At 38.9% G+C, this 115,343-nt stretch carries 93 protein-coding genes, 1 other RNA gene and 1 pseudogene (2 of these 95 running past the window's edge); 4 read left to right on the forward strand and 91 right to left on the reverse strand.

All coding sequences use genetic code 11. The features are described 5' to 3' along the window. From mutS to G602_RS0118115, 19 genes are all read right to left on the reverse strand, one after another. Positions 1-2,077 carry the 5' portion of a DNA mismatch repair protein MutS gene (gene mutS, locus G602_RS0118025; RefSeq protein ID WP_044932868.1) on the reverse strand. 566 nt of this gene lie to the left of the window's left edge, so the window shows 2,077 of its 2,643 coding nt (coding positions 1-2,077); its start codon is at positions 2,075-2,077; the stop codon falls past the left edge of the window. A gap of 54 nt (positions 2,078-2,131) precedes the next feature. Beyond that, a complete protein-coding gene (miaB, locus tag G602_RS0118030; protein ID WP_026660211.1) occupies positions 2,132-3,595 on the reverse strand; it encodes a tRNA (N6-isopentenyl adenosine(37)-C2)-methylthiotransferase MiaB in 1,464 nt (487 codons plus the stop codon). Continuing rightward, the gene (gene pepT, locus G602_RS0118035) at positions 3,592-4,863 is read right to left on the reverse strand and encodes a peptidase T (protein WP_044932719.1); all 1,272 of its coding nucleotides are present in this window, start codon (positions 4,861-4,863) and stop codon (positions 3,592-3,594) included. Before pepT ends, miaB begins: the two co-directional genes overlap by 4 nt. Continuing rightward, positions 4,860-5,462, reverse strand: coding sequence for a DUF5662 family protein (locus tag G602_RS0118040; RefSeq protein WP_026660213.1), 603 nt, complete (start codon positions 5,460-5,462; stop codon positions 4,860-4,862). Before G602_RS0118040 ends, pepT begins: the two co-directional genes overlap by 4 nt. Positions 5,463-5,487: 25 nt before the next feature. Beyond that, the gene (locus tag G602_RS27390; RefSeq protein WP_044932722.1) at positions 5,488-7,449 is read right to left on the reverse strand and encodes an alpha-amylase family glycosyl hydrolase; all 1,962 of its coding nucleotides are present in this window, start codon (positions 7,447-7,449) and stop codon (positions 5,488-5,490) included. A 134-nt stretch (positions 7,450-7,583) separates the two neighbouring features. Then, entirely contained in the window at positions 7,584-7,931 is a 348-nt protein-coding gene (locus G602_RS0118050; RefSeq protein ID WP_049945320.1) for a DUF1292 domain-containing protein, read from the reverse strand. A 12-nt stretch (positions 7,932-7,943) separates the two neighbouring features. Further along, positions 7,944-8,729: a DUF6033 family protein gene (locus G602_RS0118055; RefSeq protein ID WP_026660216.1), complete on the reverse strand. Its 786-nt coding sequence runs from the start codon at positions 8,727-8,729 to the stop codon at positions 7,944-7,946. A gap of 128 nt (positions 8,730-8,857) precedes the next feature. Continuing rightward, entirely contained in the window at positions 8,858-9,601 is a 744-nt protein-coding gene (locus tag G602_RS27395; protein ID WP_044932724.1) for a response regulator, read from the reverse strand. 15 nt (positions 9,602-9,616) lie between these two features. After that, positions 9,617-10,678, reverse strand: a complete 1,062-nt coding sequence (locus G602_RS0118065) for a response regulator (RefSeq protein WP_026660217.1) — start codon at positions 10,676-10,678, stop codon at positions 9,617-9,619. A gap of 19 nt (positions 10,679-10,697) precedes the next feature. Continuing rightward, entirely contained in the window at positions 10,698-12,698 is a 2,001-nt protein-coding gene (locus G602_RS29260) for an ATP-binding protein (protein WP_049945321.1), read from the reverse strand. A 182-nt stretch (positions 12,699-12,880) separates the two neighbouring features. After that, positions 12,881-14,011, reverse strand: coding sequence for a DUF4349 domain-containing protein (locus G602_RS0118075; RefSeq protein WP_026660218.1), 1,131 nt, complete (start codon positions 14,009-14,011; stop codon positions 12,881-12,883). Between the two features lie 90 nt (positions 14,012-14,101). Next, entirely contained in the window at positions 14,102-15,931 is a 1,830-nt protein-coding gene (locus G602_RS27405) for an ATP-dependent helicase (RefSeq protein WP_207638180.1), read from the reverse strand. Between the two features lies 1 nt (position 15,932). Continuing rightward, positions 15,933-17,402, reverse strand: a complete 1,470-nt coding sequence (gene gltX / locus G602_RS0118085; protein ID WP_026660219.1) for a glutamate--tRNA ligase — start codon at positions 17,400-17,402, stop codon at positions 15,933-15,935. A 10-nt stretch (positions 17,403-17,412) separates the two neighbouring features. Beyond that, positions 17,413-17,661: a ferrous iron transport protein A gene (locus G602_RS0118090; protein ID WP_026660220.1), complete on the reverse strand. Its 249-nt coding sequence runs from the start codon at positions 17,659-17,661 to the stop codon at positions 17,413-17,415. A gap of 185 nt (positions 17,662-17,846) precedes the next feature. Next, complete coding sequence (aguB, locus tag G602_RS0118095; RefSeq protein WP_081676068.1) at positions 17,847-18,770, reverse strand: N-carbamoylputrescine amidase; 924 nt, start codon at positions 18,768-18,770, stop codon at positions 17,847-17,849. Between the two features lie 46 nt (positions 18,771-18,816). Continuing rightward, entirely contained in the window at positions 18,817-19,980 is a 1,164-nt protein-coding gene (gene aguA / locus G602_RS0118100) for an agmatine deiminase (protein ID WP_026660222.1), read from the reverse strand. Between the two features lie 120 nt (positions 19,981-20,100). Continuing rightward, the gene (gene upp, locus G602_RS0118105) at positions 20,101-20,730 is read right to left on the reverse strand and encodes a uracil phosphoribosyltransferase (protein WP_026660223.1); all 630 of its coding nucleotides are present in this window, start codon (positions 20,728-20,730) and stop codon (positions 20,101-20,103) included. A gap of 77 nt (positions 20,731-20,807) precedes the next feature. After that, entirely contained in the window at positions 20,808-22,001 is a 1,194-nt protein-coding gene (gene nspC, locus G602_RS0118110) for a carboxynorspermidine decarboxylase (RefSeq protein WP_026660225.1), read from the reverse strand. A gap of 12 nt (positions 22,002-22,013) precedes the next feature. After that, on the reverse strand, positions 22,014-22,745 hold the full coding sequence (locus G602_RS0118115) for a tRNA threonylcarbamoyladenosine dehydratase (protein ID WP_026660226.1): 732 nt from the start codon (positions 22,743-22,745) through the stop codon (positions 22,014-22,016). 153 nt (positions 22,746-22,898) lie between these two features. On the opposite strand from G602_RS0118115, the gene G602_RS0118120 reads away from it, so the two are divergent. Beyond that, the gene (locus tag G602_RS0118120) at positions 22,899-23,267 is read left to right on the forward strand and encodes a response regulator (RefSeq protein WP_026660227.1); all 369 of its coding nucleotides are present in this window, start codon (positions 22,899-22,901) and stop codon (positions 23,265-23,267) included. 96 nt (positions 23,268-23,363) lie between these two features. Here G602_RS0118120 and G602_RS0118125 read toward each other — a convergent pair whose 3' ends face one another. The 16 genes from G602_RS0118125 to G602_RS29265 form a co-directional block, all read right to left on the reverse strand. Further along, a complete protein-coding gene (locus G602_RS0118125) occupies positions 23,364-25,040 on the reverse strand; it encodes a GGDEF domain-containing protein (protein ID WP_026660228.1) in 1,677 nt (558 codons plus the stop codon). Beyond that, positions 25,033-26,742: a GGDEF domain-containing protein gene (locus G602_RS0118130; RefSeq protein WP_026660229.1), complete on the reverse strand. Its 1,710-nt coding sequence runs from the start codon at positions 26,740-26,742 to the stop codon at positions 25,033-25,035. The genes G602_RS0118125 and G602_RS0118130 overlap by 8 nt, the downstream gene beginning before the upstream one ends. A 20-nt stretch (positions 26,743-26,762) precedes the next feature. Then, positions 26,763-28,025, reverse strand: a complete 1,263-nt coding sequence (locus tag G602_RS0118135) for a saccharopine dehydrogenase family protein (RefSeq protein WP_026660230.1) — start codon at positions 28,023-28,025, stop codon at positions 26,763-26,765. A gap of 14 nt (positions 28,026-28,039) precedes the next feature. Beyond that, positions 28,040-28,903 (reverse strand): polyamine aminopropyltransferase, encoded by an 864-nt coding sequence (speE, locus tag G602_RS0118140; RefSeq protein ID WP_026660231.1) that lies wholly within the window; start codon positions 28,901-28,903, stop codon positions 28,040-28,042. A 61-nt stretch (positions 28,904-28,964) separates the two neighbouring features. Continuing rightward, positions 28,965-30,413, reverse strand: a complete 1,449-nt coding sequence (locus G602_RS0118145) for an aminotransferase class I/II-fold pyridoxal phosphate-dependent enzyme (protein WP_026660232.1) — start codon at positions 30,411-30,413, stop codon at positions 28,965-28,967. A gap of 202 nt (positions 30,414-30,615) precedes the next feature. Further along, complete coding sequence (locus G602_RS0118150; RefSeq protein WP_026660233.1) at positions 30,616-31,851, reverse strand: DUF1015 domain-containing protein; 1,236 nt, start codon at positions 31,849-31,851, stop codon at positions 30,616-30,618. Between the two features lie 34 nt (positions 31,852-31,885). Beyond that, a complete protein-coding gene (locus G602_RS0118155) occupies positions 31,886-33,055 on the reverse strand; it encodes a phosphoglycerate dehydrogenase (RefSeq protein WP_026660235.1) in 1,170 nt (389 codons plus the stop codon). Positions 33,056-33,071: 16 nt separating this feature from the next. Beyond that, positions 33,072-34,154, reverse strand: a complete 1,083-nt coding sequence (gene serC / locus G602_RS0118160; RefSeq protein WP_026660236.1) for a 3-phosphoserine/phosphohydroxythreonine transaminase — start codon at positions 34,152-34,154, stop codon at positions 33,072-33,074. A gap of 257 nt (positions 34,155-34,411) precedes the next feature. Then, positions 34,412-35,902 (reverse strand): L,D-transpeptidase, encoded by a 1,491-nt coding sequence (locus G602_RS0118165; RefSeq protein WP_026660237.1) that lies wholly within the window; start codon positions 35,900-35,902, stop codon positions 34,412-34,414. Between the two features lie 19 nt (positions 35,903-35,921). Next, positions 35,922-37,607, reverse strand: a complete 1,686-nt coding sequence (ilvB, locus tag G602_RS0118170; protein ID WP_026660238.1) for a biosynthetic-type acetolactate synthase large subunit — start codon at positions 37,605-37,607, stop codon at positions 35,922-35,924. A 30-nt stretch (positions 37,608-37,637) separates the two neighbouring features. After that, on the reverse strand, positions 37,638-39,302 hold the full coding sequence (ilvD, locus tag G602_RS0118175; RefSeq protein ID WP_026660239.1) for a dihydroxy-acid dehydratase: 1,665 nt from the start codon (positions 39,300-39,302) through the stop codon (positions 37,638-37,640). Positions 39,303-39,317: 15 nt separating this feature from the next. Continuing rightward, positions 39,318-41,003 carry a glycosyltransferase family 39 protein gene (locus G602_RS0118180; RefSeq protein ID WP_026660240.1) on the reverse strand — a complete coding sequence of 562 codons (1,686 nt, stop codon included), beginning with the start codon at positions 41,001-41,003 and terminating at the stop codon, positions 39,318-39,320. Beyond that, positions 40,942-42,042, reverse strand: coding sequence for a 3-isopropylmalate dehydrogenase (gene leuB / locus G602_RS0118185; RefSeq protein ID WP_026660241.1), 1,101 nt, complete (start codon positions 42,040-42,042; stop codon positions 40,942-40,944). Before leuB ends, G602_RS0118180 begins: the two co-directional genes overlap by 62 nt. Positions 42,043-42,179: 137 nt before the next feature. Then, a complete protein-coding gene (gene yajC, locus G602_RS0118190; RefSeq protein WP_242835659.1) occupies positions 42,180-42,545 on the reverse strand; it encodes a preprotein translocase subunit YajC in 366 nt (121 codons plus the stop codon). A gap of 77 nt (positions 42,546-42,622) precedes the next feature. Then, a complete protein-coding gene (tgt, locus tag G602_RS0118195) occupies positions 42,623-43,804 on the reverse strand; it encodes a tRNA guanosine(34) transglycosylase Tgt (RefSeq protein WP_026660244.1) in 1,182 nt (393 codons plus the stop codon). 55 nt (positions 43,805-43,859) lie between these two features. Beyond that, a complete protein-coding gene (locus tag G602_RS29265) occupies positions 43,860-44,951 on the reverse strand; it encodes a D-alanyl-D-alanine carboxypeptidase family protein (protein ID WP_081676069.1) in 1,092 nt (363 codons plus the stop codon). 195 nt (positions 44,952-45,146) lie between these two features. On the opposite strand from G602_RS29265, the gene aroC reads away from it, so the two are divergent. Then, complete coding sequence (aroC, locus tag G602_RS0118205) at positions 45,147-46,250, forward strand: chorismate synthase (RefSeq protein ID WP_026660245.1); 1,104 nt, start codon at positions 45,147-45,149, stop codon at positions 46,248-46,250. 153 nt (positions 46,251-46,403) lie between these two features. On the opposite strand, the gene G602_RS0118210 is transcribed toward aroC, so the two are convergent. From G602_RS0118210 to G602_RS0118290, 18 genes and pseudogenes are all read right to left on the reverse strand, one after another. Beyond that, positions 46,404-47,492: a lactonase family protein gene (locus G602_RS0118210; RefSeq protein ID WP_026660246.1), complete on the reverse strand. Its 1,089-nt coding sequence runs from the start codon at positions 47,490-47,492 to the stop codon at positions 46,404-46,406. A gap of 53 nt (positions 47,493-47,545) precedes the next feature. Next, entirely contained in the window at positions 47,546-48,628 is a 1,083-nt protein-coding gene (locus G602_RS29270) for a class II aldolase/adducin family protein (RefSeq protein ID WP_049945324.1), read from the reverse strand. Positions 48,629-48,664: 36 nt separating this feature from the next. Continuing rightward, positions 48,665-49,933, reverse strand: a complete 1,269-nt coding sequence (locus tag G602_RS0118220; RefSeq protein WP_026660247.1) for a glutamate-5-semialdehyde dehydrogenase — start codon at positions 49,931-49,933, stop codon at positions 48,665-48,667. After that, a complete protein-coding gene (locus G602_RS32265) occupies positions 49,930-50,547 on the reverse strand; it encodes a 5-formyltetrahydrofolate cyclo-ligase (protein WP_442855924.1) in 618 nt (205 codons plus the stop codon). Before G602_RS32265 ends, G602_RS0118220 begins: the two co-directional genes overlap by 4 nt. Beyond that, positions 50,530-52,263 (reverse strand): annotated as a pseudogene (locus G602_RS27420) (NAD(P)/FAD-dependent oxidoreductase); the annotation flags it as partial. The gene G602_RS32265 and the pseudogene G602_RS27420, both read right to left, overlap by 18 nt. Next, positions 52,260-53,492, reverse strand: a complete 1,233-nt coding sequence (locus tag G602_RS0118230; protein ID WP_026660248.1) for an aminoacetone oxidase family FAD-binding enzyme — start codon at positions 53,490-53,492, stop codon at positions 52,260-52,262. The pseudogene G602_RS27420 and the gene G602_RS0118230, both read right to left, overlap by 4 nt. Before the next feature lie 5 nt (positions 53,493-53,497). Beyond that, positions 53,498-55,120, reverse strand: a complete 1,623-nt coding sequence (locus G602_RS0118235; RefSeq protein WP_026660249.1) for an oligosaccharide flippase family protein — start codon at positions 55,118-55,120, stop codon at positions 53,498-53,500. A gap of 19 nt (positions 55,121-55,139) precedes the next feature. Further along, positions 55,140-55,643 (reverse strand): rRNA maturation RNase YbeY, encoded by a 504-nt coding sequence (gene ybeY, locus G602_RS0118240; protein ID WP_026660251.1) that lies wholly within the window; start codon positions 55,641-55,643, stop codon positions 55,140-55,142. Further along, on the reverse strand, positions 55,627-56,871 hold the full coding sequence (locus G602_RS0118245; protein WP_026660252.1) for a hypothetical protein: 1,245 nt from the start codon (positions 56,869-56,871) through the stop codon (positions 55,627-55,629). Before G602_RS0118245 ends, ybeY begins: the two co-directional genes overlap by 17 nt. Before the next feature lie 3 nt (positions 56,872-56,874). Continuing rightward, a complete protein-coding gene (locus tag G602_RS0118250; protein WP_026660253.1) occupies positions 56,875-57,903 on the reverse strand; it encodes a PhoH family protein in 1,029 nt (342 codons plus the stop codon). Next, positions 57,900-58,379: a 23S rRNA (pseudouridine(1915)-N(3))-methyltransferase RlmH gene (rlmH, locus tag G602_RS0118255; protein ID WP_026660254.1), complete on the reverse strand. Its 480-nt coding sequence runs from the start codon at positions 58,377-58,379 to the stop codon at positions 57,900-57,902. Before rlmH ends, G602_RS0118250 begins: the two co-directional genes overlap by 4 nt. Continuing rightward, positions 58,379-58,867, reverse strand: a complete 489-nt coding sequence (locus G602_RS0118260; RefSeq protein ID WP_026660255.1) for a hypothetical protein — start codon at positions 58,865-58,867, stop codon at positions 58,379-58,381. The genes rlmH and G602_RS0118260 overlap by 1 nt, the downstream gene beginning before the upstream one ends. A gap of 174 nt (positions 58,868-59,041) precedes the next feature. Further along, positions 59,042-60,433, reverse strand: coding sequence for an NADPH-dependent glutamate synthase (gene gltA, locus G602_RS0118265; RefSeq protein WP_026660256.1), 1,392 nt, complete (start codon positions 60,431-60,433; stop codon positions 59,042-59,044). Between the two features lie 54 nt (positions 60,434-60,487). Beyond that, complete coding sequence (locus tag G602_RS0118270; protein ID WP_026660257.1) at positions 60,488-61,363, reverse strand: sulfide/dihydroorotate dehydrogenase-like FAD/NAD-binding protein; 876 nt, start codon at positions 61,361-61,363, stop codon at positions 60,488-60,490. Positions 61,364-61,467: 104 nt separating this feature from the next. Next, positions 61,468-62,922 carry a chitobiase/beta-hexosaminidase C-terminal domain-containing protein gene (locus G602_RS0118275; protein ID WP_026660259.1) on the reverse strand — a complete coding sequence of 485 codons (1,455 nt, stop codon included), beginning with the start codon at positions 62,920-62,922 and terminating at the stop codon, positions 61,468-61,470. 6 nt (positions 62,923-62,928) lie between these two features. Next, positions 62,929-63,786, reverse strand: coding sequence for a bifunctional methylenetetrahydrofolate dehydrogenase/methenyltetrahydrofolate cyclohydrolase FolD (gene folD, locus G602_RS0118280; RefSeq protein WP_026660260.1), 858 nt, complete (start codon positions 63,784-63,786; stop codon positions 62,929-62,931). 10 nt (positions 63,787-63,796) lie between these two features. Next, positions 63,797-65,473: a formate--tetrahydrofolate ligase gene (locus G602_RS0118285; protein ID WP_026660261.1), complete on the reverse strand. Its 1,677-nt coding sequence runs from the start codon at positions 65,471-65,473 to the stop codon at positions 63,797-63,799. Positions 65,474-65,534: 61 nt separating this feature from the next. Further along, positions 65,535-68,375, reverse strand: coding sequence for an FtsK/SpoIIIE family DNA translocase (locus tag G602_RS0118290; protein WP_026660262.1), 2,841 nt, complete (start codon positions 68,373-68,375; stop codon positions 65,535-65,537). A gap of 163 nt (positions 68,376-68,538) precedes the next feature. Here G602_RS0118290 and G602_RS0118295 point away from each other — a divergent pair, with 163 nt between their 5' ends. Beyond that, on the forward strand, positions 68,539-69,117 hold the full coding sequence (locus tag G602_RS0118295) for a hypothetical protein (protein WP_026660263.1): 579 nt from the start codon (positions 68,539-68,541) through the stop codon (positions 69,115-69,117). A gap of 71 nt (positions 69,118-69,188) precedes the next feature. Here G602_RS0118295 and G602_RS0118300 read toward each other — a convergent pair whose 3' ends face one another. The 18 genes from G602_RS0118300 to G602_RS29280 all read right to left on the reverse strand — a co-directional run bounded on the left by G602_RS0118300 (position 69,189) and on the right by G602_RS29280 (position 89,611). Continuing rightward, positions 69,189-69,752 (reverse strand): GNAT family N-acetyltransferase, encoded by a 564-nt coding sequence (locus tag G602_RS0118300; protein WP_196808721.1) that lies wholly within the window; start codon positions 69,750-69,752, stop codon positions 69,189-69,191. A 2-nt stretch (positions 69,753-69,754) separates the two neighbouring features. Continuing rightward, entirely contained in the window at positions 69,755-70,573 is an 819-nt protein-coding gene (gene proB / locus G602_RS0118305; protein WP_044932730.1) for a glutamate 5-kinase, read from the reverse strand. A 15-nt stretch (positions 70,574-70,588) separates the two neighbouring features. Further along, positions 70,589-71,416, reverse strand: a complete 828-nt coding sequence (locus G602_RS0118310; RefSeq protein WP_026660267.1) for a hypothetical protein — start codon at positions 71,414-71,416, stop codon at positions 70,589-70,591. 145 nt (positions 71,417-71,561) lie between these two features. Continuing rightward, positions 71,562-71,909, reverse strand: a transfer-messenger RNA (tmRNA) gene (gene ssrA, locus G602_RS29980). A 57-nt stretch (positions 71,910-71,966) separates the two neighbouring features. Then, positions 71,967-72,431, reverse strand: coding sequence for an SsrA-binding protein SmpB (smpB, locus tag G602_RS0118315; RefSeq protein ID WP_026660268.1), 465 nt, complete (start codon positions 72,429-72,431; stop codon positions 71,967-71,969). Between the two features lie 92 nt (positions 72,432-72,523). Continuing rightward, positions 72,524-74,965, reverse strand: a complete 2,442-nt coding sequence (gene rnr, locus G602_RS27425) for a ribonuclease R (protein WP_049945325.1) — start codon at positions 74,963-74,965, stop codon at positions 72,524-72,526. A gap of 118 nt (positions 74,966-75,083) precedes the next feature. Beyond that, positions 75,084-75,326, reverse strand: a complete 243-nt coding sequence (secG, locus tag G602_RS0118325) for a preprotein translocase subunit SecG (RefSeq protein ID WP_026660269.1) — start codon at positions 75,324-75,326, stop codon at positions 75,084-75,086. An 81-nt stretch (positions 75,327-75,407) separates the two neighbouring features. Further along, positions 75,408-76,955: a 2,3-bisphosphoglycerate-independent phosphoglycerate mutase gene (gpmI, locus tag G602_RS0118330; RefSeq protein WP_026660270.1), complete on the reverse strand. Its 1,548-nt coding sequence runs from the start codon at positions 76,953-76,955 to the stop codon at positions 75,408-75,410. A gap of 118 nt (positions 76,956-77,073) precedes the next feature. Next, on the reverse strand, positions 77,074-78,570 hold the full coding sequence (locus tag G602_RS29275; RefSeq protein ID WP_026660271.1) for a GGDEF domain-containing protein: 1,497 nt from the start codon (positions 78,568-78,570) through the stop codon (positions 77,074-77,076). A gap of 107 nt (positions 78,571-78,677) precedes the next feature. Beyond that, positions 78,678-79,631 (reverse strand): hypothetical protein, encoded by a 954-nt coding sequence (locus G602_RS0118340; protein WP_026660272.1) that lies wholly within the window; start codon positions 79,629-79,631, stop codon positions 78,678-78,680. Between the two features lie 90 nt (positions 79,632-79,721). Next, positions 79,722-81,476 carry a DEAD/DEAH box helicase gene (locus G602_RS27435; RefSeq protein WP_081676071.1) on the reverse strand — a complete coding sequence of 585 codons (1,755 nt, stop codon included), beginning with the start codon at positions 81,474-81,476 and terminating at the stop codon, positions 79,722-79,724. 133 nt (positions 81,477-81,609) lie between these two features. Further along, positions 81,610-82,158 carry a CDP-diacylglycerol--glycerol-3-phosphate 3-phosphatidyltransferase gene (gene pgsA / locus G602_RS0118350; protein WP_026660273.1) on the reverse strand — a complete coding sequence of 183 codons (549 nt, stop codon included), beginning with the start codon at positions 82,156-82,158 and terminating at the stop codon, positions 81,610-81,612. Further along, positions 82,142-83,566 (reverse strand): 30S ribosomal protein S12 methylthiotransferase RimO, encoded by a 1,425-nt coding sequence (gene rimO, locus G602_RS0118355; protein WP_026660274.1) that lies wholly within the window; start codon positions 83,564-83,566, stop codon positions 82,142-82,144. Before rimO ends, pgsA begins: the two co-directional genes overlap by 17 nt. 15 nt (positions 83,567-83,581) lie before the next feature. Further along, the gene (gene rpoZ / locus G602_RS0118360; RefSeq protein WP_026660276.1) at positions 83,582-83,866 is read right to left on the reverse strand and encodes a DNA-directed RNA polymerase subunit omega; all 285 of its coding nucleotides are present in this window, start codon (positions 83,864-83,866) and stop codon (positions 83,582-83,584) included. A 30-nt stretch (positions 83,867-83,896) separates the two neighbouring features. Continuing rightward, positions 83,897-84,520 carry a guanylate kinase gene (gene gmk, locus G602_RS0118365; RefSeq protein ID WP_026660277.1) on the reverse strand — a complete coding sequence of 208 codons (624 nt, stop codon included), beginning with the start codon at positions 84,518-84,520 and terminating at the stop codon, positions 83,897-83,899. A gap of 29 nt (positions 84,521-84,549) precedes the next feature. Continuing rightward, the gene (locus tag G602_RS0118370) at positions 84,550-85,437 is read right to left on the reverse strand and encodes a YicC/YloC family endoribonuclease (RefSeq protein WP_026660278.1); all 888 of its coding nucleotides are present in this window, start codon (positions 85,435-85,437) and stop codon (positions 84,550-84,552) included. 147 nt (positions 85,438-85,584) lie between these two features. After that, entirely contained in the window at positions 85,585-87,378 is a 1,794-nt protein-coding gene (locus tag G602_RS0118375; protein WP_026660280.1) for an Rqc2 family fibronectin-binding protein, read from the reverse strand. Position 87,379: 1 nt separating this feature from the next. Further along, entirely contained in the window at positions 87,380-89,611 is a 2,232-nt protein-coding gene (locus G602_RS29280) for a sulfatase-like hydrolase/transferase (protein ID WP_196808722.1), read from the reverse strand. Positions 89,612-89,720: 109 nt separating this feature from the next. On the opposite strand from G602_RS29280, the gene G602_RS0118385 reads away from it, so the two are divergent. Next, positions 89,721-90,575 carry a glycerophosphodiester phosphodiesterase family protein gene (locus tag G602_RS0118385; protein ID WP_026660281.1) on the forward strand — a complete coding sequence of 285 codons (855 nt, stop codon included), beginning with the start codon at positions 89,721-89,723 and terminating at the stop codon, positions 90,573-90,575. On the opposite strand, the gene G602_RS0118390 is transcribed toward G602_RS0118385, so the two are convergent. The 20 genes from G602_RS0118390 to G602_RS0118490 form a co-directional block, all read right to left on the reverse strand. Further along, entirely contained in the window at positions 90,561-91,157 is a 597-nt protein-coding gene (locus tag G602_RS0118390) for an Hpt domain-containing protein (protein ID WP_026660282.1), read from the reverse strand. The genes G602_RS0118385 and G602_RS0118390 overlap by 15 nt on opposite strands. A gap of 185 nt (positions 91,158-91,342) precedes the next feature. Further along, the gene (locus G602_RS0118395; protein ID WP_026660283.1) at positions 91,343-92,137 is read right to left on the reverse strand and encodes a response regulator; all 795 of its coding nucleotides are present in this window, start codon (positions 92,135-92,137) and stop codon (positions 91,343-91,345) included. Beyond that, complete coding sequence (locus tag G602_RS29285) at positions 92,112-93,380, reverse strand: sensor histidine kinase (protein WP_049945327.1); 1,269 nt, start codon at positions 93,378-93,380, stop codon at positions 92,112-92,114. The genes G602_RS0118395 and G602_RS29285 overlap by 26 nt, the downstream gene beginning before the upstream one ends. A 24-nt stretch (positions 93,381-93,404) precedes the next feature. Beyond that, positions 93,405-94,592: a hypothetical protein gene (locus G602_RS0118405; protein WP_026660284.1), complete on the reverse strand. Its 1,188-nt coding sequence runs from the start codon at positions 94,590-94,592 to the stop codon at positions 93,405-93,407. Positions 94,593-94,649: 57 nt separating this feature from the next. Beyond that, positions 94,650-95,804, reverse strand: a complete 1,155-nt coding sequence (locus G602_RS0118410; RefSeq protein WP_026660285.1) for an acyltransferase family protein — start codon at positions 95,802-95,804, stop codon at positions 94,650-94,652. Positions 95,805-95,813: 9 nt separating this feature from the next. Continuing rightward, complete coding sequence (locus G602_RS29290; RefSeq protein WP_049945328.1) at positions 95,814-97,592, reverse strand: SpoIIE family protein phosphatase; 1,779 nt, start codon at positions 97,590-97,592, stop codon at positions 95,814-95,816. 42 nt (positions 97,593-97,634) lie between these two features. Further along, entirely contained in the window at positions 97,635-99,287 is a 1,653-nt protein-coding gene (locus G602_RS0118420) for a putative polysaccharide biosynthesis protein (protein ID WP_026660286.1), read from the reverse strand. A 5-nt stretch (positions 99,288-99,292) separates the two neighbouring features. Then, positions 99,293-100,738, reverse strand: a complete 1,446-nt coding sequence (glgA, locus tag G602_RS0118425) for a glycogen synthase GlgA (RefSeq protein ID WP_026660287.1) — start codon at positions 100,736-100,738, stop codon at positions 99,293-99,295. A 47-nt stretch (positions 100,739-100,785) separates the two neighbouring features. Beyond that, positions 100,786-101,880 (reverse strand): tryptophan--tRNA ligase, encoded by a 1,095-nt coding sequence (trpS, locus tag G602_RS0118430; protein ID WP_026660288.1) that lies wholly within the window; start codon positions 101,878-101,880, stop codon positions 100,786-100,788. 59 nt (positions 101,881-101,939) lie between these two features. Beyond that, positions 101,940-103,109 (reverse strand): cobalt-precorrin-5B (C(1))-methyltransferase, encoded by a 1,170-nt coding sequence (locus G602_RS29295; protein WP_049945329.1) that lies wholly within the window; start codon positions 103,107-103,109, stop codon positions 101,940-101,942. A 351-nt stretch (positions 103,110-103,460) separates the two neighbouring features. Continuing rightward, entirely contained in the window at positions 103,461-105,014 is a 1,554-nt protein-coding gene (gene rho / locus G602_RS0118445) for a transcription termination factor Rho (protein ID WP_026660290.1), read from the reverse strand. Positions 105,015-105,240: 226 nt separating this feature from the next. Beyond that, complete coding sequence (locus G602_RS0118450; protein WP_026660291.1) at positions 105,241-105,540, reverse strand: hypothetical protein; 300 nt, start codon at positions 105,538-105,540, stop codon at positions 105,241-105,243. Between the two features lie 225 nt (positions 105,541-105,765). Next, entirely contained in the window at positions 105,766-106,677 is a 912-nt protein-coding gene (locus G602_RS0118455) for an SPFH domain-containing protein (RefSeq protein ID WP_026660292.1), read from the reverse strand. Between the two features lie 18 nt (positions 106,678-106,695). Further along, positions 106,696-107,148, reverse strand: coding sequence for an NfeD family protein (locus tag G602_RS0118460; protein ID WP_044932734.1), 453 nt, complete (start codon positions 107,146-107,148; stop codon positions 106,696-106,698). Positions 107,149-107,316: 168 nt separating this feature from the next. Then, positions 107,317-109,899: an ABC transporter substrate-binding protein gene (locus G602_RS0118465; protein ID WP_026660294.1), complete on the reverse strand. Its 2,583-nt coding sequence runs from the start codon at positions 109,897-109,899 to the stop codon at positions 107,317-107,319. 42 nt (positions 109,900-109,941) lie between these two features. Then, entirely contained in the window at positions 109,942-111,159 is a 1,218-nt protein-coding gene (locus tag G602_RS0118470) for an ABC transporter permease (RefSeq protein ID WP_026660295.1), read from the reverse strand. After that, positions 111,156-113,066 carry an HlyD family efflux transporter periplasmic adaptor subunit gene (locus tag G602_RS0118475; protein ID WP_026660296.1) on the reverse strand — a complete coding sequence of 637 codons (1,911 nt, stop codon included), beginning with the start codon at positions 113,064-113,066 and terminating at the stop codon, positions 111,156-111,158. Before G602_RS0118475 ends, G602_RS0118470 begins: the two co-directional genes overlap by 4 nt. A 70-nt stretch (positions 113,067-113,136) precedes the next feature. Beyond that, positions 113,137-114,090: a carbohydrate ABC transporter permease gene (locus tag G602_RS0118480; RefSeq protein ID WP_081676074.1), complete on the reverse strand. Its 954-nt coding sequence runs from the start codon at positions 114,088-114,090 to the stop codon at positions 113,137-113,139. Between the two features lies 1 nt (position 114,091). Further along, positions 114,092-115,042 (reverse strand): carbohydrate ABC transporter permease, encoded by a 951-nt coding sequence (locus G602_RS0118485; RefSeq protein WP_242835661.1) that lies wholly within the window; start codon positions 115,040-115,042, stop codon positions 114,092-114,094. Positions 115,043-115,129: 87 nt separating this feature from the next. Beyond that, positions 115,130-115,343: the 3' end of a PFL family protein gene (locus G602_RS0118490; protein ID WP_026660300.1), read on the reverse strand. The gene runs 1,151 nt beyond the window's last position; only the last 214 of its 1,365 coding nucleotides appear in the window; its start codon lies off the right edge, out of view — the gene reads right to left on this strand; it ends in the stop codon at positions 115,130-115,132.

Consider the following 115,343-nt stretch of genomic DNA (forward strand, 5'->3'; position numbering starts at 1 on the left):
TCAAAAGAGATTTTGAGGTGGCATTTCTTAAAATGTTTGCAACCTCATTCATTTCCACCATAAAGGTACTCTGTCCGCTTCCAAGATCATCAGAAGCACCGACTCTTGTAAATATTCTGTCAACAACGCCGATTGTAGCAGATTCTGCAGGAACAAAGCTTCCTATCTGCGCCATAAGAACAATAAGCGCAGTCTGCCTCATAAAGGTTGACTTACCTGCCATGTTAGGTCCGGTAATAATTGCAACAGCATGTTTTTTATCATCCAGAAAAGTATCATTGGATATAAACATGTCTGTTCTGTCCAGCATCTGCTCTATAACCGGGTGACGACCTCCTGTTATTTTAAGAGTTCCCTTATCGGTTAGAATCGGTTTCGTATAATGGTTTCTCTCTGCTACATATGCAAGCGAACAATATACGTCAAGTAGAGCTACTCCTTTGGCTGTCTCCTGAATTCTTTCAATCTCCATTGAAATAGAATCTCGTATTTTACAAAACATCTCATACTCAAGATTGTTAAGCTTATCCTGTGCATTAAGAATTGTATCTTCAAGCTCCTTAAGTTCAGGCGTAGTATATCTCTCGCAGTTTGTCAGAGTCTGTTTTCTTATGAAATAATCGGGCACCTTATCCTTGAAGGAATTTGTTACTTCAAAGGAATAACCGAATACATTACTGTATTTAATTCTGAGGTTCTTGATCTCAAGTTTTTCGCGTTCTTTTGTCTCTAAATCTGAAAGCCATTGCTTTCCGTTACTGCTTGCTTCTCTGAAATGATCAATGTCAGAATCAAAACCATCCTTAATAATTCCGCCTTCCTTTATAGTAAGCGGAGGCTCTTCTATTATGGCTTTATCAATAAGCTCATAAATATCCTGAAGACTATCTATCTGATTGTAGACACTATCAAGCGAGACAACATCTCTTAAATCTTCTAAAACTATCTTGATGGCAGGAAGCATTTTTAAGGAATTACGAAATGCAAGAAGATCCCTTGGATTAGCTGTGTGATAATTTATTTTTGCCATCAGTCTTTCCATATCATATATGGGACCAAGGTATTCTCTTATTTCATCCCTTGCAATCGCGCTTTTCATAAGTGCTTCAACAGCTGTCTGTCTCTGAAGAATATCGGGAACCTCAATAAGAGGCTGTTCAACAAAGCTTCTTAGCATGCGAGCACCCATAGCTGTTTTTGTCTTATCGAGCACCCATAAAAGTGTTCCGCGCTTTTGTTTATCCCGCATTGTCTCTATAAGCTCAAGGTTTCTTCTGGTTGAAGAATCCAAAAGCATATATTTACTATTAATATATGGATAGATATGAATAATATTGGAAAGCTCGTCTTTTTGAAGCTCCATCAGATATTTCAACGTTGCACCTGCAGCAAGAACTCCTCCTGGAAAATCGGTTATACCAAGACCGGCAAGAGTTCCTACCTTAAAGTGCTTCATGAGTATCTGTTTATTGGAATCCTCATCAAAATATCTGGGATCCAGAGTATTTATTACAATACCGCTTCTGTCTTTTAAGAGCTCAATATCAACACCGCTAAGCATAAATGCATCATTACAGATAAGCTCAGAAGGTTGAAATTTTTGAATCTCATCAAGAATATCCTTTAGCTGATCAACCTCAGTAAGGTAAAAATCACCGGTTGTGACGTCAGCAAAGGAGATTCCGCTTTTGTCATCCGAATAAAAAACACACATGAGATAATTATTTTTTGTCTCATCGAGCGCCTGCATATTCAGATTTGTTCCGGGGGTAACCACACGGGTTACATCCCTTTTCACGATTCCTTTGGCTTCTTTAGGATCCTCGAGCTGTTCACAAATTGCGACCTTATAGCCTCTGTTTACCAGCTTGCTAAGATAGCTCTCGACAGCATGATGGGGAACTCCGCACATAGGTGCACGCTCCTCAAGACCACATGCCTTACCTGTAAGAGTAAGTTCCAGTTCTTTTGACGCAATCTTCGCATCATCAAAGAACATCTCATAGAAGTCCCCAAGTCTGTAGAATAATATACAATCTTTGTACTCCTCCTTAGTCTTCATGTAATTTTGCATCATTGGACTAAGCTTATCTATCTGTATTTCCAAAACTTTCTCCTGCTTATAAATGTATTATTCAAAAACTCTTTCCCCTGTATAGTAAAAGCCATGACATTCATTAAGCTTTACATCAACGAATTCTCCAATAAGATCGGCATCACCGGGGAAATGTACCAATGTATTGTTTGACATTCTGCCTGTTACAAGTGAGGAATCCTGTTCATTTATTTCCTCAACAAGAACACGGTGTGTCTGTCCGGTAAAGCGTGATGCGCGTTCCCTGGCTGTTTCCTGTACAACCTTTAATAGTCTGTCAAAATTGGGCTTGCTGACAGATTCCGGTACCTGTTCCCAGCCTGCGGCAGGTGTGCCGGTTCTCTTTGAATAAATAAAGGTGAAGGCATTGTCAAAAGCTGCCTTTCTTACAACATCTATTGTTTCATCCACATCGCTGTCTGTTTCACCGGGGAATCCAACGATAATATCTGTAGTAATTGAAACATCCGGTATTGCCTGCTTAATTTTGTTTACAAGTAACAGGAAGCTTTCCTTTGTATAATGTCTGTTCATCTTCTTTAATATTTCATCAGAACCGGACTGTAAAGGAAGATGTATATGTCGTGCAACCTTTTCATTTTCCGCAATAACTTTTATAAGATCATCAGATAAATCCTTGGGGTGAGAGGTCATAAAACGAACTCTTTCAATTCCATCTACCTTACAAACCTCTGAAAGCAGTTCAGCAAAGCTTAACTGCTCATTTTCAGGAAGCCCTTTCCCATAAGAATTTACATTCTGACCAAGAAGCATAATCTCCTTTACGCCGTCTGAAGCAAGATATTCGATTTCACGGATAATATCTTTAGGGCTTCTTGAGCGCTCGCGTCCACGAACATAGGGAACAATACAATAAGTACAGAAATTATTGCAGCCAAACATGATATTTATGCCTGACTTGAATTTGTACTTACGTACAATTGGCAGATCCTCAACTATCTGATCTGTGTCCTTCCAGATATCTATTATCATTCTGTCAGATTCAAACATTGTATTAAGAAGCTCTGCGAATTTGAATATATTATGAGTTCCAAATATGAGATCTACATGTCTGTAACTCTTCTGTATCTTTTCTATAACGCTTTGCTCCTGCATCATGCAGCCGCAAAGGGCAATTCTCATCCATGGCTTTTTCTTCTTAATACCACCGACATATCCAAGCCTTCCGAACACACGCTGATCTGCATTATCTCTGACAGTACAGGTATTATAAATAACAAAATCAGCATCTTCGGTCTCAACTTCTTCAAATCCTACTTTGGTAAGAACGCCAAGAAGCTTCTCAGAATCTCTTGCGTTCATCTGGCATCCAAAGGTAACAACACATGCCGTAGGTTTTCTTCCAAGTTCTTTTTCAAGGTCAGCAACATGTCCTTTGACCTTTTCCATGTACTCAAACTGGCGTTTTGTCTCTTCTCCTGCATTTTCAGAAGCTGTATCATGTAAAACTGTATTATTTTTTAAACTTTCTTTACTCAAATCTCAAATTCTCCATATATACCGCAAATTCCAAGTATTATATCTACGGTTTTTCTCATTTCACTAACAACTGCAAATTCGTATCTGCCATGATAATTATATCCGCCTGTGCACAAATTCGGACAGGGCAATCCCTTATAGGAAAGCATAGCACCATCGGTGCCACCTCTTATCGGTACATCTATGGGAGTTATTCCGAGCTCCTCCATCACCTTCTTTGCATTATCTACAAGATGCATGTGAGGGCGAATTTTCTCTATCATATTGTAATAGGAGTCCTCCATGGTTAATTCAACTGTTCCTTCACCGTATTTTTTATTTAAAAACTCTACAATATTTCTGACCATTTCCTTTTTAACTTTAAATTTCTCCATATCATGGTCACGAACAATATAATAAACTACTGCCTTCTCGCAAGTTCCTTTCATCATTGTAAGATGGAAAAATCCCTCTCTGCCTTCTGTATACATAGGATTTTCAAAGGCGGGAAGCATTGACTGGAACTCATAGGCAATGAGTGTGGCATTTAGCATTCTGTTTTTGGCATCACCCGGATGAACACTTCGTCCATTAATGATAAGTTCAACTTCAGCAGCATTAAAGTTTTCGTATTCAAGAGTTCCCAGGTCTCCACCGTCAACTGTATAAGCAAACTGAGCACCAAATCTTTCAAGATCGAAATGATCCGTTCCTTCCCCAATTTCCTCATCAGGAGTAAAAGCAATCTTTATCTCACCATGCTTAAGCTCGGGATTTTTGAGAAAAGTCTCTGCCATGGTCATAATCTCAGCAATCCCTGCTTTGTCATCTGCACCTAAAAGGGTTGAACCATCAGTAACTATAAGATCTTCTCCTGTTTTTTCTGTAAGCACAGGGAAATCCTTGGGTGAAAGTATATATTTGCCATCTTCTGAAAGCTTAATATCACTGCCATCATAGTTTTCTACGATTCTGGCATTTACATCTTTTCCGCTTACAGCATCTGAGGTGTCCATATGTGATATAAATCCGATTACAGGAGTATTTTTTGGACTGTCATTTGTGGCAGGAATTGTTGCATAAACATAGCAATGCTCCTGATCGTAGAACACATCAGAAGCACCCATTTCCATAAGCTCCTTATACAAGAGCTTTGCAAGATCATGTTGTCCGGGAGTAGAAGGACTTTTATTTGTATGCTCATCTGACTGAGTATCTATTTTTGTATACCTTATGAATCTCTCTATAAGATCCTCGGGTTTATTTTTTATTTCGCAGCTTAATTTCATATTCTCGTGCTCTCCTCTAATTCTCGCTTCCATCTTCCTTTATCTTTCCCTTTGAGGAAAATTTCTCTGATATATTTAAATGTCGCTGTTTCACCTTGTTCGCCAAGCATATTTAAGAAAAATTCAAGCTTGTTAAGCGTATCGGGATGAACCAGATTCTTTAGAATATGTTTTTCTCTCTCATAATATTTCTGAGAGTCCCAGGAATCATATTCATCCCCTCTGTAAGTCATACATGCAGCTACTCGGTCTGCTATCATTTCAGCAACATATTTGTCAGGCATGGGACAGGGAACAACCCCATTATTCTCCATACCGTTTACTTTATAAAAATCTATCCAATATTCAAAATGATGCTTATTCTTTCCTTTGTGATGGAGCCAGGTTTTGGAATATCCAAAAAGCTCACGTTCCCTGGTATTGGGAGATCTCGTACCCTGATAGTATCTTGCACCGTTCCAGAATTCAGCGGGCGAATACTTCGACAAATCGTGTGTGAGTCCCTGATAGTAAAGCCCCATTTTGAAGCAATGTTTCCTTACCAGATGCCTGTGCTTCGTTATTGTTTTAAAATGAAGCCAGGTACTCTTCAGTGTTATTTTATCGTTATTTTCCATATCTGTTTCACTTTGTGGTTTTCTTCGTATTCTTTTTTACAGGTTTTCCGACTCCGATAAGAATTTTTACAGAGCGCTCACTGCAATCAATCTTCGTTTGATCCTTAATCGCACTCATTTTGAAGTTATCTGATGGTTCATCAGTATCGTTAAGAACCTGCCACTTCATCCCGTCAGGAAGCTTGGGAAGTGCAAATGTTACGGGATTCCAATGCATATTATACGCAATATAGAAAAAGTCCTGTTCCTTTTCTTCCTTTTCATATAATCCGCAGTATAACATTCCTATACTGTGACTATAATTTGATAAATCCGGGCGCCATGCTTCAATTCCGTGATAAGAAAGGTCTGGATATCCGCACGCTTTATAATCCATAAGCTTAAAAGCCTTGGACTCATGAAGAATCTTATACTTAAATCTAAGAGTTACCAAAAACTTTAGATAAGAAATTATTTCCTGATTGGAAGCCTTCTCAGCCTGACTCCAGTCAATCCATCCGGTAGCATTATCCTGACAATATGGATTATTATTGCCATCCTGTGAGTTACCAAACTCATCGCCACCGAATATCATCGGTGTTCCCTGCGAGAACATTAACATTGTAAGTGCGTTTCTAATCTGCTTTGCTCTGAGATTAAGAATGACAGTTCTTCTGGTACGCCCCTCCATGCCACAGTTCCAACTCAGATTATTATCTGTACCATCGCTGTTATTCTCACCGTTGGTCTCATTTCTCTTATGCTCATATGAAACAAGATCTGCCAGTCTGAAGCCTTCATAATCGCACAAATAATTTATAGTACCGGCATTTTCCGAATTTTCAAGCATAACTCTGATAAAATCACCAAGTGAATTATCATCCCCCTTAAGGAAACGTCTTGAAGCATACATGAAATCAGGCTTAAATTCCGCAAGTGTACGTACTTCAGGCTTTTTACCGCAATACAATCTTCCGTAATCAAAACCGTAATACCATATTTTCATATCTGAAAGTGCAGGATCGGCCGCAACCATACCAGGTGCAAGATAGCTTCCTTTTAAATGAACACCGTCTATATGATAGTTAAACACCCAGTGTCTTATTGCTGCACACACCAGATTTTCCTTGGCATCATCCTCAAAGAAAAACTGCATAATAACCTCGAGTCCGTTTTTATGCATTTCTTTGACCATATCCTTGAATTCAAGGTCAGCATTCTGCGTATCCATAGCATACGCAGTCCTCGGAGCAAAATAATATCCTTCCTTAAAGCCCCAGAAGTTTATCTTTTGGCGAACAGAATTGCCGTTTTTTATAGATCCGTTCTCACTGTATAAAACTTTCCCACTGGTTCCGCCGGAATGCAAAAAAGAACCTTCAGGCATATTACCACTGTTTGAGGTATTTCCTGACTTGGGTATTTCAAGAACATTCATTTCATATGAAGGCATCAGCTCAACAGCTGTAACACCAAGACTTTTTATATATGGAATTTTTTCTATTATTCCCTTGTAAGTGCCACGTTTTTTCAGGTCTATACCGCTGGAAGGGCTCTTTGTATATCCTCTGACATGAAGTGTATACACAAAGGAATTCTCATATTTTGTTCTGGGAAATCTGTCAGCCCCCCAGTCATAGGCAGAAGCATCAAGCCTGCATCGACAATCCTGAGGTTTTACATTCTTACCCCATTTTTCGAAGCCCTCAATGTATGTTGCATAAGGGTCAGCAAACAAATTTCCGTTTTCATATAGCATATAGCCGGTAAATTCATCAGTTTCACCGGTTATAGTTGCGCAAAAAAGTTTTCCATAGCGAAAGCTTTCAGAAAAAGTGACAAGGACACCGTCCTTATCGTTTTTCTTAAAAAGAACAATACCGCAGTTCTTTTTACCCGTGTATGATGCACAGACACGTATTCCTTCTGATGTTCTTGTAACTCCCATAGGATAAGGCTGGGAGGATGCCAATTTAAGAATGTTTTTCATCGGTTTTCCTTTTTTACAATATACGACATAGTATTATACCACAATTCGATATATTTTTAGACAAAAACAAGAGGTAGCAGGGAAAAAATATCCATACTACCTCGTATAGTAAAAACAATCTCTTAATGATCTTCTCAGTCTTCAGGATCAGCATCAATGAGTTCATCAAATTCCACGTCATCAAGATACTCATCAAAAGCATCTGCAACAGCTTCATATTCATCATCATCTTCGATGTAACCAAGTGTAGGTTCATCATCCTTTGATTTCTGGATAAACTCGTAAAACCATACATTTCCATCATTATTCTGACCATGCTCATCAAGCGGAAGAAGAACAATATAATCCTTATTCTGAACTGTCAGTACTATCAGAACTGCACAGGTTACATTTTTGCCGTCATCGAGCTCAATATCCACTGTAATCTGCTCATCGTTCTGAATTTTAGTATTCATCTCTGTAGCGATCTCTGAAAAGATCATGTGCACCTCCGTTTAGACTGTAAAGTCAATCTTTTGACCATACCCCTTAACAGGCGTTGCTTCAATCTGACTCCAGTCAACATTCTTTATTTTTTCCAATAGTTCTTCTACCGAATCAGCGTAAACAGTAGTAGTTTTCTCATATGGAGGTTCTTTCTTTCCATAAGGATTTATGCCCGGTCCTTCACGGAGCTTCTCCATAGCTTCTTCCCGTTCTTTGCGCTTCTCTGCTTTAGCTTCCTCGGCTTTTGCAGCCTCCTTGTCATCGGCAACCTGCTTCTGATATTTCTCATTCTGCTCACGAATCTTTGCAAAGAACTGAACAGTACCTTCAGCATCAATCTTAATTCCTATGGAATCAACCTTTTGCCCGGATTCTTCAAGTTGTTCCTTCATCTCATCCAGCTTACCTGTTGATTCATCGATGATGCCCATATATTTGCTCTTTGTTTCTTCGTCGGCAGCCATTTTTTCCAACGTTTCCGGATCTATCAGTACGCTGTATTCCTTGGTACCTCTTGACAAAATATCCTCAGCTTCTTCATCTGATGAATAGTTTGACACAAAAAAGTCCATATTTCCATACTTTTCTTTAAGTTCATCCAAAAGTTTTTTTGCACCATCGGACAACTCAACGCCTTCCTGGATATGGCTCTCGGAAACAGACTTATTCTTCTGCATAGAAATAGGAGCCTCAGACTTTTTAGTATGTTCAGTTTTATCAGCTTCGCGTTTTTTTGGTTGATAAGCATTCAACTGGTTCACTATATTCGAACCAAGTCCGTTCACCATGTTCATATGAAACCCTCCTTTGTTTTTAGAACCCGCAACATCCGTGTCGCTTAAATGGATATACTACTCCAATATTTTTATCGGATAATATATCTTAATACTTAATAGTTTCATATAAAAAATTTTAAAAATAATTATTTCATTCTAAAGTAATTGTCTATCTTTAAGTGTAATGAATTCTTATCTACAGTTTTCAGGATATAATCAGCCGGTTTAAGAGCAAGCACTCTTACTATACTTGCCTTATCGCCCTTTGCAGTAAGAAACATTACCGGAATATCCTTTATACTCATATCACTTTTAAACATTTCAAGAACCTTGGGCCCCGGTGTAACAGGCATTTCATAATCAAGAAGTATCAGATCTGCTTTATTTTTAGCAAGCCAGGTAATAGCCTGAATTCCCGAGTTAGCCATGGAAACCTTATAATCATCCTTAAGCCAGTCTCTGATTGTTCGCATATAAGTCACATCATCATCAACTATAAGAATGCTCTTTTTATTGGTTTCCAGCAGTTCATCCATGAAAAATTTGTCCATGGTTTCTATGAAAGTATCCATTTGAAGCGGTCTCTCAAAGAAACTGTGTACATGTGATTCAGGCAGATAAGTAAGAGCTTCCTCATACTCCAAAGGATTGCTTATAAAAATAACCTGCCTGTGTGTTTCAAGACACAAGTCCTTCAGATAAATCAGGGACTTCGGAATTATTTCGTCCAGATAATAGATAAAAACAGTAGCGGATTCCTGATTTTTTTGAAGATCTTCTACCTTATCGGAAGAAAAAGATGCTTCTATCCCTACATCCTTCAGCTTCATGATAAGTCCCTTTACCATAAAGGTTTCATTTGAACTTATGATAGTTACTTTCTTTGCCATAGTCTTCTCCGTATCCTATCTTTCTTCAATAACCTTCTTCATGTCTTCCCAATTAAGTCCCGTTAACAGTCGTTCCATTTCTTTAAATATCCTGTCATCCTTATCAGGAAGTTTGTAATCCTTCATCGATTTAATAACCATATCAGCCAGATCAAAGTCCATTGCTTCAATAAATTCAGAAAGCGCTGCATAGGCATCACTTAGTGCTGCTTCCGAAACAGGCGTTTTTTCATCATCAGTGTCCTTTGACATAAATGAAAGTTTTTCCTTAAAGGACCTGTAATCAGCCAAAAGAGCATCTGTTTCGTTTTTTATTTTTTCTATGTTATTATTGTTTCCCGCATCCTCCAGATCCTTTGCATCTGACCAAAGTTTTGTTGCACCAATAAGATTTGCAGAGCTTTTAAGGGCATGTACCTTGATAGTATAGTTTTTATAGTCTTCGTTTTTATAATACCCTTCTATTTCATCAGCCTTTACATCTATTGAATTATAAAAGATATCCAATGCGGTAATATATCCTTCATCCGACCCGCACAGAGATATACCTTTTTGATAATCGATCTCTTTCACCTTGGAGATAGCCGCTATTACGTCATTGTAGGGTGCTTTTTCTTCCTGTACCGGTCTAGGCGACTGAGTATCTGTCTGAATTATGTCAGGCCTTCTGTCCTCATTTGGCAGTTTTAATTCAGCTCTTGCACTATCCGGAAGATACATTATCAGAACCGCCATAAGTTGTTTAAAGTCAACTGGCTTATCAAGATAATTTGTAAATCCCGCTTCCAGACAAAGCTTTCCTTCATCCGGATCATCAGGTGATACAAGTGCGATAACAGGAGTAATTTCATTACCGTTTCGAATGCTTCCTCTCATCTCGGAAAGTGTCTGTATACCTGTCATGGACGGCATGAGATAATCCATAAGAATGAGTGCGTATTCATTTGATTTTACTGCCTTTAGGCAATCTTTTCCGCTATCCGCCTCATCAGAATCAACGCCCAGGTATTCCAGCAGCTTTTTTATAAAAAATCTATCAAGTTCGGAATCATCAACTATCAAAACTTTTTCGTTCACTTTAGCCTCCGGATATATGTCATCTGGTATTAGCTCTATGCATCAAAAGCCCAATTGCATCATACAACTCTTTATCATTAGAGTAGTTTTCTCTTATATCGGTAATATTTGACAGGCTGCTATTCGTCCCATACTGATCGGAAGTATTTTTTATAACCCTGACAGGCTTTTTCTTTTCTTTATCCGACTTCTCTCCTGTGTTTACCTTTTCCTTAGGAAGATACTTTATAAGCATTTTTTCCAGTGAGTCTCCGATTATTGGTTTTGAAAGATAATCCTCGAAACCTGATTTCTGATAAACATCCCTTGCCCCCGCAAAAGCATTAGCTGTAAGCGCAATACTAGGGGTATCCTTATTAGGGTTGGATTCTTCACTCCTAAGTCTCCAAAGCAGCTCCATTCCATCCATTTCAGGCATCCTGTGGTCTATAAGCATTATGTCGTATTTGACATCCTTCGTCATCTCAAGAGCTTCCTTACCACTGCTTGCAGTATCAATATTTACATGCGTATCCTTCAACAGATTTCTTGCAACAACAAGATTTATGTCATTATCATCAACAATAAGTATTTTGGCATCCGGTGCGGTAAACAGTTCCTTATATTTACTGTCATCCTGTATTATGCGGTCATAGGTCAGCTTGAAATCACCGATGGGCTCCCAGCTTCGCGTCTTTTGATTTACAACAAAAGAGAACGTTGAACCTTTTCCGTATTCACTCTTAACATGAAGCTCGGAATTCATCAGCTGCAAAAACTTCTGTACAATACTCATGCCGAGTCCTGAGCCTTCAACGTTTCTGTTTCTGGATCCTTCAAGTCTCTCAAAAGGAGCAAACAATTTTTGCATGTCCTCTTCGCGTATTCCGATTCCGGTGTCTGAAACTGATATTTTCAGGCCGATAATCCCCTGTACATCCAAATGACCACCTGATATATAGTCAACTGAAAATCTTACTTCGCCATGCTCTGTATACTTGATTGCATTAGTAAGTATATTAAGAATTACCTGCTTTAGTCTGACATTATCACCGTATAAAAGATGAGGAGTCTGACTGTTTACTATGACATTCAGCTTAAGGCCTTTATTCTTGGCTCTCTCATCCACCATATTGACAAGCTCTGTAATCATGTCTGCCAAATCGTAATCCACATTATAGAGCTCCATCTTTCCTGCTTCTATTTTTGAAAAATCCAAGACATCATTTACAAGTGCTAAAAGAGTATTACCTGCAGTCTTGATGCCATGTGAGTATCGTTTTAACTCAGGGTCATCATACTCTCTTAAAATAAGCTCGTTCATTCCCAAAATAGCATTAATAGGTGTCCTTATTTCATGTGACATCTGTGACAAAAACTGTGTTTTTGCACCATTTGCTGCTATGGCATTTGCCTCTGCCTCAGCAGCCTTGCTGCTTAATTCCTCTAAGCTTGCAGCATTAAGAGCCTCCCTGATCCGCAAATGCACAACAATAACAGTACTTATGGCAGACACAAAAAGACATGATATTACAGAAAAAACGTCTCTTGATGAATAAAAATCCTCTTTCCAAAAAAAGCATAATACGCAAAAAACAATTGACAGTATGAGGTCAAACACCACATATACCTTCAGCCTGTCTATATAAATTATCGAAAACATTATAAGAAAAAAAGGGAAAAGACCTGCAGGCTGATTTTTATAAGGTAAAATATCAATACTGATCAGTCCAAGATACAAGAGACCATAAAAAATAATGGACTCCGTTCTGCATATTTTCATTGTGACAACTCTGTCCTTTAAAAACTGATTAGTCACAAAAAACAATACAATCAAAGTAAAAAGCGCATAATAAATTTTGTGTACACGGAAGCCCTGGAGAAGTACCTTTGCAAAAATAAGCATTATTAAGTAGATGCCTACAATTGTAATAGACATCTTTCTCTGAACAGACATATTTGTACGAATAATGCTCTGTTCGCTGATTTCGAAATATTTGTCCTCTTCTTTTTTAAATTTTTCAAGAGTTTCTCTAAGCATCGGCAGACATCTCCGTAATATGCTTAATAATCAACATACTCCCACTTATAAAGTACTTTTTTTCATCATATCATTAGCGTTATTCAATAACAATAATCTCAGTTATTAAAAAAATATAACAAAAAAATGCCCTTGGAATTTATAATTTTCCAAGGGCATAAAACCTTTATTTTATTCTGTCATCAGTCCTTTTTAGATTCATCCTTTTTCTCAGATTCGTCTTTTGGTCCATTTTGATTATTGCTTTCACGTTCCTGGTGCAAAGCTGTGGAAATGGGACCTCTTGGAGGTGTTACAGGCGGCATACCATTTGGATGAACAGGCGGCATACCTCCGGGAACCCGTCCGGGAGCAACCGGCTGCCTCTTTGCCATTTTTTCCTTATGCTTCTTATCGGCAAATCTGATTATTGAAATTATGATAATTACAATAACCAGAAGAATGAGGAGCACAGGCAGATGAGTAATTATCAGAAGTGACAATTCCTTAAAGAATGTCGCTACCGCACTGCAATTCTCAAAAAATCCATCTCTTGCTCTTTCAAGATATGTAGGATTCTTCACAGGTTCAGGAGTGTACTCTATAACCTCTCTTACCGAAACCTTCAAAGTGCTGAAGGTTATCTGATTGTCATAGGTTCTAAGCTGAGATTCCATTGATTCCAATTGATAACGGACATCGGTCAGCTTATCCTGAATTGTCATAATGTCTTCAATTGTTTCAGCTCTTTCCATGAGAGTAAGAAGCTGATCTTCTTCTGCCCGAAGCGCATTTCTGTGACTCTCTAAATCAGCATAGGTCAAAGTCACATCTGTAACATTCATGTCCTGCGAAGTAATATTACTCTTTTCAGCAACTTCACTTACAAAACCTGAAAGCTTTTCTTCGGGAATTCTAAGTGTAAGATTGGCTTTTCTTTCATCTGAATATGAGCTCTTATCAGTGCTAAAGCTTTCAACGTATCCTCCAAGCTCATCTGTTCTTTTCTGAAGAAAATCAATAGTCTTATCAAACTCTTTAGTTTCAGTACTCATACTCATATTTGTTATGAGTTTTCTTTTTTGCTTGGCTGCTGATTGTCCTTCAGTCACCTCTTCAGCCTGAGTACCGCTTGAATTAGAGCTTCCTTCATAAGCTTCGTAATCTGCTTCATAAATTCCGCCATCTTCGTACGCCGCCTCTTCCGCAGCGTAGCTTTCGGTTGCAGATTCCTTTGATGCAGAATAAGAGTCGTCACCGCACCCGGTAACAAACATAACATATAGAAGCGCTCCGGTAAGAAATTTTAATCCCTTTAAATATTTCCTTTTCATAATTACCCTCCATGTATCTTTTCAAATTAAAAATACATTATTATTTTATCAAAATGACGAACAATAATCTATTGTTTTATAGTATTTAACTTATTGTTTATTCTCAAAAAGATATCCTACAGGTCTTAAAAAGCCTGACATTCTCATGGGATTTTCACGTGTTCCTCTAACAAATCCCAGATACAGTTCCTCCTTAGCTCTGGTCATTGCTACATAAAGCATTCTTCGCTCTTCTTCAATCTCCTCGATTGTAATACTTTTTCTTGATGGCACAATTCCCTCATTTAAATCCGGTAATATAACTGCTTTAAATTCAAGTCCCTTGGACGCATGCATTGTCATAATGCGTACTCCTCTTTTATTTGTACATTTTTCTTTTCTCATACTCTCAAGAGTCTTTGATGTATCTTCAAGATATTCCAATAATTCATCATAATCGCGGAAAGTGGCACAAAGCTTTTCAAATTCATCAAGCTCTTCCATATGGATTATTTTTGTCTTTTCATTTCCGATATATTTTTCTTTTAAATATTTGTCATATCCAAGATAGCCACGTATATAATGGACTGCACCTTTCGGACTAAGTTTCCCCAGTAGTTTCAAATCCCGAAAGAACTTTTGGGTTGTAGTTGTCATTGAAAGCTTACCCTTTCTCTGATAGTACCCGACAATATCTTTCTCACTGATTGTCTCGTTTTTACAGCATTCTCTGCATATATATCTGACAGGCTTGTTCATTATTCTTATAAAATCACTTCTCTTTTGCCCGTTTTTTGCAAAGGACATATATGCAAGAATATCCATTATCACAGGTTTTTCATGAAGTGCAGTTATCCTTTCTTTATAAAAGCACGGAATATTTGCATCTGTAAGAATCTTTGCAATACCTGTTGCCTCTGTATTGGTTCTTACTATCACAGCAATGTCTGATAAGCTTATCCTTTTATTAAGCTCACCTATCTTTTTTATTATACCTGCATATTCCTCTGTTCTGTCAGTATAGGAGGAACCTTGCAAAACACCTTTGCTTCCTGATTTTCCTGCTCTTATATCTTTTTTAAATCTTATATTATTCTCTTCTATAACCAGTTTGGAAGCATTTAAAATATCAGGTGCGCATCTGTAATTAGTATCCAGTAATATTTGTTTTGCATTATCAAAATGTTCTGTAAAGGAAAGCATAAGCTTTGGATCAGAGCCCCTAAAACCATATATAGCCTGATCATCATCCCCAACCACAAACAGATTTTTCTTATCACTAAGTAAAAGACGTACAACTTCAAATTGCATTCTGTTTATATCCTGATATTCATCAATCTGAATAAACGACAGTCTCTCCTGCCATTTTCTTCTTATATCAGGTCTCGAAACCAGATAATCTCTGCACAGAAGTACCATATCATCAAAATCTATCAGTGATTGTTCCTTTAAAATCTGACAATATTCATTGTAGATATCAGGAAATATTTCATAAAAAGGAACACCCTTGTCACAGTTTTCGGGACTTTCACCTGTATTCTTAAGCCTTGAAATCTCAGAAAGTAATAGCCTTAAGGATTCATTGTCATAGTCTTTGCCCTGCAACACATTACTGAGTATTTTGTACTTATCTTTTTCTTTTAAAATAGTACAGTTTTTGTTATCTAAAATATGATAAAAAATGGAATGGAATGTTCCGAAGAGAACCTCCGGATACAACGAATCAGTTTCTTTTATAAATCTCTGCTGCATTTCTATCGCAGCTGCCTTTGTAAAAGTTATCGTAAGAATTGAACCCGGACTAACTCCCTTCCGGATCAGATTAAGTATTCTTTGGATAATAACAAAGGTTTTTCCGCTTCCGGGACCTGCTATAACACAAGCAGGTCCTTCAAAGTGCTCAATAGCACATTTCTGAGCGGAATTACACTTTAAGCTCAAATCAGGCTTCAAGCTTTGAAATAGACTCCTTTAATCTCTTAAGAGTCTCTTCCTTTCCAATAACTTCCATTGCTTCGGTTGCACCGCAGGGAGTCATGGCTTTACCTGAAACAGCTATACGAATAGGCCATAAAACATATCCGTTTTTATACTCTTTTTCCTTGATATATTCCTGGAGTCTTGCATATAAAGCATCATTGCTATAATCATCCTGGGCTTCAAGAATAGGAAGCAGTTCCTTAAGAACTGCAAGAGACGAAGCTTCATCTGTCTTCATCTTCTTATGTTTGTAAATTGAAATGTCATAATCAGGCATTTCTTCAAAGAAATCAATCATTTCCGGAATATCGGGCCATATCTCGATTCTTGTTTTTATCATTGCTGCAATCTTGTGAAGATCGAGGTCTTTCTTAATAACCTCCTTCATGTAAGGTTCTGCAAGCTTGTAGAACTCTTCATCATCCATCTTCTTAAGATATTCACCATTCATCCATTTAAGCTTTGTATAATCAAATACAGCAGGTGATTTGTTTATACGTCTGTAGTCAAATTTCTGAACAAGCTCTTCAAGACTCATGATCTCACTGTTGTCATCCGGTGACCAGCCAAGAAGTGCAACAAAGTTTACAACCGTCTCAGCTAAAAATCCCTGTTCAACAAGATCCTCAAAAGATGAATGACCGCTTCTCTTACTTAACTTGTGATGCTCTTCATCAGTTATAAGCGGACAATGGATGTACTTCGGAACTTCCCATCCGAAAGCATCGTAAAGTCTGTTATATTTCGGAGATGATGAAATATACTCGTTTCCTCTTACAACATGTGTGATTCCCATAAGATGGTCATCCACTACATTAGCAAAGTTGTAGGTCGGATAGCCGTCTGACTTAATAAGTACCATGTCATCAAGCTCTTTATTCTCAACAGTAACATCACCGTAAAGCTCATCGTGGAAAGTAGTTGTTCCTTCTGTGGGATTATTTTGTCTGATGACAAAAGGCTTACCCTCAGCAAGATTCTTTTCTACCTCTTCCTTCGAAAGGTGGAGACAATGCTTATCATAAACGCTTATCTCTTTTTTACCGCCGTTTCCATCATCAATTTCCTGAACAAGAGTAGCAAGTCTTTGCTCGTCACAGAAGCAGTAATATGCTTCTCCTTTATCAATGAGCTTCTTGGCATACTCCATATATATACCGGATTTCTGTCTTTCACTCTGAACGTAGGGACCTACTCCACCATCCTTATCGGGGCCTTCATCATGTATAAGTCCTGTCTTTTCAAGCGTTCTGTAAATGATTTCAGTCGCACCCTCAACATAGCGCTCCTGATCAGTATCCTCAATTCTGAGGATAAAATCACCGCCCTCGTGCTTGGAAATAAGATAAGCATAAAGTGCGGTTCTTAAGTTTCCTACATGCATTCTTCCTGTCGGACTTGGTGCATAACGGGTTCTGATTTTCTGTGTCATATCTCTCCTTTTACATAACCTCCGGATATTCTTTTTTCTCAAATTCAACGATTATTCCCGAAGCTACGTTGCGGCATAATGCAATTTGTTTTTTCTCAACCTGTATAATGAGACCGCCGCGTTCTTTTTTATTGATAACCTTTACATGAGATCCATATCTGATACCTATGGATTTTAGTCTTTTAGAATAGACCTGCTGTTCGACATTCAGCTCCTTAACGAGATAAACGCCGTTCTTCTCCCCATCTGTAAGTGTCATACAACTACCTCATAAAAATATATACTACATATGGCAGATTGCAATACAATCATATATCAAATTGTATTCGTGACATTCTAAAAATCTGCGCATGCTTTGAAATTATATAACACCTTATACCAAATGAAAAGAGCACCGCTTTAATTCGCTAAAGCCAATTAAATATATTAGCTCTTTAATTTGAATTATTCAACGATTTCTTTATAACATTCCGGGCGTCTGTCTCTGAAAAGCCCCCAGGAAAGTCTGTTTTGTCTTATTTCATGAAAATCATAAACAGCCATTATGATTTCTTCCGAATTATCTCCTGCCTGCCTAAGGATATCACCGGTTTCGTCTGTCATGAAGCTATGACCGTAAAATTTTAGTGATGAAAGCTGACCACCGTTTTCTTCTGCAGGAACAACATTCTCAGTTCCGATACGATTAGCTGCAACCACAGGAATTATATTAGCGGCAGAATGTCCCTGCATAGTTCTCTGCCAATGACCTGAGCTGTCTACGTTAAGAATGGGTTCAGAACCGATGGCTGTAGGATATAGAATAATATCTGCCCCCTGAAGTGCAAGGCATCTTGCTGTCTCAGGGAACCACTGATCCCAGCATATGCCGACGCCAACCCGGCCATAAGCAGTCTCAAAAACGCGGAATCCGGAATCTCCAGGTGTAAAATAGAATTTTTCCTGATAGTAATGATCATCCGGAATATGAGTTTTTCTGTATACTCCAAGTATATCGCCATCAGCATCTATCATGGCTACGGAATTGTATAATACATTGCCTTCTCTCTCATAAAAACTGATAGGCATCACTACAGAAAGCTCTCTGCAAACATCCCTAAAATGCTGAACTGCCATATTTTTAGAAGCAGGCGTAGCATAATCATAGTAATCATATCTTCTTTCCTGGCAAAAATACTGTCTTTCAAACAGCTCTGAAAGAAGAATAATCTGCGCTCCCTGAGAAGCTGCCTTTCTTACAAGCTTATCAGCTTTCTTTATATTCGCCCTCACAAGTTCGTAATCCGACATTTCGGGATTTTTATAAGCTTCCTTACCACATGCAAACTGTATTGCTGCAACTGTTGTTGATGTATTGTCCTTATACATTTTTTTGCCTCACTTAATATATCTCACTTAATATATTTGTTTTAAATTATTCAAAACAAATAACCTTGCGCCTCATATTACTGATATCAGCAGGTATCTGCTGGGTTATACAATGTATATTTCCACCGCCTAAAAGTATCGCTCTCGCATCAATAGGAATAACTGTACGGTTTTTACATATCCCGGAAAGTATATTTACGGCACGCTCATCACTTTCCTTATTATCACCCCCAAAGGCAGGAAAAAGCACTTCTGTATTGGTAAAATAAAAGTTTACATAGCTTGCGGCCAGTCTTTCACCTACTTCGCGCTCATCTTCGCCCTCTTCAAAGATATAATTATCTATATCCTCTTTATTGCAGCAAACAGGATTATCAGGTATCGGAAGCTTATGAATTTTAAGCCTTCTGTTCCGTGCATCAGTTACCGTTTCAAGATATTCATAATCTCTTAACGACATTTCATATTGAGGGTCATCTTTGTTGTCAGTCCATGCCAGAACCACTTCTCCGGGAGCAATAAAAGCACATACATTATCAACATGCTCATTGGTTTCATCATTATAGATTCCGCAAGGTAGCCATAGAACTTTTTCTGCTCCAAGATATTCTTTAAGTTTTTCTTCAATTTCAGATTTTGAAAGCCCCGGATTGCGTCCTTTGCTTAAAAGACAGCTCTCGGTAACCATTATTGTGCCTTCACCATCGGAGTGAATTGATCCTCCCTCTAAAACAAAAGGATGCGCATCATATTTATTTACATTAAGAACACTGCAGAATTCAGAGGCAATTTTATCATCCTTATCCCAGCTGCTGTATAATCCGTCATATTCTCCGCCCCAGGCATTAAACTCCCAGTCTATACCGCGAATATCTCCATTTTCATTTCTTACAAAGGTCGGACCTACATCTCTTGCCCAGGAATCGTCGGAATCCATTTCAATAATATTTATTTTTTCAAATTCCGGAACATTTTCCTTGATGAAAGCCCTGGCATTCTCCATATCCTTTTGAGCTACCAGAATATACAGCTTTTCACTTTTTATTATCTCTTTAAAAATACTGCAAAAGGCTTTCTGGGCTTCTGTCGGATTCTTGCCCCAGCTTCCAGGTCTTGTGGGCCAGATCATAAGAGTACCGTCATGTAAATCATATTCAGCAGGCATGCTATAGCCATCAATTTTAGGATTACCACTTAAGTATCCGTTCATACTTGCATTTCTCCATATATAAAAAGCGCAAAGTGCTTTGGAACAAAACCGATTATGCCCTTGCTGGCGAGGTTTTGGAACAATACACTTTGCGCCCGGTTGTCCTATTTCTATTTAAAATTATTTTGTACCGAAAATACGGTCTCCGGCATCTCCAAGTCCGGGGACAATGTACTTATGATCATTTAGCTGATCATCTATATGCGCACATATAATCGGAACATCGGGATGCTCTGTTGTAACTTTCTCAAGTCCCTCAGGGGCAGCTATAAGACAAATAAATCTTATCTTCTTAACTCCCTTGTTTTTGAAAAGCTCAATAGCGTCGCATGCAGAGCCACCGGTTGCAAGCATTGGATCCAGAATAATAACTTCTCTGTCTCCGATATCCTCAGGAGCCTTGAAAAAATAATTTACGGGCTCGTATGTATGCTTATCTCTATACATTCCAACATGTGCAATCTTTGCATTGGGAATAACATTAAGCACACCGTCAAGCATACCCATACCTGCTCTCATAATAGGAGCAAACGCATAATTATCCTCGTTAAGTCTGCCCATTTTTATTGTCTTAATAGGTGTCTCAACTGTAGTCTCCTCGAGCTCTACATCACGCATAGCCTCATAGATAAGATATGCGCCGATCTCGCTTACAAGCTCTCTGAAAAGCTTTGTACCTGTATGCTTGTCTCTTAAGATGGAAAGCTTATGTTCAATAAGCGGATGATCTATAGCAGTAACATTTTTCATATTCTTCTACCTCCGAATTTACTGTGAAAATAATATCATATATTGATAAAGGACGCTACTATAGTTAAAAAATCATTTTACAGTCGCATTTTGAAGTCTTCATATCCAAATTGTTTTAGAACGTCCGCATTTTCATCTTCGTGGAGAATGGCAATATCAGGTAAGGGCATACCGTTGAAAGTATTGTTCTTGACCATACTGTAAATTGCCATATCCTGAAATGTAAGTCGTTCCCCAATTTTTATTTCGTGGTCAAAGCTGTAGTCGCCTATTACATCGCCTGCAAGGCATGTACGTGAAGACAGTCTGTAAGTATATTGCATTTCCTCAGCTTCGCCGCTGTCTTTGAGCGGTGGTCTGTATGGCATTTCAAGAACGTCGGGCATGTGGCAGGCAGCAGATGTATCAAGAATAAGCACCGGATATTTATCGGTTTTTACTATATCCATCACTGTAGTAACAAGATAACCGGCATCAAGGGCAATGGCTTCACCCGGTTCCAGATATACTTCAATACAATATTTCTCCTTTATATACTTAATCAGATCAATAAGACCGTCTCTGTTATAATCAGGTTTTGTGATATGGTGTCCTCCACCAAGATTAAGCCATTTTATTTCTGATAAATATTTACCAAAACTCTTTTCGAAAGCTGTAAATGTATTTTTCAAAGGTTCAAATCCCTGTTCGCAAAGAGTGTGAAAATGAAGACCTTCAACACCTTTGGGGAGTTCTTCCGGAAGGTCACATTTTCTTATGCCAAGTCTTGATCCCGGAGCACACGGATCATATATTTCATGTCCATCCTGAGTCGAGAACTCCGGATTTATGCGAAGTCCAACCGATAATCCGTTTCTGATTTCAGGATTGTTATTTGTGCCCTTTTCAGAGATTGCTTTTTCCCATACACTGCGATGAAATTCAAGCTGGTTTAGCGAATTGAAAACCAGATGATCAGCAATGTCACATATTTCCTTCATCTCCTCTGCGCCAAAGGCAGGCTCAAACACATGAATCTCAGGGAACATATTCCTTGGCCCATCAGGATAAAATTCTTCAAATGCAAGCTTTGCTTCAAAAAGACCGGAGGATGTCGTTCCTGAAAGATATTCAGCAATTAAAGTATATGTGCTGTATGCTGAAAATGCCTTTTGAGCAAGAAGTATTTTTGCCCCGGATTTATCCTGAACTTCTTTTAATATTTTGCAGTTTTCACGAAGTATCACCTCGTCTATAACGTATACTGGTGTCTTTAATTCATCTATTTTCATTTAAAACCCTCATCATAGTCTTATTAAATCCTTAACTACTTCGCTTGCAATGACAAGTCCGCAGGCAGCAGGTGTAAAAGCTGTGCTGCCGGGGGTGCTTCTTCTTGAAGAACCTGATGCTTTAAGTTCTTCTGCATCCTTTTGCCGCATTTCTACCTTAATAGGTTCTTCATCAGAATACACAACCTTCAAATGTTTTATATCTCTCTTTTTCAGTTCGCGCCTCATGACTCTGCAGAGAGGATCAACACTCGTTTTATAGATATCCGTGACCTTAAATCTTGAAGGATCAAGCTTATTGCCTGCTCCCATGGCACTAATAACCGGTGTATCCGTTTCTTTCGCCTGCATTATTATTTCAAGCTTTGCTGTAACAGTATCCACAGCGTCAACTACATAATCATATTTATTAAAATCAAACTCCGAAGCATTTTCAGGCAGGAAAAAGCAGTTATGAATATTTACTTTAACATCGGGGTTAATTGAAAGCATACGCTCTTTCATAACCTCAGTTTTATATTTGCCAATTGTTGATCTTGTTGCAATAATCTGTCTGTTCAGATTACTTTCTGCCACAGTGTCGCTGTCTATAAGGTCAAATTCACCAATACCGCTTCTGACAAGTGCCTCACAGACATATCCTCCAACGCCTCCTATGCCAAAAACCGCTATATGACAGCAACTCAGCCTCTGCACAGCTTCTGTTCCAAGTAATAACTCTGTTCTGGAAAACATCTCTTTCATAATTTTTCCCTTTAGCAATAAATTTATTTTTCTTTAATGAAATTGTAACTCTTTTTTATTGGATATTAGGTAATTTTGTTGTAATAATATTTTATAGGAGATTTATATTACATAAAACATATATTTTTGTCTATATAAAAGATTGGAGTTACCATGCGCAAACGAATTCTTATAGCAGACGATACAACATTTATGCGTGAAATGCTTAAATCCTCACTGGACAGGGAAAAATATGAAATCATAGGTGAAGCCAAAACTGGTAAGGAGGCCGTTGAACAGTACAAGGCAAAAAAACCGGACCTTCTTATTTTGGATATTAATATGCCTGAAATGAATGGTATTGATGCTCTTACTCAGGTTATGGAGTTTGATCCCGATGCCAATGTTATTATGTGCTCAGATCAGAAACAGGAGCCTATGATTGTTCTCGCCCTAAAGAAAGGTGCAAAGGATTTTGTTGTTAAACCTTTTATGGCCAGTGATGTACTACGCGCACTAAGCAAGATTTTCAAAGAAGATTAAGCTGTGTAAATTTGCCTTTCATGCACGGATCTGTGCATATAAAATAAAAATCAGAGCAAGCTTTCTGTTCAGAAGCCTGCCCTGATTTTTATTTTATTATGCTCTTTTAGATTTCATATCTGTTTTATTTTTATACATTCTCTCATCAGCCAGCAGATATATGTTATTAAAATCAGTATCATCCGCTTCATGTCTAAAGGCATAACCGAATGCAGCACTTCTTTCATAAACGGGGTCCTTAAGATTTAATTTTTCAAGTTCAAAATTTATACGTCTTATAATTTCATCTGCAAGCGTAATGTTTTCATCTGTAAGAACAGCGACAAATTCATCCCCGCCTATTCTTGCAACGAATCCTTTTTCCGAAAAGCATTCATCCAATATACTGCTGAACTCGCCAAGGTACTTATCTCCCATCAGGTGACCCTGTCCATCATTTATAGTCTTTAGTCCATTAAGATCGATACTTATTATACAATAATCCTTGTCCTGTAATGTCATATCCTTTAAGTATTTTTCATACATTGATCTGTTTGATATACCTGTCAATCCATCAGCATAAGCCAGATGAGCAAGGGATTCATTCTCTTTTTTTCTCGCGTAAGACTCAGAAATATAAATATGATAATTAACAAGAGTTGCAAATACCATACACATGGTACCTATAGGTACAGCAACCTTAGAAAGCATTATCTGTTCTGAAATCCCCATCACTTCAGAATAATAAAATATGACATTAAAAATAAATGAAACTGAAATTGCAGCCTGTCCCACAAGCTGATTGGTTGCAGATGGAGATATACGTTTATTTTTCGAATCTTTAACAAGCATTATGACCATGAAAAGAAACAGAATAAAAGCATCAAGCTGGTACACCATGAGCATCTGATTCATATGTATACCGCCAAGGTAATGAATTGCAATAGGCAAAACAGCTATTATGGAACCTGTTATCGAAAAACACAGAAAGACTTTATTTTTCAGATAATTCTGCATGCTCCCCATCACCATATACATTATAGGAACGATCAAATATAACGAAATGTATTCTATTTCTGTCTGGTGGCCGTATGTATTAACAAACAGGTCAAGAAGCTTAAACTGCGATAGAAACCATATTCCAAGCATGATAAACAAAATTGCAGAGTACATTTGCATATTCATTTCTGAAATACTGCTTCTAAAGCCGATAGCTATAGCCAAAAACATAATTCCAAATATTATAAGAAATGCAGATATCATAAAAATATAAAAGTCATTATACGAAAGATATAATATAACATCTGTGTATTCGCCTATTACAACAGGTTCATAGTAGCTATATGCACCATCCTCAGAAACCAGTATTTCAATTTTAACAAATGCATTTTCTTCAACATTTGGGAGATTTATATAATGATTATCACAGCCTATAAACCTTCCTTTTTCAAAGGTATCAAAATCCTTAGAAGCAATTATTTTATCGTTACAGCTAACCTTAAATGCACTGAATCTGGTTTCAAACATCATAATTGGGCTGCTGTAATCTGATAGCTCTATATTCTTATGAACCAGAATTATCCTGTCTCCTTTTTTTGTCCCATTGCCGATAAGCCCTCGCAACGCAGAGAGCTTAACATCTTTGTATTCAGTTTCGTTATACAGCACATCCCATCCTTCGTTTAATATATTTATTTTACTGATAGCCTTGGGCTTTATAACCAAATGTATCATAATCAGTAATACAATAAAGGATATGAATGCAGCAGAAAGAAAAAGGATTCTTCTACGCATGATGTTTCTCCTTCATCTCATACATTCGGGAATCTGCAAGATAAAAAACCGATTCAAAATTTCCATCATCCACTTCATAGCTGTAAGCGTATCCTGCTGATGCGGATAATGTAAAAATATCATTTTCCTTATTAAATTCGTTCATATTTTCTTTAAGCATTCGAATCGATTTATCACATACATACGCATCAGGTTTTTCATAGACAACGAGAAACTCATCACCGCCCATTCTGCCTATCAAAGAAGCTCCTTCGAAGGATTTTCTGAGAATATCAGCAAAGGCTTTTATCATTTTGTCACCCTCAATATGACCGTAGGTGTCATTTACATATTTTAATCTGTCCAGATCAAGGCTTACCAAAGCATATGGCACATCAAGAGAAACCATGTGTTGCGTGGTTTTAGCCCTATTCATAAGTCCTGTCAGTGCATCAGTATATGCCAGTCCCTCAAGATGCTTTTTTAGATTATTATCATTCATATGCTCTATTCCATTTAGAAAGTAATAAATAAAAAGACATATAATAAAATACAGCATTCCGAAAGTTAAAAAATTAATATTCATAAACATATTTGCACGTTCATAGCTTTCATGAAATCGTGTAAAGTTAAACTTTATGATCTCTGCAAAAGCAAATGCAATCATAATAATAAATCCTAAAAGAAGGTATTTATCAGAATTAATTCCGGTATAGGTATCCGATTGCCGTCTTTCTTTATCCTTTTTATACAAATCCGATAGTAATGGTGGCAATATAATAATAATTTCTATGATACTAATAAGTTGAATAGGAATTACAAATGACGCAATATGAGAAACTTTAAAAAGATGTATTAATCTGAAAGAAACAGGCAGAATAATATTTGTCACCAAAATAATGAGCTGTCGTATCCTGGCAGTATTTGGATGAGTTGTAAATAACAAAATACTTATAGACAAAGGTATTAAGTATAAAGAAACATATTCCATAATTGAGAAGAAATAATCCTTATCACTTACAAAACAAAAAATATCGTTGTAGGCATAGGTATAAATTCCGAGAAGCAGTGACAACGCGGAATTAAAAAACAATGACATTCCTTCCCTTTTATACAGAAAAAGAAAAAGTCCTAATGAAAAAAGCATACATGCATAAATAATAAAGAAAGCTCCAATAAAAATTGACAATCTGTGGTATTCCAAAAAGTTTCTTACCAGTTCATGTTTTTCTCCGTAATATACCGGATATAAACCATGTATATTATTATTTGCAATAGTATATGAAATCTTCAGATTATGTGTCACAGATGGATCATTAATATATATAAAATTATATTTTTTTGGAATAAATAATCCTTTATTAAACAAATCTACGCCATATGAATAAACCTGTTCTCCGTCAATAAACACTTCAACTGCAGATAAACTGCTTTTGAACATAACGGCAGAATTTATTTCTTTACTTATGGGAATTGTGTGCGAGATACTTATTACTTCACCTTTTTTCGTGTGGGTAAGGCTATACTCGGAAAGAGTAACGTTTTCAGATACCTTACCCTCACGATTAACAGACCAGCCTGAAGATAGCTGGCAAAAGTCAGGTGATTTTTCTGAAGTTAAAATGCTACTTCCAAAAGCTATAAGTATAAAAGTAACAAAAATCAAAAGTATTGGAAGCGAAGGAAACTTTCTTTTTAATGACTTAGCATTCACATATTTCATTGCAATCCAATTTCCATTTTTTAATCAATAAGTGTAGGATTCTCCTCTACCACCCAGGGAAGTCCATACTCATTAAGCATTTCCATATAAGGATCGGGATCAAACTCATCTGTAGTAAATACACCGGGCTTTTTCCACTGACCTGTTACAACAAGAGCTGTACCGATCATTGCAGGCACGCCTGTTGTATAGCTAATTGCCTGACTTCCAAGTTCTTTATAGCATTCCTGGTGATCACATACATTATAGATATAAATTGTTCTCTCCTTGCCGTCCTTAATTCCGCGGAAAATACAGCCTATATTAGTCTTGCCGACAGTTCTGGGCCCAAGGCTTGCAGGGTCAGGAAGCAGTGCTTTCAGGAACTGGATAGGAACTATCTCACGTCCCTCAAACATAACAGGACTTGTTGAAAGCATACCAACATCCTCGAGGCATCTCATATGATCAAGATAGCTCTGTCCAAAGGTCATAAAGAAACGAATTCTCTTAACCTCGGGGAAGTTTCTTCCAAGAGCTTCAATTTCCTCATGATGAAGAAGATACATATCCTTCTTGCCAACCTGTGCAAAATCGTATTCTCTCTTTATCTCCATAGGCTTTGTTTCAACCCAATGACCATCTTCCCAATAGCTTCCGTTAGCAGAAACCTCACGAAGGTTAATCTCAGGATTGAAGTTTGTAGCAAATGCATAGCCATGGTCGCCGCCATTGCAATCCATTATATCTATGTAGTGTATCTCATCAAAATAATGTTTCTTAGCGTATGCAGTAAACACTGAAGTTACTCCGGGGTCAAAACCGGTTCCCAAAAGAGCTGTAAGTCCGGCTTCCTTGAATTTATCAAAATAAGCCCACTGCCAGCTGTAATCAAAATATGCTGTGAAGCCCTTTTCCTTGCAGCGTTTCTCGTAAATCTTTCTCCACTCCGGATTATCAGTATCTTCAGGCTCGTAGTTCGCTGTATCTATATAGTCAACCTTGCACTCAAGACATGCATCCATAATTGTGAGATCCTGATAAGGAAGCGCAACATTAAGAACTGCATCGGGTTTGTAATTATTTATTACTCTCTTGATATCCTCAACATCATCAGCATTAACTGTATCAGTAGTGATTTTTACAGGTGTTCCCGCTTTCTCAAGCTTTTCCTTAAGTGCATCACACTTTGAAACTGTACGTGATGCAATACACATCTCTGTAAAAACCTTGCTGTTCTGTGTGCACTTTTGAATTGCTACCTGGGCTACGCCGCCGCAGCCTATTATTAGTAATCTACTCATTTTTATCCTCCTAATTATCTCGACATCGCTTCTTCTTCCTGCAACAAATCCTCAACATACTTGGGAAGCATGAAAGCTCCCTTATGAAGATGAGTTGTATAATACCAGGTCTTAATGTTCCTCTCATCCCATCTGTCGGGATTAAAATCCTTTAAGGGATGATATTTTTTACTTGCAAAGCCAAATAACCAGTATCCTGCAGGACATGTAGGGATGTGTGCCTGATAAACCCTGTTTATGGGAAATACTCTGTAGGCTTTTCTATGCATGGCTCTGCAGCTTTCCTCGTCCTCGTCATAAAAAGGACTTCCGTGCTGATAAACCATGATTCCGTCATCATGAAGTGCTTTATAGCAGCTTCCATAAAATTCCTTTGTAAACAAACCTGCTTCATGACCAAGAGGTTCTGTAACATCATTGATGATCAAATCATACATGTCATCACATTTTCTCAAAAATTTAAGACCGTCCTGGTAATATATGTGAACTCTGTCATCATCAAGTCCGCAAGCGTTATCAGGGAAGTACTGCTTGCATACCTCCACAAACATGCTGTCCGGCTCAACTACATCAATTACTTTAATCTCATCATAGTGGCTAAGCTCTCTGGCAACACCGCCATCACCTCCACCAAGAACAAGAACTCTCTGAACCTTAGGATGTACAGCCATGGGTACATGAACTATCATCTCATCGTAAGTAAACTCGTCTTTTTCAGAAAAAATAATATTACCATCGGATGCAAGAAATTTTCCAAATTCAGGAGAATCAAAAACGTCTATTCTCTGAAATTCGCTTGATCCTGAGAACAACTGCTTGCTGAGTCTTATGTTAATTTTTACATTATTGGTGTGCATTTCACCAAACCAATAGTCCATCTGGGGCATACAAAACCTCCTGTAATATTAGGATTCCAAACAGAACCTCTATGAGAGATTACTATTTTAATACCTGAAGCTCAGATATATCCTCACTCTCGGGCCCCTGCATAGAGCAGCCCTTTTCCATAGCGGTGAGTATATAATCAAGTATCTCCTCTGTCACCACCTCACCGGGAGAAATAATCGGTATTCCCGGCGGATAACACATAACAGATTCAGCACTTATTCTTCCTATAGTCTGTCTTATGGGAAGTGACTCCTTCTCAGCATAAAAAGCTTCCTGAGGAGTAGCCTTAACGATAGGCGTCACATATTCAGCAGAGAAAAAGCTCTGCTCAGGTTTTGAGTAGAGTCTTCTGATATCAGCAAGAGCTCCTGCCAGTCGCTCGATATCCTGCAGTCTGTCGCCGATAGAAATATACGCCATTACGTTAGATAAATCACCAAATTCCATCTGAATATCATATTCATCGCGAAGAAGATCATACACTTCAATTCCTGTAAGACCAACACCTCTTGTATTTACAACAAGCTTTGTCTCATCGAAATCATAGATACTTCCGCCATTGATGAGTTCGTGTCCGTAGGCATAATATCCGGGTATTTCATTTATTTCTTCTCTTGCATATTTAGCCATTCCTGTAACCTTTTCAAAGCTGTCATGACCATGAAGTGCAAGGTTTCTTCTCGAAATATCAAGGCTTGCTATCAAAAGATAGCTTGCGCTGGTAGTCTGGGTCAGATTAACTATTCTGCTTATATATCCTATATTAGCATTTTTTCCGCAAAGAAGGATTGAACTCTGTGTCAGACTTCCTCCGGATTTATGCATACTTATAGCGGCCATATCAGCCCCTGCCTTCATTCCGCAAAGAGGAAGATTGGGACCAAAGTACAAGTGAGTACCATGAGCTTCGTCTACAAGAGCTTTCATTCCATTTGCATGGGCAAGATCAACAATTGCCTGAAGATTGGAACAAATACCATAATAAGAAGGATTATTAATTAAAATAGCCTTTGCATCAGGATTCTCTTTTACCGCTTTTTCAACATCCGAAATTTCCATTCCAAGCGGTATTCCAAGCTTGGTATCAACCTTGGGATCAATGTATACGGGAACAGCGCCACATAAAATAAGAGCATTAATTGCACTTTTATGTACATTCCTGGGCATAATTATCTTCTCGCCGTGTTTGACTGAAGACAAAACCATAGCCTGAACAGCACTGGTTGTTCCATTTACCATTAAAAATGCATGCTCAGCACCAAATGCTTCGGCAGTAAGTTCCTCTGCATCCTTAATAACAGAAACAGGGTGACATAAATTATCCAGAGGCTTCATGGAATTCACATCTATGCCGACACATTGCTCACCAAGAAATCGAACTAACTCGGCATTACCACGGCCTCTCTTATGTCCGGGCACGTCAAAGGGCACCACTCTCTGTTTTCTAAATCTTTCAAGCGCTTCATAAACAGGCGCTTTTCTCTGACGATCCAGATTCAATTACTTATCCTCCCAAAACTATATATACTATAATTTTATAAAAATATAGCTGCAATGAAAAGGGCAATATGCCAATTGGCATACTGCCCTTAATAATCTTTTTCAATAGGCAAAATAATCTTAACATTAATAAGTATAAAGTCAAGGTATTATCTGCGTTATAAAGTTTTTTAAGAATTAATTTAAGTATGGAAAATATACTCTAAATTGTATGGATAAATAATCCACTAAGTAGCTTAGGCTCAAACCATGTTGACTTGGGAGGCATAAGTCTTCCGGCATCCGCAACCGCAAACAATTCATGTATATCTGTAGGATACATGGCAAAGGCTAAAACACAGTCTGTGCTGCATCTTTTTTCAAGCTCTTCCAATCCACGTATTCCTCCGACAAAATCAATTCTCGGATCATTTTTCGGATCGCTTATATTAAGAAGAGGTGTAAGTACATTATTCTGAAGTATGCTAACATCAAGTCCGTCTACTGAATCAGAACTTTTGATATTATCATGTGCATTCATTCTGTACCATTTACCTTCAAGCAGCATTCCGATTTCATATTTCATTGAAGGCTTTACAGCTGAACTTTCTTCCTTTATATCAAAGATATCGGCGAGCTTATTTTTAAACTCCTCAGCACTCATTCCGTTCAAATCCTTGATTACGCGGTTATAGTCCATGATCATGAGTTCACTGTCAGGAAATAAAACAGATAAGAAGAAATCATAATCCTTATTTCCATTCGCATCAGGATCAGCCTCTCTTCTCTTTTTTGCAACCTTAACTGCGGAAGCACATCTGTGATGTCCATCAGCAATATATATAGCATCCATTTTCTTAAAAGCTTCTGATATTATTTCAATTTCATCATCATTATCTATTATAAAAATCCTGCTCTTTATGCCTTCCTTAGTCACAAAATCATAAACAGGCTTATCCTCTGCCTTAACTCTGTTCATGACCTTCCTTATGGACTCGTTTTCCCTGTAACATAGGAAAATCGGACCGGTCTGAGCATCACAGGAATCGACATGATGAATTCGATCAGCTTCTTTTTTAGCAAGTGTATTTTCGTGTTTCTTGATGATGTTATTATCATAGTCATCAACTGAACTACATGCCACAATTCCTGTCTGTACTCTTCCGTTCATAGTCTGCTCATAAAGGTAATAGCAAGGCTTATCCTCATGAACAAATACACCATTTTTTATCTTATCCCAAAGCATATCATGAGCTTTTTGATATACTTCTTCGGCATACATATCATAATCTTCGGGAAACTGAGTCTCCGGTCTGTCAATTGCAAGGAAAGACAAAGGTTCACGGGATACTTCTGCTCTGGCTTCCTCACGGTTATATACATCATAAGGAAGTGCTGCAACTTTATCTACAATGTCCTCTCTTGGTCTGTATGCTGCAAAAGCTCTTATATCTGCCATTTTTTATGTCTTTCCTTTCAAGTGATTTAAGTTATTATACGTCTTTTCTTACAACACGCACTCTGATAACATTATCGATTTTGTTAAGCTTTTCTGTAATGTCATCTGTTATAGCGCTTTCAACGTCAATGATAGTGTAAGCAAAATCTCCTCTTGACTTATTTGTCATGTTGGAAATGTTGTAGCCCTCATTACCAAGAAGCTGTGAAAACTGACCTATCATACCCGCTACGTTCTTATGGATAATAGCAAAACGGGGACCTGTGCAAATACCCTGTTCGCAACGGGGCATATTTACTGAGTTGACAATATTACCGTTTTCAAGATAATCCTTCATCTGAAGAACTGCTTTAACTGCACAGTTATCTTCTGACTCCTCAGTAGAAGCTCCAAGGTGAGGGATTACGATACATCCGTCATGACCGGCAGTAACTGTATTCGGGAAATCAGTTACATATTTTCTGATTTTACCTGAGTTGATACCTGAAAGTACATCTGCTTCATTGCAAAGAATATCTCTTGCAAGGTTGATAAGAATTACGCCCTTCTTCATTTTTGCAATAGCTTCTGCATTAACCATTCCCTTTGTGTTATCAAGTGCAGGTACATGAATTGTGATAATATCACACTTTGAATAAATATCATCTACATTGGTAACGTGTTTAACATCAGATGAAAGACTCCATGCAGCATCCACAGAAAGATAAGGATCATATCCGAAAACTTCCATACCAAGATTTCTTGCTGCATTTGCAACTCTAACACCGATTGCGCCAAGGCCAATAATTCCAAGCTTTTTACCTGCAATTTCTGTTCCTGCAAACTTCTTCTTTGTCTTCTCAGTGAGCTTTGCAATCTCAGGATCTCCGGCATTGGCACTAACCCACTGAACGCCACCGATAATGTCACGGGAAGCGATAAGCATAGCTGCAATAACCATCTCCTTAACACCATTGGCATTTGCTCCGGGTGTATTGAAAACTACGATACCTTCCTCAGCACATCTGTCGATGGGAATATTGTTTACACCTGCACCGGCTCTTGCAATAGCAACGAGATTATCTGAAAATTCCATCTCATTCATGTTTGCACTTCTGACAAGAACGCCATCTGCATCATCAATATTATCAACTGCTTCGTACTGATCTGTAAAATTGTTAAGACCAACCTTTGCTATGGGGTTTAAACATTTATATTTAAACATTTATCTGCTCCTTTTCTTATGCATTTGCTTTTTCAAATGTTTCCATGAAGTCTACAAGCTTCTGTACACCTTCCTTAGGCATGGCATTGTAGATACTTGCGCGCATACCGCCAACAGTTCTGTGACCCTTAAGGCTTACAAGACCATTTGCTGTTGCTTCTGAGATAAACTTGGCATTGAGATCTTCGCTGTCTGTGATAAAAGGTACATTCATAAGTGATCTGTCCTCAGGTCTTACTGTTCCCTTAAACATCTTGCTGTTATCAAGGAAATCATAAAGGATTGCTGCCTTTTCCTCGTTTCTCTTTTTCATTTCCTCAAGTCCCCCCTGAGCCTTCAGCCATTTGAATACAAGACCGCACATATAAATAGCCCAGCAGTTAGGTGTGTTGTAAAGAGAACCATTGTCAGCCTGAGTCTTCCACTTAAGCATTGTAGGAACAAAATCAGGAACATCATCTCTGATAAGATCCTCTCTGATTATGCTGATAACAAGACCTGCAGGTCCTACATTCTTCTGAACTCCGCCGTAGATTACGCCGTAATCATTTACGTTTACAGGTTCAGACAGGAAGCATGATGAAACATCAGAAACAAGAATATGTCCTTTTGTGTTAGGAAGCTTTTTGAACTTAGTACCATAAATTGTATTATTCTCGCAGATGTATACATAATCGGCATCTTCAGGAATAGCCAGGTCGGAGCAATCCGGAATATATGAAAATGTCTTGTCGGCACTGGATGCCACTTCAATAGCCTCGCCATATTTCTTAGCTTCAGCCATAGCTTTTTTAGCCCACTGACCTGTAACAATATATGCAGCCTTCTTATTTTGCATAAGGTTCATAGGAACAGCTGCAAACTGCTGGCTGGCACCACCCTGAAGGAACAATACCTTGTAATTATCGGGAATATTCATAAGATCCCTGATATCCTGTTCAGCTGTCTGAATAACCTGATCAAAAGTCTTGGATCTGTGGCTCATCTCATTTATAGACATACCACATCCATTGTAATCAAGCATTTCTGCCGCAGCCTGCTTCAAAACCTCTTCCGGAAGTACTGCCGGACCAGCACTAAAATTATAAACTCTTGACACCTCTTTTTCCTCCTGTACACCATTTCTATTTTTTGTTTTTTTATTTTATGATTTCTCTAAATTTATTTTTATTCTAACCACAAAATATTTTTTGTCAACTGTATATTCCATAATTAATGTTATTTTAATATTTTAACCAATTTGAGTAAATAAAAAAAGTGGTGAAAAGCACCACTTTTTCTAGGTTTTAATTAAATCAAATATAAAATATGATTTTATAATCTTCTTAAAACAGCTTTGCAATTATTAATATTTTATCAATAATATAACAATACAGGAACACCAACTTCTACTGTTTCATACAGTTTTGCCATTAATTCTAATGGAGAATTTATACATCCATGTGAACCTGAATGTTTATAAATTTCACCACCAAACTGGCTTCTCCATGTGGCATCATGTATGCCAATCCCTTTATTTACACCTAGCCAATAGTTAACATACGAAGCATAATCCGCGCCTCTCAGAATTGTATGATATCGCTTATTGTAAATATGAAACAGTCCCACTGGAGTGCCTCTTCCAAGACCGACATTACCTGTAACTATGTCATATTCAATATTTACTTTACCATTCTTGTAATATCGAAGATGCTGATTTCCCATATCAACAAGTATATATTCCTTGCCAAGTTCTGTTCCTTCAATAACGAATGACTTGCCCGGAAGTGATACTTCTGTCGTCTCAGGTCCTTCTCCGATCACAGATTCGACAAAGCTTTCAAATTCCCTGTCAACATCATATAGCTTACCGTTTTTATTACCGCTGACATAAATCAGTCCCTTGCCATCCTTTTGGAATCTGTTTATGCAATTATTTGTATCAAGGTATTTTAAATTTTTCTCTATAAAACTATATATTTTTGAACAGCTAAGCAGTATATTTCCTGATTCATCAGTAATAAAGTTTTCTTCTACCTTATATTTTTCAGGAAATTCTATGATTTTGTTTCCTGCCAAAAACAAACCTTTTCCAGGATTGTCTTCAGTTTTCTCTTCATCCTGAGCTTTATTAAGATCATCAAGAGTAACCATCCAGTCAGAGACAGAGGAAGGTTCAGCTGAAAATTCCGATTCACCGATTTTTACGGAAGCTTTAATATTTTGAGTTTTCTCAATTTTATCAAATAGTGACTTGAGCTTTTTATCTTTTTCTGTAGCTGTGGCAGAATCATAGAATTCCTCAGCACTTAGATCAAGAGAATACTGTTTGTTATACAATGCTTCTTTGACATTTTCATAAAACTTGTCAAAGTTTGCGGTCTTCTCTACGTTTTCTACAAGATAATAACCCTCGTCATTCTTTTTTAACTCATATAAGTCCTTAGCTTCTGTATCAAAAATACTCCATGACTTAAGAATGTCACTCAGTTTTTCTTCATCAAATGAAGTACGCCCAACAATTTCTCTATCTCTGGATTTAAAAAGATTGGCCCCCCAGGCTATCGGATTCTGATTATCAATCATCTTCTGAAGTTCATCCTGATAATCAACACTATAATCAATAGTGCTTGAATCAATAAATAAGCTCTGGCCTTCAGCGCCCTTAATTACCATACCATTGAAAAAAGCATGGCTTTTGAGCTCTTCATTCGCTTCAGATGCTGTTTTACCTGTGCAGTAAACCTGATTAATCCAGGTTCCGTAGGAAAAGCTGTCAGTATAATAAAAGCCTAAAAGCAGATATACCGACAAAAGCGCTACTACAGAAAATGCTAATATAAATAATAATAATCCCCTCTTTTTCATACCTTCCTTTTGAACAGTGTTATGCCCTGTCCTTTCCCTCTAAATCTTTTTCGTCAAAGGCTTCACTTATTGATCCACCGGGTGATACCATCGGAAATACTTTCTCGTCAGGATCAACTGCAATATCAATAAGTACTGGTCCCTCAGCCGCAAGTGCCTTTTTAAGCGCAGGCTCTACTTCGTCCTTCTTTTTGACTCTTATAGCCATACAACCAAGTCCTTCCGCAACCTTACAGTAATCAACCTTATCAGTAAGAACTGTATTGGAATAATGCTGGTTATAGTACAGATTCTGCCATTGTCTTACCATTCCAAGAACCTGATTATTTATGACAATCTCAATAACATGAATGTTATATCTGCTTGCAGTAGCAAGTTCATTCATATTCATTCTGAAGCATCCGTCGCCTGCTATATTAACAACGGTCTTTTCAGGTACACCAACTTTCGCTCCAATAGCAGCGCCGAGACCGTAGCCCATTGTTCCGAGTCCGCCTGATGTAAGCAGCATTCTCGGATGTTTGAATTTATAAAACTGAGCTGTCCACATCTGATGCTGTCCTACATCAGTAGATATAACCGCCTCACCATCTGTCAATTTATCAAGAGTCTCAATTACATAAGGACATGTAAGTGCATTTCTGTCATAATCAAGTGGGAATTTTTTCTCATATTCCTTAATATGTGATATCCACTCCGCATGATTCTGCTGACTTAACCTGTCATTTATTTTTGATAAAACATCCTTAAGGTCACCAACGATATAATAATCAGCATGAATATTTTTATTGATCTCAGCAGCGTCAATATCTATCTGTAATATCCTGGCCTTTTTCGCAAAAGTCTTTGCATTACCGATAACACGATCAGAAAATCTGGCGCCAAGTGTTATGAGAAGATCGCATTCGCTAACCCCGAAATTAGAGGTCTTCGTACCATGCATACCAATCATACCCGTATAAAGGCTATGATGTCCGTTAAAAGCGCCTTTTCCCATAAGAGTATCACATACAGGAGCCTGAATTCTCTCTGCAAGTGTTAATAACTCTTCATTAGCACCGGATATAACCGCACCGCCGCCAACATACAAAAACGGTCTCTTTGCATGCTCAATCATCTTTACAGCAGTTTTAATATCGTCCTCTGTATATTTTAGAGGCATTTCCCTGTGGACAGGCTTTGCCGGCTTATAATCGCATTTATTAGCGGTAACATCTTTAGTTATATCAACAATAACAGGACCGGGTCTGCCACTTCTTGCTATATCAAAAGCTTTTCTTATGGTATCAGCAAGCTGCTTTACATCTTTAACAATATAGCCATGCTTTGTAATAGGCATGGTTATACCTGCTATATCGACCTCCTGAAAGGTATCCTTTCCAAGAAGAGGCAGATTTACATTACATGTGATTGCCACCATTGGAACGGAATCCATATATGCTGTTGCAATACCTGTTACAAGATTTGTTGAACCGGGGCCGCTTGTTGCAAGACATACACCTACTTTTCCTGTTGCTCTGGCATATCCGTCAGCAGCATGAGAAGCACCCTGTTCGTGTGAAGTAAGAATATGTTTTATCTTATCCTGCTGTTTATAAAGTTCATCATAGACATTAAGTATAGTTCCACCCGGATAACCGAAAACAGTATCAACTCCCTGTTCCTTAAGGCATTCCAGGACAATTTGTGCTCCTGTTAGCTGCATTTTTCATATACTCCTTTTATTTAATAGCCTTTACTTCACTTCAAGAATTGCGCCTCTGTTACCACTTGTAACCATCTTTGCATATCTTGAAAGATATCCAGTGGTTACCTTAGGCTCTCTGGGCTGCCATTCGGCTTTTCTTCTGGCAAGTTCTTCATCAGAAACCTTCATATCAAGCTTATTATTATTGATATCTATAGAGATTATATCCCCTTCCTTAACAAGAGCTATAGGACCGCCTACAGCAGCTTCAGGTGATACATGGCCTATAGAAGCACCTCTGCTGGCACCTGAGAAACGGCCATCTGTTATTAGCGCAACTGAAGCACCAAGTCCCATTCCTGCAATTGCAGAAGTAGGATTAAGCATTTCTCTCATACCGGGGCCGCCTTTAGGTCCTTCATATCTGATAACAACAACATCGCCTGCAACTATTTTTCCGCCCAGAATAGCAGCGATTGCATCTTCCTCACAGTCAAATACTCTTGCCGGGCCTTCATGTACCATCATTTCCGGAACAACAGCAGATCTCTTTACTATTCCTGTATCAGGAGCGAGATTGCCCTTGAGAACAGCTATTCCTCCGTTAGGCATGTAAGGATTCTCTATAGGTCTTATAACCTCGGGATCAAGATTTCTTACATTGGCAATATTTTCTCCTACAGTCTTACCTGTACAGGTAATGAGATCTGTGTGAAGAAGATTCTTTTTATTCAGCTCTGCCATAACTGCATAAATACCACCGGCTTCATTTAAATCCTCCATATATGTAGGACCTGCAGGTGCAAGATGGCAAAGATTCGGCGTACGATCTGATATCTCGTTAGCCATCTCCATGTCAATCTCGATTCCTGCCTCATGAGCAATTGCAGGAATATGAAGCATAGTGTTTGTGGAACAGCCAAGAGCCATATCCATGGCAAGAGCATTTTCAAATGCTTCCTTTGTCATTATATCCCTTGGACGAATATTGTTCTTAACAAGCTCCATGATCTGATAACCTGCCTTCTTGGCAAGCCTAATACGTGCTGAATAAACAGCCGGAATTGTTCCGTTTCCGCGAAGTCCCATTCCGATTGCTTCTGTCAGACAGTTCATTGAGTTGGCTGTATACATGCCTGAGCATGAACCGCATGTAGGGCAAACCTTCTCCTCAAATTCACTGAGTTCATCTTCTGTCATATTACCTGCAGAATAGGTTCCGACAGCCTCAAACATTGAGCTAAGGGATCTCTTCTTTCCGTTAACCCTTCCTGCCATCATAGGACCGCCTGAACAGAAAATTGTAGGAATATTAACTCTTGCTGCAGCCATGAGTAGTCCGGGAACATTCTTATCACAATTGGGAATCATGACCATTCCGTCAAAAGCATGAGCCATTGCCAGACACTCAGTACTATCCGCTACAAGATCTCTTGTAACAAGTGAATACTTCATACCGATATGTCCCATTGCAATACCATCACAAACTGCTATTGCAGGAACTATCACAGGCATTCCACCCGCCTCAGCTACGCCGAGCTTAACAGCCTGTGCTATTCGATCCAGCTCCATATGTCCGGGTATAATATCACTCTGAGAGCTTACAATACCAATAAGAGGCTTTTTCCTCTCTTCTGCAGTAAAACCAAGTGCATTAAACAAACTTCTGTGAGGAGCCTGCTGCAATCCTTCCATTACACGATCACTGTTCATAAAAAACCTCCTTGATTATCTTTTGTAAAGAACAAAGTCTTCATTTTCATAAAATATAAAATAATGTGAGTTAACATAATCCCATGGTATAGTCTCATAGGTCAGATAAAACTTCCAAAAGTCAGAACCATTGTAGCCTTCGGTCATCATATTTCTGTCTATAAGGATATAATCGCAATTCGTAACATCTTTATTCTCACATTCAATATCCCAACCGAATTTCAGCAGATATTGCTGATCACAGTCGAGTACACAAATGTTTTTATTCACGGATGGATGTGCTATATAAAGAGCATTATAACAATTAGTCTCACGCTCACCATATTGAGCATTATACTCAGGTTTGGTCATCATAAATAACACAAATGCACATATCATTATAACCGGAACAGCTGCAAATATATTCCACAATACAGGTAATCTATCTCTATTTTTTATAATTCTCCGCAGCATCCTGCTCAAATGTTCAAGAACATAAGCAAATGCTATTGCCGCCAATACTCCGACGTATGAAAAAACTCTGTAATACGGCAATTTTGCCTGAATAATAAGTATTAAGGGATATCCCAAAATATTGAATATCATAAGCAGATTAAAAATTGTTCTGCTATTTTCAAAATGTCTGATACATTCTGCAACAAGTATTATAAGTGCACATATGAAAAAAAATAGTGTAAGGACATTAAATCCCGGATACATAAAAGATGAAAGTGATTTTGACCACTCTACAAAGTTTTTAAAATATCCCACCCTGCTTACGCTTTGTATATAAGGCTGAGAAAGCATATAATCCAGCCCTTCCATCGCCGAGGTAACAGGATGAGTAAGAATAAGCTTTACATGAGACATGCCAAAATATTCACTTGTATCATCCTTGACCAGAAGATTAGATCCTACAGCAAGCCATATTATAAGATAAAGAATAAATACAATTACGGCAGATATAATACCTGTAACAAGACAATTTTTTAACCTTTTAAAATATCTCGTATTCCAAACGGAGCCACGGTAATTAAAACTTCTATACCCATTTACGATAAGAAAAAATGCAGCAGCAAGGCATGATGGAATAACCCAGTAAATACTACTCGGAAGTGTATACAGCCCAAGTACAAGCGCAACTCCAAATATAATATATTGAATCAGCTTAAACTCTTCTGCTCTGCATATATAGGTAAGCTGCCTGAGTACAATCAAAAAGCATGTACATGCCAGAGTATATCCTCTTCCCTGAATAGAGAGATCATTAACCAGCATACAGGAAAAATACAAAAGCATAGCCCCGTATGCATACCAATCCTCCATAAACTTTTTACTAAGCCTGTATACAAGCAGAGGATTGATCACTGCACAGATAAATGAAACTCCTCTAAGTCCTATATATGAATTGCCAAACATATCAAGCAATGATGACAAAACCGAATATCCTACATGATTGTTTGGAAGCGGCCAGTGTATTGCCGCGTATACAGGTCCCCTGCTTATAAAATAATAGTAAGTATAAAGCTCATCGTACCAGGGCGTCAGATAATTTGCTCTCCAGATATAGTAAAAAGCCATTCCTATAATCGTAAGAACAACAACCATATCTATGGGTTCCTGGGGTAAATAATCATATATACTTAATGATTCATCAGATTCATTTGATTCTCGAAGCAATGATATCTCCCATCTTACTGCATCCGCACTTCTTATCTTCATCAATGCTCTCGTCACCGCGGATGAGATCAACCGTTCTATAGCCTTCTTTTAACGCCTGTTGCACTGCATTTTCAATGCTTTCAGCTTCCTTATCAAGTTTAAATGTAAACTTAAGCATCATTGCTGCTGAAAGAATAGTTGCAATAGGGTTAGCTATATCCATACCTGCTATATCAGGTGCACTACCATGACTGGGTTCATAAAGTCCAAAGCTGCTCTCATTAAGAGAAGCACTTGGCAACATTCCTATTGAGCCTGTAATCATGCTTGCTTCGTCAGATAAAATATCGCCAAACATATTCTCCGTAAGAACCACATCGAACTGTGAGGGATCCTTAACAAGCTGCATTGCACAATTATCAACAAGCATATGTGATAATTCAACTTCAGGATAATTCTTAGCAACTTGTTCAACAACTTTTCTCCAAAGCCTTGAAGAATCAAGCACATTAGCCTTATCTACACTTGTGACCTTCTTACTTCTCTGCATCGCAACATCAAATGCTTTAATGGCAATACGTCTGATCTCACTCTCTTTATAAACAAGAGTGTCAGTGGCAACAAGTTCACCATCAACCTCTTTGGTATATCTGTCACCAAAATAGAGACCACCCGTAAGCTCACGCATAATCAAAAGATCAAACCCTTTATCAGATGTCTCAGCTTTAAGAGGACAAGCATCAGCAAGTTCCGTATAAAGGAACGCAGGTCTTAAGTTTGCAAATAAATTCAAGGATTTACGAAGCCCAAGAAGACCGGCTTCAGGTCTGAGAGAAGGCTCAAGTTTATACCATGGTGACGTAGATGTATTACCGCCAATTGATCCCATAAGTACAGCATCAGCCATTTTACATTTATCAATAGTTTCGTCAGTGAGCGGTTTACCATAAGCATCAATGGACGCTCCGCCCATAAGAACATCAGTGAATTCCATTTCGTGTCCGTATACAGAGCATACCTTATTAAGTACTTTTTTTGCTTCTGCAACGATCTCCGGTCCGATTCCATCACCCGGTATACAGGTTATCCCCATTTTCATACTTGTCACCTCTATATCGTAATATATAATGATAGCCGGCAAATATAAAGTTCGCCGGCTGCCCACTTTATAATGCAGACTGAAACCAGTCTTCTTTTAAATTATTGTTGTTACAAAAAAACTACCAAGCCAAGTAATTACTTGGACTTTTCTTCCTTTGAGCTATCCTTAAGTGCTGCTTCAGGCTTCTCAACCTCAACAATAGCATCCTTAACCATAGGGATACGGCAGTTCTTGTTGTTACCAAACTCGACAATTACTGTGGAAGACTCATCGTCGATATCGATTACCGTACCAATAAATCCGCCTGTCGTACGTACACTATCGCCAACAGCAAGCTGGGAAAGAAGCTGCGCCTTCTGCTTCTGCTCTTTTCTCTGAGGACGGATCATAATAAAATACAGAACCGCAAAAATTGCAACGTAAACCAGAATAATCATCATACTTCCGGTTCCGCCTACAGCTCCTGTGCTCTCAAGAGCCATCATGTTACCAAAACTCATATTAACCTCCAAAAAATCTTATCATTAAACATATGTAGTATCTTACAATTAATAACACTTTAAAACAAGTACACTTTTTAACCCTTTTTCCATCCTTTTGCAATATCATAACGCGTTGTGGGCTCTTCAGAATCATATTCCATCATTGAATCAAGTGTATTTTTCTTAAATTCCTTATATCTTCCATCATCCAATGCAGCTCTTATGTCGATCATAAGATGATTGTAAAAATATAAATTATGCAGTACACAAAGTCTCATTCCAAGCATCTCTCCAGATTTAAGAAGATGCCTGATGTAGCTTCTGGAATACCTTCTGCATGCCGGACAGTTACAGCCTTCCTCAATCGGTCTGTCATCAAGCTCATACTTTGCATTCAGAAGATTTATATGTCCTCTCTTGGTATAGAGATGCCCATGTCTTCCATTTCTGCTCGGATACACACAGTCAAAGAAATCTATTCCACGGTCAACTGCTTCAAGAATATTTGCAGGAGTTCCAACTCCCATGAGATAAGTCGGCTTGTTTTCCGGAAGATGCTGCGTCACCACATCAAGTACATGATACATCTCCTCATGAGTCTCACCCACAGCAAGACCACCGACAGCATAACCGTCAAGGTCCATTTCGGAAATTCTTTTTGCATGTTCTATCCTCAGATCATCAAAAATGGCACCCTGATTGATTCCAAACAAAAGCTGATTTTTATTAATTGTATCAGGAAGTGAGTTAAGTCTGTTCATCTCATCCTGACATCTCTTAAGCCATCTTGTTGTCCTGTCTACTGACATCTTCACATATTCATGGTCAGCCCTGGCAGATGGACATTCATCAAAAGCCATAGCAATTGTCGATGCAATATGCGACTGAATACGCATACTCTCCTCCGGACCCATAAATAATTTATGCCCGTCTATATGTGATCTGAAATAGACGCCTTCTTCTTTTATTCTTCTGTTTTCAGAAAGAGAAAATACCTGAAATCCGCCGGAATCGGTCAAAATAGGCTTATTACAGCTCATGAACTTATGTAATCCACCCATTTTATATATAACATCATCCCCCGGACGAAGGTGCAAATGATAGGTATTTGATAAAACAACCTGTGTATCAATCTGCTCCAGATCCTCAGTTGAAACTCCGCCTTTAATTGCAGCAACTGTGGCGACATTCATAAAGACAGGCGTCTGAATTGTTCCATGAACTGTCTGAAGCTCGGCACGTTTTGCCATTCCTTCTTTTTTTAAAAGTTTATACATTCTTTACCTCGCTTAAAAAAGGACTGTTGCAAATAATGCAACAGCCCCAAATCACTCAATCATACAAATAACTATCCCAGAATTCCTCTAAACAGAGATTTTCGTTATACATTATTGTAGCAGCATCAACACCGACATATCTGAAATGCCAGGGTTCGTATTCAATACCAGTAATGTTCTCTTTACCCTTAAGATATCGAACAACAAAACCGAATTTGTAGCTATTGTCGGCAAGCCATTTACCAGCCTCTGTATCACCAAACCCCTCGTCAAGATTATAATATGAACCGCAGACAATATCAAATGCCAGTCCAATCTGATGCTCTGAAGATCCGGGAACAGTAACTGCCTGGGATGTAATATTATAAGCATCCATATATGACAATCCGGCATCGATATAATTATTTATCTTACTTTTAAAGAGACCTTCCTGTCTCTCACTATTTCTGTAAGGTGAACAAATAGCCAGGTTTATACCTTCATCGGCAGCTGCCTTAAGCATAGCTTTAAGAGGAGATAATACTCTCTCATCACATTTCATGGTGTCATTGATTTCACCAAAAGGAAACTCATACCCTTCGGGAATAGGATGCTGTTTGTTTACAAGAATAAGTCTCCAGTCAGTATGATCAAATGAAGTATTCAAATTCCCTGCAGCTGTCTCGTAATTTCTTGATGATGTATCTGAAATATCGCTTATATCATCAGCAAGAACAAATCCCTCTGCAAGCTCCTGATCTTCCGAAACATCCTGATCTTCCTCTATAATCTTATCTTTATCAACAGGTGTAAGCTCTGCTAATTCCGCATTGGATTCAGCAAAAACACCCTCAAGTGAATCCGAAGTATAATACTTACCTGTTGTCTCTTCCTTATCCAAATCAGTAACAAAACTTACATTAAGCTTCAGTGCTTCCGGATATGTAAAACTACTGCTTGCTATAAAGAAAAACAATATTGTCGCAAGGCATGTGCATCTCTTTGCATTATGATAAAAAGCCAGGCCGATATTGTAAAAGAGAAGTACAGCCATTGCGTAAAGCATACCGAAGAGTCTAAGCCTTCGGTGCTTTCTGTTAAAAGTGCGGACCCTATCCATAACCTTATCTCTGAAGGTCGGCCCCATCTGTAAACGATTCGCACGCATGACCACGTAACCTCATAAAAAAAATATTTCTTTATTATTATAACTCAATTCTTAATAATTTAAAGAAAAAATTAAGAATATTTTAAGAAATACCACATATTTTAGCAAAAATCAAGGTTTTTGTGTTTGTAATACCACAAAAACTGTGTAAAATAGAAAAAGCATATATTGACAAAACTAAGAAAGGCAAAAATTATGAGCGGTTCAACATTAGGCAAAAACATTACCATGTCAACCTGGGGAGAATCCCATGGAAAAGCTCTTGGTGTCGTACTTGATGGATTTCCTGCAGGTATGGAGCTTTCAGAGAAAGATATTCAGATTTATATGGATAGAAGGAAACCTGGTTCTTCAGAAATTACCACTCCCCGCAAGGAGGACGATGAAGTAGAAATTCTTTCCGGTATATTTGAAGGAAAAACAACCGGCACTCCTATTTCATTAATTGTAAAAAATACATCCCAGCGTTCCGGAGACTATTCGGAAATTGCTAAATACTACAGACCCGGTCATGCTGACTATTGTTTTGATCAAAAATACGGTTTCAGAGATTATCGAGGTGGCGGAAGATCTTCGGGCCGTGAAACAATCGGACGTGTTGCTGCCGGTGCTATCTGCCAGAAATTATTAAAGGAACTCGGAATTGAGATCACTGCTTATACAAAATCAATCGGCGATGTCGTGATAGATGAGTCAAATTTCGATAAAGCTCAGATAACCAGATCAATAACGGCAATGCCTGATGCAGATGCAGATAAAAAGGCTGTTGAGCTTATAAACAAATGCAGAGCTGAAGGTGATTCTGTCGGCGGTGTTATTGAATGTAAAATATCAGGAATGCCTATAGGAATCGGTGAGCCTGTTTTTGATAAGCTTGATGCTCTTCTTTCCCAGGCAGTAATGAGTGTCGGCGCTGTAAAAGCGGTTGAAATCGGTGACGGTATTTTAGCATCGTCTTCTTTCGGAAGTACAAATAATGATGCATTCTGTATAGACAGTGATTCTACCGTATTGAAAAAGACAAATCATTCCGGTGGAATACTTGGCGGAATGAGTGATGGTTCAGAAATTATATTACGTGCTCATATTAAACCTACTCCCAGTATTTCAAAAACACAAAAAACAATTAACAAAGATGGCGAAGAAATAGATGTGAGTATCAAAGGCCGTCATGATCCTGTCGTTGTTCCGCGTGCAGTTGTGGTTGTTGAGTGTATGTGTGCATTTACTGTTCTGGATCTTCTTATGTCCAATATGCACTCCAGAGCTGATTATTTGATGAGTTTCTATAAAAAATGACGGATAAGGAATCCCCTCATCCGTCACCTGCGGTGACACCTGTCTACGCTCCGCTTCGGTCCGCGCAAAGCCGACGTCCCCCGGACGTCGTGCGCCCCCAAAGGGGGAGGCTTTTTTATACCTTTTTCTATAGTCTTGCAGGTTATAAATACGTCATCTAACTTTCTTTCTCTCTCCAAGCTTATGGAATACGATACAGTTTGGTCTGTCTATTGAAAGCTCAGGTCCATTCATTACAAGAGTATTATTATCAAAATTGATTGTAAAGAATGTCATAGTATTAGATTCCTGATTAAGTGAAACAAGATGCTTATTATCAGGGAACATGCATGCATCCTTTGGATACGCTCCGGAAATAGGAAGTTCAATCATCTTTGTTAAAAGACCGGTCTCCTTGTCCACCTTATAAATAACAACATTATTTTCTCCTGCAACGGAGCTCACAAGATAATTGTAGTCATCGGAAAATTTTAATGCGCTGCTGGCAACGCCTATTGTATCCTGTTCGTCAGAATTCTGAACTGACTGAATTTCCTCAAATGAAGGAAGGCCCTTGTCTTCAGTATACTGATATACATTAATACTGCACTGCTGTTCAAATACAACATATAGGAATTTTCCATCCTTGGAGAATTGCATATGTCTGGGTGAAGATTCCTGATCGCAGTGGATTACATCAATATCTGAAATCTTTCCATGTTCTGTATCAAACTTATAAACATTTACACGATCCATACCAAGATCAGCAGCAAGAAGATACTTATTATCTTTTGTCACCTTAATGCACTGAACATGAGGTGTATGATTTCTTCCTGCTATTGTTCCAAGACCTTTATGAAATTTCTCATCAGTGATTTCACCGATGCTTCCATCCTCCATGAGTCTTAAAATTGTAACCTTTCCATCATGATATCCGGCGCAAACAAGAAATCTGTCATTCTGATCCATGTTTATATAGCATCCACGCATTCCGTTAATTGATGCTTTATTAATAAAGGTAAGGCTTCCATCATCCTCAATATGATAAGCCTCAACACCTGCATCAGTAATAGAATAAAGTGTTTCCTTGCTATGTGACAATACAATATAAGAAGAATTTGTAATCTTTACCTTTTCCTTTTCTGTCATTCTACCATTCTTCATATCAACGTCATAAATACGGATACCGTAATTATCCTTTGAACCCGAAGTATAACTCGCTACATATGCTACATAATTGTCAGTTTTTGTTTCCTTCGCCATAATCGGTCACCTCATAATAAGTGTTATTTAATTATTTATAGTATAATTTTATGTTATTTTACAGAATTTGCAAGGACACTATAATTCTTTCTATAGTTTCTGTTCATCTTAAAACAATCATATAAAGATATGAATGAGCCCTCACCGAACCGCGTCATTGCAATGTGTGCAATGCAGCCTTTATCAAGGACTATCGCAGCTGCCATCGCGTCATCCTCAGTTTCTCCAAGGCAATACGCTCCATCGTTATATGCAAACACAGCATTTATGCGCTTCTTAATAGTTAACGGTGTTCCCTCCGAGGTGGGAATTCTAAGACTCGTACCGATTATCTGAGCGAAATCATCAAGTAATGGTCTCATATGATTAGCCCTTCTGGATATAGTCATAACCGATTCTGATTTATTATGAAAAATATAGCGAATATCAGGTCTTTTCGCATAAATCTGCTGATGAATGAGCTTAATTCTCTCGGGAGTATCAGGTCTTAGGTAAACTATTTTATCGTTCTCCAGTTTACTCGAAAATCCTTCCTCAATAGCATTATTTATCTCAGTCTTACAAATACTGAATATATATTTTTTTGCAGCCTTCTCTAATTTAATTACTTCCTTTACAGCTTCTTCCGCATTATGTCCAAAACAGACAGCTCCGTGATTTGCCATTATTACACTTCGTGTCTCATTATTCTTAATGGCACATTCTTTAATATTATCCGCAAGTGCCGTAGTTCCAGGAAGTGCATATTTTGCTATAGGGAAAATTATTTTTCTTTCTTTATGCTCTGTCTTAAGCCTTTTCTTTCCCAGCGCCCCTACACATGTAGCATATACCTGATGTGTATGCACTATGAATTCAGCATCTTTTCTCACTTTATAAATTGCAGAATGCACAAGGCTTTCACTGGAAGGTTTATATTCACCTTCAAAGGAATTATCAGAAATGGAAACTACAGGAAGCATTTCCGGTTTCAAATCCTCATATCGAATTCCACTTGGCGTAATAAGGTAATGATCATCATCTATTTTAGCGCTTATATTTCCCCAGGTTCTTACAATTAATCCCTGCTCCAAAAGAGATAATGATACATCTATAATTTCTTCTCGTAATTTAAGAATTTCTTCTTTGGTTTTCATCTCCGGTAATCTTCTTTCCGTTTATTTTTTTATAAATCATCCCCTGATCTGTCCGTCTCCGGTTATCTCAAATTTGTAAGATGTAAGTTCCTTAAGTCCCATAGGACCTCTTGCATGAAGCTTCTGTGTGCTTATTCCGATTTCAGCGCCAAATCCAAACTGGAACCCGTCAGTAAATCGTGTTGAAGCATTCACATAAACACAGGCAGCGTCTACACCCTTAAGAAAAGCGTTAGCAGCTACTTCATCTTCAGTAATAATGCTTTCCGAATGACCTGTATTATATTTATTAATATGTTCTATTGCTTCATCAACACTCTTTACAGTCTTAACAGATAAAATATAGTCAAGATATTCAGTTGCAAAGTCAGTCTCCGTTGCAGGCTTTGCCTCAGGAAGAAGATTTATGGAATCCTCGTCTGCACGAAGTTCAACCTTTTTCTCCCTCATAGCCTTTTGAAGCTCAGGCAAAAAAGCCTCCTTTATATCTTCATGTACAACCAGCGACTCAGCAGCATTACATACTCCAATTCTCTGAGTTTTGGCATTAATGATAATAGGAATGGCTTTACTGATATCAGCAGCCTTATCTATGTATATATGACAATTTCCACTTCCGGTTTCAATAACAGGAATTTTACTGTTTTCACAGACCATTCTTATAAGACCGGCGCTTCCTCTCGGAATTACAACATCAATATATTCACGAAGCTTTAAAAGCTCACCAACAGCACTTCTGTCTGTAAAAGGAACAAGCTGAATAAAGTCAGGATTATAGCCTTCCTTCTCAATAGTTCTTCTTATGACATTAGTGATAGCCATATTGGAATCAAAGGCATCTGACCCACCCTTTAGAATTACAGCATTTCCGGATTTAAAGGTAAGACTGAAAGCATCTGCTGTTACATTAGGTCTTGATTCATAAATAATCCCAATTACACCAAGCGGTACGCTTACCTTTTTTATTCTAAGACCATTTTCCAGTGTCCAGTCGTCAATAACACTTCCAACCGGATCGGGGAGATCTGCAACCTGCTTAATCCCCTCAGCCATATCCTTTATACGTTCAGGTGATAAACGAAGTCTGTCAAGAAGCCCCTCGTGCATTCCGTTTTCTTCGCCCTTTTTTATATCCTTTTCATTTGCACAAAGGATTTCATCAGAGGAATCAACCAGTGCACCCGCAACCTTTAGAAGTACCTTGTTTTTCTCAGCTTCAGAGAGCTTTTGAAGGGAAAACTTTGCACTAAAAGCATTACGGCCAAGCATTGTTATAGTTTCGCAAATTTTGTTGTCTGTGCTCATGTCCTGTAAATCTCCTTATCAGTAATAACAACGTTAGTCTTTATGTCACTCTTTGTCATGAATTCAGAAATATCGTCCTGAACATACTGAAAATCATAGCCGATAGCTATAGAATTCATATTACCATTAGAAAGCTCATTCTCAAAGCATTTCATATAATTATCATAATATCCGCCACCGTAGCCAATGCGATTTCCTTTAAAATCAAAAGCAAGTCCGGGAAGTATAATAACAGATTTTCCATCGCTCTTCTTATAAATAACAGAATCGCTGTCCATTACCGGCTCCGGAATTGAATACTTTCCTTCACAAAAATCATTAAGTGATCTTATCCGGATAAATTCCATCTTTCTGTTTCGTGTATCGGTTATCTTAGGACAAAATACATTTTTATTATCAGCTAATGCCTTAATAATAATATCTCGCGTACCGGCTTCACTTCCAAAGCTGCAATATATAAGAATATTCTCCGCCTCCTGATATTCAGGGGTATTTATAATATTCTCTTTTATACTGTTATCAAATATTCTCTTCTTATCTGTAGCTAACGAATCACGGCAGCTTTTCAGCTTATGTCTGTAAAAGTCCTTACCGCTTCGATAATGAATAGCGATTCTTTCCGCAACCTTCATTCCATCCATGGCAGCAGAAGTTATACCTCCTGCATATCCTGCTCCTTCACCTGAAGGATAAAGGCCTTCGATACCAATTGCTTCCAGATTATCATCTCTGTTTATTCGAACCGGGGATGAAGTTCTGGACTCAATTCCGGAAAGGAGTGCGTCATCCTTATCAAAGCCAGCTATCATATGGCCAAAGTGTTCCATACCTTCTACAATCGACTTATTTATTCTTAAAGGTAAAATCTCATGTACAGGTGCAAAATCCCACTGTCCCTTAATACATGGCAGATTTCTGCCGGCATTTTTATGTTCGCAAATAGAATTTAAAAGTGATGAGTTTTCTTCTGAAATATCCTCACCATTATCTTTTCTTGATAATAAATCCACTCCATTCTTAAAGTCATCAAAATACTCTACCGGAACCTTTCCATCAGCGAGCTTATAAGCCTTCTCTTCAAGACCTCGCTGGAATTCAACACCTGATAATATATCATTTCCACCAAAGTCTGACGGTTCAATCGTAACAACAATAGCACTGTTTGCATTTTTTCCGTCTCGTCCTGAGTAGCTCATTCCATTCACACAAAGACGACCGTCCTCAGATGAAGCATTGACGACATACCCTCCGGGACACATACAGAATGAATATACTCCTCTGTCATCACTGCTTCTTGCCGTCACCTTATAGGGTGAAGGCGGAAGACTTGTGGGCTCCTCTATTCCATACTGTGACTTATTTATCAAAGTCTGTTCATGTTCAACCCTCAGACCTATTGCAAAGGCCTTAGGTTCCATATTTATTCCCTGATCCTTAAGAGCATAAAAGGTATCCCTTGCACTATGTCCAATCGCAAGTACAACGACATCAGATAAATACTCTCTTCCATCCTCACAGCGAACTCCGTAGATTTTGCCTTCATTTACAAGAAGTTCTGTCACCTTGATTTCAAAATAAAAAGCACCACCCTGATCTATTATTTCGTTTCTAATATTCCTGATTACTGTCCTTAATACATCAGTTCCTATATGTGGCTTTGATTCATATAAAATATCCTCAGATGCACCATATCTGTGGAAAATTTTAAGACATTCCAGCCCCAGTCCGTTTTTGTCCTTTATCATGGTATTAAGCTTGCCATCGGAAAAAGTCCCTGCTCCACCTTCACCAAATTGGACATTCCCTTCAGGAACAAGCTTACCGCCATCCCAAAAAGCCTTTACCGCATCATGTCTTTTATCTATATCATAACCACGTTCTAACACAATCGGACAATATCCGGCCATCGCAAGCTCATATGCGCAAAAAAGCCCGGCAGGACCTGCTCCGATAATAATCGGTCTCGTTGCTCTATCCGTCTGTCTTTTTAAAACTTCATCTTCATTTCTGTTAACCGGGAATTTATACAGCTTTTCCTTTGATATTGAAGCATTCTTACATCCTGACTTCTTTATTATTTTTTCCTCGGAAATGCTTTTTGAATTTATAACAACATCAATCACATACACATCCATGATCTCAGATTTTTTTCTTGCATCAATTGAATGTTTTCTGATAATCACATTATCTATATCGGAAGCATTTATCTTTAAAATTTTCGATGCTTTCTTAGCTAATTTCTTTTTTAGGAAAGAAGTTCTTTCAGGCTCTTTATCCGGAAGCTTTTCATATCCGTTATTAATAAGCTTTACTGAGTTCAATCTAATCATAGACAGCTTGCCGCCTCTCCCGCTATATAGCCACTGGTCCATGCCCACTGAAGATTATATCCTCCACAGCGACCATCAACATCACATAATTCACCTACAACAAAAACTCCGGGGACAGACTTACTCTGCATCGTATCATCTAAATCCCCAAGGCTAATGCCGCCTTTTGTAACCTGCGCCTTTTTATAATCACCTGTACCGGAAATCTCTATTCTAAGATTTCTGTATTTATACAAAATACAGCTTACCATAGAAGCTCCCACATTCCTGATTTTCATTCCTGCACTGATTTTCATGCGCTTTAGTATCATTTCATTTATATTAGAATTGCAGAAGCCATCCAGTAGTTCTCCAAGTTTTCGTTCTCCGGGAAGTTCAAGCATTGTTTTTACAAGATTATCAAATTCATCATCGTTATATCCAGGGAAGAAGTTGATTGAAGCCGTTACTGGTCTACCTTTTGACAGATGCCCTGCAACAACACCGGATGCCTGCATAACAGGGATACCTGATATTCCTTTTGATGTTATCTGAACCTCACCGTACTCAGCTGCTATAACTTCATCACCAATATAAAATGTCACATTTGCCAAAGCCCTAACACCACTATCCTTTGGTAAGGTATCATCCTCTGCATTAAGTGCAACAAGAGCAGGATAAGTATCCTTTTTTGACATCCCCAGCTTTTCACAAATATAGTACCCATCCCCGGTTGAACCGGTAGTTTTGGGTCCTGCCAGTCCACCCATCGAAAGTATGACTGCATCCCCACAATGGGAATCGGTAGATGTTCTTACAGTAAATGTACCGTCGTCTTCCTTTATTACCTCTTTTACCTGCTCATTAAAGCAGAATTCAACACCAAGTCTTTTGCATTCATTAACCAAAACCGAAACAACAGAATTAGCCTGTCCTGATATAGGATAAAGATATCCGTTTTCACTGATAATAACAAGTCCCAAAGAGGTGAAAAAATCCGTTGCTTCCTTAACACCGAATCTTTTCAGCCAATTTTTCATCCTGCCCCTGGATTCAGAATTATAATCATCAGAAGACAAATTAAGATTAGCAAGATTGCATCTGCCATTACCGGTCATTGAGAGCTTCTTGCCACAGGAATCTGTTTTTTCAATTACGGTAACCAAAGCACCATCTCTGGCAGCAGCTATTGCCGCACATAATCCGGATGCTCCGGCACCGGCTATAATCACCTTTTTTTCAAAAGACACTTGGCTTAGTTCCTTTCTCTTCCGATCTTGTCAGATAAAATAGCAAAATAATCGCCAAGGGGCATACGTTCAACCTCATATCTGTTAACGCTTCCAAGAACAATTAAAAGGACCATATAAATAACAAAAGCAATTAATACTGCAATAATAAACGTAAGAATTTCACCAATTACATTAACAAGAAGCTTATCCAAAAGAAGCGCTACAAGCCCGGAAATCACTGCTGCAAGTAAGGGAAGAAGGATATTTCTTATCATCATAAGCTTCACATCAAGCATTACCTTTATCTCAAAAATACCAAGAATTCCCTGTACCACTAGCATCGCAGCAAATGCGGCAATTGAAGCATGTATGCCAAAACCTCCCGCATATGACATTGCTATAAGAACGATAATGTGAACAACCACTCCAACGATGAGATTGCCGAGCATAACAACATTATTCTTAAGCTGCTTTAATAAAAATGACTGGAAAATTATTACTGCGCCCGGTATCACAACAGGAATAGCCAGAATCACCATGTAAACGCCTGCCTCATTGCTTTTTCCGAACACAACAGTATTAAAGGTGTTAGCAAGCATCATATGCCATATGACTACAGGGAATATGAGCATTGCTTCAAAATGAATAAGATGCTGGAGTCTTCCTCTGGCAGCTTTATAATCTTTTTTTACAATACTTACATGAACACCATACCAGGTTTTGACAAAAGGTATAGCTGTAATGAAAACAAAGAATATTACAACAGCAACGCACTGACCAATGTAAATACCCCAGTTGTTAATGTTGTTGTCATTAGGATGAAGCTTATATGCCACGTTTAAGTAAACACATTCATCAACAAATACAAGAATTCCGCAGGTTGCTGCAAAAAGACAATTAACAATAAGGTCATTTATGCATTCATTCTTATGATTATTGACGATTTGCGTGCTTTCTTCAGCTATATCCTTAAGATCATTTCTTCGGAACAAATATACTATTGTAACAAAAATAAAACTGATCAGAGCGCTGAGCGAAATGCCTATCGCTGCACCTATTGCACCATATGCCGGTGCAATATCATTTACATGCATAAGAGAATCCACTTTTTTCCCGTAGTCATATACAGCATGTGACATAAAAAACGTTGTAGCCAGCGTTATGACAGTAAGAATCGCATCAGAAATAACCGAAACCAGTGCATATCCTGCTCCGCTAAGGTACCCTCTCAAAACTCCCTGCAAGCTCAGAAACAAAAATGCAGGTGAAGCCAAAAGGAGTACATAAAAGCTTCGAGGAGAATGAAATACCAGATTAGCAAATACTATTGAAAGAGCTGCCATCAGGAAAGTAACAACAAGCCCTGTTACAAAGCTGATAATCATCAGCTGTTTGACATTTTTCTTAGCTGAAAGCACCTGTCCTCTGAACAGTCTGTTTCTAACCATCTCCCTTGTGGTAGTCTCAAAGGCACATATAAATACACAATAAGCTATCATGAAAAGCGAAATCGGTGCAGCCAAAAAGCCTACACCATCAGAACCGGTCATATCAAAGAACACAATTAAAAGTGCCATGATTGCCAAAATAAAAATCATTCCGGACGCAAGTACTACATCAGGTCTAATCTTAAACTTTTTACTCATACCTCTCACCCTTTTGCACTTAATCTCTAGTGATATTAAGTGTCTGCAAAACTTTTTCCTGTTTCCCCTCCATAACAGCAGCCTCATCAGGCTCCATATGATCATATCCGCACAGATGAAGCATTGAATGAGCGACAAGGAACGCAAATTCCCTTAGCTCACTATGTCCATATTCTTCAGCCTGTTCCCTTACACGCTTCTCATTGATAACAATATCCCCAAGGAAAACAAGGCCGCTTTCAGGATCGATAATATCTATCCTCTGATCCCCTTCAGCAACAGAAAAATCTCCCGGTGTATCATACTCAATATTGGGAAATGATAATACATCAGTAGCTGAATCAATTTCCCGAAATTCAGCATTCATCTCCCTTATACCATCATCGTCAGTTATAAGGAGACTTATCTGAACGTCAAATGGGCAACCTTCGCTTTTTAATACTTCAGCTGCCACTTTTTTTGCCACCTCTTCAATATCAAAAGAAAAGACAGCATCCACTTCATTATCAACGAAGAAAATCATAATAGAGCTTCTCCTTTTTCATAAGCTTCTTCATACGCTCTAACTCATAGAGTGAAATATCGTAATCATAGAGCTCTCTGTTTTCCATCTTGTGAAGGAAAATCTTATCAATCAGCTCATCATAATTTATTTTAGTATCTTTATTCTTTTCAAACAAATATGTTATGGAAGCTATAAGTGTCTCACACATATAAATTATAGCTGATTCCTTTGAAAGAGGCTTTGTTTTATCGTTTTCAATATATTCCTTCAGGTAACTGACAGCTTCCTCGGGAAAATTATTCTCAAAGTAAAAATGCTTCACATCAGCCCAGGATTTGGAGCCGTCTATAACACCGATTTTATAATAATATGACATAGTCTTGACAGCTCTGGCATTTAAGCCTAAATCAAGAGCAATTCTCTCAGACAAATAAGCTATATGGATTGCCCTAAAATATGCATCCTTGTCAGTTTCCTTAAGCTGTACCAAAAGCGGATATTCCGTATCATTAATATCCATATATCTGTCATTACTTTTTCTGATAACATAAATACCGAAAATATTAAGTAAAACAAGCATTAATATCGAGCTGATAATAATATTTACAAATGGCGCAATCAGCATTGTGACTGAAAAAGTACGATTCTGGAATAATATGTCATACGCTATAAGGAGCGTAAATAAAAGTGCCATTGAAATAAAAAGCGGCACTCCGATTTTTGTGGTCTCAGTCAAATCGCGTAAAAGGACAAGAATTACAGTACCTGACAAGAAATAAACAAAAAATTCCGAATAGCTTCCTTCCTTTTCCAGCAGCACTGAAAACATTACAAGCATAGAACCTGAAAAAAGGCCTATCTCATTTGTCGAAAACAACCCAAGCAACAGAAAAACAAATAAAAATGGCCATACCTCAGCAGTGATCAATGGCAAAAACATTGACATAATCAGAGCCGCATAATATGAGAACACAAATCTGTTTCTTTTCTGTCCGTTGTCATAGGCAAAAAGCCCTCTTACAGTTGCATCATTCAACATATATATTAGAATACCGCCACACAAAAATCCCGTGAACGTATTCCTGATTATTACTTCTATATCCAGCTTATATAAAAATGAAAATAACAAAAGGATAAGTCCGGTCACAAAAAATATTGATCCGAAGAAGAATCTCATAGGGCCTTCATTTTTATCAAAAATAGAAGTAATCACCTTATTATCCTTATATTCGTTTGTATTCTCCATGATTTAATGTCTTTCCCGTTTTTTTACAGCTCTTTTTTTGACCTCGTTGGTCTTGGATTTTTCAAAATCCTCATATGCCTTTACGATTTGTTGAACAAGAGGATGTCGCACAACATCCCTGCTTGTAAGATTGCAAAAGGCTATATCATCAATCTTCTTAAGTACAACCGAAGCAATGTCAAGACCTGACTTGGTATCTGCCGGTAAATCCTTCTGTGACGAATCGCCTGTAATTATTACTTTTGACCCAAATCCAATTCTCGTAAGAAACATCTTCATCTGAGCAGGAGTCGTGTTCTGTGCCTCGTCCAAAATAATAAAAGCATTATCAAGTGTTCTTCCGCGCATATAGGCCAGGGGCGCTACCTCGATCAAACCTTTTTCCATGTTTTTTACAAAATTATCAGCACCCATAATCTGATATAGTGCATCATACAAGGGCCTTAGATAAGGATCTACCTTGCTCTGCAAATCTCCCGGCAAAAAGCCGAGCTTTTCTCCGGCTTCAATCGCAGGTCTTGTAAGGATAATCCTTTCAACTTCACCCTTTTGAAAAGCTGTTATAGCCATAGCCATTCCAAGGTATGTCTTACCGGTACCTGCAGGGCCAAGTCCAAACACTATCATTTTATTTCTGATAGCATCAACATACTTTTTCTGTCCAAGGGTTTTTGGTTTAATAGGCTTCCCATTAACAGTATGGCATATAACATCCCCATCGATTTCAGTAAGGACATGACCTGAAGCCTCTTCTTCGTCCTCAGAAGGATCGTTCTTCAGAGAGATAGCATAGTCCACACTCTGTTCTTCAATCTCGGAACCTGTTACCGAAAGTCCTGCCAGTTCGCTGATAATATCGTAAGCCTTACTAACACTGTCACTTGTGCCGATAATGTGAAGCTCACCACTTCTGTCGATTATCTCAACCTTAAGATTATCTTCTATCTTGCGTATGTATTTATCATGCTGTCCGAAAATGCTTTGCATTTCCTCAATACCAAGGTGCATGGTTTTCTCAGTAATATTACTCATTTATGATATGGTTCTCCATTAATAATTCTGTATGCACGATAAATCTGCTCAAGCAGAATTACGCGCATCATCTGATGAGGAAATGTCATGTCGGAAAAACTAAGCTTTCTGTCACATGTCCTAAGAACCTCATCTGATAGTCCAAGCGAACCTCCGATTACAAACTGCATTCTGCTGCAGCCCTGAACACTCTCACTTTGAATAACATCAGCAAAGCCTGTTGATGAAAAGCGTTTACCATCAATAGCAAGAGCAAATTTAAGAGCTTTGGGATCAAGATGCTTTAACAGCTTCTGTCCCTCCTTATCCTTTATCTGCTTTTCAACTGATTCAGGAGCATTGTCAGGAGTCTTCTCGTCCTGAACTTCAATTATTTCCAGTTTGCAGTATCTTGAAAGTCTCTTGGAATATTCTGAAATAGCATCATTCCAATATTTCTCTTTTATCTTCCCGACACAGAGAATATCAATAGCTATCAATTTTCATCTCCAAATAATTTAGTGTAAAATCCGTCAATAAAGGAATCTATAAGATCTTCATTGACATTAACAAATTGTTTTGAAATTCTTTTCTTTATATATTCTGTACGCTTGAAGTATAGATCTTCCTTATCGGTAAGCTGTTCATATACTTCATCATCGTCGTACATATGCTCTGCAATTACATCAGCTGTAAGCTCTTCATCGCAAAATGCACTGATTTTATCCAATACAGTATCCTCTTCAGCTGCTTTTCCCTTGAATATTTTATAGCTTCTTACAGCTAAAATCCCCATAACAAAAAACAGCACAAACAGAGCTCCCATAACTCCGCATGTGAGGTATTTATTAAACATAGGCATGTTTAGTGGATTTTTAATTAGAAAAAAGATGTCCCCAGCAAGACCAATAGTCCCAACAGTTATGAGCATAATACCGGAGGACTGATTGTCTTCGGCTTTTTGCGCACTACTTTGATATACCATATACCTCCCTCATCCGGCGCTACGCGCCACCTTCCCCCTCATAAAGGGGGAAGGCAATTTTATTTTTTCTCATCCTTTACTTAATCTATAGTCTTCCACATAATAGGAATCCATACTTTATCTAAAGTCTTCCCCCTCTGGGGGAAGATGTCACCGAAGGTGACAGATGAAGGTTTATTTATTAGAAAGATACTCGTCGATACCCTTAGCTGCAGCTTTACCTGCACCCATTGCGAGAATAACAGTAGCAGCTCCGGTAACAGCATCTCCACCTGCAAAGACACCGTCCTTAGAGGTCTTACCGTTCTCCTCATCGGCAACGATACATCTTCTTCTGTTTACCTCAAGACCATCTGTAGTACTTGAAATAAGCGGATTAGGACTTGTTCCGAGAGACATAATAACTGCATCACATTCAATCTCGAACTCTGATCCGGGAACTTCAACAGGGCTTCTTCTGCCGCTCTCGTCAGGCTCACCAAGCTCCATCCTAATGCATCTACAGCCTCTTACCCAGCCATCCTCATTCTCAAGGATTTCAACAGGATTGCAAAGAAGATCAAAAATGATTCCTTCCTGTTTAGCATGCTCAACTTCTTCTTTTCTTGCAGGAAGTTCTTCTTCACTACGTCTGTAAACAATATGAACCTCAGCTCCGAGACGAAGTGCTGTTCTGGCTGCATCCATCGCAACGTTACCGCCACCTACAACTACACATTTCTTAGGTCTCATAATAGGAGTTGTGCTATCCTCTGAAAATGCCTTCATCAGATTGCTTCTTGTGAGGAATTCATTAGCTGAGAATACACCAAGAGCCTGCTCTCCGGGAATGTTCATGAATCTCGGAAGTCCTGCACCTGAACCGATAAATACAGCTTCAAAGCCCTCGTTTTTCATAAGAGAATCAATTGTAACAGATTTTCCAATTACAACGTCCTTCTCAATTTTAACTCCGAGTGACTCAACATTTTCAATTTCCTTTTTAACAACCGCATCCTTAGGAAGACGGAATTCAGGAATACCATAAACAAGCACGCCGCCTGCCTCATGAAGTGCCTCAAAAATAGTTACGTCATAACCCATTCTTGCAAGATCACCTGCACAAGTAAGACCTGCAGGACCTGAACCTATAATAGCAACCTTCTTCCCCTTCTTTTCCTTAGCACCCTGAGGTTTAATTCCTCTTTCTCTTGCTGTATCAGCAACAAATCTCTCAAGCTTACCAATAGAAACAGCCTCGCCTTTAATACCGCGAACGCATTTTCCTTCACACTGGCTCTCCTGCGGGCAAACACGGCCACATACTGCAGGAAGTGCACTGGATTCGCTGATAGTCTGATAAGCCTTCTCAACATCTCCTTCCTTAAGCTCCTGAATGAACTTAGGAATATTAATAGAAACGGGACATCCCTGAACACACTGAGGATTAGGGCAGTTAAGACATCTTGTTGCCTCGTCTACTGCTTCCTGTTCGTTGTATCCCAAGCATACTTCTTCAAAATTGGTAGCGCGAACCTTCGCATCCTGCTCGCGAACCGGAACTCTCGTCCAAACATCTTGTGCCATTTTTATCTCCAATCTGTAATAATTCCGAGTTTTGACTCTGAAAAATCTCCTACTTTAGTTGCAGTGGCCGCATCCGCCATGATGAGTATCGCCTTCCTGCTCTTTAAGTGCAAGACGACCTTCCTCTGTCTGATAAAGTCTCATACGTTTCATGGCCTGATCAAAATCAACCTCATGTCCATCAAACTCAGGACCGTCAACGCAGGCAAACTTAACCTTGCCACCAACTGTAAGACGACAAGCACCACACATTCCGGTACCGTCAACCATGATAGTATTCATGCTGACAATTGTAGGAATGCCCAGTTCCTTTGTGAGTTTACATACAAACTTCATCATGATCATGGGGCCGATTGCTACACAATGATCATAGCGTTTTCCTTCATCATAGAGATCCTGAAGGCACTTTGTAACCATACCCTCTCTGCCATATGAACCATCATCAGTTGTAACATAAAGGTTACATACGCTCTTAAATCTCTCCTCAAGAATTACAAGATCCTTGTTCTTTGCACCGATAATAACGTCACAATCAACGCCGTGCTCCTTAAGCCATTTAGCCTGAGGATAAACAGGTGCAGTACCAACACCACCTGCTATAAATACAATCTTCTTTTTCTTTAGTTCTTCCAAATCTTCACTGCAAAGATCTGAAGCATTTCCAAGCGGTCCTACCACATCGGCAAGTGTATCTCCTGCCTTCTTGCGGCAAATTTTACGTGATTCAGCACCAAGTGCCTGAACAACAAGCTCTACAGTTCCTTTTTCTCTGTCATAGTCGCAGATAGTAAGCGGAATACGCTCTCCATCCTCTTCAGCACGAACAATAAGGAATTGTCCGGGCAAACATGTGCCGGCTACGCGGGGAGCTTCTACGATAAGCTGATGTATATTCGCAGCTAGCTCATTAGCCTCTAAAATTTTGAACATTGCTCTCCTCCTGAATATAATTTCTCAAAAATCTATATGATAAAAATAATAATAGATACAAAAGCCATTTTCAAGCTTTAATATATTAAAGTGTTAAATTGTTATTATCTGTTTGAAATTGTAATAAGTGTATAGTTGCCACTTGAGTCATAACCAAGTCTGTTTACTTTACCGTCATGCTTATTTACGGCGTACAAAAGACCTGTATCAGCAGTATGTCCGTCATTAAATACATGTGTCTCGGTAAACATGTAATAATCTCCGGAGCCGGCTATTTCAATGTCTCCGCTGTATACATAGTCATAATGGCCTTCTTCACCTCTTACGGATCCGTTCATATCTAGAAGAATATCAAGCTTAAGCAATATCTTTATAATGCTTTCTCTTGCCTGATCTACAGAAACCATTGTTGTATATGCCAGATGATAGTTCTTTTCAACAATATCGCTGTAATTTTCCTCGTCATCGACAGTTACGAACTTAAAGGTTGAGTTACCAACAGGCATCGAGATGGGTGATAAATACTCAGTGGATTTAATAGTAGGGTCACTTCCATCGGTTGTATAGAAAATCCTACACCCCGGATCACAAACGGCAACTATCATCGTAGCTGAAGAATACTCACCGCTGTCTTCCATAATAACCGGTTCGGCAGGGCCAAAATTCTGAAGCACATAATCCGCACTTACTACATCACTCTTTAAACCGTATTTATTTATCAGTACTGCTTTTACACTGTAACTGCCTTCTTCCTCAAATACCAGTTCATCTTTGTATAATATGCCTGTATCATCAGGAATTGCCCCGTTAATCGTATAATATATATCACCATCCGAAGAATGTGTTATTTGTACATTAACAGGTTCCTCATATATTCCTTCTGCAGGATAAATCCTGGGTGCCTCAGGAAGATACTTACCATACTTTTCCTTAGCCGAATTAAGTGATGTATTTAATAAAAGTTCATGTATTGTGTCATAATCACTTATTGATTCATAATAAGCAATCATCTGATCCAAAGCAGTAAGAGCTGTATCTTCGCCATATACTGAAGGGTCTGAAAGAACCGATATAGTGGCTACTGCCTCCTCCGTTTTTCCTGCTTCCATCTGATACTCATACTTTTTGAGCAAAAGCTCTGTCTGCTCATTTATGTCATCTTCGGAAGTACCTTCAATCGCTTTGTCGATTGTTTCTATTGCATCATCAAGCTTTCCGGCCACATATAAATTCTCAGCCTGCTCTTCGTAGCTTTCAGGACTTTTTTGGCCGTCAAACATAAACATAAGAACAACAACAAAAGCTATTATCAGTCCCACAGCTGTTATGGCAGGAATTACAAACGGCTTAAGTTCACTCTTATTTGCCTTGTTCCCGGGAAGTCTTTTTGTATAAAAAATACTATCATCCTTTAAATCGTCAGCAACACCGGAAAGAGATTCATTTATTCTGTTTTCAATTTCTGGATCGAACTCCGGAACAAAGTTTATTTCTTTACCACAAGCCTCACAATAAAGATGCCCTTCCGGAATTTCCTCTCCACAATTAGGACATTTCATATACTATTATTCTCCGGCTTTTCGAAGTGCTGATTCAAGACAGTTGTTCATGAGCATTGCAATGGTCATAGGTCCGACTCCACCCGGAACAGGAGTGATAGCACTACATTTTGGAGCGACATTTTCATAATCAACATCGCCACAAAGCTTACCTGTATCTGCATTTCTGTTTATGCCGACATCAATAATAACAGCACCTTCCTTAACGTAATCTTCTGTAATCATTTTAGGCTTGCCTACAGCTGCTATCAGAATATCTGCTCTCTTACAAACGGACTTTAAGTCGGCTGTTCTTGAATGAGCAACAGTTACAGTAGCATTTTCCCTTAACATCAGAAGAGCCATAGGCTTTCCAACGATATTGCTACGACCGACAATTACACATTCCTTTCCGCTTATTTCGATATCCGATCTCTTGAGAAGCTGAATAATACCGGCAGGAGTACAGGATACAAATCCTTTTTCACCGATGCAAAGTGCGCCAACATTCATTGGATGAAAACCATCTACATCCTTTAAAGGTGAAATCGCATCTATTACAGTCTTCTCATCAATATGCTCAGGCACCGGCATCTGGACAAGAATACCATGTACGCTATCGTCTTTATTTAACTTATCTATAAGAGCAAGCAATTCATCCTGTGTAGTTTCTTCAGGTAACTCATAGGATAAGGATTTAAAGCCAACATATTCGCATGCTTTTTTCTTGTTTCTTACATATACCTGTGATGCAGGATCAGAACCTACAAGAATTACAGCCAGGCATACTTCTGTTCCTGTCTTTTCCTTCAGTTGTGTTGTCTTTTGCTTAACTTCGTCCTTAACCTGCTGTGAAATAACCTTACCGTCTATTATTTTCATAATATGCTCCCGTTTAGAATAATCCAATTATATTACCGTTATCATCTACATCAATGCTAAAAGCTGCAGGCTTCTTGGGGAGCCCAGGCATAGTCATAATATTACCTGTAAGCGCAACGATAAATCCTGCTCCGGCAGAAACATACACATCCCTTACTGTAATGTCAAATCCTGACGGTCTCCCAAGAAGAGACGGGTCATCGGAAAGTGAATACTGTGTTTTTGCCATACATACAGGAAGCTTTCCATATCCCATGTCCACAATTTTCTGCAGTTGTTTCTTTGCAGCAGGTGCATATACAACCCCATCTGCCCCATAAATCTTCTTCGCAACAGTCTCGATTTTTTCTTCAGGTGAAAGATCATCTGCATAAATCGGAGCATAATTTGAAGGTTTACTTTCAAGAGTATTGATTACTGCCTTTGCCAGCGCTTCTCCGCCTTTTCCGCCATGCTCCCATACTTCGGAAATTGCAAAGTCGCAGCCTCTCTTTTCACAAAATTCCTTTACAAAAGCAATTTCTGCCTCAGTATCTGTGAGAAAGCTGTTAAGCGTAACAACAACAGGAACCCCATATTGCTGAAGGTTTTCAATGTGCTTCTCAAGATTTACGATACCTTTTTTAAGAGCATCAAGATTTTCTTCAGAAAGCTTATCCTTAGGAATCAGTCCATTATATTTAAGAGCTCTGATTGTAGCAACAAGTACTACTGCATCAGGCTTAAGTCCATGCATTCTGCACTTGATATCAAGGAACTTCTCAGCACCAAGGTCAGCACCGAATCCTGCTTCTGTGATTGTGATATCCGACATATGAAGAGCTGCATTTGTTGCCCTTATTGAATTACAGCCATGTGCAATATTGGCAAAAGGACCACCGTGTACAAGTACAGGTGTATGTTCAAGTGTCTGAACAAGATTGGGTTTCATTGCATCCTTAAGAAGTGCTGCCATAGCTCCCACAGCATTCAGATCTCCTGCTGTTACAGGCTCTCCCTGATAATTGTATGCAACAACAATCCTTGAAAGTCTCTCCTTCAAGTCTTTCATATCCTTGGCAAGGCATAGAATAGCCATAACCTCAGTTGCTACGGTTATTACAAAATGATCCTCTCTTACAACTCCGTCCATTTTGTTGCCAAGACCAACTACAATATTCCTGAGGACTCTGTCATTCATATCCTCGCAGCGTTTAAAGACAATTTGTCTGGTATCTATGGCAAGTTCATTACCCTGCTGTATATGATTATCAAGAAGTGCTGCAAGAAGATTGTTAGCAGATGTAATAGCATGAAAATCACCTGTAAAATGAAGGTTCATCTCATCCATAGGCACAACCTGCGCATATCCGCCACCTGCCGCTCCTCCTTTTATTCCGAAGCAGGGACCAAGTGAAGGCTCACGGAGAGCTATAACTGTCTTTTTACCAAGACGTGCAAGTGCATCTCCAAGTCCAACGCTTGTAGTTGTTTTACCTTCTCCTGCGGGAGTAGGATTTATAGCAGTCACGAGGACAAGTTTACCTGTTTTATTGCTGCTTATTTTCTGCAAATACTCTTCTGAAAGTTTAGCCTTATGTTTGCCGTAAAGTTCAAGGTCATCTTCAGTAATGCCAATACTTTCAGCAACCTTTTTAATCGGCCAAAGCTCTGCCTCTCTTGCAATCTCGATATCTGATTTTACTGCCATAGTCATTTCCTCCCCGAAAATAATGAAGTGCTGGTCTTTCTTTACATACATTGCATTTTATTTATGAAGCATTATCTATCATTTGTTCGAATTCCTCTTTGGTCATGAGGATTCTTCTTGGCTTTGTTCCTTCTTCAGGACCTACAACTCCGGCATCACTTAGCTGATCCATAATTCGTGCAGCCCTGTTAAATCCGATCTTATATAATCTCTGCAGCATTCCTATAGAAGCTTTTTCTTTTTCAATTATGGCTGCTCCTGCCTGTGCAAAGAGCGGATCCACATCGGAACCGTTATCTGCAGCATCACCTGCTGATGCATTAGCTGAAGATGATTTTGAGGAAACTTCCATACTTGATATTTCTTCAGAGACATTGTCACCATAATTGGTCTCAACACCCTGATCTTTAACAAAGTCAGTAACAGCCTGAACCTCATCATCCGAAACAAAGCAGCCCTGAACTCTGGCAGGCTTGTTGTAGCCTCTCGGGAAAAAGAGCATATCACCTTTGCCAATAAGTTTTTCAGCCCCATAGCTGTCAAGAATGGTTCTTGAATCAACACCACTGGAAACCGCAAAGGCAATTCTGCTCGGGATATTTGCCTTGATCAGACCTGTAATAACATCTACTGAAGGTCTCTGAGTTGCAATAATAAGGTAGATTCCCGCAGCTCTTGCCAGCTGTGTAAGTCTTACAATGGAATCCTCGACCTCATTCTTAAACTGCATCATAAGATCTGCAAGCTCATCGACAATAACCACAATCTCGGGCATCTTCTGCATGGATTCATCATCAGAATGCTCGCACATTGCATTGTAACCCTTCAAATCCCTAACCTTCGCATTTGCAAATTTCTTATATCTGGTCGTCATCTCTGCAACAGCCCAGTTAAGAGCAGCTGCAGCCTTCTTGGGATCAGTAACAACAGGTATAAGCAGATGAGGTATTCCATTATATACAGAAAGCTCAACAATCTTAGGATCAATCATAATAAGGCGTACATCTTCAGGTGAAGCCTTGTAGATAATACTCATTATTATGGTATTAATGCATACGGATTTACCCGAACCTGTAGCACCTGCGATAAGAAGATGCGGCATTTTGGCAATATCAGTCACTACCAGCTTGCCTGCTATATCCTTTCCGATAGCAACCGAAAGCTTCGATTTGGATTTCTGGAATTCTTCACTCTCAATAAGATCTCTTAATGCGACCATTGAATTCTCTTTATTTGGAACTTCTATTCCCACTGCTGATTTTCCGGGAATAGGAGCCTCTATTCTAATATCAGTCGCAGCCAGATGCATCTTAATATCGTCTGCCAGATCTACTATCTTCCTAACCTTAACACCAGCCTCAGGCTGAAGTTCATATCGCGTTACGGAAGGCCCCTGACTTATATCTGTCACAGTTGCATTTACATGAAACATTGAAAGCGTATCCTGAAGAGTCATTGCAGTCTCCTTCAGATGCTTTGCTGAATCTCCTTTTCCCTTTGTACCTTTCTTCAAAAGCTTAAAAGGAGGATATTCATATTCCATTACAGGGCGTTTCTCTATCTGCTGTTGCTGCTCAACTCTCTTGGCAGCTTCTTCCTTATTCTTTGTGCTTGTAATATAGTCTGTGCTGTGAATTGCATATTCACCATTATAATCAGGTGCGAGCGTCTCGGAATGAATCGGAATATTGTTTACATTTTCAGGCTTTTCTTCACGCAGCTTAGCAACCGGCCTGTAATTTTTTACCGCATTTAATGCTTCTAAAGCAGCACTCTCATCGTATTCCTCTTCATCCGGTTCTTCAGCTATATCTATTGTATGATGGTCACTAACAGGTTCCTCCTTTGGTGGAGTTTTTATAACAAACTGACCATCAGGTTGTTCCTTTGTTGTAAGGCTTGGCTTGAATCTGATTTCGTGAATATCATCATGAATTTCCTCTTCCGGAATAAAGATATTCTGTTCTACAGGTTCATCAGACTCTTCTTCCTCCGGCACGTCAATTCCATGAATTTTAAATTCCTGTATTTTGGCACTTCTTATATCCTCGGACTCTTCAACATCATCCTCTTCGTAGATATCATCGTCATCATCAATATCAAGAAGAGTATTCATACTTACACCGGATACTTTCCTATCCATGCGAAGAATCTTAGCATCTTCTTTTTGTTCAAGAAGCAGCTGTTCTTCCTCTTCCTGCTGAAGTCGTCTCTCTTCTCTGAGTCTTGCACGCTCATCCATACGGTCTTTATAATAGAGAGCTTCCTCTCTGGTTCTCTCTAATACCTGCTTACCGCCACGCTTTACATTGTGCAGCATTGTTTTCTGTGTAAAAAGAGATACACCTATAAAGCCTGCAACAAGCATTAGTATGATAGTTCCGGCAAGTGATAAATTGCGATATGCAAAATAAGCTATGCTACCGCCGATGACCCCACCGCCATTCTGTTCCTTTACAGCAGCACCATATATCTCTGCAGCACTATATGAATTCATTGACTGAATTCTGACACAGATAAGTTCAAAAAACATACCAAAGACCAGGAGTATCAGTAGTCCTGAAAAAATCTTTCTAAGAGCCGCAGGACTTGGTCCGTTTGATAATAAAAGCGCGCCTATTCCAAAGCCTACAATAGGCATAATATATGCAGTTATACCGAAAATACCAAACATAATACCGCTTAAAGCATTTCCGAAGCTTCCGCATATTCCAAAATTACATAAAAATAAAAAGACCGTCAAAGCTGCGAATACAATAAGCATAATCTCGCTTTTTACAGCATAATCCAATGGTTCTTCTTTATATCGTGCCCTGGATTTGGTATTCGCTGCTGTCCGTCTCTTTCCTTTGTTAGTCTGTCTGCTCGCACTGGAGCGTTTTTTTGTATTACTTGTAGCCATAATCACCCATTACTTTTTTCAAATCTTTTCCCCTGTATGTGCCAACTGTTACTAAGCACATACACAAAACAGTATACCATTTTTATACTCTTTGTGCTATACTTAACACGCTCAGCGGTAACGTATTTCTTTTATTTCAATTATTATTGGAGGAAATTCACATATGGAATTCAGACAGGAACTTGATACCGGTCTGCTTAAACAGATTGGTAATATCGAAAACGAACTTAAAATCAAGGAAGTTGCTTCAAAATGCAGACTGCTCAAGACTGAAAACGGTATTAAGGTCGAGCTTTCCTATACAGGACCAAATGCCAGCAGATATCTTCAGTATGTTGAGAAGCATCGTGAGGAGCTTACAAATTATCTGCTTCATCCCGATGATGCTGATCTTTATGAATGGATGGAGACAAGCCATCAGACTCCTATTACACTTAAGAAACACGAAAAAGAAAAGCTCATCATTTACGTAAACTTTGATCCTGAAACAATGGTTATTCTCACAGGTATCGCAGATGAGAATGTAACAATGAAGCTCGGTTCTCCTCTTATGGATCTTTGCATAAAAGATATGTCCAGAAGGGCATTCAAGCTCGCAATATTTGAGATGCTTCTTCTTGCAGATCAGATTGCCATAGCTATGGGAAATGTAGAACTTAGAAAAATGGCAAATATTCAGATGGTAAAGACTTATCTTGCAGAAATTTATGATAAGTTCCATGAAGGTCCTATTATCGATTGATAAAATTATCATTGTCTACCAAAAAAACAGACAGCAAAGAATGTGTCAGCATTCTTAACTGTCTGTTTTTTTCATTTCAATATTCTTTTAAAGAAGAACTCTTCCGCAGTAACACACATCATTGTTTCATTGTAGTATTCCTTTAGCATAGCATTAAATAAATGCTCATTTCTATGATGGAATTTGAGACCGCTTCTTTCGATAACACTCTTCGACTTTTCGTTTCCGTCAAAATATCCGCACCATATCCTGCTAAGTCCCACTTCGACAAAGCTGTATCTTACAAGTTCAGATAAGGCTTCTGTAGCGTAGCCATTTCCCCAGTAATTTTTACCTAACCAATATCCGATTTCAGCCTCATCTTCTCTGGCAATGCCTCTTTTAGGTGAAGCACCTACACGAACGCCAATACTTCCTATGGGAATTTCCTGATCACCCTTTAGTGTTATGGCATACTCACCATCATCCATTAGAATTGATCTTATTATTGCTTTTGAATACCCCGGGTCCTTATGAGGCAACCATCCTGCACCTCTGCCTATATCAGGATCGCTCGCAAGCTTATATAAAATTTCAGCGTCCTGTTCCTTCCATTTACGAAGGACAAGACGCTCTGTTTTTAAAGTACCAATCAAAATCAGATATTCTCCTTTGCTACAAACAAAGTTCCTACATGCTTTTTATTGATAATGTCATATAAAGAATCTGTATTCTTACCATTGGTTATGAGAACATCGACACCTTTGGAGGTAGCAAGCTCAGCTGCCTGAAGCTTAGTAACCATTCCTCCTGTTCCTCTGTTTGATCCGCTTCCTTCACCCTCGGCAAGAGCATATATTTCATCATTGATATCCTCAACTCTGCTGATGAGCTTTGCATCAGGATTGGTTGCAGGGTTTTTATCATAAAAACCATCGATATCTGAAAGAATAATCAGCTTACATGCACCGCAGAATACTGCAACTATTGCAGAAAGCATATCATTATCGGAGAAAAGCTTCTGATCAGATTCAATCTCGGCATGGCTGACTGAGTCATTCTCATTAACAATAGGGATGATATGATTTTCCAGAAGCGCATCAAAAGTATTCTTAAGATTCTCTCTTCTGGCAGGATTCTCTATATCATTATTATCAAGAAGAATCTGACCCACAAGTCTGCCATATTCGCCAAAGAGCTTATCATATAAATGCATCAGCTCACTCTGGCCTACAGAAGCAGCAGCCTGCTTAAGCCTCAGGCTTTTGGGCTTCTGTCCAAGTCTCATCTTGTTAGCTCCGACTGCTATTGCGCCTGAACTAACAAGAACAACGTCATAACCTAAGTTTTCAATTCCTGCAAGAGCTCTGCACAGAAGATCAATCTGATGAATATTAATTCCACCGTTTTCATTAGTTATGGTAGAAGTTCCTACCTTTACAACTATGCGCTCTTTTCTGATTTTTTTCGGACTCATAATAATACCACGTAATTAGTTATCTGCGTTTACAATTCTGTTAAAATAGTAATCAACACTTCCTGTTGATCCATTCTTAAGATATTTATAATTTACACGAATGATAGTTGTAGCATACATACTCTCTTCTTTAGTGTCATGCTCATTTGTATCAATAACCTGTCTCTCACTGCTCAAAATAACCTTTTTATTATTCTTTGCTGTCTCCCAGTACAAAACAGGCTCAGTATCTTTGCCGTTGCTGACATTTTTATACTTGCCAACCTGGATAGATTCAAGAGAATAATTATCACTCATAGTAACCTTGATCTTACCCTTGCTCAAATCTGTTACATAATTTTGGGAACCAAGACCATACTTTGTTGAGAGCTCCTGATTACCGAATGTAGCTTTTGCAATAGGCGAAATCGCATTAATATAGGCAAAATAATTTTCACCATTTACAGTAAACTTAAACTTGAAAAGTTTCTTAGGTGCTGTCTTTGTATAGAAAGAGAATCTGTAAATAATCTTATCAGTGTTTGAATCATACTCAACTCTCGAAAGCTTGTACTTAAGTTTCTTAGCACATTTGATGTTCTTTATTTTAGCATCTGCATCACTAACTGTAATCGAGAGTACATTCTTGGCATAAGAACCGGGAGTAATAGTAACGATCTTGTTACCTGTCTCCTTATATACAATCTTGCCCTTTTTGCCAATGGCCTGTGTTGTCTCGTCTATTTCAACCTTTGTAGCTGCCTTAACCGGAATAGTATTTGCAGGAACTGCACTTACAATGAATGCAGCAGCAAGAGCTGATGCGAGAACTTTCTTTAAAATATTAATCCCCATTTTCTTCATACTTTCCTCCTTAAACACACACATATTTTGTGTCTTCATCCATTCTAACCACAAGAACATGTAAATGCAAGTTAAATTGAGACATTTCTAAAAAATGTCCAACAAAAAACGCCGAACTATATATAGTTCAGCGCTCTCTATTATGTGATGGATTAGGCGGGAGTCGAACCCGCGTCCAAAAATCCGTCCCCTGTCCTTCTACTGTCATAGCCTGCTATTGTGGCAAAGCCGATTCCCTCTCATAACCGGAAGCATGCGCCCTAATATGAGAAGTAGCCCCTTATACGACCATAGCTACGGAGCAATCACCATGTCGTTTCCTGCAAAGTCGACGCAGAGCATTAAGTGTGCAGGTGCACTTAAGTCTACGCGTTGCCGTTAGGCAGCGAGTGCTAAATTATCTTCAGCGTTTATATTTAGTTTGAGGTTTAACGCACCATCCTGCGGACAGCTTCTCCAGCTTCAGAATCCCTGTCGAAACCTTTACTAACCCGTGTTTACCTAGTATATTATGTTTTTTCGGTAAAATCAACTAAACCTGTAGTTAATTTTACCGAAGGCTTACCTTATAATCTCTCATCGCCTCTCTCTGCTGATCTCTTTTAGCAGTAGATTCTCTCTTATCATAAAGCTTTTTACCTTTTGCAAGGCCTATCTGAACCTTTACCCTGCCGTGCTTAAAGTATACCTCAAGTGGCACAAGCGTGTACCCTTGAGCCTGTGAAGCCTGATCAAGCTTTCGTATTTCTGTTTTATGAAGAAGAAGTTTACGGACACGCAGTGGATCTTTGTTGAAAATATTTCCCTTTTCATAAGGGCTTATATTCATTCCGCAAATAAAAGCTTCCCCTTTATCAATACTCACCCAGGCTTCCTTAATACTACATTTACCCTGCCTTAGTGATTTAACTTCCGTACCTGCAAGAGAAATACCTGCTTCATACTTTTCCTCTATGAAATAATCATGGAAGGCTTTCTTATTGTTAGCTATTAATTTTATGCTTTCGTCAGCCATGACTTTAACACCTCATTTTCTCAAGTTTTCTATACCTTTTATATCATTATGGCATATTTATTTATGAAATCCCATAAACCGCAGGTTAAGTTTTATTTCTTTTTCCTGCCCTTTTTCTGACTGTTTCTGGCTGCTTTAGAAGTAGCGGACTTCTTATACTTGTGTACCTTATACACCTTTCTGCCGCTTTCCTCCGTAGACTCTCCGGCTTTATTTTTCCTACCTTTATTCTTCTTTTTCAGAGCTTTAATTTCCTTAAGAATTTCCTTTTCCTTGCTTAATTTCTTTGAGTCCTTTTTATGCTTTTTCTCTTTCTTCTCTTTTTTACTTTCTGAAGAAAAATCATCATCCAAAGACTCTAATGAAAGCTTTGAAATCTTTGCAGCTCTTAATTTAGCAGGTGTTTTCCTTTCAGCCTTTAAAGCCTTATGTCCTTTCTTTGAAGAATTCTTACTGTCATGCTTTGGACCTTTCTTCCCTTTTATCAGCTTCAGATGTCCTTCTGCATCCTCTTCGTAATAATCTTCTTCATAAGAATCATCACCAATAAAGTCATTATCCGTATCCTCAAAATCCTCTGTCACAATTCTGAAATCAATTGTTCTGCTCAATCTGTCAGTATCGTGAACTCTTACTTTTACATTCTGCCCCAAGCAGTATACATTACCTGTACGCTCTCCGACAAGTCTGTAATTTTCTTCATCATAAATATAAAAATCATCATCCATTGTTGCAGCAGGAACCATGCCTTCACATGTATTGGGAAGTTCCACAAACATTCCCCATCCTGTTACACCGGAAACAACTCCTTCAAACACCTCTCCGAGGTGTGCTTCCATATATTGAGCCTTTTTAAGCTTATCCGTCTCTCTTTCAGCCTCTTCAGCACGTCGTTCCGTCTCTGAGGAATGCTTTGCAACTTCTTCAAGTATCTCATTATAATGCTTTATTTTTTCTTCATTTATCCTGCCACGCAGATAGTCCTTAATAATCCTGTGTATCTGAAGGTCCGGATATCTTCTGATAGGCGATGTAAAATGGCAGTAATACTTGCAGGCAAGGCCGTAATGTCCCAGACATTCCGTACTGTATTTTGCCTGCATCATGCTTCTTAGAGCTATTCTGCTGATTACAGCTTCTTCTTCAGTTCCTTCGATTTTTTCAAGGAGCTTTTGGATTTCAGCAGGTCTTATCTCATCAGCTTTTGTATTTAACCGTAGCCCAAGTCTGGAAATAAAAGCATTAAGATTAGCTATTTTATCCATATCGGGCTGCTCATGAATTCGATAAACAAAAGGCGCCTGCATCCAGAAAAAATGCTCAGCAACGGTTTCATTTGCAGCCAGCATGAAGCTTTCTATCATCGTAGTTGCCGTATTGGCTGTTCTTAACCTGATATCCAGTGGATTACCGTCTCTGTCGAGAATAATCTTTGCTTCAGGAAAATCAAAGTCAATGGCACCTCGCTTTTTTCTTTTTAATTTCAAAATCTCAGAAAGCTCAGCCATCTCCTTAAACATTGGTACAAGCTCTTTATAACGCTTTATCTCTTCGGGATCCTCATCTTCCAAAATCGCTGCAACAGAGGTGTAAGTCATCCTTTCATTAACATTAATGACCGTCTCGGCTATCTGATGTGATAAAACTGCACCATTCGAATCTATTTCCATGAGGCAGCTAAGCGCAAGCCTGTCCTCACCATGATTAAGAGAGCATATACCATTACTCAGTTTATGTGGCAGCATAGGAATAACCCTGTCAACCAAATACACACTGGTGCCACGCTTTAACGCCTCCCTGTCCAGTGCACTGCCTTCCTGCACATAGTTTGTTACATCAGCTATATGTACGCCCAGGTGATATATACCATTTTCTACTGATAGAGAAACAGCATCATCCAGATCCTTGGCATCCTCACCATCAATGGTAACCATTGTCACGTTTCTGAGATCCAATCTTCCCTGGTAATCGCCTTCAATCAGATGATCCTTACATTTTTCTGCCTGATTCATGACTTTCTCAGGAAAAGCATTCGGCAGATCATACCCTTCTACTATTGATAAAATATCTACTCCGGGATCATTAATATTTCCGATAATATCCGTAATCTTTCCTTCAGGCTTTCTATCCTTTTTGGGATCTCCATAAAAAGTAATGGAAACAACAACCTTATCTCCAGAAACAGCACCCTTTGTATGTTCTTTTAGTACAAAAATATCTTGTGTGAATTTAAGGTTATCCGGAATAACAAAACCAAAAGTATGGCCGTCCTGATAAGTGCCGACAACTCTGTCTATAGCTCTTACAAGGATATTTACAACACGGCCTTCATCCCTCATACCGCCATTTTCATTCTTGTCGGAAGTAATATTCACTTCAACTGTATCGCCCTGAAAAGCTCCACCGGTATATTCTTCGGGAATAAAAATGTCCTCATCCCTGCCTTCTACTTCTACAAATCCAAAGCCTCTCTGATTTGAAATGAAGGTACCAGTTATATTCTGTTTTTTTGTTACTATTTTCTTTTTACTCATATATCATTTCCTTCATAATTCAAATATACCTGAAAAGTCACCGGATATATAAATTATACCAAAAATGAGCGCAAAAAAGGCACTCACAAAAGAGTGCCTTTCAAGGTGCGATCAAAATTTAGAATACAGTCATATTAAGTACTACACTGAGAATAATGAAAAGTACTGACAAAACTACTGTAACCTTCTTAAGAACTCCCTCTCTGGAACGTCCCTTAATCTTGCCCCAGTAGGTAGTCTCTGCAAATCCCTGAATAGCACCAAGTCCCTGTGTCTTACCTTCCTGAGCAAGAACAAGAGTAACAAGTGCAACACAATCAATAATAAAAATAATTGCCAAAACAATTTTCAATGCTGCCACGAAAAAATCCCTCCTAAAAATTTCACAAATACTTGATAAAGATAACACAAATATTTATAAAAATCAACAAGCATCGCATCCTTATTTCTTAATAAGCAGTGATTTTCCTGTCATCTCTGCAGGCTGTTCATATCCCATGCACTCAATAAGTGTGGGAATGATATCTGCAAGGCATCCGCCCTCACGAAGTGTGTATGCAGGATCATAGTTTACAAGAATGAACGGAACAGGGTTTGTTGTGTGAGCTGTGAAGGGCTCTCCTGTCTCATAATCAATCATCATATCTGCATTACCGTGATCTGCGCAGATAAACATTGTACCATTCTTAGCCTTAACAGCTTCCACAATCTTACCAACGCATGTATCAACAGTCTCTACAGCCTTTACAGCTGCATCGATAACACCTGTATGGCCTACCATGTCAGGATTAGCGAAGTTTGTAACTACAACATCGTACTTATCGGAATTAATTGCTTCAAGAACTCTGTCGCATACTTCGGGAGCACTCATCTGAGGCTTAAGGTCGTATGTGGGAACATCCTTGGGTGAATTAACAAGAATTCTGTCCTCACCCACGTTAGGCTCCTCAACACCGCCATTGAAGAAGAATGTAACATGTGCATACTTCTCTGTCTCAGCGATACGAGCCTGCTTCATACCCTTTGCTGCAAGCCATTCACCGAATGTATTGTTGAGAAGAACCTTTTTGAAAGCAATCTCCTTGTTAGGAATAAGCGGATCATAATCTGTGAAGCATACATATGTAGTCTTGATACGTGCGCCTCTGTCAAACTTGTCAAAATCATCATCACAGAAGCAATGAGTAATTTCTCTTGCTCTGTCAGGGCGGAAATTGAAGAAGATGATTGAATCATTATCCTGAATAGTAGCTGTAGGAGCACCATCCTTCATAATAACTGTAGGAATAACGAACTCATCTGTCTTACCATCCTTGTATGTCTGTACCATGCACTCATGAGCGCTGTCAGCCTTATTGCCCTCACCCTTTGTCATGGCATCATAAGCAACCTTAACACGGTCATAGTTGTTATCTCTGTCCATTGCATAATATCTGCCTGAGATAGTTGCAACAGCACCTACGCCGAGCTCCTTCATCTTATCCTCAAGCTGCTGAACAAAATCTATACCTGATTCCGGAGGTGTATCACGTCCGTCAAGGAAGCAGTGAACATAAACCTTAGAAAGTCCGTTTCTCTTTGCGAGCTCAAGAAGTCCGTAAATATGTGTAATATGACTATGTACGCCACCATCACTTACAAGACCATACATATGAAGAGCTGAATCATTCTTCTTGCAGTTGTCGATAGCAGCCATAAGACCTTCGTTTGTAAAGAAATCGCCATCTTCGATTGACTTTGTGATTCTTGTAAGCTCCTGATAAACGATGCGTCCTGCACCCATATTCATATGACCTACCTCGGAGTTACCCATCTGGCCGTCAGGAAGACCTACAGCAAGACCGCTTGCATTACCTCTGACATAAGGATATTCCTTCATAAGTCCGTCAAGAACCGGTGTATTAGCCATAGCAATGGCGTTCCCTTTCGGATTATCGTTAATTCCGAATCCATCCATAATAAGTAAAACTGTTGGTTTAGAACCCTGCATATTTTATGCCTCCATTTTATATTTAATAATGCTTTGTTACATGAACTAAGCTATTTATCGGTTTCCACACAGTAGTATACCCATAAATCGCTTGTTTTTCAAATAAAGTTTTTCACTCTTAAAAAGTTCTGGTCCTTCTGTCTTTTCCGGATTTTTTATAATATTCCGATTTATCCTCATACATTCTATTGTCAGCCAGCTTTTCAAGCTCGAGAACATCAGCTTCAGGATAATCTCTATGCGCAGCATAGCCTATTGATAAAGATAATTCCTCCACCAGATTTCCATGCCATTTAGCAGCGTTTTCTCTTATCTTAAAGAGAATTTCTTTCGGTGACTCATAGTGAATGACCGCAACAAATTCATCTCCACCTGTCCTGTAAACTTTTCCGACATTGCATACAGCCCATAATATCGAATCTGCCGCACCTTTTATTAGTTCATCTCCTGCCTGATGCCCCTTAAGATCATTGATTTCCTTCAGTCCGTTTACATCTATTGAAATAATTACAAAATCGTCTTCAATTCTTTCAGTCTTGTATATACGAATGTCATTGTGATAACTTCTTCTGTTATAAAGACTTGTAAGCTCATCAGTTGTGGAAATGCGCACCAGATATTCTTCTCTTCTTTTGGCATCATCAATTGTCTGCGTTGTATATATAACTCTTTGAGGCGGAATATCAGGATTATCCTCAAGAGCAATATACTGTGCCCTGAACCACCCGGTATCAACATTTATAAATTCTTCATAGATGCTCCTTTTTCCCAATAATCTGTCTCTTATAGTTGTGATATCGGTAAATGCCGTAAAAGCATCATACTGTTCAGGAATAACATGCTTTCTTATGCTGTGATTCATTTTTGTATGAGCATGCCCCTCTATGGAATACTCCGATGAATCTGTATCACTTAATGATTTTTCTTTCATTGTGTCAAAATCAATCAGATTAACCGTATCATATATCCTTGCCATTGATTCCTGTATCTTCAGCTGGTTTTCAAGCTGAACCTGATTATTCCTGATGGTAATATTTTCATCAAATATATGCTCAAGATATCTGATGATGTATTTACAAATGACCAGACCGGCTACAGTCATTATAAAAGTCTCTATGGTATAACCACCTATTATTTTTAAGAAATAGCTTTTTGTGTCCGTATAATCAGAGCGCATAGCTATATAATATGGCGCAGTCAAATAAATGGAAATCGCCATGAAGCAATAGTTTATTATTATTGCAGCCAGGTATATTCGTATATTGCAGAACAAAATACTCAGCAGTGGAACAAAAAAACAGGTAATCTGAATATCTATTCTGGAATAATTCATTTGAACAAGTAAAATATCCAGTGCTAAAAGAATGAAAAAGCTGGTATAAATAGAATCAGGCCAAATATCAAGAAGCTTGGTATGAACAGCTGCCAAAACCAAGGTAACAAGAAAAATAACAAAACAAGTACTATATGTTGCTTCAGGAAAAGACCCGAAAAAGATTCCGATAGCAATAGAAGGTGCAGTAAACAGACATATCCACATAAGCTTATTCAATGTTTTGTTTATTGCTTTCCGATTGCTTGCTAAATAATCATTGTACTTCGTATTATTGGTCATACATATCTACCCATGTATTACGGCCGTTAGTTTCACTTCTTAATACATTTTACTATGTTAATTCAGGTAAAAATATAAAACAAACATAAAATATATTCATACAATAATTATCTATTGAGTTCATTTATTTTTTCAGTAAAACTGTTAAGCATATTTTGCAGTGATTGCTTTTCGTCATCGCTTAATTGTTTTTTTGTATTGTTTATAACATTATATTCAATAACCTTTATCAGTTGAGCCTCCGAGCCATTTGCTATCTCGTTGTCTTTATCAAGAATATGCCGGATTGACAGAATCGCTGTAATAAGCATAATGCCCTGTTTATCCATAGCAATATCATCCGCATTGACCATTACATTATTAGCCGCATTTAAAATGCAATCCTTAGTCAGTGCCAAAATATCTGCACTGAAAACATCTTCATCATCAAACAATATTGTCCGGCAGGAAAACATCAATAAATCAAAATTTGAATTTTCCGCTTTTTTTGCATATTCGTTAAATACATTCTCAGTAAATATTTGCCTGCCAAGCTCATTTACCAGCATTTTATATTTCTTCTGCCTGCTCATCTTCTGAGGCATCCCCGCCATCATTGAATGGTCATAAGCATTTTTTATTTCCACATCTGTTTTAGATAACTCAGTGAAGGCCCAAAACATTGCCACCTTTGCATCATCTTCAAGTAATCTCATATCCACTTTGGAAACCATCAGAAAATGTGCTGCGTCAAGACCTGCATGTATACAATCTCTGGCAAAAATAGGATCAAGTACATCATATACTCTGGATACCACGCACATAAGCGCAGCAAAAAGTGAGGTATCATAAATATCCCCGTTAAAGCTTCCGTCTTCATCCTGCTTTTCATAAAGACTCTCAATTACAGGACTGGTTGCTTCAACAAGAGTTCTGTAATATGCTTCATCAAACTGCATATCACTATTGTTTTGTATTATTTCATGTTCATATAGTCTGTAAGCAGTAGCTATAACATTTTCATTATTATCTATTTCCGAAATTCTCTTATTAAATACCTTTTCAATTGTTTTGTAATCCATTTACCGCCTCTTTCTTTTCATAAGTAACAAGCAATTTTAATATCAAAAAAGCCACATTGATTATACAATGCAGCTTTTCTTTTGAACATATTATTTATCTTTTCTTACGCCAAGCTTCTCTGTCCTGGGTCTTGCATTTCTTCTGAACTTATCGGCTGATGCCTTCTTATGCATTCCTGATGCGTCACGCATTCCACGATTATCTGATCCAAACTTGCCATCACGGCCACGGCCGTAGCCTGAACCCTTTCCGTCTCTATAGCCTCCGTCGCGTCTCTTTCCATCTCTTGAACCAAGTCCGTCACCGCGTCCTCGTCCATCCCGGTCTCCGCGTCCGTAACCACCTCTGCCGTCACGTCTGTCACGACTTCTCTGGCCTCTGTAAATATCACGTTTTCTGGGTTTGAGATCAAGCTCTTCGGGAGCTTTACCCATCTTAAGTCTCATAAGTCCGGCAGCAAGCTGTTCTATTGAATACTCATCCTCTGCAACCTTATCGTTAAGGAATTCAAGACAGTCAGTTATATCACCCGCCTCAATCAGATCAATAACCTCACTGAAAAGCTTTCTTGCCTTCGCTCTTGTTATTTCCTTTGCAGAAGGAATCTCGCCCTCTTCAATTTTTGTATGACAGATTCTCTCGATATCTCTGAGCTTGTACATCTCTCTGGGAGAAACAAGAGAGAATGACTGACCGCTCTTGCCGGCACGGCCGGTACGGCCGATTCTGTGCACATAGTACTCAATATCCTCAGGAATATCATAGTTGAAAACAGCAGTAACACCGCTTACATCGATGCCTCTGGCAGCAACATCAGTCGCTACAAGAAAATCAGCCTGACCGAATCTGAAAAGATTCATAACAGTATCCCTCTGGTACTGTGAAAGATCTCCGTGAAGCCCCTCTGCTCTGTATCCCTTGTTCTTAAGAATTCCTGTCAGTTCATCAACCTTCTTTTTTGTATTACAGAAAACCAGACTGCGTACAGGTTGATGGTATTCAATGAGTCTTGTGAGCACCTCTTCCTTAAAGGTTGTAGGAACAACATAATAATACTGCTCAATAGACTTAACAGTTATTTCCTTTGGAGTCATCTTAATGTACTCAGCATCATGCTGGTATTTTCTTGTTATCTGAAGGATAGGCTCAGGCATTGTTGCAGAGAACAGTGCCGTCTGTCTCTGCTCAGGCATTCCCTCAAGGATGGTTTCGATATCATCCCTGAAGCCCATATCCAGCATCTCATCTGCTTCATCAAGAACAAGAACACGTACGTCTGCCATTTTCATAGTATGGCGTCTCATATGGTCCATAACACGGCCCGGTGTACCAACAACTATCTGCACACCTGAGGATAAAGCACGGATTTGTCTTGAAATATCCTGCCCGCCATATACAGGAAGTACTTTTATACCATGCATATACTTACCAAAGCTTCTGATATCATCAGCAGCCTGCATGGCAAGCTCTCTTGTGGGACAAAGAACTACTGCCTGAAGGTGTCTGTTATCGGGATCAATCTTCTGAAGAAGCGGTATTCCGAATGCTGCCGTCTTTCCTGTACCGGTCTGGGCCTGTCCGATGATATCAACACCCTTCATCATTACAGGGATTGCTGCTTTCTGGATGGGAGACATGTACTCAAAACCCATCTCTGTGATTGCACGGAGTACTCTTTCATCAATACCTTCCGCCTCGTCATAGCGTATCTTCTCTTCTTCCTTTACCTCAGCTCTTTTTCCATCACTGTCCTTGTGTGAGGATTTCTTCTGATCCTTGCTGCCGGTAACTGCTTCTGAGATACCTTCGATATTCTTTTTAATTTCGTCTAAAATGTTTGACATATAACCTCTTTCCACGAAAAAGGGACGCACATTTTAAATGCCGTCCCCATTAAACATTCAAATTACACAATGCAAAACTATAACATCAATTTCAGTTTTACACAAGTAAATTATTTAGTTTCTTCAAAGCTAATTACATATCCCCACTCATTACATCTTTATTCTTAATAATGTAATCACAAAGAGAAATGATTGTAAGTGCAAGTGCTATGTACATAATAATCTGAGTCACAAGATTATAATAAGGTATCTTATCCCCAAGATCTGCAATCATCAAAATGACCATGAACATCTGGAAAGTAGTCTTGAACTTACCCCAGTAGCTTGCAGCAATAACACGGCCGTTTTCAACAGCGATAAGTCTGAAGCCACTTATAATAAACTCTCTAGCGATAATAATAACAACTATCCATGAGGGAATTTTACCAAGCTCTATCAGACAAATCATAGCACTGCAAACCAAAAGCTTATCGGCCAGTGGATCCATGAATTTTCCGAAATCCGTTACCAGATTATATTTTCTTGCAATCTTACCATCAGCCATATCGGTAAGCGAAGCAACTATGAATATTCCAAGTGCAATCCACTTATCAGCTGCGCCAAATATATTTGCAAGTAAAAATAAAACAAAAAACGGAATCAAAATAACTCTAATAACAGTAAGCTTATTCGGTAAATTCATTTTCATCGTCTTCCCCCTCTGTCAACTCCCCAATCAGGTCATAATCGTTTGAACCGGTTATAAGTACTTCCACAAACTGTCCGCTCATAAGGTCATATGGTACATTCATTATAAAAAGGTATCCATCAACATCGGGAGCGTCCATATATGTCCTTGCTACATATGTATTTCCTTCATAATCATCATCGTCATCATCGGTAATTCTTCCCTCAATAACAGCGCTGACAATCTGGCCAATACGATTTCTTGCAGCTTCGAAAGCAATTTCCTGCTGTATTTCCATTATATCATTGCGACGCTTTTCTTTCACCTCATCAGGAATCTGGTCAGGCATCTCTCCCGCAACAGTTTCCTCCTCCTGAGAATATGAAAAACATCCAAGCCTGTCGAACTTCATCTCTTTTACAAAGCTGAGAGTTTCTTCGTGGTCTGCCTCAGTCTCACCGGGAAAACCGGCAATCAGGGTTGTTCTGATACAAATGTCAGGAATCTTTGACCTTATCTGATTTATTCTGTCAGTAATTTCTTTTCTGTTTGTGGCTCTGCCCATCTGCTTCAAAATATGATCCGAGCCGCTCTGAATAGGAATATCAAGATAATTACATACCTTAGGCAATTCCTTAATGGTATCAATCAACTCACCAGTGATCTCTTCGGGATAGCAATACATTATTCTGATCCACTTAAGATCCTCTATCTCTGACAATTTACGTAGAAGTTCCGGTAATTTTTTTGCCCCGTAAAGATCCGTTCCGTAAAGTGTTGTCTCCTGTGCTACAAGAATAATTTCAGTAGTACCCTGAGAAACAAGCGCTTTAGCAGATTCGATAAGTTCCTCCATAGGAACGCTTCTGTATCTGCCTCTTACTTTAGGAATTACACAATAGGTACAATTTTTATTACAACCTTCAGCAATTTTAAGATAATTATACTGACCGCCGGTTGTCTGAATGCGCTTAAGATTACCATATGGCTTCTTATCTAAAGCATCAAGATATATTCTCTTTATTCCTGATGCTCCAATGTTTGAGCCAGTATCAGCTGTATCACTATTCTCTTCCAATACAGAATCAAGAGCCTCAACAATATGTTCCACAGAAGCAGTACCGATAATCCTGTCTACTTCAGGAATCTCCTTAAGTACTTCTTCTCTGTAGCGTTCCGCCAGGCACCCTGTTACAATAAGGGCCTTATATTTGCCGCTCTTTCTGTACTCTCCAAGTTCGATGATAGTATTGATACTTTCTTCTTTCGCATCACCAATAAAGCAGCATGTGTTTACCACTGCTGCTTCGGCTATTTCTTCATCATCTGTAAATTCATGTCCACGCTGTGAAAGCATTCCGAGCATAACTTCAGAATCAACACGGTTTTTATCACAGCCGAGAGATACAAATAATATTTTCATAGAATTATCGGGAAGTTAGGCTTCCTCTGTAGCTCCTTCATCCTTAGCATCAATAAGTGCTTCCTTCTCCTCATCAGAGAGAATTCTAAGCTTGTCAGCATTGAGCTCATCAACAGCGATTGAAAGGAATTTCTCCTTATCCTTAACTCTTACCATAGGCTCATCACCTGCAATAAGCTGTCTTGCTCTCTTGGCTGTTGCCATAACGATGGAATATCTTGAGCTGATGATAGGCTCATTTCCTTCCTCTACGTCCTTATTAACTACCTTCATAAGATCAACATATGATGGATGTATCATGTTATTCCTCCATTAAATAAAAAATATTTGTTATTTCAATTCGGCAAGCTGTGCCTGAATCTCATCAATAAATTCCTTATTGCGATCAGGGGTATAATGTGCTGCCTGAATTATCTCATGCATCTGTTTTACACATAGCTCAAGATTGTCGTTGATTACTATATTATCATACTCGTCAATACCCTGTCCCTCTTCTTTTGCCCGAAGGAGTCTTCCGTGTATGACATCTTCTGTTTCTGTGCCTCTTCCTCTAAGTCTTTTCTCCAATTCTTCAACTGAAGGAGGTGTTACAAAAAGAAGCAAAGCCTGTGGGAATTTCTTCTTTATCTGAAGAGCTCCCTGAATTTCAATTTCAAGAATCACATCTTTTCCGGCATCAAGCTTTTCCTGGACAAATTTCTTAGGCGTGCCATAGTAATTACCAACGTAGCAGGCATGCTCAACAAGGCCGTCCTCAGCAATAAGCTTTTCAAACTCTTCCTTACTCATGAAAAAGTATTCTCTTCCATTTTCTTCACCGGGTCTTGGATTTCTTGTTGTAGCTGATATCGATAAAGCATAATTATCATATCTCTTTATCAGCTCCTTCATAAGGGTTCCTTTACCGGCACCGGAAAAACCGGAAACAACTACAATAATTCCTTTATTTGACATATGACTCCATCCTGTCTTAAATAATTAACTCACTCAATATTCTGAATCTGCTCACGAACCTTCTCGACATCAGTTTTAAGGCTAATGCCCCTATCTGAAATCTCCAGATCCGTCGACTTTGACAAGATAGTATTTGATTCTCTATTCATCTCCTGCGCAAGGAAGTCCAGTTTTCTTCCAATTCCTTCCTTATCGTCGCCCTTATTAAGGGCATCCCTCATTGCTTTAATGTGGCTGCGAAGCCTTACCAGTTCTTCGTCAACACACACCTTATCCGCATAAAGTGTTACTTCCATGATAAGTCTGTTCTCATCAACCGCCTTATCCTCAAGAAGCTCCTTCACCTTATCGCGAAGCTTATTCCTGTATTCTTCGATGATGAGTGGTGATCTCTCTGTGATAAATTCTACACTTTCAAGCATACCTGCAAGCTTCTCATCCAGATCCTTATGAAGGAATTCTCCTTCCTTTCGTCTTGCAGCTGCAAACTCTTCACCGGCTCCGTCTATAGCCTTCTTAAGAGTACCCCACATCTCTTCCTCATCAAGCTCCATATCCTCCATGCTGAAAACATCGGGATACTTTGAAAGAGAGGAAACCCTGATATCATTATCAATTCCGAAGTCCTCGGACATCTGCTTCAGATACTGAAGATACTCAGCAGCAATTTCCTTATTATATTTTACTTTGGTATCTGTCTCGGAGAAATCCTCATAAGTTATGAAAACGTCAACCTTGCCACGTTTTACAAAAGTCTTAAGCTCATTTCTGATCTTTGACTCCAGAGCATTGAACTTTTTTGGCATCTTGATATTGATGTCAAGATAACGGTTATTCACGGATTTCATCTCAACCGTGAATTTATGCTTCTCATCAGCTACCTCACTTCTGCCGTAGCCAGTCATACTGAAAACCATATAAACCTCACAATCCGGCCGGATAAAGCCAACTATTTTAATCCGGATTATCTATTTGTCTGCAAAAAAATAATAATAGATACATCCTTTAATATAATAAAATGTAACCTATATTAAAGTCAATCATTTCTGCACGTATACTGCATTTCAGACTATTTCCTTTATACCTGAAATGTCAGTTCCAATAACCATGGAATAATTTGTATAGTAGACAACAAATCCCGGCTTTGCACCACCCGGCTTCTTAACATCCTTACGCCTTAAGTAATCAATTTCTACCTTATCCTGCTCTTTTCCCTTGGAGTAATAAGCAGCAAGTGAAGCAGCCTCTTCAAAGGTTCTGTCCGGAACCTCCTTACCTTCGGTAATCAGAACCACGTGGGATCCCGGAATACCCTTTGCATGGAACCACCAGTCGCCGCCATTTGCCATCTTGAATGTAAGCTCATCGTTCTGGTAGTTATTTTTCCCAACATAAATATGAAAGCCATCACTGCTTATATAATGGAACGGTTTACTCTTGGATTTCTGATTACGATTATTCTTGCCGTTTTTGCCCTTACCGTTTAGTCTGTCCGCAGCACTTCCCTTAATATATCCGCCTTCAACAAGCTCTCTTCTGATATCTGTAAGGTCATCCTCCTGGCGTGCTATGTCAAGTGAAGCTGCGATTGACTCAAGGTGTGAAACAGTCTGTGACACCTCCTGCATCTGAGTTTCAAGTGCCTCAGCAGTTCTTTTAAGCTTAGTATATCTGTCAAAATACTTCTTGGCATTCTGAGCAATTGTCATAGTCGGATCAAGAGGGATTGTCACATCCTTACCTGTATTGTAATCATTAACTGTAATCGACTTGGCATCAGGCTCCGCTCCATAGCCATATACGGTAAGAAGTTCTCCGTAAATTCTGTATTTATCCTTCTTTTCGGTATCCTTAAGCTGATTCGTCTGAAGATCCAGCGTTCTGACATTTCTTTCAAGTGCTGTTGCCACAAGCTTTCTGAGGTCAGAAGATTTCTGTCTTATTCTTGTTACGGTATTTTTTTCAGCGTAAAAATCCAAAAGAAGTGACGATATTTCATCATATTCTTTATATTCGGAATCATCTCCTCCGTGGTACATAGTCAGCGGTACTGCGGCATATTCCTTTGGTTTTTCATTTATATAAATAAGCTCAGGTAAGAATCTTCCCTCTTTTACATCAGACATTAGTCCGTCAAAGGAAGTCCATAGCTTTGAAAGTTCATCTGACTCAAGGGCTATAGCAGATTTATCGCTGTCAATTCCTGCTCTGAAGCATATCTCCTGTGAAATAATTGGGGATAAACCGGTGAATGAGCCATACAATGCTTTAAAAGCAGCCTGTCCCCTGGAAGGAATCACACTCATAAAGTCACCCTTCGATACAGACAGTGGATCAAATTTATTCTGAGTTTCAGGAACAAAATAATCTCTTCCGGGCAAAACCTCTCTGACGGAGCTTACAGAAGACGGAATGTGTTTAATTGAGTCAATTATCTTATTGTCCTCATCCACAAAAATTATGTTACTGTACTTTCCCATAAGTTCCATTAAAAGTGTCTTGTGACGAAGGTCCCCCATCTCATCAAGATGTTCAATTTCAATCCTGATTATTCGCTCAAGACCGGGCTGATGTACACCTATTATCTTACCGTTTTGGATATGTTTTCTAAGCAGCATACAGAAGTTCGGTGCTACCATAGGACTCTGCTTGTTTTCGTCAGTCATATATACAAGCGGCAAAGATGCATCGGAAGACATAAAAAGTCTGCGCTGTCCGCCGCCGTTTTCCACAGCCTTGCGAACAGTGATAAGAAGCTCATCTTTTTCTGTCTGGGCGATTTTATAGATTCTCCCGCCAAGTAATTCTGTTTTTAAGTCGCGCACTATGTTGGCGACGGTTATTCCATCAAATGCCATATCAATACCTTCTACACTCTTTATCCAGTAGGTCAAAATTAACGTAGTCTACAACTCTTCCGTTAGAGTTCTTAACAACGGCAAAATGAAGTCCCTTGCGTTCCATCATTACATTTTCGCCGTTAATTTCCAGCAGGAAGTCTTTGTCCTTGAAGCTGTCCCAGCTTCCCTTTAAGTGATAGGACACATTGTCGCCTACTGTACCTTCTATCTCTTTAAATTCCTTCGTAGCATAACTATCGTTAAGTTCATTATTTATAACAGCAACAAGGGTTATATCCTGTCCCTTTGGAATATCATCACTTATTCCAAGCTCTTTAAGTGCGGCTATATTCTCATCCGTAAGTCTCATTGCACCGCTCTTTCTGGTTGTAATAAATACGGTGTAATCACCGCTATCTGCGTAAGTTTTAAGTGACTTAAGATATTCCTGTATATCTGTCTGCTTAAGATAAATATCGCCTCTTTGCGTGAAAAGACTGATCTCAGAGCCGAGGGCGCCTTTACACAAAACATAAAAATCAGTATCTGAGGTGTCGATTTCAGATAACGGAATAGAGGTTTCATATGATCCATCAGACAGAAGGTTCATGTTATAAGTCATTACGCTGTCATAGTTGCCATTTACCCTGACATCAACCTGCATAGACTCTATTTTTTCCAGAACACCTTTTATATCTGAAACAACTATCTTTAATACGTCGCCCTCTTCAGTGATACTGCAGCTACAGGATGCACCTTCATAGTTCTGCTCCAGGGCCATCTCATCTGTTATTCCCGCAAGCTCATTCATGAAGTGAGACTTACGATCAAGCTCCTCTTTTTCGTACTCCATTCCGTACTTCTCAAGGAGCGTTTCCGTACCTGAAAACAGGTTTGTTCCAAGTCCAAGTCTGTTCCCTTCAATTTCAGCTCCGAGTGCCGCAATAGTTGTAGGAAACATATCAAAGGTAGTATATTCTCTGGCGGTTCTATCCTGAACCTGCGCATCGGCATTTATAAAGCAGGTGTAAACTTTTCTGGTGTAATCCTCAGGAATCTGTGTACAAAAATCAGCATCCATCGTGGGATGATCACCCACAAGAACTATTGTCGTATTTTCATAAAAATCCTGCTCTTTTATCCAGTTCACAAAATCAACAGCCTGTCTGCTTGCGCATGCAAAAACATTTGAATACTGATCATCGAATTCATTTTCACAAAGTCTGCATACATAGCCGTCCTCAAAGTGAGTATCAACCGTAAGAAGTGTCATGTTAAACGGCTCATCATTCTTGGATAATTCAAGAAGTCTGTTCTTAGCATATTCAAAAAGCTTCTCATCCTCGAAGCCCCACCATACACCATAGTCCTGCGGAATCCAGCCTGCATCCTTGGCATAGGGGTAATCGATAATATCAAAATCACCATGAGTCTTAAAGAAAAGCTCACGACCTCCAAATGTGGCATTGGAACCGCAAAGATATTCCTGATGATAGCCTTCATCCTTCAGAATATCTCCAAGGCCCTTTACTGTAGGGAAAAAACTCTCCTGATCCGACATACTGTTAGCATCTATGCTTATCTGAAGAGGAAGTCCTGTAGACTGGGCAAAAATAGCGCCCATTGTCCAGTCTGTACCGGGCATTGAAAAACCACCGTTCAAATTATCAGAGCCATCTCCAAAAAATTCATTTTCAAGAGCAAGTTCAGTAAGCTCAGGAATTCTGCTCTTTTCAAAACCGCCTCCGTGTTCCTTGTCCGTATCGGTGACCTCTGTGGATTCGAGATAAATATAGATAAGATTCCTCTTCTTTTCAGGAAATTCAACACTGACATTATTAGGATCAGCATAATTATCCTTAATAAAAGTAGATGCATGAAGCTGCTGGTCAATATATGAAGTCATATCAAGCTGAATCCATGTATATGCAATTGCAGCTATAAGCACAATTACACCTGTCATTGTGGCTATCAGATTTCTTTTTCCCTTAAGCGCATCCTTTGGGACAAAGGTAAGAAAAGCCAGAATAATCAAAGCAGCTATGCCCGCAGGCAAAAATGCCTTTAATATAAAGAGCTTAATCATAGCATGCGAAGTGCCTGAAAGAGACATTTTCACATTGAACATCAGCTCGTTTACAGTCATTGAACTCCAGGTATGAAAAAACCACCAGGATGTAAAAAACAATAAATACAAAAATCCAAGTATTACAGTAGCAATTAAGTTTCTAATTATATTTCTCTTTTTCACGAAAGCTCCCAAAAATGTTATAATCATTTGTGTTTTTCAAACTTAAATATTTTAGCATACAAACCTATCAAATATCAAAAATATCACTAATGATTAAGGACATCATTTCATGAATACTAATTCAAAAATCACAAAAATGACTATATCTGTTCTGTTAGTAATTCTTACATTCTCAGCCATGTTTTGCGGTTGTTCTGAAAAAGAGACGGTTACAACCGAAATAACTGATATGCGTCAAAAATTTTCGGATGAGAAATATATTATACATGCCTGCGGAGAAATTGCCGATGAATCCGGCGAAAAATATGACTACACAAATTCAAGGGAAGCTCTTGAAAATAGTTACTCCAAAGGTAACAGAATCGTCGAGATTGACTTCCATTATACCTCCGACCATGTTCTTGTCTGTGGGCATGCCTGGGGTGATCTTTACCTTGAGGGTAGGCAGGTCACACCGGGTGAAGCCCCGACATTTTCCGACTATCAAAAATGTAAGGTTCAGGACAAATTCACTGTTCTGACCTTTGATGATGTTGCTTCTTTCATGCAGCAGCATGAGGATTTGATTGTTGTAACCGACACGAAGGAAACAGATATCGACACATATAAGATGATTGCAGAAAATTACCCCGAGCTGGTAAACAGATTTGTAGTCCAGATATATCATGCCACGGAATATGACATGGTAAAAAAAGCGGGCTTTCCGTTTATCATCTATACCCTCTATGAGGCGACCGATGATGAATTAACGGAAAAAGCCCTACTAAAAGCAGCAAAGAAGCCGCTTATCGGATTCACTTTTCATACAGATCTTGCTGATGATGAGTCATTTATGACTATCATGGATAAAACCGATACTCCAAAATATGTTCACACTGTTAATGATACATCTAAGATAAATTCATATCTGGGTTCCGGAATTGCAGGAATATATACGGATTTGACCGATTTAAATACTAATTAGATCTTCAATCTCATCCCAGGCAAAATTCTTAAGAGCTTTATCCAGCCTGTCGACAAATTCTCTTTCTTTTGCAGGAAGCTTGCGCTTTTTTAACTCCTCTATAATCATCTCCGCACCATCATAATCCATGTTCCGTGATACCTCCGCCATGGATTTGTATGCATCCTCAAGCTCCGCATTATCAATAGGCTTTTTCTTATCCTCTGAGTCAGTATCTATCTCATCCAATATTGAGAGCTTTTCCTTGTAGCTTCTAAAAAGTGCTAAAAGCTTATCATTATTGTCATCAATAAATTCTATATCATCCTTTCTGCCGGCTTCTTCAAGCTCAAGTGCAAGGTCACAAAGTTCATATGCGCCAATAATTCTTGACGTGCTTTTCAGAGAATGAACCTTAATAGTATAAAAGCTTATATTCCCTTCCTTATAAGCGTCCTCTATCTCATCAGCCTTTATATCAATATTGTTATAAAAAGATGTAAGGAACTTAGTAAATAATTTTTCGTTGCCACAGGCTTCAAGTCCTGCACTTATTGTAATGCCATCTATTTTATTTAAAAATTCGTAATTATTCATTTCCATATTGCAAAAGAAACTATCCCCTCAAAAATATTACCCTCTTATTATACACTTAAGTCTTGCAAATTAAGAGTATAAAATTGCTCACTTATTAAAATCTTTTGCGAAAATAGGGCGGGCAGCCCGCAATAAAACGGACTGCCCTAAATGAAGAAAAAGAATGAATGAAGAAAGCAAAATTAAATATATCAATAATCATCCCCAAGCAATGCACCTTCTGTCGTGCTTGCCCAGTAGTAAGAATTCATGTAAACACCTCTAAAGGATTTAACAGCGTCCTCATCGCCATCAAGGAATTTATACATATCGCAATCTATAAGCTCCGGTCGGATTCTCATGGCACCGCTCTTAATCTCCAGGATATCACTTATATCATATTCACTTAGTGTATCCTTAAGGCTGCGGATTATTACATCCATTTGCTTTTGCATTGCTCTGTCGTACATACCATCTTCCCAGAGTGCCGCAAAGGCTTCTGCTCTTGTAACGCTTCCACCTTTATTATCTATAAGAAAAGCGAGTAATTCCTTAGATTTTGATCTCTTGAACACCACCGTCTCACCTTTAACAAATAAATCAAAATTTCCAAAGGTAAGCGCCTTTGCAATAGTTCCGGAATCCTCATCCCTGTTATCTATAACATATTGAACTTCCTGGAAAAGTTTATCTCTTGCTATAGGCTTAAGAAGATATCCGTCTGCGTGAATCGAGAATGCATCAACAGCATACTCTGAATATCCTGTAAGGAAAATAATCGAAGTCTGCGGACTTCTCTCCTTAATGATTTTCGCGAGAGTAAGTCCATCCATCTCAGGCATGTCAACATCAAGAAGTGCAAGCCCCACATTATTTTCATTCATATAATCCAGTGCTTCCTGTCCTGAGGAAAAACCTTTGACCTCATCAAACAGGCCAAAATCCTCAAGTAATGCTACAGCAAGCTCCAGAATCAAATTTTCATCGTCTACGCAAATTGCTTTCATCAACCTTCTCCATACTTGGTACTTTGATAGTCACAGTAGTTCCCACGTCTATTGTGCTCTCTACCTCAAGTTCTCCTCCGCAGAGACTTTCCAGTCTTTCTTTTATGGTTTTAAGACCATAATGTTCTTCATCAGCATTCATGTATTTATCTACATCAAAGCCTTTTCCGTTATCACGGACTATTATTTCATGATATCCATTCTCTGTCTTTACTATGATCCAGATACTTCCGGTTTTGCGGATTCTTACGCCGTGCCTTATCGCATTTTCAACAACAGGCTGAAGCGTTAGCGCCGGAAGTTCGAATTCCTCATCCTCTATATCGTAGTCAATTCTGATATTCGGGAAACGAATCATCTCAATCTCGGAATATACTCTTGTATGCTCAAATTCCTGCTTAAATGGAACCAGGCTGTTTTTATTAAGAGATCCGATATTATTCCTTAAATAGGTTCCGAATTTCTCAGCGGTTGTAAATGCTTTCTTTGGATCAGTAAGGCATAGCGCCTGAATCGTAGAAAGCGTATTATACATAAAATGAGGCTGTATCTGAGACATCATAATCTCAATTTTCTTATCATCCTCAAGTGCTTTGTCATGTTCCTTAACAAATTGCAGATGTAGCCATATATAGTAAAAAAGAGCGCCTGTCACAAGTCCAATCTGCAAAAAGGATACTCTTGAATCAAACATTCCGCTAATATCAAGCATTACACACATTATAATAATCAGTGCAATTATGGAAGGGAAAAAAGTAATAAACTTTTTTTCTTTCCAAAATTTTATTATCGGAATTGCGACCATCCATACAAGTAGTATACCACTTATAACATGACAGCTAAACCCAAGCGGTCCTCTCACAAAACGGTTTTCTTTCGTTATAGTAAAAGCAATATCCGTATACAAAGCTGTTGAATATATCATCAGGTTAAGAATAGCCAAAAGCCAGGGCTTTTTATCATCCGACTGTAATCGCATAAAAAGCACAATAATTATAGGCCTTGCGATATAGCAGAACATACTTGTAAGTGTTCGTGCAAATATCAAATTCTCATGTTGTTGACAATATATTTCAACCTGCGTAACTATTACAACGGAAAAGATAAGGATAACATTTTCAAATAAAATCATTCGCTTATCTTTTTTTATATACTTGTCTACCAGAATAACAGCAGCCAAACACAGGAGTTGTAAAAGCAACGACACGTTAAGAGTTATCATGCTCTGAAGCGCCAAATCCATACCACTAAATCTCCGTTGTCTGTATTATCCAAAAGGAGTGTAATCCAGATGATTGTAGTTCAATCTATCCTTATACATATTGAAGTCTTCTTCAGAAATATTCTCCCATGAATCCGACTCCGGATCAAAATTTAAGAAATAAGGATTTTCAGAATCCTCCTGACTATCATACTTAAGCGAATACTGTGGCATGAGCCTGGTTGTATTGGGCTCAATATCATATAATGTCCAAATAGTAATATCAGCTCCGCCGGAAGCTTCATTAACTATCATTCCTCCGTCATTTATAAAGTATCTGTCCCTTGCATAGCCTGATAAAACATGAACAGGCTCTCTGTCAGATACAGTGAAAATATCATATACAACGCCTTTCATTTCGCCCTCTATGATTTCTCCAACCATGAGCTCATCTACACCGTCAAAATTTATATCCATATAGGCATAGCCTGTCTTTTTTAACGGATCATCACCTGACTGCTTTATGGCAAAATACATTGAACTAAGCCCCATCTCTTCAAGCTTTGTAGCATCATAACCTTCTTCTAAAGCAGTTCTTATCTCATCAATTACTGAAACATATATATCCTCACCCTTAGTTCCGGCACCATAATCAAAGCTGCCCATGTCGAAAGGTTCAAGAGTCTTAACCACTTCCTCAAAGCTATCTTCCAACTTCTTATAAGAATCAGGCATTTCTTCACTCTTAGTGTAATCCCACTGAACATCTGAAGGAAAATCTCTGACTACATCATAGACGGTTCCGTCGGAGAGTGTCATCTCTCCAACCTTTTTATCCATTCCACCAGCATATTCTTTAGGCTCCTTATAAACAGATATACTGAAAACAAAGCCACCGAAGCCGGCTTCCTTAGCGTCCTTATCATAAATATAAATTGCATCCTTTGAGGAAAATGCCACGTAAGTATCCTTTGTATCTTCAGGCATGCGAACAGAGAAAAGACCATTGGAGATTGTTCCGTCTTCTCCCGGCTTTATCTCATCAAGATTTGAATAATAATCCAGTAACTCATCAGGTTCTTCCGAAGAAACCTCACCGGAATCGGGCTCCGATGCTAATGGTGTCTTATCTTCCCCAACTGCTATTACATCTGAATTGTTAATATCTGTATTTGATGCAGGATTAGCATTACCACAAGCTGTTGCTACAAGTAAAAATCCGGATAAAAGCGAAACAATAAGATTTTTTTTCATTATATAGTCTCCCCTCGTCATAAGAATTTTATTCTACATAACTTTGATGACTATATATTAAATTATAGTGTCCAACAAATGTCCAACATACTCATTCTCGTTCTTTTCAATGAGAAAGAACAAAGCTTTTCTCCTGACATATGCCATTATACATGACAGAATAATTCCTCCTCCAAATACAAAAAAAGACTTAAACACAACCTCTTCCGGAAGCGGATTCAGGTACCAGTTAGGCCCGGGTTTCATGTATGTTCCAAGAGCATCTGCTATAAACATCCCAAAAAAGCAATGGTACATCAGAATAATCAGAGAGTTTTTTCCCATCCAGGAAAATACTGAGGATAAACCGTAAGTTTTAGATAATAATTTGCAGATAAAAATATAAGCAAACCCGCAGATAAGGCACTCTCCTATAAAAACAATAGGCGTAATAATTCCAAAATAGCCAAAATCACCTGCATAAATGTTGTCACATCCGCCTTTTTTAAACAAAAGCCAGAATACATAAATACAAAAGACAGAGACAATCAAAGCTATAACAGGATTTATTTTTAATATCCTTTCATAAATATTCTTCTTCCTTATAAATGCGCCTATCATTAACAACACTGCAAATATAGGGGACATACCAAGGCTCCAGGGCAGGGGTTTAAAAGCTTGTGTAAAAAAAGTTCCCGTAACCAGTAGTGCAACTACAGTAATGATCATATATGACGATTTTGAAAAGGCAGTGCCTACAACATTGTAAAAAATTATATAAGCCCATATCATGGCCCATATGAACCAGACGGGTGAAAGCTGAAAAAAAAGCCACCCGCCTGTAATACTCTTATAGTAAAAAGCATTGGTAAATTCAGGACGAAAGAAAGTTACTATATAATCATCAATTACATCCATAACCGTATAGTCATGAACTAAGACAAAATATATTCCGCCTACTAAATGAAGAACCGTCATTGTTACAAAGGCCGGCATAAAGAGTCTGATTACTCTATATCTTAAGACTTCCAGTCTGTTATCATAGTCTGTTTTATAAAAATATCCTGAAATCACAAAATAAAAAGGGATTATAAACCATATACAGGAGCGAATAATATCATCAAAAAGGCCTCCCTGTTCCCTGTATATCAGATGATAGGCCGCAATCATACACATACCAAGACCCTTTGCAATATCAAGAACCTTGTTTCTCTCCCCAACATTTGAAACCATTAAAAAAATTTACCCCCTGTAGAAAAATGATAACATAGTGATGTCATCAAACTGATCAGCTTCTCCCACGAATTCATCTATATCTTTTCGTACTGTATCTATCAGTTCCTTAGGGTCATCACTCTTGCATTTATTCAGAGCAGTTGCAACTCTGTCAACGCCAAATAACTCATGACAGGTATTTTCAGCTTCCGTAACACCATCAGTATATACAAACAGTGAATCTCCTGGTTCCAGCTTAAATTCGTGCTCTCGGAATTTCATATCTTCAAGCATGCCAAGTGGCTGTGAGTGCTTGTAGATTACAGGCTTAAACTCACCGCCTTTATGTCTTAAAATAGGATGCTCATGCCCTGCATTTGCTGCAATACCCTCACCTGTTTTCAGATTTATTACCGCAAGCCATACAGTCACAAAGAACTGCTCGTTATTTCCTTCGCACAGTGTATTATTTACATCGTAGAATATTTCTGCAGGACTACCCTTTTTGGAGCTTGTCCGTATTTTTATAAGTGTCTTTGCAATCACCATGAAAAGAGCTGCCGGAACACCTTTACCCGAAACGTCAGCAATAACAAGAGCCAGATGATCATCATCAACAAAGAAAAAGTCATAAAAATCACCACCAACTTCCTTTGCAGGATCCATGTTTGCATAAATGTCAAACTCTGTTCTGTCAGGAAAAGGAGGGAATTCTCTTGGCAGCATATCTTCCTGAATTCTGGTAGCAACGTTAAGCTCAGCTCCGATTCTTTCCTTCTCTGCTGTGACCTTTTTTACCTCTTTGATATAATTATCAATTTCAAGCGCCATATTGGAAAAGCTTTCGGAAAGGCGCCCTATTTCATTATTCAGCTTTACCCGTGAAAGATTCTTTACTACCTCTGCACTGTTTTTCGTATCTTCGTAGTAATCCACGTTGTTTTTAACTTTTCTTAAGGGGATTGTTACATATACTTTTATAAAGATCAGACATACAATAGCAAAAATCAGCTGGAATAAAAGGACATACATGGTACCTTGTACAGTAGCACCCAGTATCTCCTTGTTAACTTCCTGAATACTATACGTAAGCCCAAGAAAAACATGATACCCGTCTATATCAAATAAAGGCTCATATCTGTCCACATATCCATTCGATTCGGCCATACTATAGGAATCGCGTATTGTCTGTTTTAATAATTCTCTCTGGGATTCTGTAAAAGTCACAGTCGTACCAAGTAAATAGTAATCGCCAAAGTTATTACTGCGTTTACCTTTACCGTCCGAACCGTTTAATAAGAATATACATTTCTGAAAATCGTTATCAGCGGCCATACAATATATATAATTTATCTTATATGCGATAAGCATATTATTCATACGAATGAGACAGTTGTTGTATACTATCTCCGCATATGCTTTTTTATCAGCTTCGAATAAATTATCAATATCTGCTATAGTTGCTGTTGTAAAAGAAAAACCGGGATTATCTTTCAGAAATTTTTTTGCTTTTTCCCTGGTCAATTCCTTACTATCATATTCGACATCCAAATCATCAAGATGCTCAAGCCAGTATTCCATAATATAGTCTATGGATTCATACTGGCATAAATAAGCACCCAGATCATCAAAAAGGTTCTCAGCCTGATGAACCTTCTGAGTCATGATATTTCTTTTAGAAATTGATGAAATTGTAAACCATGAAACAATTCCTATGATAATAGTCCCTACCAGGAAAAAAATAAGAACTTCATAAAAAACACTTACTTCAAGTTTTCCGTTTTCCTTATTAATCTTTTCCGACATATGCCCCCCTCTGGCAAGTCAAAAGTCCGAATAATAATTATTTTAGTTTTTCATAATATGTGTCTTTTTTAAGATTCTAACAAGTTTTGTTCCTTTAGGAAAGCCCAAAAGTTCTGTTTCTGTTACGCCCTTTGTTCTGACCATACCTATAGCATATACGATAACGCCGGTAAAAATCGCAATTGCAACAGAAATCAGATTAACAAAATATTCCCTGTTCATAGCCATTCCAAGCAGCATGCTAAAAAGCTTATATATGCCAAATGCCACTCCACCCATTGCTATGGAAGCACCTGTAGGAATTATATACATTTTCATAATGTCGTATTTCATGTCCAGAGTCTTGGAAACCGCATGTTCATTAAGCACACACATCAGGAATGAATAAACAATCGTGACAATCGCCAATGCCTTATTACCAAGATCTGTATACAGCAGCATAACAACAAGTAAAACAGTCTGAATAACAAGAGCAATTGCAGCATTTATTGCAGGAATATTTACCCTTCCAATTCCCTGTAAAATAGCATTGCTTACAGTGGAAATAGAATAAAAAACAACGGTAATTGCAAGCATCTGCATTAATACTCCCGCTTCATGAAGAGTTGATTTCTGCGGAAACATGAGCATTATGATAGGATCTGCCAAGGCAAAAAGTCCAACCGCAGAAGGAATTGCTATCATATTGATCATTCTGTAAACCTTCTTGATCATCTGCTCTGTGCTGTCATAATTTTTCTGAGCATAATAAGTTGAGATACTCGGCATAATAGTTGCAGCAGCAGCTGCTGCAATGGAAGTAGGGAAATTGGAAATTACAAGAGCCTTTCTCGAATAAACTCCCAGCCTTGTTACAACCTCATTATGAGGAATTTCCTTACTGTAGGTCATAATTTTTGAAAACAAAGTATAGTTAAGAGTGTTTGAAAAATTATAAATCGCAGTGCTGAGAACAATTGGAGTCACTATCATTATCAGAAGAATAAAGATCTCTCTGTACCCCAAGTCTTCATGCTTGTCATGTATTACTTTTCTCTTAATGGAATCGCGATTTATGTTGTAGACAAAAAGCATAAATAGCAGAGCAATAACAACACCTGAGCCTGTTCCGAGAGCACTGCCTATTGCACCGTACATAGCCTTTACAGATTCATCACCGTTTCTTGAAATTGCAAGCTTTACAAGAAAGTATGCTGCTCCCACAGATACAAACGCATTGAGAAACTGCTCCACAAGCTGAGATACACTGGTCGGAACCATTGTGCGATGCGCCTGGAAATATCCTCTTAGTACACCAAGAGGTCCAAATATGAAAATTATAGGTGCAAAGAACCTGAGTACCGGAATCGAGTAACCATCCACAAGAAGCGGCGCTCCAAAAAATACAAACAGAGTTCCCACTCCTCCGACTACAAATACATAAATAAGCGCACAGTGAAAGATTCGCTGTGCGTTGCGATACTCATGTACCGCTAGCCTCTGCGATATAATCTTACTCATCGCAGAGGGGATACTATATGACGAAATCAGAAGTACAATAGAGTATATCTGATATGCGGTACTGTAATATCCATTACCCTCATCACCGATAATGCCGGTTAGAGGAGCCTGATATAAAAGTCCTATTATTCTGGATATAAAACCTGCTGTTGCAAGGATTGACCCCTGCACAATAATACTTTTCTTTTTACTCATTTTAATTAAGGTCTAAGCCAATCGTACATCTCCTGATATTTGGATGCCGATACCTCCCATGAGAAATTGGCAGCCATTGCACGATCTATCATCTTGTTCCATTCACGCTTGTTGTCGTAATATACTCTCTCAGCCTCGCGAACGGTGCGCATCATCTCATGCGCGTTGTAATTAAGGAATCCGAATCCGGTTCCTGTGCTCTCATACTGATTATAAGGTTCAACAGTGTCCTTAAGTCCGCCTGTCTGTCTTACAATCGGGATAGAGCCATATCTAAGAGCCATGAGCTGTGATAATCCGCAGGGCTCAAAGAGTGACGGCATAAGGAATGCATCCGAAGCCGCATATATTTTATGTGATAACGGATTAGAATAGAATATGTTTGCTGAGATCTTATCAGAATACTTCCACGCGAAGTGTCTGAACATATTCTCATACTGTTCCTCACCTGTTCCGAGAACTACTATCTGAATAGCATCCTGGCAAAGCTCATCGAGAACATAAGCAATAAGGTCAAAGCCCTTCTGGTCGGTAAGTCGTGAAATAATACCGATCATCATTGTCTTTTCATCTTCAGGAAGGCCAAGCTCTTTCTGAAGTGCTCTCTTATTCTTAACCTTTTCCTTACGGAAATTAATTGCATTGAAAGGATACTCAAGGAATTTATCTGTCTCGGGATTAAAATCAGTATAATCTATACCGTTTACAATTCCTCGAAGATCATTTGCCCTTGCTCTCAAAAGTCCGTCAAGACCTTCTCCGAAGAACTCGGTCTTAATCTCGTCTGCATAAGTGCTGCTTACAGTGGTAATTGCATCAGCATAAACAATACCACCCTTTAAAAGATTGGCATCCTTATAATATCCAAGCTTATCCGGAGTGAAATAATAATCCGGGAGTCCTGTAATATCCTGCACATCCTTGGCATCCCATTTACCCTGGAATTTAAGGTTATGGATAGTCATTATGGACTTGATTCCACGGAAGAACTCATTACCCTGGAATCTCTCTTTAAGGTAAACAGGTATAAGGCCGGTCTGCCAATCGTGACAATGAATAATGTCAGGCCTGAAGCCTATAACCGGAAGAATTGAAAGAGCTGCCTTACTAAAGAAGGTGAATTTCTCAATCTCCCATATTACATCACCGCCATAGGGTGCCATTCCACCGAAAAAGTACTCGTTATCTATAAAATAATAATGTACGCCATCAACTTCCGCATGGAAAATACCTACATACTCACTTTTCCAGTGAAAATCCATGTAAAAGTTTGATACATATTCAAGCTTATCCTTCATCTCCTGAGCCATGCAGGTATACTTTGGAAGGATAACCCTTACATCAAAATATCTCTTATCAATATCCTTGGGAAGTGATCCGACAACATCTGCCAAACCGCCTGTTTTAATAAATGGTACGCCTTCTGATGCTACAAATAAAATGTTCTTCATGTATTGCCTCCCTCATTGGAAGAATTTTTTATTATATTTTTCGTAAATCAGTCTTCAGATGCCTTGTACTTCGCAGACTGCATAGCTATAAGCTCCTCATCAGAGAAATAATCAATTCTCATAGCCTTCTTGACATCACTAAGTGTCTTGGCAGCAACTTCTTCTGCCACCTCAGATCCCTTCTTAATAACATCATATACATAAGGAATATCCTTCTGGAATTCCTCTCTGCGCTTTCTGATAGGTTCAAGCTCAGACTGAAGTACATTGTTAAGGAATTTCTTAACCTTAACATCACCAAGACCGCCTCTCTTGTAATGAGCCTTCATCTCATCAAGGTTAGCATAATCCGGTGCAAATTCCGCAAAGTGCTCATCTCTTGCAAAAGCATCAAGATAAATAAATACCGGATTGTTCTCAACTTCACCGGGATCCTCAACTCTAAGGTGGTTAGGATCTGTAAACATGCCCATTACCTTCTTCTTGATCATATCAGGTGACTCTGAAAGGTAAATGCAGTTGCCAAGTGATTTACTCATCTTGGCTGTTCCATCCGTACCCGGAAGTCTTAAGCATGCAGCGTTATCAGGGAGCAGTATATTGGGCTCTACAAGAGCCTCTCCATATACAGAGTTGAATTTACGAACAATCTCTCTGCACTGCTCGATCATAGGCTCCTGATCCTCACCTACAGGAACAGTTGTAGCCTTAAAGGCTGTAATATCAGCAGCCTGACTTATAGGATATGTAAAAAATCCAACCGGAATACTTGTCTCAAAATTACGCATCTGTATCTCTGACTTAACAGTGGGATTTCTCTGAAGTCTTGATACAGTAACAAGATTCATGTAATAAAATGAAAGCTCTGTAAGCTCCGGAATCTGTGACTGTACAAAAAGAGTGCTCTTAGCAGGATCAAGACCAACCGCAAGATAATCAAGAGCAACCTCTATTACATTCTCTCTTACCTTATCCGGATTCTCTGCATTGTCAGTGAGCGCCTGAGCATCTGCAATCATTATGAAAATATCATCAAACTCACCGGAATTTTGGAGCTCAACTCTTCTTCGAAGTGAGCCGACATAGTGTCCGACATGAAGTTTGCCGGTCGGACGATCGCCGGTCAAAATAACTTTACGCATAACCTTTTTTCATCTCCTCGTTAAAAAAATTCATATAGTGTATAGTATACCAAAAAACTCTACTTTTTTATAGATAGAGCAAATTGTTCTCTGCTAACTGAAGCCATGACATCGCTAATATCCGGTGTCTGCCCCAAAATACCGTAGTCAGGATGAACCGGAATTACTCCAAACTTCATGGATTTTCCACCGAGTCTGTTCTGAACATAGTCCCCAATCTTCATGCATACACTCTGCATTACTGCGTCTCTGAGTCCCCATTCCGTCAGCTTTGCAAGCATCTGGTCTGTTGTAGCAAGGTCCTGAATAATTCTGGCCTGAGATATTGTTCCGCCTGCCAAAACCGTATGAAGAGACAATACCTCTCTTCTTCCATCAGCATTCCAGCTGTGGGTATCCATTATACCGGCAGCAAGTCTAAGCAGCTTGGAGGTACTTCCTACCAAAAGAAAATTCTCCATTCCTACCATAGCAGCCATGTCCAGAGTATCACCGATATAATTCCTGCATCTTATACTGTATGCCATTGAAATATGTACGTGATCCTGAATATATTTATGACTTGCATTCCCGGGAACCGCTATTACATGTCGAATTCCCTGTTCATATTGTTCCTGAATAGTATTTGCTATTTCCGCAAGAACATCATCCTGCGAGGTTCTTGCTACGGACCCGTTACCGCCTGTAATCCTGCAGGTCAGGCCCGGTCTCTCATAGGATACAGCCTTAATCGTAATTTTGATAAGTGGCATAATGTCCGCAAAATGCACCGCATCTGCAACCGATTCAAAAATTACATTCCTTGCATTCTTATCTATGTATGGAAATCCTGCTTTTCCGGCAGGATCACCTGACTTAATCTCCTCAATTCCGACAGTGCCGTCAAGATAAAGATTTATATACTCCGGTTTAATATATATATCATCCGGAATATCAGACAGTCTCCTTACACGCTCTACAATAACATGCAGTTCCGAAATACCTGCGAGTCCATTAATATTGCTACCGGATGTAAGAACGCAATACTCACGCATCGCATGGTTCTCAGGATGGGGTATATACCTGACCGGTACATTTATTATTCTTCCATCATCTGTATGGAATTCTATGGAATCATAACTTATACGAAGGAGCAATGATGAAGCCGCTGCTTTGGCTGCAACTGCGGCGATTGCGCCTCCTGTCAATGAAGAAATATTTGAAAAAACGTTATCAACTTTATGGATCATTGATTTCCCCCTGAAATTGTTTTTTCATACATTCACATTTATAAACATAGTATAACATGTTTTAATGTAAGTCGCTCTATTTAAGGGATATCTTTTATATTAATTCTTAATTAAAAAGCGCGAAATAATCTAAATCCCGTTATATGTTATATTTAATTTCGAGTTATTTTATAATTACTTTATGATTTGTCCATATTCTGTACAAATTTAATTTTTATTATATAGTTAACAGGAGTTAGAACTTCTGACTCCCCCAACAAAACTTTTTTCATACCGGGTTGTCGGGTTCCCCACCTGACAACCCCTCCTCCCAAAATAAATCGCCCACGCAACTGCGTGGGCGTTAATTTTTTAATATCTTGCGATTTGTTTTTCGACCATACGAACGAATTCGGTATTGGTGCGGGTTTTGGAGAACATGTTGATACACTGATCAACTGCTTCGTCAGCCTTCATACCATTGAAGCCCTTACGAAGTGCATTGACTGCAGCAAGCTCATCAGGCTTAAGAAGAAGGTCTTCACGTCTGGTGCTTGACTTCGGAATATTGATTGCAGGGAAGATTCTTTTTTCCTGCATCTTTCTGTCAAGAACCATTTCCATATTACCGGTTCCCTTGAACTCCTCATAGATAACATCATCCATCTTTGAACCTGTCTCTACAAGTGCTGTTGCAAGAATTGTAAGGCTACCACCCTGTCTCATCTTTCTGGCAGCACCAAAAAAGCGCTTAGGCATATGAAGAGCAGCCGGGTCAAGACCTCCGGAAAGTGTTCTTCCTGACGGAGGAACTACGATGTTGTATGCTCTTGTAAGTCTGGTAATTGAGTCGAGAAGAATCATAACATCCTTGTTGTGTTCAACAAGACGCTTTGCTCTCTCGATAACCATCTCTGATACTCTCTTGTGATGTTCCGGCAGTTCATCGAAGGTTGAATAAATAACCTCTGCATTAGGTCCTTCGATGCTTTCCTTAATATCTGTTACTTCCTCAGGACGTTCATCAATAAGAAGAACAATAAGATGAATATCCGGATTATTTCTCTTTACTGAAAGTGCTACATCCTTAAGGAGTGTTGTCTTACCTGCCTTTGGAGGTGAAACGATCATTCCACGCTGTCCCTTACCTATAGGAGAAATGAGATCCATGATTCTCATTGCAATTGTACATCCGGGATGCTCTAAAACAATCTGCTCCTTAGGGAAAATGGGAGTCATTTTTTCGAAGTCCCAACGTCCCATAGCTACCTCAGGTTTATAGGTATTTATTGTATTAAGCTGGAGAAGAGCTCCAAACTTATCATTTTCCTTTTTCTGTCTTGCTATACCTGTGAGGATGTCACCGGTCTTAAGATTATATTTTCTGATCATACCCGGAGCAACATATACGTCGTTCTCACCGGGAAGATAATTTTCACAGCGGATGAATCCGAAACCATCCTGCATAACCTCAAGAATTCCATGAGCATCAACACCGTTAGCGATTTCTGCATCCTCAGGAGAAGTTTCCTTTTTAGGCGCCTGCTCCTGCTTAGGTGTCTGTTCCTGTTCGCTCTGGGCAGGTTTAGCTTCTGCCTTCTTCTGCTCCGGTGCTCTGTGTTCAGAAGGTTGTTCCTTAGAACCTACCTGATTTTTATCAGCCATAATGATTTTTTTACGAACAGTCTTCTTTCCTGCAGGCTTAGCCTTCTCTTCCGAGCCTTTATCCTGCTTTTTATCAGTTTCTTCAGCTTTAGCTGCCTGCTCTGCAGCCTTTGCTCTCTGCTCGGCCTTCTGCTTCTCATCAAGCTCCAAAAGAGCATCGATAAGCTCTGACTTTTTCATCGTTGTAACGCTCTTAATGCCATTCTGCTTAGCGAGGTCACGGAGTGAAGCCAGTGTAAGTGTTTCTAATTTTTCTCTCAAAACTTGTTCCTTTCTTCAAATATTAAACAACAATTATTATAAATAAATAAAAAATTTTTCAAGTGGAAAAAATAATCGATAACTTATAACTTAAGTCTGATTGTCGACAAGCTAATGCTTCCAGATTAAACTACTCTCGACTAATGGTAACAATACATCATTAAAGAAAAAATATCAATAGAAATTTTTTTAAGATTTTATTAAATAAAATAATTGAAAAGGGGAATTAATCATTCCCCTTGCCACTATCAAGCATAATACTGATGGCTTCCTTAGCCACTTCGTAAAGTGTAGCCATCTGTTTAGCGCCCTCATCATCCATTTCTGCAAGCTTATTGTACTGAGAAGTAAAATAATTCTTTGCCTGAATGACTGTGGCACTTGATATAACTCTGCCGTTACTCATGATGGTACCGGTCTCGGAATTATATCTTCCGGTTGTTGTTTTGAATTTCTGAGCATCGCCCATTCCCATGGACTGAGCCAGGGAGTGGATAAGCGCTTCTCTTCCTTTGTTATCCGGCATATTTTCCCCTCATCCGGCGCTACGCGCCACCTTTCTTCGCTCCGCTTCGGTCCGCGCATAACAGAGGTCCCCCGAACCTCTTGCGCCCCCAAAGGGGGAAGGCTATAAAATAATTTCGCTACACTTACCATGTTCAGGAAAATCCTATTATTTTCCATATCAGGAAAGCCTTATTATTTTTCCAAAAACAGGAAGGCTTTAGTATTTTTCCCTAACAGGAAGGTTTTATTTTGCAACAACTTCCTTCAAGGACTCTGCGAGGCCGGCAACACCTGCGATGTTGCTGGGAACGATTATCTTTGTAGCCTGGCCGTTTGCAGCCTTCTCGAAAGCTTCAAGACTCTTAATGGTAAGAACAGATTCGTCAGCACCTGCTTCCTTAAGCATCTGGATACCGTCGGCATTAGCCTTCTGTACGCTTCTGATAGCTTCAGCCTGACCTTCAGCCTCTCTGATCTTTTTCTCCTTCTCAGCTTCAGCCTTAAGGATTGTAGCCTGCTTGTCAGCCTCAGCCTGAAGAATCTTACTCTGCTTTTCACCTTCTGCAACAGTGATAGCTGACTGCTTCTCACCTTCTGCAAAAAGAATCTTTTCTCTCTTTTCACGCTCAGCCTTCATCTGTTTCTCCATGGCATCACGGATCTGCTCCGGAGGATTGATGTTTTTAAGCTCAACACGGGTAATCTTGATACCCCAGGGATCTGTCGCAATGTCAAGTGCATCCTGCATTTGAGCATTGATCTGATCACGGCTTGTAAGTGTTTCATCAAGAGTAAGTGATCCGATTACATTACGAAGTGTTGTTGCTGTAAGGTTCTCAATAGCACCGATAGGATTTCTTACGCCGTAAGCATAAGCCTTGGGATCTGAAATTCTAAAGAATACAATTGAGTCTATCTGCATTGTAACATTATCCTGTGTGATAACGGGCTGAGGCGGGAAGTCACAATACTGCTCCTTTAAGTCAACCTTTCTTGCGATTCTGTCAATAAACGGAACCATGAAGTGAAGACCTACATCCCATGTCTCTTTGTATGCACCGAGGCGCTCAACGATAAATGAATGCGCCTGAGGTACAATCTTAATGTTAAGTGCAATTAGTACAAGAATTAAAACAATGATGATAAAAAATGGCATAACTCTCCTCCTTTTATTTTAAGCTCTTTTTACAATGAGCTTATTCCCCTCAACTTTTTCAATGACTACAGTCTCTCCTGATGATATAACAACATCATCCTCAAGACTTCTGGCATTCCAGGTTGTTCCGTCAAGAATAACATTTCCTGTTTCCTTAATGTTATCTATATCTTTGCTTACATTGACCTTTCGACCGATAAGGGCATCTATATTTGTTTTCACAATCTTGCCACTAAGAAGTTTTAAAGAAACCGGTCTTACAAGCAGCAATGCGATAACAGAAACAATTATGAAAACTACAATCTGTAACGGAAGTGATGCTCCCATAATGCATGAAATGAATGCAGCGAGTGCACCAAGTGCAAACCATATTGTAGTCAGCCCAAGAGTAAGAATTTCACTAACAGCTAGAATAACAGTCAGTATCAGCCAAAATATCATAGGCGACACCCCAAACAAATCATTGTACATGCCAGTCACCTCCAAATTCCCTCATCCGTCAGCTTCGCTGACACCTGTCTTCGCTCCGCTTCGGTCCGCGCATAGCAGAGGTCCCCCGGACCTCTTGCGCCCCCAAAGGGGGAAGGCATAAATATACATATCCATACCTAATGAGAAATATATAATTAACAAATTCTATTAGCTTATCTCATTAACGTAAATCTGAACACGGCTCTGGATAATATCGGCTACCTCTTCTGCTGATTTCTGTCCACTGAAGTAAGCTGCAGCCTCCTCATAAATGATATTGGCAACTTCTTCATTACTGTTTCCAACCTGGTCGATGCTGTTGAGATAGTTAATAACCTCGTTTATTTCATCATCATTCATAGGAGGGATGATAATCTCAGTTTCACCGATATAGTATGTATCGTCGTATTCTACTTCCTTACCATCTTCATCAACATATGTAGGCTTTTTCTTTGCTGCAGCAGCCATTTCATCAATCTTGGTCATACTTACAGGCCATGATCCGTCAATAGTCTTCTGGTATTCATCTGTAAGGAAATATCTCATAAACTCCCAGCAGCCATCCTTAACCTTTGATGTTGAACTCATGGTAAGCTGAAGATTAGGATATAATGCTGCACCGCTTCCGTTGTCTGAAGGGAATCCGACTGTCTGGATTTCTTCACCAAAGGTACCCTTAGCCTCATAGTTGTAATCACTAAATCCGTTTAGATAGAATCTGTCGGCAAGTGCTATACCCTGTCTCCAATATGCTGAAGTGTCGTTGTAGTAATCGTCTTCTTCAAGCTCTGCAGGGAATTCGTTTACAAACTCAAGCAAATGGATAAATGCCTCTGAGTTGTAGCTGCAGGTAAGTGTAGACCAGTCAATATACTGTGATCCTGAAAGGCTGAGAGCCATCTCAAATACTTCATCCCTTGCAAGAGGTCCGAAAATATTCTTATGCTCGATATTCTTATCCTTTACAAGCTTCTCAAGCTCATCAATTGTCCATGTGTAATCATCGCCTGCATCCTTCTTGGCTGCAACAACAGTCTCGACATAGAAGCTGGGAATAAGCTTGTACATCTTACCGTCTGTCTTGAAGGCTTCCATCACATGATCCAAAAACTTTATCTTACTGAGTTCTTCATCATTCTTGAAGTAATCAGACATATCTTCAAAAAGGCCCTTTGAAATGTAACTGTCCACAGGCATATCTGCATCAAGAACAAGAATATCAGGTGCATTACCTGAAACAATATCTGTATTAAGTCTGTTAGCTCCGCCTGAATAATCGCTGTCGGAGTCATATTTTGAATAATCGTTAATTACTATACGATAATTATCATTTGTCTTATTGAACTTAATAATCTGTGATCTTACATCATAGTCTATGTAGTTACATCCAAGAGTAATCTGCTGTTTCTCACTTACAGACTTAGGATCAACCTTTGTAAGATAGGAAAGACCAAATCCCGAATCATCAGAAGGAATAAGTGCAACAAGCTCTGTATCTGAAAGTGCAACAAGGTTGGATAAACCATAAGTATTAATATCGGAATCTACAAAGTTAAGTATCATAGATACATTCTGATCACCCATGTTGTAGGTATAAACACCCTCTGAACCAACAGCAAAAAAATCATGAGAGCCTGCTCCTGAGTAGAAGGTATAATCATAGAAGGGATTTTCAGCACCTTCTACCGTTGAAATTGTACCTGCACCAAGATCAAGCTTATAAAACTCAGCACTTGCAGCATTTATAGCTCCAAAATTCCCATCTCCAAGTGCGTAAACCATCAGTGAAACACCGTAATCACTGTCTTCTATACTGTCAAGATTAATGTCTGATGTTTTAGTACCATCTTCAGCATTGTATTTATGAATACCATTCGTATCAGAGGTGACAATTGTATTGTCATCCGCAAGAAGGAATGAGTTTACATAGAAATATGAATCAGTTGTTGAATCAATTTCATTTCTCCAGATTTCTGCTCCTGTACTATCATGCTTTACCATGTAATACTTATCTGTTTCAGAAACGTCTCCACCAACAATATCTTCAGCAGAAATCTCACTGCCATCAATTGCAACACCATCTGTGTTTTCTGTAGTGGCAGCATCGGCATCTGTTGTCTCTGAAGCAGCCGGTTCTTCTGAAGAATCAGTAGTAGTTTCTGAAGATTCAGTAGTAGCTTCATCAGCATCAGTAGCTTCTGCGTCACCATCTTCACCGGAATACTGATCGATTTCCTCAGTTACCTCTCCGGAATCATCACCACCGATTTCGATAGCATCGCCACCTTCGATGTATCCCATGCCGTCCTCACCGAAAGTGAAATCGCCAAAGCCGCCTGACATTCCGGCAAACTGTGTCTCAACAGTATAAATTGTACCATCACTAGCTAAAGCAATATTGGATACACTGAGATTATCAGTAACGGGAATATCAATTGTAGCTACATTACTTCCATCCTTATCAAAGGTGTACAGAATACTCTTATTGCTTCCGTCATCACTAACAGTATTAAGCAGTGCGTATACCTTATCGCCATACTTTCCAAGAGCGGAAATATTAGACAAGTCTGCAGCATCAGCTGTTAATTTAATAGGTGTCTCCTTAAATACATAAGCAGTCGCATCATGTCCTGCTTCCTCGTCGGAAGTTTCCGTCTTATTCTTTTTGCCACAACCACAGCCAAATATGTTAAGTACCATAACTGCAGCAAGTGAAACACTAAGAATTCTTTTCAGATAAATTCTCTTCATTAATTATCCTCCTTATAAATCAATAAAGCAAACTAAATATCATTAAAAATATTTCCATTTAGCGTTATGATATTTTATGTTTGATTCAAGATCATATTTCCAGTCGACAAACTTTTGAACAAGCATACCGACTGTCCATTTTCTGTGCCTATAGGCCTGTACAACCACAATTGCAACCATTATAAAAATGATAACTGCACAGATTATCTGGATTAAAAATGCAACCGCCAGAATATTCTCATAGGCTCTTGCATTGTTTTCCCAATAGGGATAAATAACAGGCTTTGTCTGCATCCCTCTTACATTGAATTTTGCAATAATATCAAACAGATTTCTGTTATCAAATCTGGCTGTGTTATCTACAACCTCTACCTGTGTCGTATTTAATCCAAGCTTGTCTATAACAAAGTTCTTAGCATAATTCTCTACAGGATTTGGCATAACAACTTCCATGCAAACTATACCCTTTGCCTGTGTATCTACATCAGTTGAACCATTTTCTGACTCATCATCAGATTTGGATGCAACAGTATATTGTCCAAGAGTTCCGTTCGTAGCCAGAACAGAGGCATCAATCTTGCCATAGGTTGCCAGTGATTCAAAGGACATGTATATAGTCGGAAATACCATACCGGATGCCTTTACGTATTTACCGCTGTCCTTCTTAACAACTCCTGCAATATAATGTGGAACACCACCAATAGTAATGCACTCACCGACAATATTCTTTGAACCGAACAGCTGCCATGCAAGATCCTCATCCAGCATGACATAGTCCTTCATAAGAGTATCTCCCGGAATATAATTACCACTTGCAATTCTCATCGGATGGAACTGAAAGTAATCTCCACCAATTCCGATAGCAACAGCTGTAACTGTTTTAAGATCCTTGGTCAGCTCAGCACTTCCTACTGAACTGTAGCAATAATTCCAAACCGCACCTGATCCTTGTGTGCTGGCATCAGCTTCCTGAACACCATCGGCAATAAGTCCCTTGTTGATGTTATATACATACTCGTTAACCTTATCTGTGCCAACACCCTCCTGTTCCGAAAAGAACATGCTTACCTGACCGCAGCGCATATCCTTTGACCATCTCTGACCCATCTGCTGGTCATACTGTCTGCTGACAACCTGTGCTCTGTACAGGTCTATTCCAAATATAGTGAGTATGAGTAAAACTATTATTGCAAAGTATATGATCTGTCTTAATTTCAGATTTTTGAAAAAATTAGTTATATTAGTCGTTATATTACTCATTGATCGTTAGCCAATCTTACCTGATCACCTGCATTAATAGCCATTGTCGATTTGGTGATCACATATTCATCTCCCTCAAGACTTCCGCTTATAGCAGCAGTTGTGTCATCACTACCAAGAACCTCAACACGTACTTCAGAAGCTATATATCTGTTTCCAAGAGGGCTTGACTTTGACTTAACAATCAATATGAACTTACCGTTATTATCCTCTCTTATAGCACCTGCAGGAACCGTAAGGTCATAGGTGTCGGACTTCTGTCCGATCTGCAGGCTTACTGACTGGCCGTTCTGAACCTCTGTACTCTCGATAAGGAAAGTAAGTACCTTCTTGGTGTTAGGATTCTGCTGGTCAGCAGTGATTGATTTAAGTGTTGCCTTGAAGTCTGTGTAATACCAGGCATTCTGAGGCTCAGCAATATCACCGACCTTAAGTCTCTTAGCCTGATCCATTGTTACTGAGAAGCTTGTCTGCATGCCCTTACCATCAATCTGGATAACAGCAACTGCATTCTCTGCATTTGTAGACTCACCGGCTTTGAGTGCAAGCTCTGTCACGGTACCATCAACGGGAGCTTCGATAGTAGCACCAACAGCTTCCTTCTCAAGCTTCTCAACGGTCTCCTTCTGCTCCTGAATATTGTCTCTCTGACCATCAAGCTCGATTTCCTTGGCAATCTCAGTAAGGAGCTCTGTTCTGTCTGTAGTTGCTCTTTCAAGTTCCTGAGCAGTCTTGTTCTTTGTATCCTGAAGTGAAGCAGCCTTTCTCTGGTAATCGTTATCTACCTGACCTGCCTGTGTTGTAATCTGTGATGTATCCTTTGTTCCGTTAGCCTGCTCAAGAAGAAGCTGATTCTTCTCTGCTTCGAGGGCTGCAATTAGTTCTTCGTTTACAGATTTTGATGCTGCAGCATTTGATTTTGCTTTTTCGTATTTCTTTTTTGCTTTTTTAGTTGCTTCCTTTGCACTGTTTAAAATTCCGAGTGCATCAGCCGCTGCTTGGTCTGCGTTATTATATTTTGCTTCAGCAGCATTCGCAGCCTCTTGATATTTTTGCTTATCCTCAGGGCTTGTTGCAGTATCTCTATTTTTTTCAGCTGTTTCTTTTGCAGTCTGATATTCTGTCTTAGCGGTTAGTGCTTCATCATAAGCCTTCTGCTTTTCTTCCTGATATGATACAGCTTTATCATAAGCTTCTTTTTCTGTAGAAGATGCATCATCTGAACTTGAAGAATCTGAACTATCTGCTTTTAATGCCTCAAGCTGCTGATCAATTTCTGTAACTCTGTATGTAATATCAGCATCTCTATACTGGGGAGTTGCCTCGTCATAGTTGTACTGAGCTGCTGTGTATGCCTGGTCCTGTGACTGCTCATCAATTGCAGCCTGAGCATTCTCGTCTGCAAGCTTTGCAGCATCATATCTGTCAGTTGCACTCTTAAGCTTAGCCTGAATCTGATCCATGGTTAAGGTCTGTCCGCCTCTAACACGATTGATGGCTTCGTTAGAAAGATCACCTGAGAAAAGTGATGTCTCATAAGCCTGCATAAGCTCTTCAAGCTTTGTTCTTGCTTCTGTAAGCTCTGTTGACTCTTTATCTTCGAGGTAATAAAGAATATCTCCTTTCTTTACCTGAGCACCTTCAGATACTGCTACGCTCTTTATCACACGTTCCTGAGAAACCTTTACATTGTAGGGATCCTTTGCCTCAACAGTTCCTGTTCCTCTGATAATCGGGGAAATTGTTCCCTCCTGAATCTGCTGGATACTAACCTCCGGCAGTGAATAGTTCATGATTGTGTTTGAAAAGAATGTAAGTAACAAAAGGACTGTCAGAAATGCAATTGCAATATCCTTTATTATGTCCTTACGACTTTTCTTTGGTCTTTGATTCTTTACTTCAGACATACCTAAAATTCCTCTTCCCTTAAAACTTAGATCTTGCCCCCTCATTATTCGGGCAATTGTAATACAACATCTATCCCTTTAAACCGCCCTGGTATGAAATACCCTCAATAAGGTACTCTTCCCCATATAAGAAAATCAGTAGCGGAGGCACCAGATAAATAACTGCGACCGCAAATGCAAGGCTTATCTCTCCTGCATTGATCTTCGACAAAAATACCGAAAGCGGATGAAGTTCATCATTAGTAAGTAGTATCAGTGGCTGCTCAACCATGTTCCAATAATCAATAAACACAAGAATTGCTATTGATATAAGTCCGCTCTTACAAAGCGGGAAACATATCTGTGAGAAAATCTGCCATTCACTGGCACCGTCAATGGATGCAGCTTCCATAACCTCAGTTGGTATTCTTCTTATAAACTTCGTAAGCAGATAAACCGCAAACGGAGAAAAGAATCCCGGAAGCCATATCGCCCACCTGGTATCGAGAATTCCGAGCCAGGATGAAACCATATAATTGGGAACCAGTGTAACCTGATAAGGCATAAGCATCAAAATTATATATATAAAGAAGATTACTTCCCTTACCCTGCCTTTATATCTTGCAAAGCCATAGGATGCCAGCATCGCAACCATAAGCTGTACTACAAGTATCGGAACAACATAAAACATACTGTTCCAGAATTTGACCAGATACTCTGGTGATTTAAACAGCACCGTAATATACTGGCTGAACGATACGATATCAGGTATAAATTTAAGGTTTACCGTCTTAGAGATAAATACCTTACCACCTGTTTCGGTTGTCTGAAATACAGCACCGTAGTTGGCACTTATTTCAGATTTACTCATAAATGAGTTTGTTATAGTAAGGATTGTCGGTAACAGAAACAACGCTGCAAATATGGCGCATATAACTGTTCCGGCCATAATTCCGTACTTATATATTTTCTTTTTTCTTCTTGCCTTCCGAATTGCTTTTTCGTAAAACTGCTGTTCACCGGTAGGCAATCTTAATCCCGCCATATCAGCCTTCTATGTCCTTTCCATACCGGTTTTCCGTAATAAACATAATGAACATAAGCACAATGATTACCAATGCCATCAATATGGCCGAAGCGGAAAGCTTCTGATAATCTACAGATGCAAATGTGTTATTCATAAAGTGCTGCATCATATACAGCGTCTTATAAGGATAATCTCCGGTTAATAGATAAATCTCTCTGAATACCTTAAAGGAATTTATAAGAGACATTATCGTAACAAAAAGCACAGTTGATGAAAGATATCTCATCTTTATTGTCCAGAAAATCTGTGAATCAGTTGCACTCTCAAGTCGCGCAACCTCGATGAGATCCTTTGGAACACTGGACAGTGCCGCCATAAACAGGATCATGTTATAGCCCAGGTTCTTCCATAGGAACAAAACAACAATAACTATCTGCGCTTTATCAGATTTTAGCCAGTCTATTTTGGGGCCGCCAAAATACATGCCCACAACATTAACTATTCCGTTGAAATGAAACAGTACCTGCCAAATAAGTACTATCGATGCTATCGGAACCATCATAGGACTTAGGAAAAAGCTTCTGAACTGGCTCTTAAACGGAATCCCCGATTCCATAACCACTGCCAGAAAAAGCGACAGTGCCACTGCCAGGGGAACAGCTATAACCGAAAACTTAAACGTATTATATGCCGCCTGCCGAAAAGCATTGTTGGTAAATACTCTCTCAAAGTTAAAAAATCCAACGAATTCCTTCTGAATCGGGTTATTTACTATTGAATAAAAAACAACCACGCAAAAAGGAAGGACAAAGAAAGTAAGAACTCCCATGAGACTCGGTAACAAAAAGGCCCAGGATACAGCTGTCTCCCTCATAGCCTTCTTTGTACTTCTCCCCCTCTTAAAGCTCTTTCTCATGCGATTAACGACTGACCCTCTCTCGTTTGTCTGTCCATCCGCATTTCTTCGCAAAAATCTATTAAGTTTCTCAAAACTTCCCGAGGTTTTATCGGAAATTTTCTTTAAATTTTCCATACCAAAAAGTTTACAGTTCCTAATTTAGTTTTTGAAGCTATGAATAGGTGCGGGTATTCTTCCGCCTCTGTTTACAAATTCATCGCAGGAGAACTTATTGACACTCATAATAGGGCCAAATCCAAGAAGTCCTCCGAAATCAACTGTATCGCCTGCTTTCTTTCCGATTACAGGAATAAGTCTTACTGCGGTAGTCTTCTGATTGATCATACCGATTGCCATCTCATCTGCGATAATT

Origin of the sequence: Butyrivibrio sp. AC2005 (assembly GCF_000424145.1) — a bacterium.
Taxonomy (GTDB): domain Bacteria; phylum Bacillota; class Clostridia; order Lachnospirales; family Lachnospiraceae; genus Butyrivibrio.

Coding starts and splice junctions, on each gene's coding strand:
- pepT (WP_044932719.1), bottom strand. CDS start 4,863: ATGAAATTAAGCTGCGAAATAAAAAATAAACCCGAGGATCTTATAGAG.
- G602_RS27390 (WP_044932722.1), bottom strand. CDS start 7,449: ATGAAAAACATTCTTAAATTGGCATCCTCCCAGCCTTATCCTATGGGA.
- G602_RS0118050 (WP_049945320.1), bottom strand. CDS start 7,931: ATGATCTTTTCAGAGATCGCTACAGAGATGAATACTAAAATTCAGAAC.
- G602_RS0118055 (WP_026660216.1), bottom strand. CDS start 8,729: ATGAACATGGTGAACGGACTTGGTTCGAATATAGTGAACCAGTTGAAT.
- G602_RS27395 (WP_044932724.1), bottom strand. CDS start 9,601: ATGGCAAAGAAAGTAACTATCATAAGTTCAAATGAAACCTTTATGGTA.
- G602_RS29260 (WP_049945321.1), bottom strand. CDS start 12,698: ATGCTTAGAGAAACTCTTGAAAAATTTAAAAAAGAAGAGGACAAATAT.
- G602_RS0118075 (WP_026660218.1), bottom strand. CDS start 14,011: ATGAAAAGGAAATATTTAAAGGGATTAAAATTTCTTACCGGAGCGCTT.
- gltX (WP_026660219.1), bottom strand. CDS start 17,402: ATGACACAGAAAATCAGAACCCGTTATGCACCAAGTCCGACAGGAAGA.
- G602_RS0118090 (WP_026660220.1), bottom strand. CDS start 17,661: ATGACACTTACAGATGGGGAGAAGAACGGCGTTTATCTCGTTAAGGAG.
- aguB (WP_081676068.1), bottom strand. CDS start 18,770: ATGTATAAGGACAATACATCAACAACAGTTGCAGCAATACAGTTTGCA.
- aguA (WP_026660222.1), bottom strand. CDS start 19,980: ATGAACGGATACTTAAGTGGTAATCCTAAAATTGATGGCTATAGCATG.
- upp (WP_026660223.1), bottom strand. CDS start 20,730: ATGAAAAATGTTACTGCTATAGATCATCCGCTTATTGAACATAAGCTT.
- nspC (WP_026660225.1), bottom strand. CDS start 22,001: ATGAAAATAGATGAATTAAAGACACCAGTATACGTTATAGACGAGGTG.
- G602_RS0118115 (WP_026660226.1), bottom strand. CDS start 22,745: ATGAAAGAGATGTTTTCCAGAACAGAGTTATTACTTGGAACAGAAGCT.
- G602_RS0118120 (WP_026660227.1), top strand. CDS start 22,899: ATGCGCAAACGAATTCTTATAGCAGACGATACAACATTTATGCGTGAA.
- G602_RS0118125 (WP_026660228.1), bottom strand. CDS start 25,040: ATGCGTAGAAGAATCCTTTTTCTTTCTGCTGCATTCATATCCTTTATT.
- G602_RS0118130 (WP_026660229.1), bottom strand. CDS start 26,742: ATGAAATATGTGAATGCTAAGTCATTAAAAAGAAAGTTTCCTTCGCTT.
- G602_RS0118135 (WP_026660230.1), bottom strand. CDS start 28,025: ATGAGTAGATTACTAATAATAGGCTGCGGCGGCGTAGCCCAGGTAGCA.
- speE (WP_026660231.1), bottom strand. CDS start 28,903: ATGGACTATTGGTTTGGTGAAATGCACACCAATAATGTAAAAATTAAC.
- G602_RS0118150 (WP_026660233.1), bottom strand. CDS start 31,851: ATGGCAGATATAAGAGCTTTTGCAGCATACAGACCAAGAGAGGACATT.
- G602_RS0118155 (WP_026660235.1), bottom strand. CDS start 33,055: ATGTTTAAATATAAATGTTTAAACCCCATAGCAAAGGTTGGTCTTAAC.
- G602_RS0118165 (WP_026660237.1), bottom strand. CDS start 35,902: ATGAAAAAGAGGGGATTATTATTATTTATATTAGCATTTTCTGTAGTA.
- ilvB (WP_026660238.1), bottom strand. CDS start 37,607: ATGCAGCTAACAGGAGCACAAATTGTCCTGGAATGCCTTAAGGAACAG.
- ilvD (WP_026660239.1), bottom strand. CDS start 39,302: ATGAACAGTGATCGTGTAATGGAAGGATTGCAGCAGGCTCCTCACAGA.
- G602_RS0118180 (WP_026660240.1), bottom strand. CDS start 41,003: ATGAAGATAAGAAGTGCGGATGCAGTAAGATGGGAGATATCATTGCTT.
- leuB (WP_026660241.1), bottom strand. CDS start 42,042: ATGAAAATGGGGATAACCTGTATACCGGGTGATGGAATCGGACCGGAG.
- yajC (WP_242835659.1), bottom strand. CDS start 42,545: ATGAGTTTTGGTAACATGATGGCTCTTGAGAGCACAGGAGCTGTAGGC.
- tgt (WP_026660244.1), bottom strand. CDS start 43,804: ATGTATAAACTTTTAAAAAAAGAAGGAATGGCAAAACGTGCCGAGCTT.
- G602_RS29265 (WP_081676069.1), bottom strand. CDS start 44,951: ATGCGTGCGAATCGTTTACAGATGGGGCCGACCTTCAGAGATAAGGTT.
- aroC (WP_026660245.1), top strand. CDS start 45,147: ATGAGCGGTTCAACATTAGGCAAAAACATTACCATGTCAACCTGGGGA.
- G602_RS0118210 (WP_026660246.1), bottom strand. CDS start 47,492: ATGGCGAAGGAAACAAAAACTGACAATTATGTAGCATATGTAGCGAGT.
- G602_RS29270 (WP_049945324.1), bottom strand. CDS start 48,628: ATGAAAACCAAAGAAGAAATTCTTAAATTACGAGAAGAAATTATAGAT.
- G602_RS0118220 (WP_026660247.1), bottom strand. CDS start 49,933: ATGAGCACAGACAACAAAATTTGCGAAACTATAACAATGCTTGGCCGT.
- G602_RS0118235 (WP_026660249.1), bottom strand. CDS start 55,120: ATGAGTAAAAAGTTTAAGATTAGACCTGATGTAGTACTTGCGTCCGGA.
- ybeY (WP_026660251.1), bottom strand. CDS start 55,643: ATGATTTTCTTCGTTGATAATGAAGTGGATGCTGTCTTTTCTTTTGAT.
- G602_RS0118245 (WP_026660252.1), bottom strand. CDS start 56,871: ATGGAGAATACAAACGAATATAAGGATAATAAGGTGATTACTTCTATT.
- G602_RS0118250 (WP_026660253.1), bottom strand. CDS start 57,903: ATGAGTAATATTACTGAGAAAACCATGCACCTTGGTATTGAGGAAATG.
- G602_RS0118260 (WP_026660255.1), bottom strand. CDS start 58,867: ATGGTATATCAAAGTAGTGCGCAAAAAGCCGAAGACAATCAGTCCTCC.
- gltA (WP_026660256.1), bottom strand. CDS start 60,433: ATGGCACAAGATGTTTGGACGAGAGTTCCGGTTCGCGAGCAGGATGCG.
- G602_RS0118270 (WP_026660257.1), bottom strand. CDS start 61,363: ATGTTCAAAATTTTAGAGGCTAATGAGCTAGCTGCGAATATACATCAG.
- G602_RS0118275 (WP_026660259.1), bottom strand. CDS start 62,922: ATGAAATGTCCTAATTGTGGAGAGGAAATTCCGGAAGGGCATCTTTAT.
- G602_RS0118285 (WP_026660261.1), bottom strand. CDS start 65,473: ATGGCAGTAAAATCAGATATCGAGATTGCAAGAGAGGCAGAGCTTTGG.
- G602_RS0118290 (WP_026660262.1), bottom strand. CDS start 68,375: ATGGCTACAAGTAATACAAAAAAACGCTCCAGTGCGAGCAGACAGACT.
- G602_RS0118295 (WP_026660263.1), top strand. CDS start 68,539: ATGGAATTCAGACAGGAACTTGATACCGGTCTGCTTAAACAGATTGGT.
- proB (WP_044932730.1), bottom strand. CDS start 70,573: ATGAGTCCGAAAAAAATCAGAAAAGAGCGCATAGTTGTAAAGGTAGGA.
- G602_RS0118310 (WP_026660267.1), bottom strand. CDS start 71,416: ATGAAGAAAATGGGGATTAATATTTTAAAGAAAGTTCTCGCATCAGCT.
- smpB (WP_026660268.1), bottom strand. CDS start 72,431: ATGGCTGACGAAAGCATAAAATTAATAGCTAACAATAAGAAAGCCTTC.
- rnr (WP_049945325.1), bottom strand. CDS start 74,965: ATGAGTAAAAAGAAAATAGTAACAAAAAAACAGAATATAACTGGTACC.
- gpmI (WP_026660270.1), bottom strand. CDS start 76,955: ATGCAGGGTTCTAAACCAACAGTTTTACTTATTATGGATGGATTCGGA.
- G602_RS29275 (WP_026660271.1), bottom strand. CDS start 78,570: ATGACCAATAATACGAAGTACAATGATTATTTAGCAAGCAATCGGAAA.
- G602_RS0118340 (WP_026660272.1), bottom strand. CDS start 79,631: ATGGATTACAAAACAATTGAAAAGGTATTTAATAAGAGAATTTCGGAA.
- G602_RS27435 (WP_081676071.1), bottom strand. CDS start 81,476: ATGTCAAACATTTTAGACGAAATTAAAAAGAATATCGAAGGTATCTCA.
- pgsA (WP_026660273.1), bottom strand. CDS start 82,158: ATGAATTTACCGAATAAGCTTACTGTTATTAGAGTTATTTTGATTCCG.
- rimO (WP_026660274.1), bottom strand. CDS start 83,566: ATGAAAATATTATTTGTATCTCTCGGCTGTGATAAAAACCGTGTTGAT.
- rpoZ (WP_026660276.1), bottom strand. CDS start 83,866: ATGATACATCCATCATATGTTGATCTTATGAAGGTAGTTAATAAGGAC.
- gmk (WP_026660277.1), bottom strand. CDS start 84,520: ATGTCAAATAAAGGAATTATTGTAGTTGTTTCCGGTTTTTCCGGTGCC.
- G602_RS0118370 (WP_026660278.1), bottom strand. CDS start 85,437: ATGGTTTTCAGTATGACTGGCTACGGCAGAAGTGAGGTAGCTGATGAG.
- G602_RS0118375 (WP_026660280.1), bottom strand. CDS start 87,378: ATGGCATTTGATGGAATAACCGTCGCCAACATAGTGCGCGACTTAAAA.
- G602_RS0118385 (WP_026660281.1), top strand. CDS start 89,721: ATGAATACTAATTCAAAAATCACAAAAATGACTATATCTGTTCTGTTA.
- G602_RS0118390 (WP_026660282.1), bottom strand. CDS start 91,157: ATGGAAATGAATAATTACGAATTTTTAAATAAAATAGATGGCATTACA.
- G602_RS0118395 (WP_026660283.1), bottom strand. CDS start 92,137: ATGAAAGCAATTTGCGTAGACGATGAAAATTTGATTCTGGAGCTTGCT.
- G602_RS29285 (WP_049945327.1), bottom strand. CDS start 93,380: ATGGATTTGGCGCTTCAGAGCATGATAACTCTTAACGTGTCGTTGCTT.
- G602_RS0118405 (WP_026660284.1), bottom strand. CDS start 94,592: ATGAAAAAAAATCTTATTGTTTCGCTTTTATCCGGATTTTTACTTGTA.
- G602_RS0118410 (WP_026660285.1), bottom strand. CDS start 95,804: ATGGTTTCAAATGTTGGGGAGAGAAACAAGGTTCTTGATATTGCAAAG.
- G602_RS29290 (WP_049945328.1), bottom strand. CDS start 97,592: ATGTCGGAAAAGATTAATAAGGAAAACGGAAAACTTGAAGTAAGTGTT.
- G602_RS0118420 (WP_026660286.1), bottom strand. CDS start 99,287: ATGAGTAAAAAGAAAAGTATTATTGTGCAGGGGTCAATCCTTGCAACA.
- glgA (WP_026660287.1), bottom strand. CDS start 100,738: ATGAAGAACATTTTATTTGTAGCATCAGAAGGCGTACCATTTATTAAA.
- trpS (WP_026660288.1), bottom strand. CDS start 101,880: ATGCGTAAAGTTATTTTGACCGGCGATCGTCCGACCGGCAAACTTCAT.
- G602_RS29295 (WP_049945329.1), bottom strand. CDS start 103,109: ATGATCCATAAAGTTGATAACGTTTTTTCAAATATTTCTTCATTGACA.
- G602_RS0118450 (WP_026660291.1), bottom strand. CDS start 105,540: ATGCCGGATAACAAAGGAAGAGAAGCGCTTATCCACTCCCTGGCTCAG.
- G602_RS0118455 (WP_026660292.1), bottom strand. CDS start 106,677: ATGCCATTTTTTATCATCATTGTTTTAATTCTTGTACTAATTGCACTT.
- G602_RS0118460 (WP_044932734.1), bottom strand. CDS start 107,148: ATGTACAATGATTTGTTTGGGGTGTCGCCTATGATATTTTGGCTGATA.
- G602_RS0118465 (WP_026660294.1), bottom strand. CDS start 109,899: ATGAAGAGAATTTATCTGAAAAGAATTCTTAGTGTTTCACTTGCTGCA.
- G602_RS0118470 (WP_026660295.1), bottom strand. CDS start 111,159: ATGAGTAATATAACGACTAATATAACTAATTTTTTCAAAAATCTGAAA.
- G602_RS0118475 (WP_026660296.1), bottom strand. CDS start 113,066: ATGTCTGAAGTAAAGAATCAAAGACCAAAGAAAAGTCGTAAGGACATA.
- G602_RS0118480 (WP_081676074.1), bottom strand. CDS start 114,090: ATGGCGGGATTAAGATTGCCTACCGGTGAACAGCAGTTTTACGAAAAA.